Origin of the sequence: Octadecabacter algicola (genome assembly GCF_021532625.1) — a bacterium.
In the GTDB taxonomy this organism is placed as follows: Bacteria; Pseudomonadota; Alphaproteobacteria; order Rhodobacterales; family Rhodobacteraceae; genus Octadecabacter; species Octadecabacter algicola.
In genome coordinates this window covers 1-115,343 of the sequence record NZ_JAKGAR010000003.1, presented here as the reverse complement: position 1 = coordinate 115,343, position 115,343 = coordinate 1, and the positions used below count along the sequence as shown (strand labels likewise).

Genomic DNA, 115,343 nt, shown 5'->3' with positions numbered 1-115,343 from the left:
CGTCCACATTCCGTATGTATACATATTTAGCTTCGGCTGTTTCTCTGCCCGTCAATTAGGCCATCTGTGGTAACGTTCTTAAAGGTCCGCTTTGAGCCCAAAGTTGCGAAGTACCGTGTTACAGCGAATGACCGCTATCGCGAGAGTGCGAAAAACCTTAGGCTAAGTTAGAGACTGGAAACCATCGCGAAGGATGGCTAGGTGCGAAAACCTTCAAAATGCATTCAAACTCTTCGTGCGAATGATTTGAAATGAACTGGCAATCGACAAAAAGCCAAAGGTACGCATGCAAAAAAATCATCGTAAATAGGGCAAGAACTTTTATAGCTAGCGCAGTATGGCGGTGTAACCGAAAGTTCCGAAATGCCCACGTTGTCCACCAAAAAAACAACGCCGCAGCGATCAAAGAGGTTAGCAGTTTCGCCGCTTCAAGGTATAAAAAAGAGGGATAACCCACACCGAGAAGGGCATATAAAAACCCATAAATTTCCAAGCTGTAGTTTGGATAAACTCCCCAGATAAGCTGGCTGAAATTTCTGACCACTAGAGTTATGCAAAGAATAATTATTGCAGATTTTTTTGATAAGATCATTGGCTAATCCAGTTTGTTCAATAACTGTCTTTTGGCAAGTTTTTGGAAGCTAGAGAGAGCTTAAAATAGAAATTGACTTGGCGTAGCTGGTTGGTTTGAAGATGCGGCCTGTTGTTTGTGGGCTAGGCATAGATAGGTTTCCGGCCATTGGTCAAGAAGGAGCCATGGGGAAGCTAAGCGCGAACGGCAGCTTTGTCCTGCAACGCGGACTTTCACTCGTCCGGAACGTTGTCAATTCCAGATCCGCCCCACGGGTGGCAACGGGCCACGCGGCGAACGGACAAAGCAGTTCCTTTGATCCCGCCGTGTTTGCGCAAAGCTTCCATGATGTAGGCGCTACAAGTCGGGTGAAAACGGCAGCCATGTCCAACCCACGGCGAGAAAAGAAGGCGGTAAAGACGGATCGGTAAAGAAAGAACAAACGCGAGCGGGGTCATTCGACGATTCATCGCAGTTTCCCGAGTGCTTTTGCGAGATCGGACCGCAAAGCTTCAAAATCGCGGTTTGCGGTTACGTCTTTCTTACCGATCAGCACATAGTCGTGGCCTGGTTTGGCAAGCGCAGGCAAATCAATCCGCGCAATCTCGCGCAGGCGGCGTTTAGCGCGGTTTCGCGCGACGGCATTGCCGACCTTTTTGGAACAGGTAAATCCGACACGCACCTTTGGGTCGTCGTCGCCCCGGTTTCGCATTTGTACGGTTAGGCCGGTTGCGGTCTGATACCGAGCCTTAGAGGCGGCAACGAAATCGCTCCGCTTCTTGAGAACCTCAAGACGTGCAAAAACCGCCGCAGACGAGGCTGTGGCGGTTTCATTTGTATCCACAGGCGAAGTCATGTGACTTCGTTCAGCACAATTAAGCGCTGAGTTCCTTGCGGCCCTTCGCACGACGTGCGTTCAGGATGTTACGGCCAGCTTTGGTGGCCATACGTGCGCGGAAACCGTGGCGGTTCTTGCGAACGCGGTTGGATGGCTGAAATGTACGCTTCATTGCGTCTCTCCGGTCTGTGGGCGAGCCTATTGCTAGGAATCAAGCCCCGTTAAATCTCGAAGCCCAGCTAATAGGAGGGGTTTGATGGTCTGTCAACGCGCGACACGGCTAATTTCTGCAACAAAGTCAGAAAGTAGTACTGCCAAATGTTACAGTCTTCACGACAATTGCAACAAACAGCATGAAAATAGTCACTTGGCATCAACGCCGCGTGAACCAATGCCTCCTAGGGGTATCGGGAACACGGCTTGTCGTCCATCTAAAGGGCAACGCAGCCATAGGAATAGAGACGTGACACAAATGACCGAAACACCAAAGCCCATTGAGCCGAACCCGATTCTCAAACGCTTACCCATCATTGTAATTGGTGTGGTCGCCGTGTTGGGTGCTTATTTCCTGCGCGACTACCTGACGTTTGACGCACTAGCCGAGAACAGAGAAAGCCTGCTGGCGTTTCGTGACGCGAACTATCTACTGATGGTCGTCGCGTTTATCGCCATTTATACTGTCGTGGTCGCGTTTTCCTTACCGGGGGCGACGATCATGACCCTCGCTGGGGGCTTCTTGTTCGCGACGTTCCCAGGTTTCTTGTTCAACGTCATCGCAGCCACTTTGGGTGCGACTGGAATTTTCCTTGCGGCACGTTGGGGATTCGGAAAACAATTGGGTGCGAAGCTGGAAGGTTCCGAAGGGGTTGTTAAGAAGATCAAAGACGGGATCGACGAAAACCAGTGGTCCATGTTGTTCCTTATTCGTTTGGTACCTGCAGTCCCGTTCTTCCTCGCCAATTTGATCCCTGCTTTCCTAGAAGTTCCTCTGCGCCGTTTTGTAATCTCAACTTTTGTTGGGATCATTCCGGGGTCGGTTGTGTACACATCTGTGGGCGCTGGGCTGGGTGAAGTCTTTGCCGCGGGTGAAACGCCAAATCTTGGCATTATCTTCGAGCCCCACATCTTGCTGCCAATCCTTGGCCTGTGTGTTCTGGCGGCGCTTCCTATTCTCATCAAAGCCGTGCGCGGCAAAAAAGGTCTGTAACCATGAACCGTATTAAAACTGACGTTTGCATTATTGGCGCTGGCTCTGGTGGGTTGAGCATCGCTGCCGGCGCATCCCAGATGGGCGCTGATGTTGTCCTTCTCGAGGGTCACAAAATGGGCGGTGATTGCCTGAACTTTGGTTGTGTTCCCAGTAAGGCCCTCATCGCGGCAGGTAAACAAGCCTACGCCATGGGGCACACCGGTGATTTGGGTGTCAAAGCGGTTGATCCTGATGTGGATTATGCCGCAGCAAAAGACCATGTTCACAAAGTGATCGAAACCATCGCTCCGGTGGACAGTCAGGAACGTTTTGAAGGGTTCGGGATCAATGTGATCCGCGAATACGGCAAATTCATCAGCCCAACCGAAGTTCAAGCCGGTGACACTGTCATCGAAGCGCGTCGGTTTATCGTCGCAACTGGGTCTGGCCCGTTTGTCCCGCCGATCCCGGGGTTGGACAGTGTTGACGTCTATACCAACGAAAACATCTTCGATTTGCGCGAACGTCCTGACCATCTCATCGTTGTTGGTGGTGGCCCAATTGGCATGGAAATGGCACAAGCGCATTTGCGGCTCGGGTCCAAGGTGACCGTCATCGAAGGCGCCAAGGCCATGGGTAAGGATGATCCTGAAATGGCTGCTGTCGTACTCGATAAACTTCGCGCTGAAGGCGTCGAAATCATCGAAGGCGCGCAGGCAGATAAGGTAAGCGGTACAACCGGTGCCATTACCGTTCATACGCCAAAAGGTGACTTTACGGGGTCTCATCTTTTGATGGCAGTTGGCCGTAAGGTGAATGTCGAAAACCTTGATCTGGATAAGGCCGATGTCAAATGGGGCCGTGGTGGTGTTGAAGTGGGTGCGAACCTGCGTTCTGTCACCAACAAAAAGGTCTATGCTGTGGGCGATGTCGCCGGTGGGCTACAGTTCACTCATGTAGCGGGGTATCACGCAGGCGTCGTGATTAAGTCGATGCTGTTTGGGTTGCCGAGCAAGCAACGCACCGATCACATTCCATGGGCGACTTATACGGACCCTGAGCTGGCCCAAGTTGGCCTGACCGAAGCGCAGGCCCAAGAAAAGTTCGGAAGTAAGCTGGAGGTTGTTCGGTTCCCATATCATGAGAACGACCGCGCGATCGCAGAAGGTAAAACAACCGGCCTGATCAAGGTTATGATCGTTAAGGGTCGTCCTGTCGGCGCGTCAATTGCAGGTGCAATGGCTGGGGAATTGATCAGCATGTGGGCCATGGCAATTGCCAACAAAATGAAAATGTCTGCAATTGCAGGAACGGTTCTGCCATATCCAACCGTATCAGAGATTAACAAACGGGCGGCGGGTGCTTACTTTAGCCCTAGGTTGTTTGAAAGCAGCACGGTGAAACGTGTTGTTGGTTTGGTGCAGCGCTGGTTGCCCTAGGGTACGAAAACAAGGAACGGAATGCAGAATGCTCAATACCCTGTCAGGGCGGTTCTTGATACTCACCACGGTGTTCGTGTTGATTGCCGAACTGCTGATTTTTGTGCCGTCGGTTGCGCGATTCAGAGAGGACTATTTCCTTGAACGGCTAGAACGCGCGCAGATTGCATCACTGACGCTTCTGGCTGAGGACATGATCTCCGAAGAGCTGGAGCAAGAGCTTCTGGTAAACGCTGGGGTATACAACGTCGTGCTGCGGCGCGATGAGGTGCGGCAGTTGGCGCTGTCGTCACCAATCCCGACACCTATTCACAAGACATTCGATATGCGCGACCCGTCTTCATGGATGTTGGTGCGCGACACGATGCTGCGGCTTACAGATACAGAAGAACGGGTTATTCGTGTGATCGGTAACCCTGTGCAGGATGGTGGGCTACTGATCGAGATTACGCTCCCCACCGAACCCTTACGCATGGCATTGATCGACTACGGAGTTCGGATTTTGCTGTTGTCAGCGGTCATCTCGATCGTAGTGGCAGGGTTGTTGTTTTTCGCCGTGCAAAGTTTGATCGTGAAACCAATTCGGGGCGTGGTTGATCACATGAAAGCCTATGCGCGCTCACCTGAGGACTCGCGCAACTTAATTATGCCCAAGGCAAGCATTGCCGAGCTGCGCGAAGCCGAAGATGCGATGGCTATGATGCAGACTCAGATCACAGGGGCCCTCAAACAAAAAGAACGGTTGGCGCAATTGGGCGGCGCCGTGAGCAAGATTAGCCACGACCTGCGCAATATCCTGACGTCTGCGGTTTTGTTCACGGATCGAATCGAAAGCTCAAATGATCCAACCGTGAACCGTCTGGCCCCGAAATTGGTGAATTCAATTACCCGCGCCGTGAACCTGTGTGAAACCACGCTGGCCTTTGGTCGCGTCGATGAACCAGCCCCGACTTTGGCACGCATTTCTTTGGCGGACGTCGTGGATGACGTTATCGAAAGTGAACGCTTGGCCAGCGGAGAAAACGATGTTTCCTTCAGTGAAGACATCCCGACAGGAATGACTGTGCGCGCTGATGAGGAACAGATTTATCGAGTTCTAGGCAACCTCGTACGGAACGCAAGGCAAGCGATCGTTGCGACCGGGAAAGCAGGCGAGGTTTCTATTACGGGCGCAGAGGACGACAGCGTTTGGTCGATCTCGGTGACCGACACAGGGCCGGGCCTCCCAAAGAAGGCTCAAGAGCATTTGTTCGAAGCGTTTCAGGGTGGGACCACCCGTGGCGGGTCTGGCCTGGGCTTGGCGATTGCAGCTGAATTAATTCGTGGCCATGGTGGACGGTTGGATCTGGAGCGCACAGACGAGAGTGGAACACGCTTTGTAATAAGCCTTCCAAAATCCGACCTGACACTTTCCCCAAAGATATCGTAGTTTACCTCTTGCGCTGAGCCCAAGGGGTCGCTACATCCCCGCTCAGTGGACCGATAGCTCAGCTGGATAGAGTACCTGACTACGAATCAGGGGGTCGGGGGTTCGAATCCTCCTCGGTCCGCCACTACCCTAATTATGAAACGATACATAGTTCTGCCCTTGGCGACAGAGCTTGTCCCTTTTTCGACAAATAGCTTTGCTATTGATCGATTGAGAAGATGTGTTTCATGGTTGCCCTTTCAAGACTGGTTTTGAGCAAAGCGCTTCAGCGCGCCTGCCTTTAAAACCTGCTCTCTGCGAGGGTAGGGGTTAGTAAGTGCTATATATTTTTCCCTGACAGAGAATTCCCGGCGCATCCGGTGAAAGTGGCGCGGATCCAATCTGGCTCATGTGCCAAGCCAGTGCTTGATTGCTGCTCACCACGGGCCGACCAAGACTCTGTTCCAGATCGTCGATAATGTCCAAGGTGCGTAGGTTCGTGCACGACAAAAAGACTGCCTCGACCTCCGGGGATCGGCCGATCTGCATCGCGGCGGCGTGGATTGACGCTGGATCAATTCGCGCAACATTGGCTTCGATTTCTTCGCCAAATGATAGGGTTGCAGGAACATTAAACCCCGCATCTTCAAAGGCAATCTGAATTGGAGTTGCAACGGACGCAATGTAGGGCGAAACGATTGCAACGGACTTTACATTGAGTGCTGTGAACGCAGCGATTGCGGCGCTCAGCGGGTTCGTCACGGCTCGCGTGTTAGTCTGTTTTTTAACTAACTTTGTGACCTTCTCCGCTCCGATCAATGTTGTGCCAGATGTGCAGGCGTAACCGATCGCATCGAACCGCGCGGCGGGTGGCAAAAGCGAAGCCGCTCTTGGCAAATCGAGACCCATTTGTGCGATCGTTTCGGGCGTTAAGTTAGATCCCGAGGGAATTCGGCTGACATAAATCGCTATTTCTGATCCCACCAACAATCTGCGAAAGTCTTGTTCTATCGTCTCATCGACCTGTAGAACTATCAATCCGAGTGCCGCGGTCCGTTCATTGATGTCCGATAAGTCGTAGGGAAATTTGTCCATTACTCTAACCTAGGCAATTCTTGTGGCGCCCGAGATGAAAGCAGCTCAGGCCCGCTTGCGCGCAAAACGACGTTTTCCTCATGGACAAGAAACTTTCCGGCGGAAACCTCGACACCGGGCTCCAAGGTTAGCACCATGCCCTCACGAAGCGGTGTGGTGTCTTTCGCAGTGAATGAGGGCCACTCAGTCAGTGTTATACCCAGGCCGTGCCCTAATCTACCACCGCCGGGCACGACACCTGCGTTGCGCAAGTGATTTGTCATAAGCGCGTGTAGGTCCGCGGCGGTCATACCTGGGCGCAGCATTTCAAGCGCCAGATTTGTTGCTGCAAACAATGCCTCCTGCGCACGTTGAACGGCGGAAGAAGGCGGACCAACAGAATAATTACGATCAAAGTCACAAAAATAGCCGTCGCGCACGGCCCCGGTGTCCAACATCAAAACATCACCTTTGACCAACGGCTGTGCATTGGCGGGTGAAATCACGTCGCCATATCCGCCTTGCCCTGCGCCGCCCGCAACGTAGCTCACCCAATCGGCGCCTTCTTGCAGCAGTGCTATCTGGAAGTCGCGAAAAATCTGATCAAGCGGTCGGCCAGACGAGGCAAATTCTGGCACTCGGACAAACGCGCGATCTGCGATTTCACAGGTCGATTTGATCTTGTCGATCTCGGCTTCGGATTTGATCTCGCGGACGCGTTGCACGATTGCTGTGGCATCCGTGACGCGACGGGGCTCAATGCGGCGCTTGACACGCTCAAAATCCGCCAATGGCATACGAAGATTTGTTTCCAGGCCCATCGGGATTCCAAGCGCGCCATTGTTTGGAATCGTTTCGCAAATCGCATCGACCAGCAAGGAAACCCCATCATCTGTCGGATCAGGCGCATCCCATGTGCGAATGTCATGCAACCAGCTTTGGCCCATCAACGCAGCACCGATAGATGGAATAATGGCGATCGGGCGACCATTCGCGGGGATCAGAATGAACCAAGGGCGCGCGGGGCTTTCCCAAAACCGCGTCAAGAAACCAGTGACGTAGAAAACGTCGGCGGGTGTGGTCAACAGCAGGCCACCCAACTGCGCGGCTTTCATTCCGCTTTGCAAAAGCGCGACCCGCCCGCGATATTCCTCTACAGTGAACAGAGGCGCGGCCTCAGACATCCTCGGCACCTTCGCTTAGGATAATTAATACGCGCGCGTCGGGGCCCATGCCCTCATACCCATTCAATGCCGCCGCAAATCCTGCTCCGCCCGATGGGGTTGTCGTCAGGCCATGTTGCGCCAGAACGCTCACCGCTTGGGCTGCGTCTTCCTCGGTGATCGTCAGAAATGTATTCGCATCACGTGTCAAACCAGCCAGTGCAATCATGGAAGGGGTTTTGCAATCAAGTCGGCCCATGTCGGACACAGGACCCGTTGTCGTGCAAATCGCGCCAGCACGCACGCTTTCGATCAGCGCAGGTGCCGCGTCTGGCTCCACGACGATAATTGTGGGGCCATTTCCCCAAACGCATCTTGCATAGGCCGCCACCGCCGCGGCCAAGCCGCCAACCCCCGCCTGCAAAAAGATGTGAGAGGGTGGCTCGTCGATTTGCTCGGCGACCTCAACTGCGAGCTGCAAATACCCTTCCATCACCCGCGACGGGAGGAGCGTATATCCAGGCCACGATCCGTCCGATAGCAACGTGCCTTGCCCGGCATCGGCGCTTGCTTGGGCGGCGTCCAAACTATCTTCATAGGTAGCCCCGGCTCGGACCACATCTGCCCCGATCGCGCGTAGTCTGTCTGCAAATGCTTCCGGCACGGATTCAGCGAGATAGATTATCGCCGTGGCACCGAATAATCGCGCACCCGCTGCCACTGATAAACCATGATTTCCAGCACTTGCTGTGATGAAAACCTCGTCTGTCAATGCGACGTTCCATTGGTCTTCGACAACATGTTCGGCGGCTTTACAGGCAATTGCGTAGGCCGCACCGAGAGCTTTGAAACTTCCCAATCCCATGCGGTCGCTTTCGTCTTTTACATGTACTTGCGCGACGCCGATATGGCGGGCCAGATCCGGCATATTTAATAAGGGCGTGGCTTTGTGCGCTGGGCATTTTGCCAACAACGTGGACACATTCGATGCGTTATCTTTTGGCATGTGTTTCAGACCGAGCAGTCCGGTCTGAAAATGCGGATTGGCTAAGTTGTCGCGCATGAGATTTACCTTTGGGTGTTAACGTCATGAGTTGGTGTCGTAACGCTGAAAACCTGATCGAAATCATGCAGCAAGTCTAGTTAGGATTGATCCGAGACAAAATCACGCCGAGTGCTTAACTCGGCGTGATCAGGGTCACACGAGGCTCGGGAGCCACAAAACAATCATTGGGAATGAAACAAGAAGCGCGATCGTGATTGCATCTGCAATGAAGAACGGCATGACCCCCTTGAACACGTCTTGCACTGACAGATCATCACGCACACCGGCTACGACAAAACAATTCAGCCCAATGGGCGGGGTAATTAAGCAGAACTCTGCCATCTTAACCACCAAAATACCGAACCAAATCGCGCACATTGGACCTGACATACCAAAGGCGCTGTCTGCTGCTGCGACGGCATCGCCGCCGTTCAAGGCCATGACGGCGGGATAGACGACAGGCAACGTCAACAGCAGCATACCAATTGCATCCATAAACATACCGAGGACCGCGTAGGCCAGCAAAATACAGACTAAGATCAACATGGGCGACATTGTCAGGGAGGTGATCCAATCGGAGAACGCGCTGGGAAGATCCGCAAACCCAAGAAAGCGCACGTAGATCAGGACGCCCCAGATGATCGTGAAGATCATCACGCTTAGCTTGGCTGTCTCGAGCAATGCGTCTCTGAGCTGCGGCCAACGCATACCTTGATAAAGCGCCATCAAGAACACGACGAACGCACCGATCGCACCGCCCTCAGTTGGTGTGCCCCATGCGTCCCCACCGAACGGATTGTAGACGAACAAGATGATGATCAGCACGACGAATACGATCGGCAACGCAGGCGGCAAGGATGCGAAACGTTCGCGCCAAGTGTATCCTTTAACCGCGGGGCCGAAATCCTTGATCGTCAGAGCCATCCCGATAATCAGGCTTGCGTAGACCAACGCCGAAAACGCACCGGGGATAAAGCCCGCGAGGAGCAGTTTACCGACGTCCTGTTCGACAATGATCGCGTAGATAACGAGGATCGCAGACGGGGGGATAAGCGAGGCAAGTGTGCCCGCTGCAGCAACAACACCCGCGGCGAACTGTTTGTTATACCCAATTTTGAGCATCTCAGGGATCGCAATACGGGCGAAAACAGCTGAGGTTGCAACCGACGCGCCCGATACGGCTGCAAAGCCAGCTGTGGCAAAGACCGTCGCGACAGCTAAACCACCAGGGACCCAAGCAATCCAGCGCTTAGCCGCCTCAAACAGCGCTTTGGTAAGACCGGCGTAGTAGGCCAGATAACCAATCAGAATGAACGTGGGGATCAACGACAATGCTTGGCTTGACACTTTGGAATGAGGCACTTGCCCCGCTGTCTTAACGGCGACGCCTAACGCCCACCCAAAATCATCGAACCCGTAGTCCTTCTTGGCCCAAAAAATCCAGATCAAACCAATCATGCCCGCAAGGCCCGCGGCAAACGCAACGCGCATGCCCAATACAATCATCACCAGCATACCGCCGGAAACCCATAGTCCAATTTCGATAGGTTCCATTATTCAGTCTCGCTCAATTGATCGGCTTCCATACGAGCCTGAGTTGCAGCATCGGGAATAAGGGGGACGGCAATCGCTTTACCGGTCTTGATCGCCCGCCCATAGGCCCAAACTTGTAAACAAAGGCGCAGGCACAAAACGCTGAACGCAACGGGGGCCAACAGTTTGGCGGGCCAAAGCGGCAATGCGATATCCATTGAACTGTCGCGGCTCCACATCGGGGCAGCAAAGTCAAAACTGCGTTGGAAATGCGCCCAAGTGCCCCAAACCAGAAGCGCCATCAAAAGGAGCACTGCTAGGGTCGTAATCAGTTCGACCACATATAGAGTGCGGCCGCGCAATTTGCCGACAACGATGTCCATGCGGATGTGTCCGCCTTCGCGCATCACAAACGAAATGCCCATAAAGGCAATCAATGGCATCGCTTGTTCAATCCAATCAACGTACCCTGGTAAGGGAGCGTTCATTGCGTTTCTGCCTGAAACCGAAAACACTGCCAGCAGCATAAGTGAAAACACCGCGAGCCCACTTACCAGTGCCAGCCCACGTTCAAGTCGCAGCAATTTGTGGTCGAGTTTGCTCAGCGCGCTGTCGTCGCTTAGCACCAAGGATGCGGTTGCCATTTGGGCCTCGTTTTCGGATTGGATACGTCAAAAGGCCCTGCAGCTGATACTGCAGGGCCCGTAGGGAGACCTTAGTTCGCGTCAGCGATTAAGCCTGTGACAAGGTCGTAGAGTTCTTGCGCAGGTAGGCCAGCAGCTGTGTTCTGCTCGATCCAAGCCGCGGCGGCCGGTGCGGCCGCTGCTTCTTTGAACGCTTCGATTTCCTCGCCAGCGAATGTGACTTGGGTGATACCGCGCTCTTCTAAAGCGGGCGCCCAAGCTTCCATTGTGTTGCCGTTGTAGTTGGCGATGTAGTGATCCAATGCCTCGTCAACGGAGCCCAGCAAAGCATCGCGGTGCTCATCGCTAAGACCATCAAGCGCGTCGGAGTTCACCACAACAGGGCAGTTCACGGTTCCCGGATTCAGGTTTGTCGTCCACCATGTGCCGTTTTCGATTGTGCCGAATGACATGTGTGCGTGCGGAGCAAAGCTAACCGCTTTCACAACGCCGGAGTCCATCGCCTGACGCACCTCTGTCGCGGACATGGATGTTGGGACAGCGCCCACGGCCTCCATTGCGGCACCAATACCGCCTGTTGCACGGACGCTCAGACCCTCAAAGTCTGCCAATGTTGACGGCGCATCGCCGACACCAACAATGTTGTACTGTGGGAGTGGAGACGGCATCAGTAGTGTCGCATTCCAACGACCAAGGTCCGCCGCAGTCGCAGGGTGGCTATAGACCGCCATGGACAGTTCGACTTCTTGCTCAAGCGAAGCGACGCCGAGGAAGGGCAATTCCAGAACTGTGATAGATGGGTTCTTATCGCGGTGGTAACCCGCGCAGAACTGTGCCATTTCAAATGCCCCAATGGAGATACCATCAAGGTTTTCACGGTTGTTGGACAGACCACCATAGCTGATGTTCAGCGTGAACTCGCCGTCCGTTTTTTCAGCGACCAATTCAGCCAGTTTTTCAACGTGCGCCGTGAAAGCGCGTGGCGACCCCCAAAGGGACACGTTCCATTCTTCGGCAACTGCCGTTGTTGCAATACCGGTCGCGAGTGCAGCAATGGCTGCACGGTTCATGAAATTTTTCATGTTTCGATTTCCTCCCAAAAAATATCGTGGGGAGGAGTTATGCCCACATTCACCCCGAGGACTCATGAAGAAAAACGCGCGGATTTTGGTGGGTTGCCTGCGGATTTCCGCAGGGGTATCTAAGCCCTTATTATTAAAGCAAAGCATCCTTATCGAGGCCAAGCTTCACGATCTTTTCGTTCAATGTGCGGCGTCCAATGCCAAGGGCGTCTGCGGTTTCGTCCATTCGTCCCGCATGGGTTTTGAGGGCCTTGCTGATCATTTGACGTTCAAAGGCCGCGACAGCTTCGCGCAGACCCGGGCGGCTTGCGGGATCCAGCGAGGCACCCGACAGCGCCTCTTGTACAGACCCTAAGCCCTGCTTTGACATCATAACCGCACGCTCTGCGATGCTGCGCAATTCTCGAACATTTCCGGGCCAATCATGTGACATCAGCACGGATATGTCTGCTTCTGAAAGCTCGGGCGTGGCCGTTTCATAGAGCACCGAAAAGTCCTGCAAGAACCGAACCATCATCAATGCAATATCATCGGGCCGAGCGCGCAAGGATGGTAGGAGTACCGAAAAGCCCCGCAAGCGGAATAGTAAGTCTTGCCGGAACCGCCCCTGTTCGACCGCCGCGTTAGGGTCTTCATTCGTAGCGGCGATGATCCGCAGATCAACCCGTTCTGGGGTGCCTTCACCCGGATCAAGAACGTCACCTTCTTCTACAAGTCGCAGCAACGCCGATTGTAAATCCGTCGGGCAAGCGCAAATCTCATCAAGGAATAATGTGCCACCAGCCGCGCTACGGGCAATATGGGGAAGGTTACCGGCATCCATCTGCGCCGCGTTGATCGCAATGAAAGGCGCATCACACCGCGCAGACAGATCATGAACAGCGCGTGCGACGAGGTCTTTCCCACTGCCTGTTTCACCTTGCACAAGGATTGAGGCATCCCCACCTGCGACCATCGCAATCGTATCGCGCAAACGGTGCATTTCAGGTGTTTGGCCGAGTAGAACCCGATCAATTCCAGACAGTTGCCGAAGCCGCTCTTTTAGCCTCGAATTGCTTTTCCGCATTTGATGCTGTTCCGCGGCGTGAGACAGGATGAGTAACAAACGCTTTGGGTCATAAGGTTTTTCTATAAAACCGTAGGCCCCATGGTTCATCGCCTCTACGGCAGTTGGGATGTCACCATGGGCGGAAATAAGAACAATCGGCGGCGCGGCTTCCAAGGTCTTGAGCATCTCAAGTCCTGTCATTTCAGGCATCCGCACATCAGATAGGATCACATCAGGTTGAAACTGACTGATCCACCGCGCAGCATCTGTCGCCCGCGACAAGGCCTTGGCCGTCCAACCTGCGGCTTCGATCAGATCAACAAGAGAATTTCTCATCAACCGATCATCATCCATGATCAAGACGCGATACTGGGTCATGATGAATCCTCTTGGTTACGGGGCAGTTCAATTCGGAAGATCGTCCCGCCTTCTGGACCATCCTTGGCTGATATCGTCCCGTTGTGGTCAGTGACAATGCCTGCTGAAATCGTTAGCCCCAATCCCATCCCTTCGCCACTTTCGCGTGTTGTCGCAAAGGGTTCACGCAAATCTTCGAGGGTCTGCCCTTGTAAGCCGTGGCCAGTATCAGCGACTTCAAACCAAATCCTGTTTGATGTGTGGCCCAAAGTAATCAGAACCCGACGGACATCCTGCCCTTCAACCGCATCCAATGCATTTCGCACAATGTTTGTGATGACCTGCTCGATCCGCAATTTGTTTGCGTGCAGCGTCATTTCGCCCTGTGCGACGTCGTCGAAAATGACCTCGGCCTTGCGTGCCAAAATGCTTGGTTCCAAAAGCGTCAACGCGTTGTGAACGGTATCTCGAAGGTCGAAGGTTTCGAAGCTATCACGCCCTTTCCGCGAGAAGAACTTTAGCTGCCGTGTGATGTTTTCCATCCTCGCAGCGAGGCCCTGCATCTTTGTATTCAAAGATGTTGCTCCTTCCGTCATTTCGGCAGCGGCGAGTTGATTTCGCATGGCGGCAATGGGCTGGCCCAACTCATGCGTCACCGAGGACGCCAATTGCCCAAGCGCCGCCAGCCGGCCCGCACGTTCCAATTCTGCCTGTGTCTTTTGCAAAGTCCGTTGCGCCGCACGACGTTCATCGATTTCAACGGCGAGACGTTCGTTTGCCAATCGAAGCTGCGCCTCCTCCTGCTCGGAAACATCAAGCGCGGTGCGAACACGGCGAAAACGAGCGAACTGTAAGGCGGTGAAGCCGAACAGAACAAAGGCAAGAAATAACCCAGTGACCAGCCACGCACGCGTGGTCGCTTGATCATGGGGGGTGAAGAAGTGAAGTGACCAAGAGTTTGGTAAATCAGTCGTTGAGAGGTAGTTCAGGTTTTCACCGCCAAGAGTCGCTGTCCGAGACGGTTCATCAGGCGACCAATCTAGTGGCTCAAGGGACTCAGTACCGAACTGCCGAGAGGCCAAGATCCTCTCTCGTTGGTCATCAGAAAGTTCCCCCAACGTTTTATAACGCCAAGCCGGGTCTGACGCCAAAAGAACGACCCCATCAGCATTTGCTAGGATAATGCGTTCTCCCGAAGCCAGCCAATCATCCTGTAAACGGGACAGGTCGATCTTGATCGCAATAACTCCAGACTGTCCTGCCTCAGCAGATCGAACAACCATTGCATAAAAATAACCGGGAATGCCTGTCGTGGCGCCAATTCCGTAAAACTCACCCAACTGACCTTGTTGGGCGTCCTGAAAATAGGGGCGGTAGGCGTAGTTTTGGCCTTTGAAGCTCGAGTCTGATCGGGCGTTGGATGCCGCTATGGTTAGGCCTTCCGCGTCCATTAGAAACACTGCATCAAGCCCGGCACTCTGCGAGTAGCGCGCCAATCTATAATCGAGCCCATCGATCTGTGCATCAGATATGCCCCTGATCACAAAGGGGTCGAGCGACAATAAGAACGGCAGATGCGAGAAGTGACGCAGCTCTGACTCAAGTGTACTGCGATAAAGCGTTAGGCGTGCTGCGGCTTTCTCAATTTCCTGCGCTTTAAAGTAAGAGAAGGAGGCGCCATAGATCCCAGCAGCCAAGCCCAGAACAAGGGCGGGAACAAGGGCGCGAATGGCGTACATAGAAAAACCTTCTTTGAATGTAGGGGCCCTTTTATGTGATGCATCACAATAAATCTAATTGAAAGCCACTACATATCTTAGCGGTAAAAGCGTTTTGAGGAACGGATTATACGTTTCTCGGTACGTCAGCCCAAGGCCGTACTGGCCAAAGTCGAGATGACGAGAGACAGCAATGTGCCGTCCGCGTAAGGCAAATTGGTGCGCAACGGTCTGATGCTGCGGTTCCTCTATGATACGCTGGGAACTGCAACCAAATTTCATTTCACTTTGCAGCGCGTGACGGCTTTGATAGCCTAATTCACACAATATTTCGGACAAACATAGATGCGGAGCTGAAACCTCCGAATTTAGGAAAGTTGCAGGTAAGCGTGACAGACGTCGACTTGAAATCGTGTACCGTTCAGGATGCAGTTCAGCGGATAGCGGATTTCTATCAGGTTGATTATGTGACCCTCCATCTCTTCCGTTCAGGCGAGGATGCACAGAACAAGCCCTATGTTCGTACCAACTACCCGGATGCATGGGTGAGCCATTATTTACTGAATGACTACGTGCGGATTGATCCTGTCTTACAAATGGCGGAGCGGATCGCGGGCCCTTTCTGCTGGTCCTCTATTGTACCTCAGGGTGCTCAAGTTGAGATGATGGATCAAACCATCAAATATGGTCTGGGCCAAACGGGTTTCAGCGTCCGGCATGTCGATGCCATTGGCCGCCGCAGTGTGCTGTCTTTTAATGCACATGATGCGAGAGGCGGCGACATTTGGGAGCCACATCTGGCAGAGATGCGAGATGGTCTTATTCATTTGGCGCATGAAATTCATCTCATGGCCTTGGCTGAGATATATGTGGACGGTGAGACGCTTCCCCAGCTTTCGCCGCGCGAGATCGAATGCCTAAAATGGACAGCTAAGGGTAAAGCTCATACCGAAATCGCGATTATACTCAAGCTGTCGGATCACACCGTGCGCGGTTATCTGAAAGATGCGCGGATGAAATTGGACTGCGTCACGCTTGCACAAGCCGTTTCTAAAGCCTCGACGCTTGGTTTGATCTAACAAGCCTTCCTTTTTTGCTGTCAACAGCCCCCCTCAATTGCGGGGATTTCTCGAAGAGTCGCCACGGCTTAGCTTTGATCCATTCCGCACAGGCGGGACGCATCGAAAGCTAAAGGAAATGACATGACACAGATGAATGCAGTTGGTTGGTTCGACATCTACGTTGACAAAATGGAACGCGCCGAAGGGTTTTATAAAACGGTCTTGGATGCTGAGCTTGAAGACATGAACGATCCGACTGGCGAGACCGAAATGAAGAGCTTTGTTGCGAATATGGGGGCTTACGGAGCGGCTGGCGCTTTGGTCAAGGCCCCTTATGCAAAGCCCGGGCCGGGTGGCACGCAGATCTACTTTTCCGTTGAAGATTGTGCCGTGCAGCAATCGCGTATCGAGGCGGCCGGTGGGCAGCTGATCCGCCCAAAGTTTTCCATTGGCGAGTTCGGTTACATCACGTTGGCGCAGGATACCGAAGGCAACATGATCGGCTTCAATTCTTTGAAGTAAGCACACACTAACAACGACTATACAAGGAAGTCACAATGACACAATTGGACGCTCTAAACACCGCAATCGAAACGTATTTCGAGGCAATTCACGAATGCAATGTCGAGAAGCTGGATAAAGTCTTTCATCCCCAATCCAGCCTTTTCGATGCAGATAATGGCGAGGTTTTCGTAGAACCGATTGACAGTTTTCGTGCGGATGTCGCGGGACGGAAATCGCCGCAAAGCGCTGGCCAAGATTTGGAGGCAGAAGTCTTACTCATCGATTTTCTGTCCCCGCTAAGCGCGACCGTGAAAATTCGTATCCGTGCACATCAGAACGTTTTCGTTGATCACTTGGGCTTCGTGAAGGGAAGCGCAGGTTGGAAAATCGTCTCTAAAATCTGGCATCTCGAACAGATCCTATCGTGATCCATCGCGTTGTAGAAACCAATCTGTGAAAGGAGTGGAAATGTCTATATTCATCAAATTCACAAAAGTGTCGTCGGCTCTCTGTGTGGCGGCCGCGGTGGGTTGGGGGAGCTATGAGATTTTGCGCCCCGCCTACGACGGGCCTGTTGGTATCGCGAAAGGCGAAGCCTATGCCCCGGTTCGTGACACGAACGTGTCCTTTGATATCTGGTACCCAGCTCTTCCCGGAGGGAAGGCTGTCACTGTCGGCGGAAACGGGGTCTTCTTTGGTACCCAAGCCGGACGCGGGGCACCTCGACGTGAAGGGGTATTCCCGTTGGTACTCATCTCACATGGGGCAGGGGGCAATGCCGGCCAGTTCGGTTGGATCGCGTCAGAGTTGGCGAACAATGGGTATGTCGTTGTGCTCCCGAACCATCCCGGCACGACCAGCGGCAATGCCAGTGCGCAAGCGGCTGTTCGGGTCTGGGAGCGTCCGCAGGATATCACAGCCATTCTCGATCACATGATCCGTCATGAGGATGAGTTTTCTTATGTCGACTTTGATAACATTGGCGTTGTCGGCTTTTCGGCGGGAGGTTACACAGCTTTGGCTTTGTCAGGTGCGCGGGTCGATCCGGACCGGTTACAGAGGTTCTGTGACGAGAGTGATCACGGGATGTCGGACTGCGCGTTTTTAAGTCACTTCGGGGTCGATCTCCATCAGCTGGACCTGTCGCCCGCAGCGCAGGAACTAAGGGACGAACGGGTTACAACGGGTGTCGTTGTTGATCCTGGGATCATCAGCACGATCACAGATGAAAGCCTGTCGACCATAGATATCCCACTCTTTGTCATCAATCTCGGGACCAATGAAAGCGTGCCGGAAGGTGTACATGCATTGGACGCAGCGGACCGTATGCCCAGCGCGGAGCATTTGTTCATACCCGATGCTACGCACTTTAGTTTCCTCGCGGAGTGCAAAGAGCGCGGAGCTGAAATCCTCGAGAAAGAGGGAGAGCTAGATCCGTTGTGCATGGATGCCGATGGCCGAAGTCGAGGGGAGCTTCACAATGAATTGGCCCAACGGATAAACTCCTACCTCGACTTGCATACTGGAGATTCGGCTTTGCATGCTGCTTCCGCAGAAACTGAATGACTAGCCGTAAGGCAGCTTTGGGCCTTAAGCGGCAATGGGATCCTCGCAAACCTACAGTGACGCGGCGAACGGCGGATTAGAGCCTACTTTGCAGTTTTTCTGCGATGGCGCGAACGTCCGCTTCGCTAGCGCGCAAACTTCGTCCAAAATAGTTGGCAGACAGACAAGGTTGCTAAGCCGACAAGAGCAATGGCGCTGTAGGATGCACAATAGCTTGCGAGTGGACTGATAGACGAGAGCAACTCCAAGACGTTAGAATAAACTATGTGGTCGGGGGGAGGAACAAGCCACCAGAGTACATTGGCGAGATATGTGCCGCTCACAAGAGTGCTTAGATGAAAGACCCAAAAAAGCGCATTGGTAGCCATCGAGAAACGCATGACGTCAAAACGACTTTGTAACCAAGTCATTCCAGCAAATATCATCATTGTGAACGCTAGATTGACCGGGATGCGAATATGGCCGAGGGTATAGAACGCTTGGAGGCTCGTCGGTCCGTGGCCGTGCAAATTTACGGCTAGCGCATGGGTTTGAAACATCGCCGCCGTCACAAACATAATGTGTATCAAAGCTGTGACTGCAAACAATGCCGCCGGAGGGCGCCCGCGTATTTGCAGCCAGATTGGTAGGAGTACCAAGCAGAACAAGAAAAAGGGGGTAAGAGGCATGTGACGCTCGCTCTGCTACCTAATTTCTGCACGGAACTAAAGCAGCCATTCGGATTTTGAAAGTCGATGACCACTTCGTCCCGCATGGCTGACATCCAGCCAGCCTCAAATGCTGCGTCCCGAACGAACGGCACCTTTCGGGAAGGTGGCCTAATGAATTTTGCTAAGCTCGGTTGGCTGCGTTAGGTCGGATCTTCTAGCTTCTGTGAAAAGCCGAGAAGGTTGCTGAGTGTACTGACCCGCTGTTGATGGGGGGTAGAATCCTCATGTGGTTAGAAATTTTGTATGGGCCCCAAAGTTAAAATCGTCAGAGCTCGAGATGTCATTCAGCCTCTCAATGATCGTACCACAGAAGGTCCGACAGGTACGAACTAATCTAGAGCATCCCGCCATGAGTGCTTTGCTTGAAAGCCCACCATTTTCTTGGCTTTTCTATTGGAAAAGAAAGTATCATGGTCGCCCATCTCCTCGCGGACCTCGACACCCTGATAGAACCGCTCGATGATCCGATCCGAAGTGATGCTGACCGACGAATCGTCGTTTGAGACGTTGAACACCTCGTAGCCCAAACCGTCCGTTTTAAGGCAGCAATCGACCATATGCCCCAGATCACGGGCATCAATATAGGCAAATATATTGCGGCGGCGAAGGGCTGGATCTTCTATGAAGGCTGGGAACATCTCGATGTACTCGTCCGGCTCAATCACGTTGTTAATCCTCAACCCGTAGACGTCGGCGCCAGTGCGCGCCTGAAAGGAACGGGCCGTCATTTCGTTGCAGACCTTCGACATGGCATAGCTGTCATGGGGTACGGTTGGATGACTTTCATCAATAGGAACGAAATCCGGTTTTAGCTCTCCGTCCGCAAAGCAGATGGCGTATGTTGTCTCAGAGCTTGCAAAAATCACCTTGGGCACGCCCATCTTCACGGCGGCCTCGATCACGTTATAGGTGGTCAAGGTGTTCTGGCGAAAGCACTCGCCATCTGTACCGATCATAACGCGAGGGATGGCGGCAAAATGAACAACCGCATCGTAGGTGGGAACCCCGGTGCCAGCGTCGAGTTCTTCGAATGCGACGAACTGGGACATGGCTCCGATGACTTGCCCCGCATCGCACAGATCAATCAACAACTCCGGACAGTCGAGGCCGGAAGGAGTTTGGTCTACATTCACAACATGATGGCCTTGCGCCATTAGGTGCTTGATCGCCCATTTGCCCGCCTTGCCGCTGCCGCCTGTAAAGAAAACCCGCATCTTACCCTCCTAATTAGACTTATAAGTGTTGTTCTGATTGGGCCCTGATATATGGCCGTTTTATCGTCATGATCGACTTATCAAACCGTCATGCCAACGCTTGCCTGCATCATAAATTGCGCTCCGATGGGTCGCGTAGCCGCACCAATTGCACGGGCTTTGCCACCGATGCTACCACCTTCAATCCGAGGTTGGATTAGGCCACGAGTGTCTTGGGTCACGACATAGCGGCGGACACGGCTTACTAGGTCATCACGGACGCTGGCGGGGAAGGCTCCGTCTATCAGGATCGCTTCGAAGTCGATGACCGAGCATGTAGACAGCGCGGCCTTTGCCAGTTCTTGAGCTGTTTGTCCGAGCCATGGGTCAACATAGCGTGACAAGTTGTGCCAGCTATCGGGATCAGACCAAAGCTGTTGTGGGTCGAGGTCAACTTCACGCAGGCGCAATTCCAACTGGTGGATCGACGCCATATCTACCAACTGCATACTTTCGCCGTGGGAGCCTATGCTAGGCAGCGATCCAAGTGCGCCTGCGTTTCCTTGGCGTCCCTCAAAGACCGAATTGTTTAGAACAATTCCACCACCAATGAATGCTCCAATGAAGAAGTAGGCATAGTCTCGAAATTCTTTGCCGCGACCGTAAGTGTGTTCGGCCTGACATGCAGCAGTCGCGTCGTTTAGCAGATGCACAGGAAGTTTCGTTCGCGATTGCGCCTCTGACTTTAGATCGATGCCCTCCCAAGGCGCGAATGCAGCAGACATGTCTACAGACGTGTCAGGCCAGTTCCACATCTCGAAAGGGGCCGCGATCCCGATGCCACAAATACGCTCTGCGTGATCGCAGGGCATGCTGTCTATTATGTTACGGACGCCGTCTTCAAGGAATTGAAAAATGTCGGCGGGAACGGGAACGGGGTAGGTCAACTGACGTTCTTCACGCAGTCTGCCATTCAAGTCGATCAGTACCAGATCGGTGGACCTGCGACCGATCTTGAGGCCAAACGAAAACACACCATCCGACGCTAACCTCATCGGAATTGATGGCTTTCCGACTTTGCCGCGCACCGGGTCACCGCGTTCAAGAATTCCTTCACCCTCGAGACGTCTAAGGATGCTTGAAACTGTCGGTGGAGATAGTGCCGCCAGCTTAGATAAATCGCTTCCTGGCATTGGGCCGTTTCGCTGCAGCAGAGACAGCAAGAGCCGTTCGTTATGGTCTCGAACGCCCTTCTGACTTAGGCCAGTGCTGATTGATCTGATGAGTCCGTCGTCCATGCGCTGTATCATAGCAGCCATATAAAGTAGGTAAACCAATTAATAAGAAAAGTTAACTAACTAATTGACAGGCGATTGAGAATCACGTCACTTAGGGTCAAGCGACGGGGAAGATGCCGGTCGCGTAAACGTCGGGGTGGAGGCTCTGACCTATCAATTGTCTGGGAGGACACCATGAAAAAGTTGCTCATCGGCACTGCTCTTGCCGCTATTACATCTGCTGGTTCCGCTATGGCTGACGGCCATGCTGTTACTGCTTGTTTGATCACCAAAACCGACACCAACCCGTTCTTCGTTAAGATGCGCGAAGGCGCTGAAGCCGCCGCCGCTGAAGCTGGCATCACGCTTCGTTCCTTTGCGGGACAAGTAGATGGTGACCATGAAACACAGGTTGCAGCGATCGAGACATGCATTCTGGACGGCGCGTCCGGTATCTTGCTGACGGCGTCTGACACATCATCAATCGTTGGAGCCGTGACGCAAGCCCGCGACGCAGGTCTTTTGGTCATCGCCCTTGATACGCCACTTGATCCTATTGATGCGGCGGACGCGACATTCGCAACTGATAACTTCTTAGCCGGTGAATTGATCGGGCAGTGGGCTGCTGCACAGCTTGGCGACGATGCAGCGTCTGCACGTATTGCGATGCTTGACCTTGCCGTGTCCCAGCCAACTGTCGGGGTTCTGCGTGACCAAGGGTTCCTGCAAGGTTTCGGTATTGATCTTGGCGACCCCAACAAGTGGGGCGACGAAGATGATGCGCGCATCGTGGGCAACGATGTCACCGCTGGCAACGAAGAAGGCGGGCGTACTGCGATGGAAAACCTCCTCGCTGTCGACCCTGAAATCAACGTAGTCTACACAATCAACGAACCTGCTGCTGCGGGTGCTTACGAAGCTTTGCGGTCCATCGGCCGTGAAAACGACGTGTTGATCGTATCCGTCGATGGGGGCTGCCCAGGTGTTCAGAACATCGCTGACGGAGTGATTGGCGCAACATCACAACAGTACCCGCTGCGCATGGCGTCCCTCGGCATCGAAGCGATTGCTGCTTATGCCGCTGATGGCACGCTGCCCGAAAATACCCCCGGCAAGGATTTCTTTGACACAGGTGTCGCCTTGGTCACTGATCAGCCAGCCGACGGTGTTGAGAGCATTTCTGTCGCCGAAGGCACTGAGCTTTGCTGGGGCTAACCCAAACCTCCCGCATCTAATCGTAGATGCAACTCAAGGGGCGGGTGTTTTCCCGCCCCTATTTTCCAAAGTGGGATATGATCCTGCATGATATCCATTTTACGACAAGGGGATCGAGCAATGTCTGGCAACGCCGACGATTTTGAAGCCGCCATCAAACCATCCGCAGCAGACACAGTGGCTTCGTTTACGGAACGCAAAGGCTTTCTGGCGAGGTTGCAACATGCCTTGCATGTGAACCCAGCACTTGTGCCGTTGTTCGTTCTTTTGGTCTCAATCATTTTATTCGCGCTCTTGTTGGGATCGAGGTTCCTCTCCCCATTTGCGCTGACGCTGATCCTTCAGCAGGTGCAGATCGTTGGTATCGTCGCCGCAGCCCAAAGTCTTGTGATCCTGACCGCAGGTATCGACCTAAGCGTTGGGGCGATTGCAGTGCTGTCCAGCGTCATCATGGGCCAATTCACATTCCGTTATGGTATTCCTGTTGAAGTCGCCGTTGCCCTTGGTCTTGCGTTTGGGACACTCATTGGGTCGATCAATGGGTGGTTGGTTGCAGTAATGAAGCTGCCACCTTTCATCGTAACGCTCGGTATGTGGCAAATCGTTCTGGCTGCAAACTTCTTGTATTCCGCCAACGAAACTATCCGCAGCCAAGACATTGAACAAAACGCGCCCTTGCTTCAGTTCCTTGGTTCGACCTTCAAAATAGGCACAGATGCGGATGGACGCGGTGGTGCGACGTTCACCTTTGGTGTCGTTGCGATGGTCCTTATCTTTGCATTCCTTGCCTATGCCCTCAAACATACCGCGTGGGGGCGACACATCTACGCCGTGGGCGATGACCCAGACGCTGCTCAGCTTTCAGGTGTAAACGTAAAGCGCACCCTGATTTCGGTCTATGCTGTCACAGGTTTTATCTGTGCCATTGCGGGATGGGCACTGATTGGACGGATCGGTTCTGTTAGCCCTACATCAGGGCAACTCCTGAATATCGAAAGCATTACGGCCGTGGTGATCGGCGGCATCTCGTTGTTCGGTGGCCGTGGGTCAATCATGGGGCCGCTATTCGGTGCTCTTATTGTTGGTGTGTTCACCTTGGGTCTTCGCCTTGCCGGCGCGGACGCGCAGTGGACATTCCTTCTTATCGGCGCGCTCATCATTGGTGCTGTCGCAGTAGATCAGTGGATCAGAAAGGTCTCAGCATGACATTGATGGAAAATATCGCGAACGGGTCGATTGAGCCCATCCTCAAAGGTCGTGGATTGGTTAAGCGTTATGGCAAGGTAACAGCACTCGATCACTGTGATTTTGATCTCTATCCCGGTGAAATCTTGGCAGTGATCGGGGACAACGGTGCGGGTAAGTCTTCATTGATCAAAGCTGTTTCCGGGGCTGTGATCCCGGATGAAGGGGAAGTGTTCTTAGAGGGGCAGCAGGTGAATTTCACGTCACCCATTGATGCCCGAAAAGAGGGGATCGAAACGGTTTACCAAACCCTCGCCATGTCGCCTGCTCTGTCAATCGCCGACAACATGTTCATGGGGCGCGAAATCCGTAAACCCGGCTTTCGCGGAAAATGGCTTCGGCAGTTGGATCGACCTAAGATGGAACAGGTCGCCCGTGACAAGCTTTCAGAACTTGGCCTTATGACAATCCAGAACATCAACCAAGCAGTTGAAACGCTATCGGGTGGTCAACGTCAGGGTGTTGCGGTCGCACGTGCTGCGGCATTCGGGTCTAAAGTCATTATCTTGGATGAACCTACAGCGGCCCTTGGTGTCAAGGAATCCCGCCGTGTATTGGAACTGATCCTTGATGTCCGCTCACGCGGTATCCCGATCATCCTAATCAGCCACAACATGCCGCACGTGTTCGAGGTAGCAGATCGCATCCACGTTCACCGCCTCGGCAAACGGCTGTGTGTAATCGATCCGAAAGACTACACCATGTCGGACGCCGTAGCGTTTATGACAGGGGCGAAGGAAGCGCCAACCTAGCTTCGAGTAAGCTTTGTTCACTTAATACGTTTTCCAAATCTGGTCATTCGAGCGGGCGCAACGAAAACTCACTCTGCCCGCATGCTGGCCCTTGTTCCACATCTCGCTGGGAATCCGGTTTGGGTCTGAAATGCTTGACGCTTGGGGGCGACGATTTCGATGGGCTACTTTATGTCGATCACAGACGCGCCATCGCGTGAAGATCGTTGGCAGGCATCTACGAAACGAACACCATCCAAACCGTCTTGGATACCAATCGTGGTGTCCGTTGTACTAGATGATTTGATGACATCCGCGGCTTCGCGATAGAGGGTTGCGAAGGCTTCCAGATAGCCTTCTGGATGACCGGCTGGAATCCGCGTTGCACTGGCTGCTGCATGGTTCGCTGCACCGCCCCCGCGGGTTATCATTTGGGATGCTTTGCCGGTTTCCGAAAACCAAAGGACGTTCGGGTTTTCTTGGGCCCACCTCAGCGAACCCTTACTGCCATAGACTGCCAAGGTAAGGTTGTTCTCGTTACCAATCGCGACTTGGCTGGCCCAGATATGGCCGCGTGCGCCTGCGTCAAACTGCAAGGTGATCCGCGCATCATCGTCCACCAACCGCCCAGAAACATGGGAGCTTAGGGTTGCGCTTAGTGATGCCGCGCGCATTCCCGTGACAAAACAAGCAAGGTTGTAAGCGTGGGTGCCTATGTCACCGATTGCTCCTCCGCCTGACTGGGCCGGGTCGGCGCGCCATTTGGCCTGCTTGTTATCCTCGGCGGGTGCATCGCTGAGCCAGTCTTGTAGGTAGTTCGCCTCAACGATCCTTAACTCGCCAAGTGCGCCTTCAGCCACCATCTGACGCGCTTGCCGGATCATCGGGTAGCCTGTGTAGTTATGGGTGAGGAAAAAATGTCCGCTGGAGGCTTCTGCAGCCGCCTTAAGGCGTTCGGCCTGCGCGAGTGTTGCCGTCATCGGTTTGTCGCAGATGACAGAAATATCATGCGTAAGAAAAGCTTCCGCGATGGGGCCGTGCAGGTGATTGGGGGTGACGATAGATACGGCGTCGATCCCGTCTGGTCGGGCAGCCTCAGCCTTCGCCATCTCGTTGAAATCGGCGTATGAACGATCCGCCTCAATCCCGAGTTCAGCGGCAGAGGCATGGGCGCGGGCGGAGTCGGAGGAAAACGCCCCTGCGACCAGATCAAAACGGCCGTCCAGACGTGCCGCCATGCGGTGAACGCCGCCGATAAAGGCGCCCTTACCGCCGCCGACCATGCCAAGCTTTAGTGGTGCCATTCTAGAACCCCATCATTTTGCGCAGAGCTTCCGGATCGGATTTCCCGCCGGCAAAATCGTCAAACGCGCGTTCAGTTCTTCGAATAAGTTGATCGGCGATAAAAGGTGCGCCCTCAGCTGCACCTTGTTCTGGGTGCTTTAAGCAGCATTCCCATTCCAATACGGCCCAACCGTCAAATCCGTATTGGGTGAGCTTTGAGAAGATCCCTTTGAAATCGACCTGCCCATCACCCAACGAGCGGAACCGCCCTGCGCGATCAGTCCAATCGGCGTAGCCGGAATAGACCCCTTGGCGCCCTGTAGGGTTGAACTCTGCATCTTTGACGTGAAAGGCGCTGATGCGATCGTGGTAGATGTCTATAAAGGCGAGGTAATCCATTTGCTGGAGCAAGAAATGGCTGGGATCGTAGGTGATTTTGCAACGTGGATGATTGCCTAATGCATCGAGAAACCGCTCGAACGTCGTGCCGTCAAAGACGTCTTCGCCGGGGTGGATCTCAAAGCCGAAATCGACGCCCGCTTCGTCATAAATATCCAAGAGAGGCTTCCATCGGCGCGCCAATTCATCAAAGGCCTCTTCAATCAAACCAGCAGGGCGTTGCGGCCACGGATAAAGGTAAGGGAACGCCAGCGATCCAGAAAAACCGACCGCGCCCGTCAGCCCAAGGTTCTTTGATGCCTGTGCTACCTTGGTGACCTGATCCACGGCCCATGCCTGACGTTCTTCTGGTTTGCCGTGCAAATGCTCGGGTGCAAAGGCATCAAATGCGGTGTCATACGCAGGATGCACAGCAACCAGTTGGCTTTGCAGGTGGCAGGAAAGTTCGGTGATGGTGACGCCGTGTTGGGCGCAGGTGTCGATGATTTCATCGCAGTACACTTTGCTCGAGGCGGCTTTGTCCAAGTCAAAAACCCGCGCGTCCCACGATGGAATTTGTACGCCTTTGTATCCTAATCCCGCGGCCCATTCGACGATCGCGGGAAGGGAATTGAATGGCGCTTCGTCCCCTAGAAACTGGGCGAGAAACAGCGCGGGGCCTTTGATGGAACTGGTCATCTTACTCTCCGTATTATGGGGTCATGCCATCAGCGAGCGGGCCGCGTCTGGGCCAAGCACGTCTGGTCTATTGCAGGTGGTTGTCATCGTCATGACCAATCCGGTGTCGCCAGCCTCAAGAATCGCTGTCATGACCTCAACCACGTGAGTTGCGAAGTCATCGTTGCAGCGGTGAGGTCGGCCCTCTGAGATCGCCAATGCCATATCAGCTAGACCCGCGCCACGGTAGTTTGCTTGGGTTTCTTCAAAGTTGGGAACGTTGAATGGGTGGTCCCACGACTTTTCAACGGGTGGACCTTTGCGATCTGTCACGGTGAGTTCGCCGCCAAAGAAGTTTGGATCGGGCAGGTTCATCGTACCCTCTGAACCGTAAAGCTCCATGATCGGGTGGTTGCTTGCCCAAACGTCCCAGCTTGCCAAGAGCGTGATAATCGCGCCGTTTTCGAACGACAAAACGGAATGGATCGTGGTGGGGGTTTCGACAGGCACGGTTTCACCGTCGCGCGGGCCGTTTTGGATCGTGCGGGTGTCGCTGGCCATTCCCGTAAAGCTTGTGACCTTTTGAACGGGGCCGAGCAATTGCACCAAATTGCAAATGTAGTAGGGGCCAAGATCAAGGATCGGGCCACCGCCCTTTTGGAAGAAGAAATCGGGATTGGGATGCCAGTCTTCCATGCCGCTAGACATGACAACAGCTGCGCCTGACGTGACTTTGCCGATGGCACCCGCATCGATCAGATTGCGCGCCAGTTGGTGGCTGCCGCCCATGAATGTGTCCGGGGCAGACCCAATCCGAAGGTTGTTGGCCTTTGCAATGGCGCCGAGTTCTTGTGCCTCGGCCAACGTAAGGACGAAGGGTTTTTCGGAATAGACATGTTTGCCGGCCTGAAGGATGGCGCGGGATACGTCGACATGTGCCGCAGGAATTGTGAGGTTAATGATGAGATCAACATCATCCGCTGCAAGCAGCCCATCGACCGTTTCTGCGCGTACACCGAATTCAGCTGCACGGGCATTTGCATTGTCCATATTGATGTCAGCAACTGCGACGATGTCATAACCTTTAAAAATCGAGGCAAGTTGCAAGTAGGCCGTTGAGATATTGCCACATCCAATGATGCCCACGCCAAGTGAGTTAGTCATACGTGTTCTCCCACAGGGTCTTGAAAGCAGCTGCTGAGCGGGTTGCATAACCGACAGGATCGCTGGGTTTGTCATGTTCCAGCGCGTAAATTAGATCGTTTGATGCGTTGCGGCAGGCCTGCAAAAGGCCATCCCAATCCATCGTGCCTGTACCAAGGTCGGCCCAGCCGTCCTCATCCAGATTGGTGCCTTCGGCGGCGATGTCTTTAACGTGGATGGCGGACAGGCGATTGCCATAACGGTTGATGTATTCAATAGGGTCACGGCCGCCGCGGACAACCCAAGCCAGATCAGCCTCCCAAGAAATATCGGGCGCTGCTTCGAGCAAGATGTCCATCGGTATGCCGCCGTCCGCTAGTGCCACGAATTCGAAATCATGGTTGTGCCAGCCGAAAGCGATGCCGCGCTGGGCGTACTTCTGTCCTGCATCGTTCAGACGTCGCCCCAATGCTGCCCAACCTTCTGACGTGTCAGGACGGTCCTTTTCATCAAGATACGGCGCAAAGACGCGCGTGATGCCGAGAGTCGTGATAATGTCCATGGTGGCATCGAAATTCGCCTCGATGTCATCCAGCCCCATGTGGCCGGACGGCATGGAAATCCCGTTGGCGTCCATCGCCGCGCGGTAACCTGCAGGGTCACCGTAAACGCCGCCGTAACCTTCGACGTTTGTGATTCCCATAGCAGGCAGGTCCGACAGCAGTGCAATCTGATCGGCGCAATCACGCATGGAGTAAAGTTGGAGTGCAATTGTCATGTGTCTTCTTTCGAAAATTAGAGACGGATCTCAGTTGTCATGTCGAACAGATGCAGCCGTGCCGCATCGAACCCGATTGTTAGTGCATCGCCAGATTTCAAGCCCGATTGGCCGTCAGTCCGCACACGTACAGATTGGCCAGCGAAATTGACCCAGACCAACGTGTCAGACCCCATCGGCTCGACGATATCGATTTCAGCGGTACCAGTGTAGGTTGCGGTATGTGCCGCGTCGCCAGTCAGGATATGTTCGGGGCGAATGCCGAGCCACGCTGTGGTGTCGCTATGCGTTTCCGTCGCGAATTCATAACCGCCCACGTCGATGCTGAAACCCTCTGCGGTGAAGGTCGTACCTTCCAGCTGGCCGGTAAACAGGTTCATGGCTGGGGAGCCGATGAAGTCTGCGACATACTTGTTGCAAGGTTTTGCGTAGATCACTTCGGGCGTATCAAGTTGTTCGATCACACCGTTCTTCATGATTGAAATCCGATCGGCGAGCGTCATCGCTTCGACCTGATCGTGTGTCACGTAGATCATGGTGTTCTTGAGCTGTTGGTGCAGGCGTTTTAATTCAACCCGCAAATCGGTTCGCAGTTTGGCGTCGAGGTTGGAAAGAGGTTCATCAAACAAGAAGACATCTACGTCACGCACCAAGGCACGGCCAATCGCAACCCGTTGGCGTTGCCCACCCGATAGCGCGCCAGGTTTGCGATCTAGCAGGGCTTCGATTTGGAGAACCTTGGCGGCCTGATCGACACGTTTCGCGATCTCGGCCTTGGGCACTTTCGCATTTTTGAGCCCGAACGACAGGTTTCCTCGTACGGTCATCTGCGGGTACAGCGCGTAGGATTGGAACACCATGCCAATACCGCGTTCGGACGGTTCGACCCAAGTGACATTCTCGCCTTTGATAAATATCTGACCGTCAGACACGTCCAAAAGTCCTGCGATGCAATTCAACAACGTGGATTTTCCGCATCCAGACGAACCGAGCAATACGAGAAATTCGCCTTCGGCGATATCGAGGTTGAGCTGTTTGAGAACTTTGAAGGCCCCGAAGTTCAGGTCCAGATTTTTGATTTCTACAGAGTTTGCCATGATGATCAGCCTTTGACTGCGCCAGCGGCGATGCCGCGAACAAAGAGTTTGCCAGAGGCAAAATAGATGACGAGAGGAACCAGACCCGTGAGAAGGGTCGCGGCCATATTGACGTTGTATTCTTTGACGCCTTGCACCGAGTTCACGATGTTATTTAGCTGGACCGTCATCGGATAGGTTGCTGGTTTGGTGTAAATCACGCCGAACAGAAAATCGTTCCAGATACCGGTGACTTGTAGGATGATCGCCACGACAAAGATCGGCAACGCCATTGGCACCATGATCTGGAAATAGATCTGCCAGAAGCCTGCACCATCCACGCGGGCGGCCTTGAACAGCTCTTCAGGGATGGCCGCGAAGTAATTGCGAAATAGCAGCGTTAGGATCGGCATACCGAATACCGTGTGCACAAGGACCAATCCCCAAATTGACCCCATCAGCCCGATTTCGCGGAGCATGATGACGATGGGATAAAGCATGGTCTGGTAAGGAATGAACGCGCCAATGATCAGGATCGTAAAGAAAGTTTCAGAGCCTTTGAACTTCCAGTTGCTTAGCGCGTAACCGTTGATGGATGCGATGGCGATGGACAAGACAATCGATGGGATCAGGATACGTACCGAGTTTCCAAAACCACGGGACAAGCCATCACAATTAATGCCAGTGCAGGCCTCCGACCATGCCTTCACCCATGGCTCAAACGTAACTTCCACGGGAGGACCGAATACGTTGCCCATGCGGATTTCCGGCATTCCCTTGAGGGACGTGACGATCATGACATAGAGCGGCAACAGGTAGTACATGGAGACCACAATAAGCGTGCCATAGAGAAATATATTGGCGCGGGAAAAGGTTCTTTTTGGCTTTGGTCCGCGCGGGTCGGCGGCGGTGTTTGTTGTCATATCAGCCACGTTTCCGGCCTCCGAATTCGAGGTAGGCCCAAGGGATCAGGATGATCACAACGGAGCACAACATCATTGTTGAAGCGGCAAAGCCTTGCCCCAAGTTCTGAGCGCGGAACATGTATTCGATGACGTATTTCGCTGGGACTTCTGAGGACAAGCCAGGGCCGCCTCCGGTTTGGGCTACGACCAGATCGTAGAGTTTGATGATGCCTGACGCGATAAGGACGAGCGCCGTGATGAACACAGGCCGCATCATCGGGATGATTACTACAACATAGGTCTTGATCGTGCTGATCCCGTCGACCTTAGTGGCTTTCCAAATATCTTCATCGATGCCGCGCAAGCCAGCGAGCATGATGCACATGATCAAACCTGACCCCTGCCAGATACCGGCAATGAGGAGGCCAAAGATCACGATGTCAGGGTTGTTAAGTGGGTCAAAGTTGAACGACGTCCAACCCCAGTCTCGCACGACGCTTTGCAAGCCGAAATCTGGGTTTAAGATCCACTGCCACGCTAGGCCTGTGACCACGAAAGACAGGGCGAAAGGGTATAGGAAAATTGAGCGAAAGGCGCTTTCGAACCGGATTTTACGATCAAGGCACGCCGCGAGGGTGAAGCCGATCAGCAGAGTTAGGATCATGGAGCAGCCACCGTAAATGGCGAGGTTTTTGATCGAAATGATCCAGCGGTCCGTGCTCCAAAGGCGTTCGTACTGATCAAAGCCGACCCAGTTTGTTTTCGGCAACATTCGAGAGCCGGTAAAAGAATACGTGACGGTCCAAGCGGTCCCGCCCACAAAGACGACGAGCGCAGTTAGGATCATCGGCAGGGACGCCAGCTTTGCCATCCAGTTCTTGAACAATCGGCGGGGGCGTTTTTGGCTATGGGTAGGGGGGTCCGAGGCCACGGTCATCGTGTCGGCTCCAAATCAATAAATGTGGGTGGATGTGGTCCGGCAGCTAAGCCGCCGGACCGGATCATCGGATCGCTTAGTCTGCGTCTTCGATCAGTTGCGCGTATGCTGCTTGCGCATCCGCAGCAGACATATCACTAGACCAGAACTGTGCCATCAAATCTTCGATCTGAAGCGTAGTATCCTGAGAGAAGGAAATATCGCCAGATGGCAGTACGCCACCATTTGCAAGGATTTCGAGGCCCTTCTGCATGCAACCGTTCGCAGCAGACAGGTCGATGTCACCGCGCACAGGCAACGACCCCTTAGCAAGGTTGAAAGCAACTTGCGCCTCTGGGGAGATCAACAATGCGGCAAGTTCTTTTTGTGCTGCTGTGATTTCAGGATCGTCGTTCACTGGGAAGTAGAAAGCATCACCACCCGTATCGATAACGGGGTTCAATCCAAGCCCAGGAAGACAGGAATAGTCTTCGCCTTCAACCTGTTCAGCAACGGCGAACTCGCCTTGCGCCCAGTCACCCATGATCTGCGCACCAGCAGCACCGGTGATGACCATGTTTGTAGCAAGGTTCCAATCTTGAACATTGGAGTCAGCCGCAAAAGCGCGTGCTGCTGCAACCGCTTCGAACGCTGCTGTGTATTCAGGGCCGCGTGCCGCATCAGCGTTTTTGTTGATGTTCACCTCGTCCCATGCATCCTGACCTGCAACCGCAAGCGTGATCGCACCGAATGCGATATTTTGCTGCCAACCTTGCTGACCCATGGCGAGAGGCAAAGTACCGGCTTCTTCTAGGGCAGGCGCGGACGCCACGAATTCGTGCCAATCAGTAGGCACATCAAGACCAGCGTTTTCATATGCTGCGTGGGACAACCAAATCCACTGCGCGGAGTGGATGTTCACTGGAACACAGTAGATTTTGCCGTCCAGCGTACATGCGTCCAACAAGGAAGACGGGTTCACGATGTCAGCCCAACCGCCGGCTTCAGCAACGTCTGTGAGATCAAGAAGCAGACCTGCTTCGATCAGTTCTTCAGCTTGACGGCCGTGGTTCAGCTGCGTCGCTGCCATCGGGTCACCGCCGAGAATACGGGAAATAATGATTGGGCGCGCCGTGCCGCCAGAACCGGCGATCGCGCCGTCGATCCATGTGTTGCCCGTCGCATTCCATGCTTCGGCGAATTTGGAGACCGCTGCGGCTTCGCCGCCAGATGTCCACCAGTGAGTGACTTCCAATTCAACGCCTTCGGCCAATACAGACGTAGCTGTTGCTGCGGTAAGTGCTGTTCCCAGCAGAGCCGACTTAAGAATTTTAGACATTTTTTCCTCCCAGAAAATGCGGTTGCCCGCCAATGATTTTTAGACCGCGTTGTGACCTCCTCACTCTGCAATCGATTACATTTTCATCCGCTGTTGATGTTTGTGTCAAGAAAATATGTAATCGATTGCACGAAAGGCAGAAATTGCAGGACCTTAAAGTTGTGAAAACTTCGACACTTCAAGACGTTGCCCGAGTTGCAAGAGTTTCGACCGCGACGGTGTCCCGGACGTTGTCGAACCCTGATGTTGTATCCGAATCGACTAGACGGCGGGTGTCTGAGGCTGTGAAGGCCACCGGATATCGTATCAATCGGGCCGCGCGAAACCTTCGCACGCAGCGGGCGCATTCGGTGTTGGTGCTGCTTCCCGATTTGGCCAACCCGTTCTTTTCGACGATCCTGGAAGGCATTTCTCGCAACCTTTCGCGACTGGGATATTCCATGCTGATTGCTAGCACCGAACAAGTGCACGATAGCGGAGAGCGGCTCGTCGATTATCTCGAAGATGCCCGCGCCGACGGCATGATTATTCTTGATGGCGGGCTGGACGCAGAAGTGGTGGAGAAGCTTGAGAATGCACCGCAAGCCAAACGCATCCTGTTCGCCTGTGAATGGGTTGAAGGTGCCGATTTCCCGTCTGTTCGGTGCGAAAACCGCCATGGAACACGCGCAGCCGTGAATCACTTACATGATCTGGGTCATTCCAAGATTGGCCATGTGACGGGCCCTGAGGGTAACGTTCTAATGCACACCCGTAAGGATGCACTTGTCGCCGAAATGGCGCGCCTCAACCTTGAGCTAAAGCCAGAGTGGGTCATCGCCGGTGACTTCTCGCTCGCGGCGGGGTGTAAGGCGGCGCAGACTTGGATCGCATTAGAAGATCGTCCTACCGCTGTGTTTTGCGCCTCCGACCAATTGGCGATGGGTTTCATCGCGGAACTATCGCGCCATGGAATTAAAGTGCCGCAAGATGTTTCGGTCATGGGGTTTGACGATATTGAATTGGCAGAACAGTTCATCCCACCTCTAACAACCATCAGACAAGACCGGTTGATGATTGGCCAAACCGCTGCGGAAATTCTTATGACAAGGATATTAACACCCAACGAAGAACCTGCCGAACACGCAGCTGTCTTGCCGGTATCCCTCGTGGTTCGAGAAAGCACCGCGCCACCGCCCGAATGAAGCATGAAATCTCGTGGTCTACTTTGGGGTAAGCTGGAATGGCAAAAGTGATGCGTCGGCCGGGACTGAGTTCTTGCACGACCATGATTTAGCCCGGTCGACCCGTAGAAGATGTAACCGGAAAGGGTTGTAGCGCCTGAACCGTCTAATGGTCGATCATTGTGCCAGATAGCCAATACCGCAGAATGCCACCAGGCAGCCGGCCCACTGATAAATGTTTATGCGCTCTTTCAAGAAGACTGAAGCGAGCCAGATCGTCGGTAAACCATAAATTGCGGTTGCGACAGCTGCGTATTCAGGGTGAGGGTAATCGGCAGCGGCCATGATCGACAGGATGGCGACACCATCAAGAACTCCCATAATTGCAAGGATACTCAGCGTTTCACGTTTTGGCCAAAGAGGCAGGCGTAATGCGATGATACCGCAAATTAGCAAGCCAATCGCGATGACGCGTGTTCCCATGGCCGTCACTAAGCCGTTGGTGAGTTCCGCTGCGGCGTGACCGAACGTGAAAGTGATTGCAAAGGCCGCCGCCGCAACCAATGCGCTCACTACAGTCCAGAATCTATCTTTCTCTTGCGCGTGCTCCCGATCCGCGAGGACGGCGACCATCGCGATCCCAGTAAGGATCACAAGGATTGCCCCCCATTGTCCCAATGAAACGCGCGCGCCTGCGATCACTGATATCCCGATCGAGAAGACTGAGAAACACGCAACCAATGGCGCAGCGAGCCACACTGGGCCCCTTTGAAACGCAACATAAAGCCCGCAATTGGCGACAGCAAAAGACACCCCCGCAAGTAGTAATGGCACCACGCTTGTTATGGGTATGCTGGCATAGTTTCCCGTCATTATGAGAAGCGCGGATTGAAATAACAGACCAAATACCATGACCGCAAATAGGCAGGCGCTTATGGGGGCGTTTTGACTAATGAAGCGCACACAAAAATCATGAAGACCCCAGCACCCTGCTGCGATCAACCCAAAAAAGAGGGACATTAGAAGCTAACCTTCGGATGGTGGCACGATATGACAGGGCCAAACATAAGTTGGGTGAGGTTTTCCACGAGTTTCCTGACATTTAGGTTTGCGCTGTATTGCATTCAAATATATTCTTCATGTTAAATAAATATTCCAGTCATGCAACACGCGAGGCGCTCATGCGGGACGAATATATCAAGGTTAACGCCGGACCGCCAAAACCGAGCACCATTTACGAACCACGTATATTCTCGTTGCCTATAGGTACGGAGCGTTACGTGGTTGAGGGTGGCGGTGCGGCGCTTGTGGCTGTGTCTGTCGGTGATCAGATCACGATCATCAATGATGAAGGCGGCCAGCCTTGTGAACTGTTGGTCAGCGACACAAAGGGCAAGATCGATGCAAGTGTCATCGGGGCGACGGGGCAGGGCCCTGCGGTAGGATTGCAAGCGCTACTCAACAGTGACGATCAGTCCTTGCGCGGGATGCGCATGGGGTTAGACGCACGCAAGATCGACGTCAGCGTTGCAGGCGCAGTTCATCTGTTCGAGGCAACTACGCCCGCCAAAACCGAAGCGGTATTCACTGCCCAGCGCGATGGAACTGTGATCGTCGTCGCCCCCGGCGGGATTATGGATATTGAAGCGCAGAACACGGCAACTCCCCTGACGGTGATGATCAAGCGTGCTGTTATCAAACAAAACGTCGGCTTCGAATTGCCCACGCCGCTGGCGGAGCCGTTACAAGACATTCGAGTGCATACCCAGACGGCTGAGGCTTATTTCGTGAAAGCGGGCGATTACATCCAGATACTGGATGTGGACGGGCGACAGTGCACGGACTTTGAATGCTTCAGTGCTCGAAAGCTGGACAAGGGCATCGAACACGCGTTGGACGTGACCACGACGCGTACGTTGATGGGTCATGCATATCCGATGCCGGGTTTGCACGCGAAATATTACGATCAAGACATGGTGCCATTGGTTGAGGTTGTGCAGGATACCTGTGGTCGTCACGATGCCTTCGCCTTGGCGTGTTCGGCGAAGTACTACGATGATATCGGCTATCCCGGGCACATCAATTGCTCTGACAACTTTAATAGCGCGCTGTCCGAATTCGGCATCGGTGGGCGGGCTGGTTGGATGGCCATCAATTTCTTTTTCAACACAGGGATCGATGATCACGGCGTGATGTATTCCGACGAACCATGGTCGCGTCCTGGCGATTACGTGCTGTTGCGCGCCCTCACAGATATCGTCTGCGTTTCCAGCGCTTGCCCAGATGACACATCACCCGCCAATGGTTGGAACCCCACTGATATCCATGTGCGGACCTATTCCGGCAAAGAGACATTTCAACGCGCCATTGCTGTGCGCGCGACACCAGATGCGGAGCCCAAGATGACCAAGCAAACCGGATTTCACGACAGCTTTGCCAAACACACCCGTAATTTCGTGGAGTACAACGGCTACTGGCTGCCGAATTGCTTTGCTGATGCCGGACCGATCGCGGAGTATCACGCCTGCCGCCAAGACGCTGTGATTATGGACTTATCGCCTTTGCGCAAGTTTGAGATCAATGGCCCTGACGCCGAAGCGCTTTGCCAATATGTTTTTACCCGCAATATGAAAACGCTTCCCGTGGGCGGGGTTGTCTATACGGCGATGTGTTACGAACATGGCGGCATGATTGATGACGGCACGGTGTTTCGCCTTGGGCGCGACAACTTCCGCTGGATTGGCGGTAGCGATTATGGCGGCGAATGGATCCGAGAACAGGCCGAAAAGCTAGGATTAAAGGTGCTGGTGCGCTCTTCTACGGATCAGTTGCATAACGTCGCCGTGCAAGGGCCGAAGTCACGAGATCTTTTGCGAGACCTAATTTGGACGGCGCCCCATAATCCCGAGTTCGACCAGCTAGCTTGGTTCCGTTTCACTCCTGCGCGCCTTCGCGATGAGACAGGTACGCCGTTTGTCATTTCGCGAACAGGCTACACCGGTGAGTTGGGCTATGAAGTCATGTGCCACCCCAAACATTGCGCCGAAGTCTTTGACGCCATTTGGGAGGCAGGACAAGATTACGGGTTGCGCCCTATGGGGCTCGAGGCTTTGGACATGGTGCGCACTGAAGCTGGCCTGATTTTCGCGGATTACGATTTCTCGGATCAGACTGACCCATTCGAAGCAGGCATTGGGTTTACTGTGCCACTGAAATCCAAACCCGATGACTTCATCGGCCGTGGTGCGTTGATCCGGCGCAAAGATCACCCAATGCGCAAACTTGTCGGTCTCGATATCGGGAGCGAAGTTGACGTTGCCCACGGTGATTGCATCCATATTGGTCGTGCGCAGATTGGCGAAGTCACTTCAGCGACCCGATCCCCCTTGCTTGGCAAAAATATTGCCATGGCGCGGATCGACGTGGCACATGCGGATGCCGGGACCGAAGTTGAGATAGGCAAGCTCGATGGGCACCAAAAACGTCTGCCTGCTGTGATCCGCTCTGACTTGGCGGCCTTTGACCCAAAAAAAGAACGCCCGCGAAGCTAGTCGCGGGCGCTGGGCGGGTTACCCCATCCGTTCCGAGGCGAACGACCCTGGTGAGGCTGGGAAGACCACGGTTTTGTTGCCGTTCAGGAAAACGCGACGGTGGATGTGCGCATGGATGGCGCGGGATAGGGCCTGACTTTCCACATCACGCCCTAGGGACACATAGTCCTCTGGTGACTGCGCATGGGTGACGCGCACAATGTCTTGCTCGATAATCGGGCCTTCATCCAAGTCAGCCGTCACATAATGGGACGTGGCCCCGATCAGTTTCACGCCACGTTGGAACGCCTGCTTATACGGGTTCGCCCCCTTAAAGCTCGGTAAGAACGAGTGGTGGATGTTGATGATCTTGCCCGACATCTTTTGGCACATCTGATCGGACAGGATTTGCATGTAGCGTGCCAGTACAATCAATTCCGCGCCGGATTCTTCGACGACCGACATAATCTTGGCCTCGGCGTCTGGCTTGTTTTCTTTGGTGACCTTGATGCAGTGGAACGGGATATCGTTGTTTACTACGACCTTTTGGTAATCCATGTGGTTTGAAATCACAGCAACGATATCAATCGGCAACGCGCCGATGCGCCAGCGATACAACAGATCGTTCAGGCAGTGACCAAACCGCGAAACCATGATCACGACCTTCATTTTGACGGTTTCGTCGTGGAATTCGTAGGCCATGCCAAAGTCTTCGGCAGGCTTGGTGAAGCCATCGGTCAACGCGACGAGGTCCTTGCTATCGTCACAATCAAAGCTGACACGCATAAAGAAGTTGCCGGTTTCCTTATCATCGAACTGGGCGCTGTCGGTGATATTGCAGTTGTTGTCGGCAAGGTAGTTCGCGATGGCCGCAACGATGCCGCGCTTGGATTGGCATGTTACGGTGAGGGCGTATTTACTCATTGAAGTGGTCCTGTTCGAGTGGTGATAAAATGGTAACTGGAGTGTCCAAGGTCACAGACCGCCCCCGATTGGGGGGCGGTTCGGCTGATGGGGTTTGTGAAGTTTGGATTAGTTTTGCAGGTAGACCTCGAGGCTATCATCAAGCGCGTCTTTCCAAGGCGTATGGTGCTTGGGCGCCATCGTGCCGGTGATGACGGATTTGTAGCCGTTGTCACGGAAGGTCATGATGTTCTTCTTCTTGTGCCCCTTCCATTCCTTGAAGGCCTTACAGGCGCCTTCGACGTCAAAGGAGGGGTAGTCGGTTTCTGAAATCAGTTCCTTGATGTAGTCGCCCTGATACCAGATCGCATCGTAGTCATCCTTGCCCGCATCTTCGCGCGCGATCCGGTCGACGACATCAGCTTTCATCGCTGCCGTGTCAGGCAAGGCGATACGCCCCATGATCACGTCACGTACGAACCACGCTTGCGCGTCGAACATGTTGAATGTGAACCATTGGTCCTGCATCCCGACATAGAACAGATCGGGTTCGTCCACATAGACCACGCCTTTATACAGGTCTGCGGCCGCCAGTCGGTTTGCGGTCTTGAGCTTTAGCTCGTCGGGTAGGAACGGGAAGTGGTGCTTGTAACCTGTGCACAGGATCACCGCATCGACATCTTTGGAAGTGCCGTCTTTGAAATAGGCGGTGTTGCCATCCACGTGGGTCAGAAGGGGGACTTCGGCCCAGTTGTCGGGCCAGTCATATCCCATTGCGGCTGTGCGGTGACTGACGGTTATGGATTTCGCGCCATACTTCCAACACTGCGAACCGATGTCCTCGGCGGAGTAGGAGGTCCCGACGATCAGGATGTCTTTATCTTTGAACTCCATAGCATCGCGGAAATCATGGGCGTGCAGCACGCGGCCTTTGAATTTGTCAAAGCCGTCGAAATGCGGAACATTCGGGGTGCTAAAGTGCCCCGTGCAAACGATGACATGATCGAACTCTTCGGTGTAGGTATGATCATCGGGAAGGTGGCAAACGGTAACTTGAAACATATCCCCGTCCTTTTTCACCCAACGCACGGCCGTCTCAAAACGGATCAGGTCGCGCACACCGGCCTTTTGAACACGGCCTTGGATGTAATCAAACAGCACAGCGCGGGGTGGATAAGATGCGATCTGTTTGCCGAAGTGTTCTTCGAAAGAATAATCCGCAAATTCCAAGCCTTCTTTTGGTCCGTTGGACCAAAGATAGCGATACATGGAGCCATGCACCGGTTCGCCGTATTCATCGAGCCCCGTACGCCAAGTGTAATTCCAAAGCCCACCCCATTCAGACTGCTTTTCAAAGCATACGATCTCGGGGATTTCTTCTCCCTTAGCTTGAGCGGATTGAAAGGCACGAAGTTGGGCAAGGCCTGAGGGACCAGCACCGAGAATGGCGATACGTTTGGGCATTGGGGAATCCTTTTATAGCGGTTGCTGGATTGCACCGCGATGATTACCCTAAGTCAATAATTATTCTTACTAGTGAACAAAACTTAAGCACTATTGGGACATATATTTGCTTTGATCCGCCTTTGTGCTGCGGTAGGGATGACGCATTAAGCAAGGGACAGATGATGGAAAAGCCGAGTTTTAGTTATTGGTCGATTGCCGCTTTGGGGTTGGTGTGGAGTTTGATGGGGTGCCTCAGCTACATCGCACAGAACAACGCCGACTTCGTTGCTCAACTGGCCGAGCCGCAGCGCTCGTTTATCACGCAGCGACCATTCTGGGCGTCAGCGGTTTTTGCGGTTGCGGTCTACGGCGGGGCTGTTGGGTGCATATTGCTGCTGTTGCGTCGGGTGGCCGCCGTTCAGGCGCTGGGGCTTTCGTTGATGGGGGCTTTGGTGACTATGTTTTACATGGTCATGACATTGGGCTTGTCCATCGGAGTCCTGCAAAGCACAGGGATCTCGGTTCTGGTCGGCTGCATCTTATTTTGGATTTCGATGGCGGCGCGGGCACGCGGGTGGCTGCGTTAATCTGACGTCAGAACGTTTGTCGCACGGCTTTGGTTCAGTGCAACACCGCTACAACCGAGCGCGCGCATCTCTTTGATTAAATCGTAAGTCTGGCGTGCCGCGTCGTGGATAGGCAAACCTTCGGCACGAACATTCGAAATGCAATTGCGTGCACTGTCTGGTGTTTGTGCTGACGGATTTTGGGTGATGTAAACGCCCAACCCGTCTGCCGCCGATAGTCCTGGGCGTTCGCCAACAATCATCACAACGGTTTTGGCAGCTAGCGCCAACGCGATGCCATCACCCAACGCGACCCGCGCTTGCCGCGCTAGGATCACTGGGCCAATGTTTAGTCCGTCTTGGGACAGTTTTTTGTGCAGCTCAGTCACGAAAGCTACCCCATTTAAGGCAATCGCAACGGCAGAAAGCCCATCGCCCAAGACGACAGCGACATCGGGCGAAGCGTGGCGTGACAGTACATCTGCCTGATCTTGTGGCAACAGGCGACCCAGATCGGGGCGGGTGATGAATACGTCTCGGGTGGCGGCTGAACTGGTGACAATGTCATGAGGCAAGCCCAAAGCATCAAGACCAGCGGTCAGTCGCGCAACATCCAGTTCCGATTCAACAGCCTCGCGGGCGCGCGCATGATCGAGGGCAAAGTCCAATGACGCCGCCGTATCCGCAGCAAAACGGGGCGGGCCAAAATTTAGGCGGGCTTGAGTAATGGCGCGAATTGCGCCGCGGGGGGTAAGGGGATCATTCATCAGTTGGGAAGCCGCAGTTGGCCAAGGGCGTTTTCGATTGAAGGGATTCTGACATCAGGTGTCCCGATGCCCATACGATCCATCCAAGCGGCGAATTCGGGCGCGGGAGGTCGCTGCAAGGTGGTTCGGATATAATTGGCGTCATGGTGTGACAGAGTTTGGTAGTTCAACATGATATCGTCCGATCCAGGGACGGTGATGACAAAACTAACGCCAGCCGCGGAAAGCACGGTCAGCAACACGTCCATGTCTTCCTGATCGGCGTAAGAATGGTTAGTGTAGCAGACATCCACCCCCATCGGCAGGCCGAGCAACTTGCCGCAAAAATGGTCCTCCAAGGCGGCGCGAATGATCTGTTTTCCATTCGCAAGGTATTCCGGTCCGATAAACCCAACCACGGTGTTCACCAGCAATGGCTTGTATTGACGCGCTACAGCATAGGCGCGCACTTCCATAGTTTGTTGATCCATGTCGTGGTGGGCATCTGCCGACAGTGCCGCGCCTTGCCCTGTTTCGAAATACATCAGATTGCTTCCTGCCGGGGCGCGACCAAGGTTGTACGCAGCATCGTAAGCTTCGTCCAACATTGGCAGCGTGACGCCAAAACCCGCGTTGGCTTTGGTTGATCCGGCGACGGATTGAAAAACCAAATCAACAGGGGCGTTTTGCTCCATTGCTTTGATTGCCGTGCTGACATGCCCAAGAAGGCAATGCTGCGTCGGGATATCAAGCTGTGTTCGGATCAACTCAAGCACCTCGCAGATACGAATATAATCGGGCACGGTATCCGTGGCAGGGTTCACGCCGATTACGGCGTCGCCCGTACCCATCAACAGCCCGTCGACTGCCGAGAGAGCGATGCCACGGCTGTCATCGGCGGGGTGGTTAGGCTGGTTGCGCGTGGACAAGTGCCCGCGCAACCCGATAGTAGAACGAAATTTGGTCACGACTTCGATTTTGGCAGCAACGGCGATCAGGTCTTGTGCGCGCATGATCTTACTAACGGCGGCGGCCATTTCAGGGGTCACACCCCATGCGATCGCCGTCAAATCCGTGCCCGTTGTCGTTGGGGTCAGCATCCAGTCGCGAAAGGCTCCAACGGTAAGCGAAGCAATAGGCGAAAAGGCTGAGGCGTCCTGCTGTTCCATGATCAAGGCGGTGACATCATCGTCCTCAACCTGCAAAACATCATCCAGAAACGCCTTCAGTGGCACATCTGCCAGACACCGCTGTGCCGCGAGCCGCTCAACGGGTCCACTGGCACAAAGCCCCGCCAACTGATCACCAGTGCGTTCGGGTGTGGCATGAGCCAAAAGTTGTTTGAGGGAAGGCCATTTAAAGCGTTGCCCGCCGATATCCGCAAAATATTTCATAGTGAAATGGGACCATACAAGACCAAGTCAGACAACAAAAAAGGGCCGCGAATGGGAAACACGGCCCTGATCTGATTAGACTTTGAGCAAATCAAATATCTAATGTGTTGTCCTTTTCCCATTGGCTGAAGAACCCAACGAAGCTGTTCCATTCCTGCATCTTCATTTTGAGGTAAGAGGCAGAGAATTCTTCGCCCATGGCTTCCTTAAGGCCCTTGTCTTTGTCGTAGTCGCGCAAGGCGTCCAACATGTTGAGGGGCAGTTTTGGCGCACCGCGCACTTTGTGGCCTTCGGCATACATGTCGATGTCGTGGCGTTTGCCTGGGTCGGCCTTGTTACGCACACCTGACAGGCCCGCCGCAATGATAACGGCCTGCAACAAGTATGGGTTCACGGCGCCGTCTGGTAAGCGCAATTCGAAACGGCCCGGGCCGGGAACACGCACCATGTGAGTGCGGTTGTTACCTGTCCATGTAACGGTGTTAGGGGCCCATGTGGCACCAGATGTCGTGCGCGGCGCGTTGATGCGTTTGTAGCTGTTGACTGTCGGGTTGGTGATGGCGGCCAAGGCGCTGGCGTGTTTCATGATCCCGCCAAGGAACGTGCGGCCTTTCTCGGACAGGCCGAGTTCGGCTGTCTGGCTACTGTCGTTAGGTTCCATCGCGAAGACATTGGTTTTGCCGTCCAGATCCCAGACCGAGATGTGGGCGTGGCAACCGTTGCCGGTTAGGCCCTCAACGGGTTTGGGCATGAACGTGGCGCGGTAGCCGTATTTTTCCGCGACGGTCTTAACCATAAACTTGAAGAAACTGTGCTTATCCGCCGTGGCAAGCGCGTCGTCGTAATCCCAGTTCATTTCCCACTGACCGTTCGCGTCCTCGTGGTCGTTCTGATAGGGGTTCCAGCCGAGCTCTAGCATGTGGTCGCTGATTTCTTGGATCACCTCAAGGCGGCGCATGAACGCCTGCTGATCGTAACAGGGTTTGGCTGCCGTGTCGTAGGGGTCACTGATCTGCTCACCGTCGGGTGTCAGCAAGAAGAATTCAGCTTCGATCCCCGTTTTGACGCGCATGCCTTCCTCGGCAGCTTCATCAATCAAACGGTGTAGCACGTTGCGCGGAGCTTGCGCGACGGGTTGGCCTTCCATGACGCAATCGGCTGGTACCCACGCGATTTCGCGGTTCCATGGAAGGATGATTACGGCCTCTGGATCGGGCACCGCCAACATATCTGGGTGGGCTGGCGTCAGGTCCAACCATGTGGCGAAACCCGCAAAACCGGCCCCGTCTTCCTGCATGTCCGCGATGGCGCGCGCAGGAACAAGCTTGGCGCGTTGGCCGCCAAACAGGTCGGTGAAACTGATCATGAAATATTTAACGCCGTTGTCGGCTGCGAATTTGGCAAGATCTGTGGTCATTGCGGATTTCCCTGTGAAGCAAAGAATGGGGCGCGAACTGCGTGGCCGCGCCCTCGTTTTCAGTTAAAAAGATGTGCCTGGTTTGCCGGGGTACCAGTCGGTGCCAGCAAGCGGGATCTTGGCCATGGCGGCGGCTTCCATCGTCAACGCACAAAGATCCTCGGGCTCGAGGTTGTGCAGATGGTTTTTGCCGCAAGCGCGCGCGATGGTTTGCGCTTCGAGCGTCATCACCTTGAGGTAATTGTTCAAACGCCGTCCGCCTTCGATGGGATCAAAACGTTTCATCAATTCGGGGTCTTGGGTGGTGATACCTGCGGGGTCTTTGCCCTCGTGCCAATCGTCATAAGCACCGGCCGTGGTACCAAGTGCATTGTACTCGGCCTCCCATTTCGGGTCATTATCCCCGAGGGCGATGAGGGCAGCTGTGCCGATGGCAACTGCGTCAGCACCCATGGCCATGGCCTTGGCCACGTCCGCACCGGTGCGGATACCGCCCGACACGATTAACTGCACCTCGCGGTGCATTCCGAGGTCTTGTAAGGCGCGAACGGATTCACGAATACACGCCAAGATCGGTTGGCCAACGTTTTCGATAAACACATCCTGTGTGGCAGCTGTGCCGCCCTGCATACCATCCAATACGACAACATCGGCACCCGCTTTGACTGCAAGGGTCGTATCAAAATAAGGGCGCGCGCCGCCGACTTTTATGTAAATCGGAACTTTCCAACCTGTGATTTCACGAAGCTCTAGGATTTTGATTTCAAGATCATCAGGGCCCGTCCAGTCCGGGTGACGACAAGCGGACCGTTGATCGATGCCTTTGGGCAAGTTGCGCATCTCTGCGACGCGGTCGCTTATTTTTTGGCCTAGTAACATGCCACCGCCGCCCGGTTTTGCGCCCTGACCAACAACGATTTCAATCGCGTCGGCGCGACGCAGATCGTCTGGATTCATCCCGTAACGCGAGGGCAAATACTGATAGACCAGTTTGTTGGAATGACCGCGTTCTTCATTGGTCATGCCGCCGTCACCAGTGGTCGTAGATGTCCCCGCAAGGCTCGCACCACGGCCCAAGGCCTCTTTGGCAGGGCCGGAAAGGGCACCAAAGGACATGCCCGCGATGGTAACTGGGATATCCAACTCAATCGGGTTCTTGGCAAAACGGGTGCCAAGTGACACGGACGTTTCGCACTTCTCGCGGTACCCCTCGAGCGGGTAGCGCGACATGGAGGCTCCAAGGAATAGCAGGTCGTCGAAATGGGGCAATTTGCGTTTCGCCCCACCGCCGCGAATGTCATAGATACCAGTCGCCGCAGCGCGGCGGATCTCGGCGTTTACAGGGTTGGAGAACGTTGCGGATTGGATTGGCGCGGTTAGAGGTGCGCCGCTGGATTTATCTGTCATGGCTTTTCCTCAGTACGCATTGTCGATCTTGAAGGTGTAAAGTTCTCGCGCTGAACCGTAGCGTTTGAATTCTTCTGGTTTGGCGTCTGCCCCTGCACGTTCCAGAAGGTCTGCAAGGATCGCCAAATGTTCAGGTCGCATTTCCTTTTCAATGCAATCCGCGCCGAGGGATTTGACAGAACCACGTACAAACAGGCGGGCTTCATAAAGGCTATCGCCCAAGGCATCGCCAGCGTCACCACAAACAACAAGGTTACCCGTTTGCGCCATAAACGCAGACATGTGCCCGATATTGCCGTGCACCACGATGTCGATCCCCTTCATGGAAATCCCGCAGCGCGATGACGCATTGCCTTTGATGACCAACAAACCGCCGTGGCCCGTGGCCCCCGCGTATTGACTGGCGTCACCATCGATAACAATTGTGCCGCTCATCATGTTTTCAGCGACGCCCGGCCCAGCAGAGCCTTCGATATTGATCGTCGCCTGCTTATTCATTCCGCCACAGTAGTAACCAGTGGACCCTTTGACGGTGACTTCGATGGGGGCGTCTAACCCGCAGGCAATCGCATGGGCACCCTTTGGGTTTACGATCTCCCATGAGGTTTGGTTGGTGTTTTCGGCTTGTGCGTGCAGCGTTTCGTTCATCTCACGCAGCTCGATGTCCGCCATATCTAGTGTTTGCATTTAAGCGGCTTTCTCTTTGGTGGGCTGGTCAGCGTGGCTCCAGAAATAGACGGTTGCGGGTTCTGGTTCCCAAACACGGGCATCTTCAATTCCAGGAAGGTCGACCAAGGCGCGGTATTCGGACCCGAAGGCGACGTATTGATCGGTTTCGGCCATGACGGCGGGCTTACAAGCAATCGGGTCGCGCACGACGCCAAAGCCGTCCTTAGTGCCAACGACAAAGGTGAAGAACCCGTCTAGGTCATCAAGGCTGCTTTCGAGGGCCTCGCCCAAGGTTGCGCCATTTTGCATTTGCCAAGTCAGATAGGCCGCGCCCACTTCCGTGTCGTTCTCGGTTTCGATGTGAATTCCTTCGCGGCGCAGCTTGCGGCGCAGACTGGCGTGATTGGAAAGAGAACCGTTGTGAACAAGACACTGGTCATCGCCAGTGTTGAACGGATGGGCGCCCATCGTGGTCACAGCTGATTCTGTCGCCATGCGAGTGTGACCGATGCCATGACTGCCCGACATCTGCTCAATCTCAAAGCGTGCCGCCACATCTTTAGGCAGACCGACTTCTTTGTAGATTTCCAAAGTGTCGCCGCGACTCATGATCCGGAGCGCCGGATTGACCTGAGAAATTGCCGCACGGGCATTTTCAATTGCGCCGTGCGGGACACTTAAAACTGCGTGTGTGCTTGTGGTTTTCATCGAAACGGGCGCGCCGATTACCTGTCCCAAGGCGCTATCCAGACCGTCGAAGTCTGTTTCTGGCGTGTCTGATTGGACCACGATTTTAGACTTATCCATTGAATCATTTGAATAAATTGCGATGCCTGCACTGTCTGGGCCGCGGTCCGTCATCGTGACGAGCATTTTTGTCAACAGCGAACCCAATTGCGGCTCAAGCGTTTTGTCTTTCAGGAATAACCCGACAATCCCACACATTTAGCTACCCTCATTTGTTGCCCTGCACATCGCAGGTTGATCGAATCTGACGCTAACACCGCAATTCGGAACGATCAACAGCAGGAAACTTATTTTCACGTCAGGCAAAAAAGTTCTGGCCAGATGAAAATCACCATGGTTCATTTTTAGGAACGACCCACACTCCAAGAGGTCGGTCGAAAGCAACATTAACTGACAAGGGAACGAAACCGTGGAAGAACAACTCGCCGAACTCGCAGCGCAAGTCGCTGCCATAGAAACGAAAGGCAATCTGACGAACACGATGTTCGCAGAGCTTTACTACTACCTCACCATTCCTCTGATGATCATCATTCACGCTGGTTTCTTGGCCTACGAAATGGGCGCATCACGAGCCAAGAACGCATTGTCATCCGGCGTGAAAAACATCCTCGCGTTCGCGTTCGTCATTCCAGCTTTCTACTTTTTTGGGTGGTGGGTCTACTGGGGCTTCCCAACAGGTCTAACGCTTTCGGAAGGCGCAAATGGTATTTCCGGCGCGGCCTATGCAAACGCCATCGCTTGGCCATGGGGTGAAAGTGCCGCGTACATGGGGCCAAACACAGAAGACCAGATCGACGGTGTATTCTGGGGTGCGTTTGCCCTGTTCGCGGCGACGACGGCTTCTATCATGTCTGGTGCAGTGATCGAACGCATCCAGACAGTCGGCTTTGTTATCTGTGCAATCGTTCTTGGTGGCTTCAGCTGGACGCTAGCTGCGGCTTGGGCTTGGCACTCTGATGGCTGGTTGGTCACTCAGTGGGGAGTACACGACTTTGGTGCCGCCGGCTTGGTGCACGCAGTTGCGGCCTTCTTTGCGCTGGGTGTCTTGATCAACCTTGGCCCACGTCTTGGTAAATTCAACGAAGATGGCACTGCAAACGACCTTCCGGGTCACAACATGCCGCTTACGGCGACAGGTCTGATGATTATCATCGTCGGGTTCTGGGGCTTTTTGATGGGTTGTGTTGTTGTCGGTGGCGAAGCTTGGTCATGGGGTGGCAACTACGCGACAATCTATGGCACGCCGACAAACCTTGGCGCGTTGGCGTTCAACGTTTTGATGGCAATCGGCGGCGGCATCATCGGCGCATGGGTCTTCACCAAAGATCCGTTCTGGATGATGTCTGGCGCACTTGCTGGGATTATTTCCACAGCGTCCGGTCTGGATTTCTACTGGCCTGGTCTGGCGTTCATCATTGCCGTCGGCGCGGGTCTGTTGCTTAAGCCTGCGGCAACCTTCCTTGAGAAGTTCGGCATTGATGACGCGGTTGGCGCTGTAACTGTGCACGGCACATGCGGCATCTACGGTATGTTGGTCCTTGGTATTACAGCGGCTGGCTATCCAGCTTTGGGTGGTGAAGACGCACCAACGATCAGCCTGATGGGGCAGCTTGTTGGTTCCGTTGTGTTCATCGCGCTTGGCCTTGGCACCGGCTACGGTACATCCTTCGTATTGAAGATGTTCGGCATGCTACGTGTCCCTGCCGCTGCTGAACTTGCGGGTCTCGATACCGTTAAGGTCCCAGCACAAGCCTACCCAGAGGGCATTTCAATCTCTGCCCCAAGTGCAACAAAAGCTTAATTAGAAGGAGTAACGACTATGGGATTTCCATTTGAACCAGCGACTTGGGAAGGTGTGTCCGGCCCGATTTTCATGGGATACGGCAGCGCATTGCCCGGAATCTTCAGCGTAATTTCGATTGTTCTGTGCATTGGCGCATTGGTGATTGGCCAAAAGGCCGAGGCCAAGAGTTACAGCAAATACAGAAAATACGGCAAGTCTAAATAAGACGCTGAAAAATGATGCAGAGGGGCCTGTTATGCGGGCCCCTTTTGCCTGTTAGGAAACTTTATTGAATGTCAGTCTTGCTTTTGCGATCCGCCTGAGTCTCAATCTACGCAAGCAAAACAATACGATTAACACCGGTAGGGGAATCAAAATGGCCATTCTTTGGAGAGCATCAGCGCTTGCACATCGGCACGCAGAAATTGGCGGTGAGTTGGAAGACTGGAACGGCATGGGAACCGCTTGGTTCTATGATGACACGCCAGAACGCGCCAAAGCAGATTACGAAGCGGTCCGCACAAAAGCGGGTCTTATGGATGTATCAGGCCTCAAGAAGGTCCATGTGGTCGGCGCCGATGCGGCTTATGTCATCGACCGCGTCACAACCCGCAACGTTGAGAAAATCGCGCCTGGCCGGTCGACCTATGCCTCAATCCTGAATGCTGAGGGCAAGTTCATCGATGATTGTATCATCTACCATATCGCCGTGAATTCATGGCTGGTGGTGCATGGAACCGGTACGGGAATGGAACAGTTGGCCTCTGTCGCTGCAGGTAAGAACTGCGAAATCCTGTTTGACGACGATTTGCACGATATGTCCCTACAAGGACCGGTCTCGGTTGATCTTCTGGCACAGGAAATCCCAGCAATCCGCGACCTTGCTTATTTCGGTCTGATGCAGACACGCCTTTATGGTCGCGATGTTATGATCTCCCGAACGGGGTATACAGGAGAGCGCGGTTACGAGATTTTCTGCCGCGCCAAGGATGCCACACACCTCTGGGACAGCATTCTGGAAGCGGGCAAAGACATGGGCGTGCGCCCCGTGCAATTTTCAACGCTGGATATGCTACGGATCGAAAGCTACCTGCTGTTTTACCCTGGCGATAACTCTGAAACTTTCCCGTTCGAAAACGAAACCTGCGGCGACACGCTGTGGGAGCTTGGTCTCGACTTTACGGTGTCGCCTGACAAGCAGGGCTTTATCGGAGCGGAGAACCACTACGCGGCGAAGGGTAAAGAACGCTTCAAGATTTACGGCGTGAAACTGTCTGACAGCATGGATCAGATGGAGATGTTCGCTCGCGTGATGGCGGACGGTAAAGACGTCGGCGTCATCACCTATGGTTTGTCCTCCGAATTGAACGGCTATTCTGTTGCGATTGCACGGCTCGACCCGAGCGTCGCCATAAAAGGTACCAAACTGACAGTTGTTCAGCCGGACGGAACCGAACTTGCTGCGACGGCCGAAGATATGCCGTTTTACGACCAGGATAAATCCATCCGTACAGCGAAAGGGTAAGGAGGGCGCAGCATGTCGAAGTTTGAATTCCCGCCTAGCATTGGAAGCCGCCCCATTTGGGGGACGTTAGAACCGAGAACGGGCGCATCACATTTGTTTATTGCGGATGCACATGGCGCCGAAGCAATTATCGACGTTGCCACACCGGAATTGATGGAAACGGGGCATATCATTTTTATCAGCCGCGGCACGGATTACGCGGACAAACTTCGCGCGCTCGCACCTGCGCAGTTTTATGAAGGGCCGAGCTATGACGCGTCATTGCCGCGCATCAAACGTGTCCTCAGCGATGCCAAAATGGGGCTTCAGGTTTACCTGTCGGGAACCGAAGGGTTAATGGGGCAAGCCACAAACGAGGCGACTTCGGCGGGTGTACCACCCGCTGCGATCCAAACCGATCACCGCGGATCAACGGCGCGGCGGATGCAATGTGTGCACTGCAAAGGGTTTACCGAAGACGTGGAAACAGACCCGTTCGTGTGCAGCCATTGCGGGCTGAACCTGTTTGTGCGGGATCATTACTCCCGCCGATTAGCCGCTTATCAAGGCGTCTGCGTAGATGCAGAAGACCCCGGCAATGTACCGGCCCAGAAGGGGATTTACGAATGAGCGCGCCGCAGAAGACCAAGTCTGGCCCCGCGCAAATCGACGTCACGGTCAGTGCAGTTGTCCCTGTAACCGAATTTGTGACGCGTTTCGAATTTACCCGCAGGGATGGCACGGAGTTTCCACCATTTTCGGGAGGCGCGCATACTGTTGTCGCCATGCAAGACGGAACGCGTACGCGACTGAACCCCTATTCTCTTATGTCCGATCCTGCCGATCTTTCGACCTATGCAATCTCGGTACGTCGCGAAGATGACGGGCGGGGCGGGTCGGTATTTATGCACAGCCAGGTTAAGCAGGGCGATGCGATGACGCTCACCAATCCGGTGAACTTGTTTAGCCTCGATCTTCGCGCCAAGAAACACATCTTCTTTGCGGGCGGTATCGGCATCACACCGTTTCTGGCGATGATTGGTCAACTTGAATTGACCAACGGAAATTGGGAGCTGCACTACGCGTCCCGCACTCCGGAAAACGCGGCATATGCGGATGTCCTTTTGGCCAAGTTTCCAACCAAAGTGCATGTATATTACAGCAGCGCGAATGAACGCATTCCGCTTGCCGATGTATTGGATGGGCAGCCCCTTGGCACCCAGGCTTATGCCTGCGGACCCGAGCGTTTGATCGACGGTGTTCGTGACACAGCGATCGGCCTTGGCTGGCCAGACAGCAACGTTCACTCCGAAGAATTCCTCGCCCCAGCCGCCGGTGCCCCGTTTGAGGTCCGCCTGTGCAAGTCGGACAAGACGATCACCGTGGGCGAGCATGAGAGCCTGCTTGAAGCGCTGGAACGCGAAGGCGTGGACGCGCCGTTCCTGTGTCGTGGCGGGGCGTGTGGGCAGTGCGAAACCGATGTCGTTAGCGGTGCGGGCGAACTCATTCACTGCGATCACTGGCTTGAAGAAGAAGAACACGCCAGCGGTAAGAAAATCATGCCCTGTGTCAGCCGCTTTGTCGGCGAATTGTTGGAGATTGACCGATGAGTATCCAGTTCAACAACGAAACCTTTCGTGATGATTATTCATTCCATAACTCCGAATGGGCGATCAAACGGTTCCCGTTTCCGTTCCACGAAGACAGCTACATGTACTCAATGAATGCCGAACAACATCAGGGCGGGCCGGATGGGTCTGTCTATGAAAAACGGTTCGATGTGGATGAACACTATGTGTCAGAGATGCAGGACCGTGCCAAGGTTTTGGCGGATGATCCTCTACGCTGCCAATCCTTGCCGCATATGACCTTGGCGGGGTGGGATCTGCTCGAACTGATCATGGTTTCCAAATCCGAAGATTACCCCGACTTGTTCGAACTTCATCGCGACGGCAATCAATGGCGCTGGGTGAATAAACCTCTCGGCATTGATGATCCCTTTACCTTTTTGGATGACACTACGCTGCCTTACGGCCCTATGGAATATATCACGCGCCAGACACAAGGTGACTTTGCCTTACTGGATCAGCGTGAAGAAAACCTATGGATGGACGCTGGCATGATCACGACGCAGGCTGACTGGTCGCTGGATTTTGACATCGGAATGAACTTTTTTGAATGGCATGCGCCTGTGCCAAAAGCCAACGAAATGGGGATTTTCAAACGCGCGTTGAAGTACCTCATCAACATTCCGCAGGGGTCACCGGGGCGTCGGTTGAACTGGACGATGACAGTGAACCCGCTACTCGATACCTCTCCGGAAAACTACCACAAATGGGGCATCCAGAAGACAACGTTGACACCGGAAAACATCGGCGCGAAACAACATCTACGGGTTGAACTGCAGACTTTTTTCCGCTTGCCGCGATCCAATGCTTTGGCATTTCCGATCCGCTGTTATCTGTGCAGTTTTCAGGACCTGACGACGATGCCGAAATGGGGGCGCCGTTTGCATCGAGTCATTCGCGATCTGCCTGATGAATTGGCGACCTACAAAGGCTTTATCGACAACCGCCCGATGATGCTGGATTACCTGTCGAAGTTCGATGACGGGTTGCCCACGAGCCCCGGTATTTTCCCCGAGCCAGAAACAGAGCCGCCGCTTAAAACTTAGGTCTTCTGAGGGTAACTGATGATCGACAGATAGCGCGACGGTAGCTTCACGAGCTCTTCGGGGCCGTGGGGCGCGTCGGCGTCAAAGAACAGGGTATCGCCTGGCTTAAGCGGGTATATCTGATCCCCATGGCGGTAATCGACCTCGCCTTCGAGCATATAAATCGTTTCGATCCCGCCGTGCTGGAACGCAGGAAAGACGTCGGATTTTTCGCTGAGTGTAATCATGTAGGGTTCTACGATCACGCCACTGGCATTTGATCCGATGTGACCCAAAAGGTTGTACTGATGGTTGGCGCGGGTACCTTCGCGTTCGAGTTCAACGCCTTCGCCAGCTTTGGTATGAACCGCCGTACGCCCTTCTTCAAAGCCACGAAAAAACGATGTGATCGGCACAGACAGAGCGTTCGCCAAGGTCTGCAATGTGGTCAAAGACGGAGAGGTGTTTCCGTTTTCGATCTTGGACAGCATCCCAATTGAAAGGCCAGTGGTCTCGGAAAGGTCGGCCACAGTGATGTTCTGCTTGCGGCGATGGGCGCGGACCTCTCGACCGATTGCAACCTCGAGAACTTTTTCGCGAGTCTCGCGGACGAGGTGGGGGTCTTGGGACAAAGGGGCTGCGGCCATGGAACTGGTCTTCACTTTATGAAATATCTTACGTTTCTAAGGCTTTCGTTAGGACGGTCAAGGCTTGAGAGGTTAACGCGGGTTACGCTACCGAGGTCGCAGCGGTGATTAACGCATGATGTAGGCTTTTAGCAGACGCACGTGGGCCAAGTATGCGGATGTGATCGTAGGCTGCGCGGCGAATGACGAAACAACCCAGCTGGTGGATCATTGTGCGACGCACATCACCGGCGACCATTTTGCGGATCGGAATGTTGCACAGGATTTCGCACATGTCTGGCATTCGCTCGCCAGTCACATCAAATGCGACCCAAGCGCCCGATTGTTCGGTCACAGAGGCCGCATCGCCGAGCTTGGCCTTGAGTTGGTCGGCAATGTCTTCGTGGGTGTCCATAGGCGCCCCAATCATCCACTGATCCGGCCCCATCCAAAACCCTGCTTCAGGATCATGCAGAACGGTTCTTCCGACATCTGGAACTGCGCCAAGAACAGCTTTGAGAACTTTGGTGCAAGTATTCTCGCCGCCGGTACGTGCAGCGACAGAGGCCAGCGCGACGCCAGTATTTTCTGCGACGGTTACGGTGCCAATGGTTTGTGTTGCCGCGCCGAGCGCGGGCGTTGGCGTTAAATCATGCACGGAGCCGCTCCCCTTCTGGGTCAATGAAATGGGCGCTGCAAATTTCCACATCGACATCGACGCCCGTCAGTGGGCTAACCAGTCTCATGATCTCTCCGATCCGGTTGCTGCCATCCTTGAGGAAGGCCAGCGCGATATGATGGCCCAGATTGGGGGAATAGCAGGCAGAAGTCACGTACCCTTGGTCGTGGGCAGCAGCTACCGGACCATCGGCCGCCATGAGGTGAGCGCCCGCTGGAACCTTGTCTGCTAGGTCAATCGGCTTCACCCCGACGGCACGTAGGTCGTCCGATTGGTTCATTCCTTCGCGCCGTGATAGCACCGCACCGATGCTGTCCTTCATGGTGCTGACCATGCGCCCCATACCAAGGTTCGCTGCTGTGGTGGTGCCATTTAACTCATTGCCCGCTGCATGACCCTTTTCCATACGCATAACTCCGAGTGCTTCGGTGCCGTAGGGGGTGATGTCGAACTCGGCGCCAGCGTCCATTATGCGGCGGATCAGCGCGTCGCCGTAGGCCGTTGGGACGGCAATTTCATAGGCGAGCTCACCACTAAACGAGATGCGGAAAAGACGCGCGCGAAGTCCGCCGCATACCGTGATGTCACCGCAGGCCATGAACGGAAATGCGTCGTTGCTGATGTCTTGATCGACGATCTTCTCCAGCACGCGGCGCGCGTTCGGTCCGGCAACAGCGTATTGGGCCCATGCTTCGGTCGTGGATATAAGTTGTACGTCCATATCCGGCACCAGGCATTGGCGCACGAATTCCATATGGCGATAGACGGGCAGGGCGTTGGCGGTGGTGGTCGTGACAACGAAATGATCGTCGGCCATTCGTGCGGCCGTGCCATCGTCCATAGCGATGCCGTCTTCGCGCAACATCAACCCGTAACGCACCTTGCCGACCGGTAGTTTCGCGAAACCGTTGCAATAGATCATATTGAGGAACGCTGCTGCATCCGCGCCTTGCACGTCGACTTTGCCAAGGGTTGTTACATCGCAAACACCGACAGATCCGCGCGTTGCGAGAACTTCCCGGTCGACGCTTTCACGCCATGTGGTTTCTCCCGCGCGAGGGAACCACTGGGCGCGCATCCAATTACCGACCTCAACAAAAACCGCGCCTTGTTCTTCCGCCCAAGCATGGGTCGGCGTGAGGCGTTTTGGGTGGAAGTCCTGCCCACGGTGCCGTCCGCCCAAGGCCCCGATCGCAACAGGAGTATAGGGAGGGCGGAACATAGTGGTGCCGACTTCGGGGATCGTCTTTCCCGCAAGTTCGGCCATAATCGCAAGCCCGCCCATGTTGGCGGTCTTGCCTTGGTCAGTGGCCATGCCAAGCGTTGTGTAACGTTTGAGGTGCTCGACAGATTTGAACCCCTCTTGGTGGCTGAGTTTTACGTCCTTCACGGTTACGTCGTTTTGCTGGTCAAGCCACGCGCGGCTTGCGCCTTCAACATACCAGAACGGGGTGACGCTGACTGGGGCATCCTCGGCCTGAGGCATTTTTGGTATGCGCCCTTTAAGGCCCAATGCGGTGCGTGCTGCTGTAGCCCCCCCCAGCAGGGCACCTGCGGTGGATAGGTCGCCCTTTGCGGCACCCGCGACGGTCATTCCCACGGGCAATGCATCAGGAACAAACGCCGCGAGGGCATCGTTCCACGCTGGGCGCCCTTGTTGGTGGCACGTCATGTGCACGTTGGGGTTCCAACCACCCGATACGCCCAAGGCATTGCATTCGATGGTCCGATCAGTCCCGTCCGAAAAGCGCACCTGCACAAATGTCAGTCCAAGCCGACCCATGGTGTCAGTTACTTGTGCACCGGCTAGAACTTCGTAGCCCATTGAACGCGGGGCATCTGGGCGAGGGTCAATAACAGTGACTTTCAAGCCTTTGGCATGCAGATCGGCAGCCGTGCGATGACCGTCATCGTTGTTGGTGAAGATTGCAGTACGGCGGCCCACAGCCACACCAAAACGATTGGCGTAACTGCGTAGGGCGCTGGCGGTCATGATGCCAGGGCGATCATTGTTGTTGAACGCAATCGGGCGTTCGATGGCACCCGCAGCTAACACGGTTTTCTGTGCATAGATCCGCCACAGTATTTGGCGTGGTTTGCCGTCCAGCGGTGTGGCGATATGGTCGCTTACCCGTTCGACCGCGCCGTAAGTGCCGTGATCAAACGCGCCGATGACAGTGGTGCGCGCCATAAGCCGCACGTTGGGCATCGCTGCCAGTTCTGCGACTGTTTGCGCGGCCCAATCTGCACCAGCCTCATCACCAATCGCAAAGGTTTCGCTATTCAACCGTCCGCCCATACGGAAATCTTCATCCGCGAGGATCACATCCGCACCGCTGCGCGCAGCCGTTAACGCAGCCATCAGCCCCGCAGGCCCCGCGCCGATAATCAACAGATCGCAATGCAAAAAACCCTTATCATAGACATCGGGGTCATCCTGAAGCGAAAGCGACCCAAGCCCGGCCGCGCGGCGAATGATGGGTTCGTACACCTTTTCCCAAAACGCCTTGGGCCACATGAAGGTCTTGTAATAGAACCCAGCCGTTAGGAAATTTGATACGCGGTCATTGATCGCCAATAGATCGAAGGACAGAGACCCAAGTCGGTTTTGGCTTGTTGCGGTCAGACCGTCGAACAGTTCCGCAGTCGTTGCGCGGGTGTTGGGTTCTTGGCGTGCTCTGCTGCGCAATTGCACCAAAGCGTTCGGCTCTTCAGACCCAGCAGTCAATGGCCCGCGGGGGCGGTGATATTTGAAACTACGCCCCATGAGCCGCACACCGTTCGCCAACAAAGCAGATGCCAGCGTGTCGCCTGCGTGTCCGTGATAGACATGACCATCAAAGGTGAATCTCAATTTTGTGTCGCGGTCTATTTGGCCGCCGTCGATCCGGTTCTTCTGTTTCATTTTGAACGCCCCTTTGCACGGGCTACTTCACGGGCGAGTTCAACTTTCGAAATCTCATGGGTCAGCGTGTTGCGTGTCACAACCAACCAAGATCGGTCACCCGCCTCATGGAACCACAATTCCCGGTGCCAGCCCGCAGGGTTGTCGCGCAGATAGGCATAGTCAAAGAACGCCGCCGCCGCATCCGCGCCGTCTGGGTCCGGGCGATCGATCAAGCGGGCGTCGCCCATGTAGGTGAATTCGGCGCTGTCGCGGGGGCCAAGCAAGGGGTGATCAATAATCATCAGTGTAAATTGGGCTGATTGCCCATCCCTTTCTCATCAATCATCAGGCCCTTTTCAAACCGATCAAAACGGTAGGCCGCGGCGTTGGGGTGTGGTTCGCCTTTGGCCAGCAAATGCGCAAAAGACATGCCACTGGCAGGCGTCGCCTTGAAACCGCCGTAGCACCAGCCGCCATTGAAATAGAGCCCGTCTATGTGGGTTGTATCGATGATCGGGGAGCCATCCATCGACATGTCCATGATCCCGCCCCACATTCGCAAAAGCCGCGCACGGCCTAGCATCGGGAAGATCGCCATTGCACCTTCACAGACGTCTTCGACCACGGGCATATTGCCGCGCTGGGCATAGGAATTATAACCGTCAATGTCGCCGCCAAAGACAAGGCCTCCCTTGTCGGATTGGCTGCAATAAAAGTGCCCCGCTCCAAATGTAATGACGCCGGGCAGGACAGGTTTTAGCCCTTCGGAGACGAAGGCCTGCAAGACGTGGCTTTCGATGGGCAGGCGCATGTTGGCTTTGCTCATCAACCGCGACGAGTTGCCCGCCACAGCGCAACCGACCTTACCCGCGCTAATAAACCCACGCGATGTTTCGACGCCCTTGCAGACACCGTTCTCGATGCGAAAGCCTGTAACCTCGCAATTCTGGATGATATCGACGCCGCGACTGTCCGCACTGCGGGCATAGCCCCATGCGACAGCGTCATGACGTACCGTACCGCCGCGATGCTGCGCCAAGCCCCCTTTGATCGGGAAACGTGCGTCGTCTGTGTTCAAGAACGGATAACGCTTTTTTATGTCCGCAGTGCTGAGCATGTCAGCATCTGCACCGTTCAGGATCATGGCATTGCCGCGCCGTGTGAACGCATCCCGCTGCCCGTCCGAATGGATTAGATTCAGGATACCGCGTTGGCTGACCATTGCGTTGTAGTTGAGGTCTTGTTCGAGACCTTCCCACAACTTGAGCGACATCTCGTAAAACGGCTCATTGCCGTCCAGTAGGTAGTTGGATCGCACAATCGTGGTGTTACGGCCAACGTTGCCGCCGCCGATCCAACCCTTTTCAATCACCGCGATGCGAGATTGCCCGAATTCTTTGGCAAGGTAGTGTGCCGTCGCCAAACCGTGCCCGCCACCGCCGATAATGACGATGTCATAGTGTTCCGATGGTTCGGGGTCTCGCCATGCCGGTGTCCAGCCTTTGTGGCCGCTCAGCGCTTCCTTGATGACGCGAAATCCTGAATATCGCATGTGAACCCCTTTGGAGATCAGTGTGAAAATCGGCGGGCCATCACGGGCACGCCGAACGAATCCTTGACCCTTTCGACCACCTGAACGGGTTTTGCGTAGGAAGGCAATAATCCCAACAAGAAAAAAATATTATTAACAGGAAAAAGTTAGTGGTTGGCGTACGGAAGGTTCAGATTGATAGGAAATGCCTTGCCAGCACTCTATAGGCGCCGGTGATTTCCCTCGATGGGGCGCGAAGGGGCATCAGGAAACAAGATAGACAACATCAGAAAGTTTAAGTTTTTTGACTAGCACCAATGTTTCACACTGAACCAAGAAATAAGGAGTCTCCCGATGAAGCTGTCATTCTTCACTATGCCAATCCACCCATTGGGTAAGCCCTATTCCCAAAGCTATGTAGAAGACCGCGAGGCATTTATTCTCGCAGATCAGCTCGGTTTTGTTGAGGCGTATTGTGGCGAGCACACAACAGACAAAGCTGAGGTTATTACCTCGACAGTCGCGTTTTTGGCGAGCTTGGCCTACGAGACGAAGAACATCCGCCTTGGCACGGGCACCGTAAATATGCCGAACTCGCATCCGGCCCGTATCGCGGGGGAAGTCGCGATGCTGGACCATATGCTTGAGGGACGGTTGAATTTCGGAATCTCGCCTGGTGGTTTGATGTCGGACGCCGAAATCTTTGGCACACTCGACAAGGACCGCAATGCGATGTTCCTCGAGTGCATCAATATGGTTCTGGATATTTGGGCCGGAGAGGCTCCTTATAACCTCAAGGGTGAATTCTGGGAGGTGTCGACCGAACGCACCATGATGCCGGAAATTGGTCAGGGTGAGATCATCAAGCCTTTCCAAGACCCGCACCCCCCGATCGTTGGAACCGCGGTTGCTCCATTCTCTAAGGGCGTAACAGCTATGGCTGAACGTGGTTGGCAGCCGATTTCTGCAAACTTTCTTCTGCCGAAATGGGCCGCGACCCACTGGCCAAAATATGTGGAAGGCTGTGAGAACGCTGGCATTGTGCCCGACTATTCCGATTGGCGGGTCGCCAAAAACATTTGTGTCGCTGACGATATGGAAACGGCCCGCGCTTATGCCCGCGATCCAGGTAGCCCATACGTCCTTTACTATTCCCAGCTGCTTACAAAGCTACGTAGTGGCGGCCGTTTGAACCTCTTCAAAGAAGATCAGAACATGCCCGACGATGATGTGACTTTGGACTACGTCCTTGATCGGCTGGTTATTCATGGCGACCCAAGCTCGGTCACGGATCAGATCCTTGCACTGCGCGAAGAAACCGGACCGTTTCAACATTTGGTCTACGCTGGCCACGATTGGACGGATTACGACCTTGGCCGGAAATCCATGATCCTTATGGGTGAGAAAGTGATGCCAATGCTGACAGAGGTGACGAAATCGGAACCTAGCTACGGGTCCTAAGCCAATAGGGTGACACGCATGACAACCACTATGATTAACAATGACATCGATCCAAAAGCCTTTCGCAGAGCGCTTGGGAACTTCGCGACCGGCGTAACTATTATCACCGCCACCGCGCCGGATGGGACCAAAGTTGGCGTCACGGCGAGCAGTTTCAATTCGCTGTCGATGGATCCGCCACTCATCTTGTGGAGCAGCATGAAAGACACCCGCAGCTGCGAGGCTTTCGAGAATGCGAGCCACTTTGCGGTAAACATTCTGGCGTCTGACCAGATGGACATGTCCAACCACTTCGCCCGCCAGCAGAAAGACAAATTTGCTGGCATTGAATGGGAAGAAGGGATCGGGGGCGCTCCCGTGTTTCCAAACTGCGCGGGGCGTTTCCAATGTGAAAGCTATGATAAGCTGGACGGCGGAGACCACTGGATTTTCGTGGGAAAGGTAGTGGCCTTTGACGATTATGGGCGCTCGCCGCTGTGCTTCCATCAGGGGTCCTACGCTGTCGTATTCAACCATCCAGAGACCTTTGCGAAGGCAGAGGACCATGAAGTAGAGACGCCAGCAAACGATCGAATGGGCAACCACACGTTCTTCTTAATGCTGCGCGCAGTGCGGGCCTATCAGCAAAGGTATCAACCAAAATTGGAAACCTTGGGGCTTAGCTTGATCGAGGCACGCATCCTTCTGGTTCTCGCTGATGTGTCGGGTTTACCCGTCGAGAAGCTCGTGGATAACCTCCATACTCCGACCGAAGAAGCGCGCGCCGCTCTCGTGAACCTAAGCGATCGTGGTCTCGTTGAGATAAGCGGCGATGAATATGCTCTGACTGCGGCTGGACAAGACAGGGCAGGCCAATGCTGGGCATTGGCGGACAGCCACGCTGAAGAGACATTCAAAGGTCTGGACGATGATCAGATCGGTAACTTCACCGAAGTCCTGCACCAGCTCATTGCGAAGTAAGGAGCGGATAGAGGCGATTGGTTTAAATTGTTGGGCGATGTAGGATCTAGAGCGAGACATAAGCCGCGCATCCCGCCGCTTTGACTACAAGCCGAGAATGGCAGCAGAGACTTCACGCACGCGTTCGGCGTTATCTTTGGCATGCGACCCGTCTGCGTTCTGAAGCGAGTTTTCGAACCCCACACGGGCCTTTCCGCCCAGTTCCGCAGCCCGAACAAGACTGTTGGTTTCTTGTGTACCAAAAGCACACACCATCCAGTCGAATTCGAAGCCGTCCATCGTCGCTAGGGGGGTAAGGTACTCCTCCAGATCAACGCTGTCTTTCGAGCCGTTAGCGTAGGTGCCTTGCACAAACAAAACAAGATGATCCTGCCCCGGTATGTTTCCATCCTTCAATGCGTTGACGAGGTTAAGGACGTCATCAGGCGAGTAAAGAATATGTTGAATTTCTACCCCTGCACCGCGAGCCCAATGATAAAAATCACGTGCTGTGGTCCAGTCCGTTGGGTGGCGAACCATTTCGCGCAGGCCAACAGAGACGTAGTCGGGTCGCAATTCCCGCACCATGGCCTGCTGCTCAACCGCTTCGTACTGCCCTGCGGTCTCAGACGTGACTTGCAGGTACATCTCTGGAACCTCAACCGTAAGGCGATCCAGAAGGCCGCGGTATCTTTCTGCATCAATGAGATGCTGACCAGCATCATCGCGAATGTGAATGTGAATTCCATCCGCTCCTGCTGCTTGGGATGCAATTGCGACTTCTACAACTTCGTCGTCGGTGATTGGCAGGGCGGGGTGATCAGCTTTGCCGCGCCGTGCTCCATTTGGGGCAACCATAATTTTTGGAAGGGGTCTCATTGCGTCTCTCCAGATTGCAAACCTACGGAACACCTCAGCTTTTTGGGCTTTCCGTTCAAGTGGGAAGTTCTCGTCATTTGTATGGTTCTCGTGAATCGTCTTTGGGAGGTTAGCCGCGACAGCCCTTTCACAAATAAGAATAATACGGCATAAATCGTATCAGAAAAACGGATACCAAAAATGAAACTCCAACAGCTCCAGTATTTTGTCGCCGTCTATGAACAGGGTTCGTTTTCAGCGGCAGCTGAGAAAGTGAACGCGACACAATCGGGACTGTCGATGCACGTCAGCCAGATGGAAAAGCGCCACAACGTTGTCCTATTCCACCGCAGCTCGTCTGGGGTTTCTCCGACCGAAGAGGGGCGCGCATTCTATCTTGAGGCTGTCAAAGTTCTTGCCGCTGCCTGCCGCGCCGAAGACCGACTGAAAGGGCTGTCAAAGTCGGTTGTGGGGCATGTTCATGTGGGCCTAATGCCGACCTTTACGCGAGCGGTCCTGACAGAAGCTCTCCTTAGGTTTGACCGCGAATACCCTGAAGTCCGACTGTCAATTTCGGAAGGGTATGCTAGCACCCTCGCGGGGGAGGTTGTCGAGGGGCGATTGGATTTCGCTGTCGTGCCTGCGTCGTTCGCGATCAACGAAGCACTGGTTTCCAAATCTATGGGGCAAGATCGCGAGTGCCTCGTTTGTGCCGCTGACCGTGATATTCCTATGACCAAGAACGGCGTACATCTAAAGGAGCTGGCACCGCTTCGTCTTGTGCTCCCGGGGACCGGAAATGCCCGCCGGACCTTAATCGAAAACTACATGGCCCTAAACGAAGTAGAAGTGTCGTCCATATTGGAATTGGACACGATGCATGGGACGCTGAACCTTGTTGCAAGTTCCGATTGGGTTACGATCTTGCCAGGTATTATGTGCCTACCAGATCTTGATGGCAGTCGACGCAAGGTCGCGATGCTTGTCGATCCACCTTTGACTGTGGATTACATGCGGATTGAAACCCGCAAACGCCCGTTGAGCGCGGTTGCACAGATTTTCGCTGACATTTTACAAGAAGAACTGAATTCCGCCCTCGAGGTTTTCCCCTACGCCTAAATCACGAATGGGTAGGCCAGACGTATTGTTATCAGATTTTCTGATGCTCGGCTTGACCACATATTGTTTCAACTGACATGGCCGTTTCCCGTAATTTGACGGGCAAGGATCCATTGCTCTGCAGTCCTAGGATGGCAGTACGCCTACGGGTCTTGCTTTGTCGGCATCATAAGACCGTGTTGCTGCCGTTTGAAACCCCGCCCGCAATAAAGCGTGGCACCGCCAGAAAGCACCAATTCGCATGACCAAAACCACACTTCATTCAACCATTTCAGGGCGCTCAGATGGTCCAGCTCTTTTGTTGCTCAACAGCTTTGGCGCAACGAAAGAAATGTGGGACAACCAGTTGCCGATGTTTGAGGCCTATTATCGCGTTATCCGATGCGACACGCGCGGTCATGGTGGCAGCCCGACACCTGCTGGACCTTATTCATTCGACAATTTCATTGAGGACGTTCTTGCGGTCTTGGACGAACATGGGGTTGAAACCGTTGATGTCATTGGCTTGTCAATGGGCGGCATGACGGCGCTGGGCCTCGGTCTTGCTGTGCCGGAACGGATCAACCGGATCGTCTGTTGTGCAGCGCGTTCAGACGCGCCTGAACCCTTCGTCCAGAACTGGCACAATCGTTTAGGGATGTTGGATGATGGCGGGATTGAAGCAGTTTGGAACGGAACCGTCGGAATGTGGCTCAGCGACGAAACACGCGCCAATCGACCCGAGCAAGAGGCGGCACTTCGCAATAGCTTCCTTAAGACAACCGATGAAGGGTATCGCGGCTGCGCCCAAGCCCTCATGGGTTTGGATTATCTTCGCCACCTTGGTGACATGATCGTTCCGACGCTATTTGTTGCTGGTGAAGGCGACATGGCGGCACCACCCGCGGTGATGAAAGTTATGGCTGACGCATGCCCGAATTCAGAATACGCGGTTGTTAGTGGAGCGAAACACATCATCAACGTCGATAACCCTGATGATTTTGCCGTATCCATTTTTGGATTCTTAGGGTTGGACGGTTAACTCCGAAAATGCGTGCTGCGCGGACGGGATGACCGATCTGCGCAGTGATGTTTCTTTGAGTTGCGTGGCTTAGATATCGGCAAGCTGTACTGATTTGCCTGTTTCAGCCGAAACGGCGATGGCCTCAAGCACCTGAATATTGTGAACCATTTCTTCGTTGGTGAAGGGATAGTCGGCCTCGCCTAATGCGGCGCGCGCAAAGGCTTCTAGGTTTGCCGTTACAGCGTCCTCCCAGTTGTAGTTGACCTGATCGACGCCCTGGCCAGTTTGGGCCGTCAGAACACGAACGATGCCATCGGGTGTGTCAGGGTGGCTGTCATTGAGAACCTCGACCCATTTTTCAGTGCCGAACACATGCATTCGAATAAAGTGAGGCGTGTGCAATACCGCACTAAACGTAGCTGTCATTCCAGCCTCAAATTTCATTTGCACAGTCACCACGTCGCCTGTCTCCCAACCAAGCGAGCGATCGGACGTGAACGCGTGAAGGGATTGGACAGGACCGAAGAACGATATCATCAAGTCGCTTAGATGAATGCCCATGGCCGTCATGCCTGCAGCCGGTGAGACCTCTTTACGCGTCCGCCAGTCATTTGCGGGAACCCCGATGAGCTTATCATGGCTAAACGCCGCCTCAGCATGCATGATCGTTCCTAGCTCTTGCTTATCAAGCGCTTCGGAAAGCGCGAGCATTGCCGGTTCAAAGCGACGTTCATGACCGATGCCAAGCTGTACGCCAGCAACCTCGCAGGCTTTGACGGATCGACGGGCGCTATCGGCGGTCAAGCCGAGCGGCTTTTCACAAAAGACGTGTTTGCCTGCGGCTGAAACCTGCGCGATCTGTGCCTCGTGAAGCGGGTTTGGTGTCGTCAGAATGACGGCGTCGACGTCTTCTCGCGTCAGCGGCTCGGCTAGATCGGACCATACGGTCAGACCCATCTCGGTAATGCCCCCGTGGTTTTCGGTGACGGGTTCAACCACGCCAGCGACGGTCAGCCATGGATGGCCTTGTAGCCGTGTCGCAATGTGTTTGCCCCACCATCCAAAGCCCGCAATCGCGACGGTAAATTTTGCAGTGGTCATAAATGGCTCCTTCGTGGTGTCAGTAAACCGCGTGGTCGTACCGCGCGATCCCCCTTGGATAATGGGGCGTTGCCAAACTCTAGAAAAACGAAGCCGATCAAGACAAACAAAGTAATCTGATGCCGACCGTCAGGGAAATTGATGCTCGTGTGACGTGAGCCGTATCAAGATTCTTGATTGATGCTAGGCAAAAACAGCATTTCACCTGAAGGCCCATTAGAGGCATGTTTTTGGAACTAAGCCACAATCCTGGGGAGGAGGATAGGCTTTTTGAAGTCGGAATGCCGATCAATGATCAGTCCGCCATACGTCTATCCCTTCCCCGAACGCGACCAGAAGACCGTTAAAAGGACGACACATGTCAACTGTCAAAGAAAAGCCAATTTGGAAGTTCAAAGTCACGGGCCAACAGAACTCTAGCACGCAATCTGTAGCCGAAGCCCGCGGCAAAAGCGTCGTCATTGACGAGCCTATTCAGCGCGGTGGCACTGATGAAGGCCCCATGCCGGTCGAGTATGTCTTCATGGGTCTTGTGGGGTGCACACATGTGATCTCCAACAAGCTTGCGGTGGCGAACGGTGTCGAATTCACTTCGATGGACATCGATATCAACGTCACGATGGACAGCCATGGAACGCGGTTGATCAACCCAATAGATGTGCCGTTCCCATCCGTAGCTCTTAACATCAATGCAACGTTTGAGGGGCCGCGCGAGGGGGCCGTCAAAGTGACCGAAGTGTTGCGCGACTATTGCGCAGTTTCAAAGATGCTTCAGGAATCCGGCACGGTCGTCACTGAAAACTGGACGCTCAACGGCGTGGCTGTTTGAGGATTTAACGTGCAGCCTTTGGTCCCATCCCATCTAACCGCTGAAAGGACGCATCCGAATGTTCATGCAGTTGGCCGATATTTTAGGTCCAATCCTTTGCATATCCGCAATCGGGTATATCTTGGGCCGCTCGTCGGTTGGGATAGAGACACGCACATTGAGCACTGTGGTCATCTTGATCGCGACGCCGTCCCTAATATTTCATACGTTGACGTCGCTTCACGTGACGGGCGACACGATCGAAACGATGGCTGGCGCTGCGGTTCTTTGCGTCGCAATTGCCGGTGCTTTGGGGCTGTTGACCCTACTTCTGTTGCGCGGACCGGTGCGAAGCTTTCTCCCGCCTTTGATGATGCCCAATTCTGGCAACATGGGGTTGCCGCTCGTCGTGCTGACCTTCGGACCAGAAGGCATGCCGTTCGGCGTCGCCTATTTCTTCGTGGTGGCCTTATTGCAGAATTCTCTGGGGCTCTCGATTTACGCAGGATCTCTTCGGCTAAAGGTGATTTTTCGTCAGCCGTTGATCTACGCAGTGTTGGCCGTCTTGGTCGTGACTTGGGCCGACATCCAAGTGCCGAATATTATTCTAACCACAACCGAAATGCTTGGCGGAATGATGGTGCCGGCGATGCTGCTACTCTTGGGCGCATCGTTGGCCACGCTAAAGGTCGAAGATCTGCGACCCGCGCTTCTTGTCGCGGTTGGACGCCTCGTGTTCGGGGTGATCTCGGCCTTGGTGGTTATTTGGCTGTTGGGGCTAAGCGGGATGGTCGCGGGAACTGTTTTCCTAATGGCAACGATGCCAACCGCGATACTGATGTTCGTGTTCGCGGAGCGCTATCAGCACGATGCCAAGCAGGTGGCGGGATCGGTCGTCGTATCGACACTTCTGACGTTTGCCTGTTTGCCGCTGATCGTTTGGGCGGCCTTGGAAATATCCGGACTCAATTCGGACTTCGAAGCATCGTTGCCCAGCCCGTTAGTCACACCGTACAGCGCTTCTTTGGCGCAGTCGCCCAGCAAAGAGTGAGGGCCTGATGCGCGCACCGATTAACATAACGCTCGGGGGCTATCAGGGGCCTGACTCTGTGCACACGCGTGCCTTGCGCCTGCTGGGTGATGCCTTGGTGCGCCTTTCGGACGGTAGAATTGCCGTCGATGTGCGAACCAATGTGGGAGAGCAAGGGATCAAGACGGCTGACTTGCGAACAGTCGTCGAACGCCATGATCTGGACGGCTGCTATCTTTCGTCCAGCTATATCGCAGGGGATGTATCGGCCCTTAGATTGTTCGACATTCCGTTCGCGTCTTTAGATCGGACGGCGACATTTGCCTTGTTGGACAAAGTTTTAGAGGACCGGTTCCAGCATGAAGTCGAAGCGAACACCGGCCTTGTTATGCTTGGCATTTGGGACAACGGTGTACGGCACATGTCGACTGCCAATCGCCCTTTGCACTGCCCTGAAAACTGCCAAGGGTTAAAGCTTCGCACTCTGCCAAACGATGATCACCAGAACGTTTTCCGGTCTCTCGGCTTCGATCCAAAAGTCATCGACGCGAAAGATCTGTCAGATGCCGTCGCAAACGGCGATGTCGATGCTCAGGAAAATCCTTTGACCAACACGTTGAATTTCGGCCTGCACAAATCGCTGCCGACGATCACACTGACCGGTCATTTGATGGGAATTGCATTGGTCCTTTTCAATCGCGAGGTGTTCCAATCTTGGCCTGTGGAGATTCAGGCCATCGTTGTCCAAGCCGTGGATGAAGTCAGCAAGGCGCAACGTTCATTTGCCCTTGAAGAGGATGAGGCTTGCAAGCGTGTTTTGAAAGATCAGGGGGTAGAGTTCATTGAGCTGACCGCCGATCAACGCGCATCTTGGTGGACTGCAACACAATCCGAAAGAACACGGATTCAAGCTGAAATTGATCCGGACCTGCTTGCTAAATTCAACGCAAACGTGTGCCCGACAGAAAGTGTGATAGCATGAATTTCACTATCCCAAAATTAACCAAAGCGACGCTGATGACCCTCGTAATGGTCAGCCTAAAACCGACAGGGAGACCTTGATGGAACGGAAAAAACTTCTTTTCACACCGGAAATTTTAACACTCAACGCGTTGCTGCTCGCGTCGACCTTGTCGCTGATCTTTATGAATTCCCTCGTCGCAGAGCCAAAGGCATTGTTCGGCCGCTCCCTTACGGCAATCACGCCAAGCCTGTTCCCAAGCATCGTCTTGAGCCTCATGGCGGTTATGTGTGTTGCGGCACTCTTGATGCTGCGCAATCGCGTCACGTCTTTGGCAGCCGTCGGCATGAATCGGAAGGAATGGCTGCGTGCGGTGATCTTCTTTGGGATCATGCTTCTTTACGGTTTCACCATGGAACCATTCGGTTTCCTGATTTCGACGGCAATGGCCCTCTCTCTAATCTCGCTGCAGATGGGGTCGAGGTCGCCCATCCAAATCATACTCGTGTCTTTAGCAGGTCCTGTCCTGCTGTATCTGGCGGCAACGCGTTTGCTGGCCGTGGCCCTGCCAGAATTGAACACGATCGAACTCTTTTACGCGCGCCTACTGTCGTAGTGGCGCAGATGACAATGCAAATACCTAGAGGCACCCATGTTTGAATTATTCACCGAAGGCTTCGCAATGGCGATGCGCTTCGACACCATGGCATTGATGAGCATTGGCCTGTTTTCAGGCATGCTGGTTGGATCATTGCCTGGTTTCACGACCCTAATGGCAATGGCGATCCTCTTGCCGATTTCGTTCTTCCTTGAGCCGATCGTGGGCATACCGTTCCTGTTGGGCATTTACAAAGGTGGCATCTTTGGGGGCAGTGTTCCAGCTATCCTAATTTCAATGCCAGGCACCGGCGCTGCGGTTGCGACGTCTCGTGATGGCTATAAGCTGACTCAACAAGGCAAATCACGTAAAGCGCTTGATATCGCGCTGTTCTCATCGGTTTTTGGGGATACCGCGAGCGATATTTTCACCATTCTTATGATGTTCCCGATTGCTTTCTTGGTAATGCAATTCGGACCACCAGAACTGTTTGCGGTTCTCCTCATGAGCTTGATCATCATCGCGGCTACATCGGGGGCCAATCCACTCAAAAGTCTTATCATGATGATGCTTGGCCTTTGGCTGTCCTTTATTGGTACGGATCCTTTGGGCGGTGTTGAAAGGTTCACGTTCGGTTTGTTCGAATTGAAATCGGGTATTCCGCTGTTGCCGATGCTCATAGGTGTTTTCGCTTTGCCAGAAGTTGCAAATGTCATCATCCGTAACGAAAAGAGCCGGAAGCTTGCGGCACTTGTCGGTGAGCGCCTGACGCGTGCTGAATTCAGTCGCTGTTTACCGACAATCTGCCGCTCTACCGTGATTGGCACGGGGATCGGTATCGTACCGGGCCTAGGGCAAATTGTTGCAGCAATGATGGGCTACACGGCTGCCAAGAACGCATCCAAACACCCAGAAACATTTGGCGAAGGCGAAATCGAAGGCGTCGCTGCTGCCGAGGCTGCCAACAATGCCGTCAACGGACCCACAATGGTACCGCTCCTGACACTTGGCATCCCCGGTGACAATGTGACTGCGATTCTGCTGGGCGCTTTCGTTGCTCAGGGTTTGCGGCCCGGCCCGCAGTTGTTCGAGGAGCAGGGAGCAACTGTATTCGCCATTCTTGTTGCCATGGTCATTGCGAATTTGTTGTTCCTTGTGATCGGTTATCTGTCGATCCCGTTCTTTTCCAAGATCGTGACCATCAAGACATCCATCTTGATTCCGCTGGTGATCATGTTCGCCTTTGCCGGAACATATGTCTTCCGTTCTGACCCAACAGACCTTCTGATCCTCGTTGCTTTCGGTGTCTTCGGGATCATCGCCAAGGCAGCCAAGTTCGATGTCATGCCAATGGTGATGGGCTTCATTCTTGGACCATCCATGGAATACGCCTTCGGCCAGACTGCCGCCATGTCAAATGGGAACCCTCTTGGTTTCTTCCTGACTGAACGGTTCGGTGCATTGGGCGTTTTGATCGCGGCACCAATCATTGGCTACCTGCTGTGGAAACGTCTCTACGGTCGTTCGGCCAATACATAAATTCACCGGAACGGCGCAGGGAGGCGCCGTTCCACAAAACTCAACCAAAGGGAGAACTTCAATGTTGAGAAACTTCGCAAAGAAATCAGTCGCCGTAGCGGCACTGGCAGGCGCGTCCGTCGTGGCGAGCATGTCACCTGCACTGGCAGAGTATCCGGAAAAGCCAATCACGATGGTTATCCCACTCGGCGCTGGCGGTTCGCATGACTTGAACGCGCGCGTTATCACGTCGATCATTCCAACGTACCTTGAACAAGCGATGATCGTTCGTTTGACACCAGGTGCTGGTGGCCAGAAAGGCACGCAAGAAGTCGCGAACGCTCCGGCTGACGGCTACACACTGCTGTTCACACACAACTACATCGACCAACTTCAGCAACACGTTGAAAACCTGCCTTATGATCCACTTGAGGATTTCGTTACGGTTGCACGCGTGAACTATGCGCCCATCGCGGTCACAGTTCGTGCCGATAGCCCATACCAGACATTCGAAGATTTGGTTGAAGCCTCCAAGGCGGATCCGGGTGGCGTTCAAATGGCACACTCAGGGAACTGGGGCGCATTGTTCGTACCGGCTGCGCAAATGATGCAGGCGTTGGACATGTCGTGGAACCTCGTTCCTTACCAAGGTGGCGGGCCAGCTTTGCAGGCGCTGCTGAGCGGTGATGCGGATGTTACGATGGGTTTCCCGTCCTCACTCGCAAGCCATCTTGAGGCCGGCACTGTTCGTATTCTCGCAACGGCTGGTCCTGAGCGTATTTACGACGACGTTCCAACATTCGCCGAAGTTGGCGTTGAAGGCGACGTGGGCTTCATGCACCGTGTTGTTCTTGCTCCTGCGGGCACGCCGGACGATGTTTTGGAAATGCTGGGCGACGCCTTCGCGCAACTAGGCGAAGACACAACGTTTAATCGTATGATGGGTCGTCTTGGCGAAAACATCGATATCATCGGTAGCGATGAATACGATGCGATGCGTTCCGATCAAAGCGGTGCCTACGAAGTATTGGTGCAGGAATTGACCTCTCAGTAACCAAATTTCGTAGCAGCCTTTGTTGCGCTAAGAGATGATTGCGCCGGACAGATTGTCCGGCGCTTTCTGCTTTTAGGTCAACGGTTCGACGCCTAGTTCTTCTGCCAGATTAGACAGTTTTTCGCGAAGCTGAGCTGGGATCGGTATCCCATATTCCGAACGTTCCCGTGTGGTTCTATCCAGACGTTCCCCCGGAAGTCGAATTTCGTCGACACCGGGCAAATGGCCGGATGATTTCATTTGCCGCCAAACATCATCGATGTTTCTGCGAAACTCGGCTGGGTCGGCGAAGGCCGCGATGTCCAATGCCATAATGACATGTCCCGTATTCGTGACGCTTGCGGCATCGGCGTTGAAATCAACGACATCTTTGCCAAATGCCGCACCGTTCAAGACCCCCGCAAGAATTCCAAAAATAAGAGACAGCCCATAGCCCTTTGCCCCGCCAATCGGCAGTAGGAACCCTTCAGACGAACGCGCCGGATCCGTTAACGGGTTGCCATTGCGGTCGATCATCCAACCTTCCGGCATTTGCTCGCCTCTTTGTGCTGCGGTTTTGACCTTTCCGTAAGCGGCCACCGTGGTTGCCATGTCCAGAACAATGTGCGGAAAGTCTTGCGACGGGAGCGCAACAGAAATCGGGTTCGTTGAAAGCAGCATGTCTGTCCCGCCCCATGGCGGCATGTGGTTTGCGCTTCCAACAGCCAAATACAATCCAATCATATTTTCTCGCGCTGGCATCATCGCATACAAAGACGCTGGTCCCGCGTGATTGGAATGTCGTGCTCCGACCCAAGCCACGCCAGTCGTCCGTGCCTTTTCCATCGCCAATTCCGTTGCGTGTTGCATTACAAGGTGCCCAAGGCCGTTGTCACCGTCGATCAATGCAGTGGCGGGGCGATCTGATAAAACTTTGAAGTTTGGCGTCATATTCATGCCGCCAGAACGGATTCTTTTGATATACATTGGAAGACGAAAGACGCCGTGTCCGTCCTGCCCCATTACGTCAGCCTGAGCTATCAGCTGGGCGGCTTTTTCTGCGTCAGATTGCGGCATGCCGCAAGACATCAGGCAACGCGCATTAAAGCTGCGTAGGTCGGAAAAAGTGACTTTGGATGCGTTGGGCATAATGACTCCGAGATTGGAAATGAGGGAAAAGATGACAGCTAGAGATGCTCAAACGGAAACTAAAACGACGGCGGGCGTCGTGGTGCGATACGATGACATTACTCCATTTGCGCGGGGGGATCTGGTCGAGACGCGACTGATGATTGGACGGGCGGCGAGTGAAAGCGCGCCTTTTACCACCGGAACGACGACCTTTCCGGCCGGAAGCGCGGCTCCACTGCACTCGCACAATTGTGCCGAGCAAGTTACGATTTTGTCGGGAACCGCAGAGGCAATGATCGGCAGTGAAGTTGTTCAGCTTGGCCCGATGGACACGAGTTTTGTGCCCGCAGATGTTCCGCACTATTTTCGAAACACTGGGGCTGGTCCGTTGACAATCTTGTGGATCTACGGTGCCCGCGAGGTAACCCGTACCTTTGTCGAGACTGGCGAAACGGTTGCGCATATGTCGCCTCGTGATCAGGTTTGACAGTAACCCAGTTGTTGGTTTTTCAATAATGGTTAACCAAGTAAACTACGGGTTGGCCCTTAGCCGCTGCATCCTGAAAGTATAGCAACATAAACTCTAGTAAAAAAGGGAAGACCATGAAAGTTTGTGCCGAAGTTCGGGGCAATATTTGGTAAACCAATGCAAGACAAAACTCTAGCAAGAATGCGCAGCTGGGTTTCGGGATCTGGGCTAGCAAAAGGGGCCCGCCTTCCTTCCGAGCGCGCACTCTGTAGTGAGCTTGGTGTAAGCCGCGCTGACCTGCGCAAAGCGCTCCTTGTTCTCGAGGCAGAAGGCATTTTGGATCGCCATGTAGGGCGGGGCACCTACCTATCAAAAACCGTGCGGCAGACGAGAAACGGCGCGGGTCTTGACCGTGCAATTGCTGAACTGGCCGAAAGCACTGGACCGCTTGATGCGATGAATGCGCGACTGCTCCTCGAACCTGAAATTGCACAGCTCGCTGCGATGCACGCGACGCCCTCGCAGCTGCGTGAGTTAAACCGATTATCTGCCTCTATGCGCGAGGCGACAAATTGGAAGGCCTACGAAAACCTCGATAGGGATTTTCACGAACTTATCGCCGCGGCATCGGGCAATACGCTGTTGGAAGCATTGCACAAAATGCTCAATGGGGTGCGTTTGATTGTTGTGTGGAGGCGGCTCGACACATCCGATCTTGGCCCAGATACAAGCTATCATTCCTTTGATGAACACGATGCAATTGTAACAGCGTTAGAGGCTCGCGATGCCGTTGCTGCTGGTTCTGCAATGCGACGGCATTTGGAAACCACGCGGGCAATGATGACCCATTCGGCCAATTCTTAACGAAGCACTTCAGCAGAACTCATAGCGACCATCAGCAAAACTTGTTTGCTCCAAAAGAGGGGCATTCCTAGATTGATCAATAGTTTAAACATGATGGGAGTTAAGATGCGACAGGTTGAAGTTGCCGTGATCGGTACAGGCTGGTGCGGTGGAATGCGCGCTGAATCTCTGGCGAAATCGGCTCTCGTGGATAAGCTCCATATTTGCGAAGTGCGCCCCGAGCGGCTGCAAGAGATGACAGAGCTGACAAATCCTGCAACTGCTACGGCCGATTATCAGGATATTGTACGCAATCCGGCAATCGAAGTCGTCTACATCTCGACAACACCCGAACCGACACACTACCCGATCGCGCGCGACTGCCTGAAGGCGGGTAAGCACGTCTTGTTGGAAAAGCCAATTGCAATGGAGTTGGCTGAAGCGGATGACCTTATCGCAATCGCCCGTGAAAAAGGTGTGAAATTCACAATCGGATATTCGCAACGCTTCAATCCGAAAATCGCCTACGCCAAAAAGGCGATCGCCGACGGTAAGTTAGGTAAGGTCGTGAATGTCATGGTCAGCCGTCATTTGTCACGCAGCCTTGGGTCACGGATTGCGGGGCGGGTCAAACTTTCTCCCGCCGCTATGGAATCTACCCATGATCTGGATTTCGTTTATTGGTTGCTGGATGCAAAACCGGTCAGGGTCTACTCGCAAGGGGCCTACGGTTTTATGGAAAAGCTTAACGGGTCCTACGATTGCATGTGGAACACTGTGAACATGGACAATGGCACATTGGTCGTGGTTGGCGGGGGCTGGAATTTGCCGCCCAGCTATCCAAATTACTGCGCTACTTGGATCGAAATTACAGGCACCGAGGGATCGTTGATCCTTGATGATACATCACGGGACAACTGGCTTAACACCGTCGAAGGGGCGACCCAGTTCCCGATGTCGACCATGCCGGGTGAACACCTTGACCACATGTATGCAGGGCAGATGGGGCCGGAGACGCTTCATTTCCTTGAATCCGTTCTGTTGGACAACGAACCCGTGGTTTCAGCTGAACATGCTCGCATGGTAATGGAAAGCTATCTGGCGGCCGATATTTCGGCCAAGATTGGCGATCCGGTGGATCTTCCGCTTTCAAATCACTCGATGGCGATTTTGGCGGATATGATCGACGCGAATAAACGCGAAGCAAGTTGACCTCGGTTGGCATATTTGGCCTCGGCCTGATTGGCTGCGCCCTTGGTCAACGGTTGATAGAGAAGGGTTATGCCCCTTGTGGATTTGACCCATCTGAAGAACGCCGCGCCAAGCTCAATGATATGGGTGGCTTGGCGTCCTCTGCAAAGGATGTTTGGGCTTCGGATGTAGTCTTTTCTTGTGTATTTGACACTGATCAGCTTGCTGGCCTGATCGATGAGGCCCCGTCCTGCGGCAGTATCCTCGTCTCGCTCAGCACCTGTGATCCGGATCGCATGGAAGGTTTGGCTGGCGTAGCTGCGGCGAAGGGCATCACCCTAGTTGAATCCCCGATTTCTGGCACCAGTGGTGCGCTCGCCAAGGGCGAAGTGTTGCTTTTGGTGGCAGGAGATCATGAAGTTAGCCAACAAATTGAGCCGCTTCTAAGTGCAGTTTCCCAACAGTTTATTCACGTTGGGGACATCGGAAACGGTAACCGAGCAAAGCTTGCGATTAATCTGGTGCTTGGGCTCAATCGGGCGGCCATGGCAGAAGGAATTGCTTACGCCGAAGCGATCGGTCTGAATGGTTCGGATTTTCTGACATTGGCCCGCGCTTCGGCCGCCCATTCACGAGCCATGGATTCCAAGGGGGACCAAATGGTTCAACGGGCGTTCGAGCCACAAGGCCGCATCGTTCAGTCCGCAAAAGATTTTGCGTTGATACAGCAAAGCGCCGCTGCCGTAGGGCAGGGGCTGCCATTTACCGCAACCTATTTGGCCATGATGCAAGACGCACTCGACAACGGTGAGGGCGATCTGGACAATTCGGCGATCCTTTTGCCGATTGCACGCACCCCACCTACGTAACTCTGCTCCGTCGCGAATGGTCGTTTTAGACCTTTAACCGAATGCTGTCGGGCACATCCAAGGGTGTATTCTCCCCGTCGGTGAATTCGACGGTAGCAAAGATTAGCTCGGTATCGCCAATGTTCTCAACGGAATGGACCATGTGGTCACCCGCGCCATAGTTGAAATGTTTTGTTTCTCCTTGGTAGTGCTCAACGTCGCGGATTTCGCCCGAAGAAAAATATCCACGCGCTTTTCCGGGAACCAAGGCAGTCCAAAAATATCGGTTAACATGACGATGAAATCCGCATCGTTTTCCGGGTGCAATCCGCAGATGCCACACCCGCATGGTTTCCGTTTCTGAGACCAGTTGAGATCCGACGCACCCGTTATTGAGGTCCTGTTGCATTTCTTCGTAAAGCCCGTCAGGCCAATGGGAAAAAGCTGACGGGTCAGGATTGATGACCACATGATCGGGTCCGTGATGTGATGTCTGTGTCATTTCAGGTCTCCTGTTATGATCTTAGCTGGAAGAAAGTGAGGCCAGATCGGCCTTCAGGTTTGCCTTTTGATCCGCGGTGAGTGGCAGCAGCGGTGGTTGCATCCGAAGCCAGCTGTCGTCTCCACTACGCCATGCCTCGGCGGTTTTCATTGCGGCCATCAAAGGGTATTTCCCAGCCACTGCCTGTGCTTTCCGGACTGCGTCCATCTTGGTGTCTCGCATCGGGCCTTCACTCGCATGGCGGGCTTCTTGGACCTTATTGGCAAAGATATTCGTCGATCCCGAAATAATTCCGGCGCTCCCGATCGAAAGCCCGTCCCATAAGAAGGCCTCGGATGAAGGATAAACATCAAAGTCCTGATTAATTCCGCCCGTTGCGTCTATAAAGGCGCGAGATTGTTCGAAGTCACCGCTGCTGTCTTTTAGCCCGGCAATGATCGGGCCAAATTCGGTGCGCAGTTTCAGAACCAAATCAACCGACAAAGGCACCTGAGACATTTGAGGGAAGTGGTACAGGTAAACCCTTAAATCGTCGCGACCGACCAGTTCAATCAGTTTAGAATACGACGCAAACAACCCCTCGTCAGACGGCGATTTGTAGTAATAAGGCGGTAGCACAAGGGCGTTTGTATATCCCGCATCACAGGCCGCACGTGTCAAAGCGACGGCATCCAGAAGGGACGGCGCGCCGGTGCCAAAGATGACGCGATCGGTTTCGATATTGGCTTTTGCAAAAGCGTCGGGCAGCGCCAGTCTGTCAGCCATTCCTACAGAAGTGCCTTCTCCGGTGGTGCCAGTTGGCGCGACACCGTCGCAGCCTCCATCGGACAAAAGGTGTTTGCAATAGCCGATCAGCTTTGACTGATCGAGACGGCCATCCGGTAGAAACGGGGAAACGGCGGCGGCGTAGATTCCGCGTCTAGCTTTGGTCATTGTTGGATCCTTGAATTCATTTTGATTTTGCACCGCCAGTGATCCCCGGCTTGGTGGACACCACGACTTTGATCGCATCATCGATCCTTTCGCGGGCATATTTCAGTGCCGTTGGCAGGTCTTCCAGCGGGAAGGTGTGGGTGTGAATGAGGCTTGCATCAAAGCGACCCGCAGCCATAAAGGCCATCGCTCTATGGGTCGCCGATTTGCCTTCGCCGCGGATGCCGTAAAGATAAATATTATTGACGGCCAAAGCGCCCAGATTGAACGAAACTGCGGATTTCGGGAACGCTGCAAGGCAGATGCGCCCACCACGGTTTGTCATTTCGACGGCTTGGTTCACGGTGGTCTCGGTGCCGGCGCAATCAACGACATAGTCTGCACCTTTACCGGTCAGTTCTTTGACGCGGGCGACGACATCTTCGTTTCGGGCGTCAATAACATGATCCGCGCCGAGCTTGCGGCCAATCGCATTACGACTTTCCCGCGTACCGACAAGGGCCACTGGAGATGCGCCAAGGGCCTTTGCGACGGCGACTGCCAGCAAGCCAATCGGCCCCGGCCCTATCACAACGACGCTTTCGCCCGCGACAAGCCCGCCCAGTTCCGTCAGGCCATACATTGACGTGCCAGCGGTCACCACAAGGGTGGCTTCCTCATCGGACATGTCGTCAGGGACTCTTATCATCGTGTTGATATTATTGACCGCATACTCAGCAAAACCACCGTCGGTGGTGAATCCGTTCGCACGGTGGCCTTTGTCATGTTCGCCATAATTCAAGCCGTAGTTGTGGCAGGACGTATACATGCCCATTCGACATCGTTTGCATTGCCCACAGCCCGCGTGAATTTCTACGGTCACGCGGTCGCCCACTTCGAACTCATCTACGCCGGGTCCTAACGCGGCCACCGTGCCCATATACTCGTGCCCTGGAGTGTAATTCTTGTTGAAGGGCGGTCCGCCTTCGATCAACGCGGGCGTCCCATAGGAGATGATTTCAAGGTCGGTTGCACAGATGGCGACAGCATCAATCCGCACAAGAACCTCAGCACGCTCAGGTTTGGGCGTTGGCTTCTCCACTAGTTTTAGCTCGTTGGGGTCGCCAAGGACCCATGCCCGCATCGTCGATGGGACGTCATCCCCTAGACCGTTAAGTCCTTGCTGATGTGTTGCCGCTGTGTTCATCGCGCTCTCCCCGTTAGGTGAATGGTTGACCAATTTGGAATGTAGTAACCGAATCCGCACCCTCGTTATCAACGACGTTAATAGCATTTTGCAATATTAAAAAGAAAATTCTAGTAGATCGCACGGGCAGTGTGGGTTGGTGACGGTTTAATTGGTTGACCAATATATCAGGTGTAGCCATCAGCGAAACTGATGCGGGCCATAAGGAAGTATGGTTTCGTGGATTTGCCCGGCCTGGCTACGGTTCTCGCGGGTTCAGGGGGTGGTTTGCCCGACGGTAAAGCGGCCAGCGCCTAAATCTACATCAACCATCGGCAACCGCCGTACATCACTTTGGCATACTGCGATGGCCAAACGGACCGCGTGACGTGGCCGCACGAGATGGTGAGCATCGAGAAGCAATGATGAAACTGGGAGATCGACAATGACACAGAGACTGACTGGCAAGACCCACGAAGAAGCAACCGGAACCGCCAAACTGATTTTTGAGGCGTCCGATAGGTTTCTTGGTCGAACGGCGAACCTTCAGCGTATTCTGGCGACACATAGCCCGTATCTAGCGCGATGGTTTGGTGGGTTAGTTGCCTCTGTTCGCCAGCCTGACTTGGGGGCGACAACCGATCCGCGCCTCAGAGGATTGGCCTGCATCAAGACGTCGATGGTCAATGCCTGCGAATATTGTACCTCCCACACTTCAGTCTTCGGGCAGGGGCTTGGGATTTCGGATGAAGAACTCGAAGCGATGATGGACGATGGCTACAAGACCAACCCGCTCTTTAATGACCGCGACCGTGCGGCGATCGCATGGTCCGAGGCGATGACGCAAAACACGGCTCAACGCGACAAAGCGACATGGGAAAACATGAAGGCCAACTTTACGGATACGGAGATCGTCGAAATTTCCATGGCCTGCGCCTTGTTCAATATGATCAACCGCCTGAACGATAGCTTTTGGACGGATCTTGAATCGGTGGAGTACAATCAAAAGCAGTGGAATGCTGTGGATGGTCTCTCCATCGAAGAGATTGAAGCCTATGCAGGCAGTTTTGCTTCGGTTGGTGCTGCGGAACGCGACGCATAAGGGGCGTCTTACCTTCTTCGCTCTTTTTGTCTTGGTCTCTCGACACGGCATTGAGATTCGCGTCATTATCTCTCGAGCCCTGCCGCTTCCGCCTTCAAGTGGGGCCGTTAGGGTTTTGACGCCATCTTAAAAGATGCTCTTTCTGGGAGGAAATAGAATGCAGTCTCAATTGAACGCAGCACCTACGGATTTAACAGGCAAGGTTTGTCTTGTTACAGGGGCCGCTGGCGGGATTGGTCATAGCGCTGTGTCGCATTTTGCCGCTCTTGGGGCGACGGTTTACGCAACAGATATTGCCGACGCGTTCGACGGGCCAGCCAACTATCGGTCGTTCAACTTGTTGGACGAGGCGGGGATATCGGCGTGTACGGATTGGATCGCCGAAATTAAGCCGGACGTGTTGTTCAATAACGCAGCCATCTTTGACATGGGGTCTGTTCTAGAGGCTGATCTTGCACAGTTTGATCGCCTATTCGGCCTTAACGTGCGTGCGTTTTATGCGGTGCTTCAGGCAAGCGCCAAGTCTATGGTCGCCAATGGGCAGGCGGGTTCCATTATCAATCTGGCATCCCAGGCAGGCCACCGTGGCGAGGCCTTGGTTGCGCATTACTGTGCTACGAAGGCAGCTGTAATCAGTTATACTCAGTCAGCCGCGCTCGCGCTTGCGCCGCATAAGGTGCGTGTCAATGCCATTAGTCCAGGGGTGATCGATACGCCGATGTGGAAAGACGTTGATGCGCTGTTTGCCAAGTTCGAAGGCAAAGAGATCGGTCAAAAGAAACGCGAAGTCGGTGAAGCCGTTCCTCTTGGGCATATGGGCGATCCTTCTGATGTTGCCCGCGCCGCAGTTTTTCTCGCCAGCGATCAATCGTCTTATATGACGGCTCAAACCATTGGGATCGACGGCGGTAACGTGCTGAGGTGATGAAACTCAGGCCGAGTTTAAGCTTGGTTATTGCCCCCTTGAAACCGCGACAGGACTGAGACACATGTGACCTAGCTCTCGTTGTCCCATTTGGTAGGTACCAATCTCGTGACCCAAAGATCATTCATTCGCCATGTTGTGCTGTTCAGCGCTAAGGACCAAGCCGACGTAACCCGTATTCGTGATGGGCTGTCGATGCTTGCCGGTATTCCGCATTCGTCCCTCTTCGAAGTGGTTGAAAACAGCCGCGCGGATGCGCTGTCCGGCGAAATTGATGTCGTTGTTTATGCCGAGTTCAAGGACAGTGCGGCATTGGCCGCCTATAAGGCCGACCCGATTTATCAGAAGGCGATTGAGGTCGTGCGCCCCTTGCGCGACATGCGGATCGCTGCTGACTTTTGAACGTGGATAATCCCAATCGTATCCTGTTTGATCGCGGTCCAACAGGAACAGGTGCCGCGTTTAGCGATCCGATCCAGATGATCAGGGCCGATACGCCTGATGACGTGGATGCCGCATTTGCAGCGATGGAACAGGCGCAGGCGGATGGGAAATGGCTGGCTGGCTATCTTTCCTATGAATTTGGCTACCTGACCTCGTCCAAGTTGCGGGATCTTTTGCCCGAAAACCGCATTCTGCCGCTGATCCACTTTGGAGTCTTTGATGGCCCGACCCCATTGCCCGAACAGGATCAAAGCCGCGCGGACCTGACACCAACGGCCCCGCATTGGGGGCGGTCCCGATACGCCAAGGCATTTGGTGCGGTACATGATTACATCGGTGCTGGCGATATCTATCAGGCAAACCTGACGTTCCCCTTGGGCGCGCGCACAAATGGAACGCCAGACGCTCTTTATGCCGCTTTGCAGCAGCGCCAACCGGTGCCCCACGGCGCGTTGGTAACCTTTGACGAAACGGTTCTGCTGTCACGCTCTCCGGAACTGTTCTTTTCGCTGACACGTGACAGGGCGTTGATGACGCGGCCGATGAAAGGCACCGCACCACGCGGTGCGACAACTCAGGACGACAATGCACTGCGCGATGCTTTGCAAGCGTCGGTCAAAAACCGCGCCGAAAATCTGATGATCGTGGATTTGCTGCGCAACGACATGTCGCGTGTATCCGAAGTTGGCAGTGTCAAAGTGCCCGACCTTTTCGTGATTGAACGTTTCGCGACGTTGCACCAGATGACATCGACCATCACATCGCAACTGCGCAAAGATATTTCGCTCTATGATCTTTTCATGGCGCTGTTTCCGTGTGGTTCGATCACTGGCGCGCCGAAGGTGCGGGCCATGCAGATCATCCGCGAGCTCGAAGACACCCCTCGTGAGGCTTATTGTGGTTCCATTGGGTGGATCGCTCCCGATGGCATAATGGAATTTAACGTCGCTATTCGCACGCTGATGTATAAGCCCGACGGCACCGTGCGTCTGAATGTCGGCGGCGGGGTGGTGTATGACAGCACCTCAGATGAGGAATATGAAGAGGCTTTGTTGAAGGCGCGTTTTGCTGATCTAACTTAGTGAAAGTCCCGTGATTTCGGGATGATGCGCGCGTTACGAGGGTGCCCACGCGGACCTTGGGGCAGGGCCTGTTTCACTTCATCTGCTCGGGCAAGGGGCGTTGGCATTACCTCTCCTGATAGGCGGTCCAACACATCACTGCGATTTTCCAGATGGTGCGCGACGATGTGGATGACGTCTTCGCTGCGTTGCACGGTGCCGTGAACCGACAAAATCCGCGACCCCATGATCACCTTGCGGTAGGCCTCCATCATCTTGGGCCACACGACGAGGTTGGCGACACCCGTTTCATCCTCAAGCGTGATGAAACACACACCTTTGGCACTGCCTGGACGTTGGCGGATTAAGACGATGCCTGCCATTTTGATGCTTTGCCCGTTGCGTGCGGTGCGCAGCGATTTGGCATCCGTGTAGCCCTGCTTGCGCATGCTTTGGCGCAAGAATGCCATCGGGTGGGCCTTTAACGACAGTCGCGTCGTCTGGTAATCTGACACAACCTGTTCGCAGATAGGCATCTGTGGCAGGTCAAATCGCTGTTCTTCGCCCTCATCCTTGTTTTCCGCGAATAGCGGCAAATCCGGTGCATCCCGTAACGCCCGCGCATCCCACAGCGCTTGCCGTCGATCCAGAGTCATAGATCGAAACGCATCCGCCGCCGCCAGCCGCCGCATCACCGCCGCGCCCAGCCTTGCACGAGACTTCAGGTCTTCCAAATTGGTGAATGGTTGTTGGCGTGCATCCATGATCCGCTGGGCCATGTCCTGACGCACCCCGTCCACCTGCCGCAACCCGAGCCGTACGGCGAACACCCCGCGCGCGACGGGTTCAAGCGTATTGTCCCAATCGCTGTAGTTCACATCCGCCGCCCGCACGATCCCGTCGTGTTCGCGCAAGTCCCGCACGATTTGGGCCGGCGCATAAAACCCGAGTGGTTGCGAGTTGAGCAAAGCGGCACAAAACACATCCGGATAGTGGCACTTGATCCAGCTGGAAACGTAAACAAGGTGCGCAAAGCTCGCCGCGTGGCTTTCGGGAAACCCGTAGTCCCCGAACCCTTTGATCTGGTTGAAACATCGGGTGGCGAATTCGGGGTCATATCCCCGTTTGATCATCCGCCCGACCATCTTTTCCTCAAGCTCGCCGATGGTACCGCGTGACCGGAATGTCGCCATGGCCTTGCGCAGTTGGTTGGCCTCTGCGGTGGAAAACTCGGCGGCCACCATTGCAACCTTCATGGCCTGTTCTTGAAAGATCGGCACACCTTTGGTGCGGCCCAGAACCTTGAGCAATTCATCTGGGTCATGGGGCGGGGCAGGGGCCGGATAGTCCTCAGGTTCTATCCCACTGCGGCGGCGCAAATAGGGATGCACCATATCGCCCTGAATAGGACCGGGGCGTACAATAGCGACTTGGATCACGAGGTCGTAGAATTCACGCGGTTTCAGGCGGGGCAACATGTTCATCTGGGCACGGCTTTCCACCTGAAAGACCCCCAGACTGTCGCCCTTACACAGCATGTCATAAACGGCATCATCATCTTGCGGTACGCTCGCCAGTGTGAAGCTCTTGCCATAATGCGCATCAATCAAATCGAACGCCTTGCGGATGCAGGTCAGCATCCCCAGCGCAAGGATATCGACCTTTAGGATGCGCAATTCTTCAATGTCGTCCTTGTCCCATTCGATAAAACTGCGATCAGGCATTGCACCGTTTCCAATCGGCACCGTTTCAACCAGCGGGTTTTCGGTCAGGATAAAACCCCCGACATGCTGGCCCAAATGACGGGGCATTCCGATCATTTGATCTGCCAGTTTGATCGTGCGCGCCATGAGCGGATCACTTAGATCAAGCCCCGCCTCAGTCGCTTCTTTTGCGCCCACTTCACGCCCCCAAGACCCCCAAATGGTTTTGGAAAGTGCTGTGGTGACATCTTCGGACAGCCCCATGACCTTGCCGACCTCGCGCACCGCCATACGCGGGCGATAATGGATCACCGTTGCGCATAGCGCGGCCCGCCCACGGCCGTATTTGTTGTAGATATGCTGGATCACTTCCTCGCGGCGTTCATGTTCAAAATCCACGTCGATGTCGGGTGGTTCTTTGCGTTCTTCGGAAATGAACCTCTCAAACAACAGATCGTTTTGGTCAGGGTCCACGGCGGTGATCCCCAATACATAACAGACGGCGGAATTGGCCGCGGACCCGCGCCCCTGACACAGGATCGCTGGTTTGCTTTCATATCGTGCGAAATTTACGATTTGGTGGATGGTCAGGAAGTACTGCGGGATGTCGAGTTTTTCGATCATCGCCAGCTCTTTGTTCAAGGCTGCTGTGACTTTTTCAGGCACGCCATTAGGGTAGCGCCAATCGGCACCTTTCCATGTAAGTTCGGTTAGGTAATCCTGTGGGGTGCGTCCTTCGGGCACGGTTTCGGTCGGGTATTCGTAGGACAGCTCACGCAGGTCAAACTGGCAGGCATCCGCAACGACGCGCGTTGCACGAATGGCATGGGGCCAACGTTCAAATAAGGTTTGCATCTGGGCTGCGGATTTCAGGTGCCGTTCTGCGTTGGCTTGTAGCAAAAATCCCGCTTTCTGAATGGTGGTCTTGTGCAGGATGCAGGTCATCACGTCCTGCAACGGGCGGCGTTCTGGTGCGTGGTAGTGGACGTCGTTTGTTGCCAGAATGGACAGCCCGTGGGCTTTTGCCAAAGCATCCAGTCGATTGATCCGTGCCACATCATCCCCATGATAAAGATAGCTGGCAGCGATGTGTTTTAACGTCGGAAGCGCACGTTTTAGACGCGCGAAATCGGCAATGAACGTGTCCAACTGCGTGGGGGGCAAGGCAACCAATTGCACTCCGTCGCTGTGGCTCGCGAGGTCCTCAAGTGTGATGTCACACACACCCTTGGCCTGCCATTCACCATCCACCCCATGCATTTTGCCCTTGGAAAGCAGCGTGCATAGCCGCCCATAGGCCGCACGATCACGCGGATAGGCAAGAAACTCTTCCCCTGTCACCAGCGCCAAACGGCAACCGATCACAGGCCGCATGCAGGCTTTCAAGGCTTCTGAATGCAATCGCACTACGCCAGCCATGGTGTTTAGGTCAGCACATCCAATCGCATCATATCCCAACGCCCATGCCGCCGCGGCCAAGTCGGCAGCGTCTGATGCCCCGCGTAAAAATGAAAAGCATGTGCTGACGCTCAGCTCAACGAATTTGCTTCGGGCATTGGGGGTGAACGCCCCTTCGTCCAATGTGTGACGGGGGAAATGATTGTCGATTTCAGGCATGGTGCACCTTCATGCGAAACACCCATGCACGAACCAGCGCGGATCACCGCCGCGCCCATCCTCATGCAGCCCTTCACGATACAACCAAATGCGCCGTCCCGTCTGATCCTCAACCTTGAAGTAGTCCCGTAGCCGCGTGCCAGGGCGGTCTTTCCACCATTCGGGCGCAATCCGTTCCGGTCCCGCATAGCGTGCCACGCGGTAGGTTTGCCTGCGCCATATGAATTGTGCGGGCGGACCTTCTGGAACAGCATAAAGGACGCGCACTTCTTCGGGGTGATCAAATAGGCGGATCGGGCGTTCCTTTGGGCGCTCGATCACGGCTTGCGCGATCCCCGCAAGGGCCGCGATCCGATCCTCGCTTCGTTCGGGAATATGGCTTTCGCGCAAAACGGGGCGACTGACGGCACGGGCCCCAAACTTGGCGCTCAACCGATCCACCAAACGGCTTAGGTGCAGGGTATCATCGGACCCGCCATCAAGGTGGTTTTGTACCAATTGCAAAGGTTCAACCCCGCCCGCGGCCAGCGTAATCAGATCAAACCCGAAACCTGGATTGATCTTTTCGACCTTATCGCGAAATAGCCCCAGCAGATGGTTCGGGTCGCGGCTGCTGGCAGAGGTCGCCACATCAACCCAGCTCACATCGCCATCGGTTTTATAGACCACGAGATGCAAACTACGGCACCCTTGGCCGGTCTGTGCCAATTGTTCGCAAAGCTCTTCACACAGCGCAGGCAAATAGGACGTCGGATCAAGGATTGGTTCGGGCAATTGCGTTTGCACGCGAATGCGCGGTTTGGCGTCCACACTGGCGACGGGCTCGGCGATTTTGCCCAGTGCCTGATCCAGCCGCATCAAAGGGTTCGATGCAAGGGCCGCTTTCACGAACCGCCGCGTTAGGGATAGGCGCGGCACATCCATCACGGCGCCAATGGTTTTCAGTCCAAGACGGCGCAGCAGCAGAATGGTTTCCGCTTCAAGCCGTAGTGCGGTGACAGGCAGCGCGCCCAATTTCCACGTTGCCTCATCCGGTCCGCAAACCGACCGCACCGGCCCAAACCGCGCTAAGGCCCATGCCGCGCCCCATGTGGGGGCTACAGCCAACCGGGCCGTAAGCCCAAACCGCGACAATTGTGTTTCCATTTCAACCAGCATCGCCGTTTCGCCGCCCATCAAGTGGTCTGACCCAGTCGTGTCCAAAATCAAACCGTCCTCGCCGTCGCGCACGGACCACGGGCACCAACGCCGCACCCAAAGCACCAGTCGATCAAGGGCGGCGCGATCTCCCGCAAGGTCGGCGTATTCCACCTGCAATTCAGGGCAGATCGCCCGCATATCCACCACCCGTGCGCCTATGTTGATGCCCATCAGACGCGCGGCGCGGTTGGTGGCGTGGATCACGGGGCCATGGTGCCCCTCACGCGCCAGCACAAGCGGCACATCATCCGGTGGCGCGTTGCCCTGCCTGTCCATCACTCGCTGCCAACGATCCATCGCGAACTGCGGCAGGTTGATAGACACGATCCGGTGCCCCGTTTTTGCCCCGCTCATATTCGGCCATCCATTGCCCGGGTTTCAATCGGCGCGAACGGAACAGATCGAGCGACCAACGCGGTGCGCCCGAGGCTTGGGGGTCGTGCGGGTTGGGCGCAGAGGGTAGGGACGACACGCGCCACCGATCCCGTGCTGCGCTCAGGTTTTCGGCAGCGGCGCGTCTGATCAACCAGCAGGGCACCTTGGCGGCCTCTGATCGCATGGCCAGCCGCTTGGTTGCTGTGAAATCCAAGATTGGCGGATCGCCCCAGACTTCGCCGATTACGGCCCCAAGGGCGCGGCAACGCAGTCCGTCTTCCATTGCCCAGAGGACATCGGCGGCACGGGACAGATCGACCATGATAATTGGGTGACGTGTGCCCACCCCCGCCAAATAAGGTCGCCCGCTTTCGCGACGTGTCAAACGGTCCTGCACCCAAAGGATGGGCGCGTCTGTTTGTGGGAGACGTGCCAACATGTAGCCCACAGCCGCCGCATCCACCGCGTTTGTCGCAAAAATCTCGGACAAAGTCGCGCCGTGGGGCGCAGTTCGCCCCGCCTGACCCGCTGGTTTTTCCTGAAGACGCAAAGATCGCATGCACGACACCATTTCCTAAATGTTCACACTTTGTTCTACATTGAGTCGCATCACAGGTCAAACCGAGGATCACGGTGGCTGCATGGCACCTACCCGTACGAAGAGCCTAATAAACCCTATACATTAAAGGCACATCACGTTAGGTGCGGCGCTTGTCGGGCCGATCGGGTTCCGACTCTTTTATTCCGAATACTCAAACAGACGTGGAACGGCCCTTGAAACAGACCCTGGCAGATGCCCTAGAAGCACGCGGATACGATACGCTGACCGCAGTGCAAGAGGCCGTGAGCGACCCCGAAACAAACGGCAAAGACATGTTGGTCTCTGCGCAAACGGGGTCCGGTAAAACGCTCGGGTTTGGATTGGCGATTGCGCCGCAAATCTTGGGCGAAGGCGACAAGTTCGCCCGCGCAGGGTCACCGCTTGCCCTTATCATCGCACCAACACGTGAATTGGCGATGCAGGTGAAACGTGAACTTGCGTGGCTGTTTGAAAAAGCGGGTGTCGTCATGGCGTCCACTGTGGGCGGCATGGACATGCGCGATGAACGCCGCGCATTGGATCGCGGTGCACACATTGTTGTCTCGACACCGGGTCGTTTGCGCGACCACATCATGCGCGGGTCCATTGATCTGTCTAACCTGAAAGCCGTCGTGCTGGATGAAGCTGATGAAATGCTCGATCTTGGATTCCGCGATGACCTTGAATTCATCCTCGAGAACGCGCCAGAAGACCGCCAGACATTGCTGTTCTCTGCGACGGTCCCTGCAGCGATTGCGAAACTTGCTAAATCCTACCAAACCGACGCCCTGCGCATCGCCACAACGAATACGGCCAGCCAGCACGCGGACATCGAATACCGCGCCTTGAACGTTGGGCCGCGCGATACTGAAAACGCTATTATCAATGTGCTGCGCTACTACGAAGCGCCAAACGCCATCGTGTTCTGTAACACCCGTGCCACCGTCAACCGGATGACGACGCGCCTGTCCAACCGCGGTTTCAGCGTTGTTGCGTTGTCTGGCGAGCTGACCCAGTCCGAACGGACCAACGCGCTGCAAGCCATGCGCGATGGCCGCGCGCGGGTTTGTGTGGCGACAGATGTTGCTGCGCGCGGGATCGATTTGCCGAACCTTGAACTGGTGATCCACGCAGAATTGCCGACAGGGTCTGATACATTGCTGCACCGCTCTGGCCGCACAGGCCGCGCTGGCCGCAAAGGGATCTCTGCGCTGATCGTGCCACCAGCCGTGCGCCGCAAGGCCGACCGCCTGTTGGGCTGGGCAAAGTTGACAGCAGAATGGGCCGATGCACCGTCTGCTGACGATGTCACCACCAAAGACGAAGAGCGCATGTTGGAACAGCTGGGCGACGCGGACCCGTTGGACGACAGCGAAACCGGCATCATCAGAAAACTGACCGAGGCCTACACAGCCGAACAAATCGCGACTGCCTATCTGCGCATGTACCGCGAGCGCCACTCCGCACCAGAGGAACTGGCTGCACCGAACGAAGCGCCAAAACCGCGTCAGGCCTTTGGGCCGAGCGTTTGGTTTTCTATCGCTGGTGGGAATAAAGCAGGTGCAGAACCGCGCGTTATCTTGCCTGTCGTTTGTAAGGCAGGCGATGTGTCACGCGATGATATCGGTGCGATCCGTATTCAGAAAGATGCGTCATTCGTCGAGATTCGCGAAAGCGCCGTTAAAGGATTCTTGGCCGCCGTCGGCCCTGACATGATCCTTGAAAAAGGAATGGTGATCGAACGTTTGGCTGCGGCTCCGAAATTGGAACCACGCGGTCCTCGCCCTGACAAACCACGTTTTGACAAGGGCCGATCTGATAAACCGCGCGGCGACAAACCACGTGGTGAGAAGAACTGGGGCGACAAGCCACGCGGGGAAAAAGGCCGAGGCGATAAACCGAAATACGACAAGTCGGGTCCAAAGGATCGCAAGCCACGCCACGGCGATGGCCCTCGTGATGGTGCCCCAAAGTCAAAAGGCACAACCACCCCTGTGGATTGGAACGACGCACCAGCACCGCGCACCAAAAAGCCAAAACCGGACCACGCAAAGGGTGGCAAGCCGTCCTTCAAGAAAAAGCCACGCACGGGCGATGCTAAACCAGCAAACGATGGTGCCGTGGAAGCGTTCAAACCACGTAAGTCCAACGCCAATGACCCGTCCAAGCGGATCGGACGCCCTGGTGCTAGCCTGAAAGGGCCAAAGCCACCAGCAGGCAAAGCTTCTAGCAAGAAGAACCGTGCCCGCGCTGCAGAGAAGTCTGGGGGTGGCAAGCAGGGTGGCACTGGCCGTCCGACCACCAAGAATAAAGGTCCAGGCGGCAAATCAGGACGCAGCTAAGCGGGCATAAGAAACACCCGAATCCGGACACTGGATTCGCTGACCTATCTGCTCTGCGCAAAATACACGCAAACTGCTAATCGATGCAGCACGCGACATTTTCAACGCCTCTACCTCTGGGTAGGGGTGTTAAAATGTATCGCCAGAAAAATTCCGGCAGTAAGTCCAGTTTTCAGAAAGGATTTGACCAATTGTCGATTCGATCTCTAGGCTGTGAGCGCTAAAGCAAAGTTCCTGCACGACGGGAACTTCAAGAAGTTGCACAGCAACACATAACCAACAGGGGATCACCATGATCAAGAAAACAACAGGCGCCATCATCCTTGGCGCAGTGGCTGCATTGTCCGGCACCACAGCAATGGCCGACGGCCATTCAATTACAGTCGGTTACTTCCTCGAGTGGCCAATGCCATTCCAATATGCAAAAGTTCAGGGCACCTACGAAGAAGCACTGGGTATGGAAATCAACTGGGTGTCTTTTGACACCGGTACAGCGATGTCCGCTGCTATGGCATCCGGCGACGTTCAGCTGTCCGTTTCCCAAGGTGTTCCACCGTTCGTCGTTGCTACATCTGCTGGCCAAGACCTTCAGATGCTCGACGTTGCTGTGTCCTACGCGGACAACGACAACTGCGTCGTACGCTCTGACCTTGAAATCGACGGCTCCACAGCTGGCGATCTTGCCGGTTCCAAAGTGGCTGTTCCGCTCGGTACCGCTGCGCACTACGGCTTCCTGCGTCAGATGGATCACTTTGGCGTTGACGTTTCATCCCTCGAAGTTGTCGACATGTCTCCACCGGACGGTGCGGCTGCATTGGCTCAAGGGTCTGTCGACATGATGTGTGGTTGGGGCGGTTCCTTGCGTCGCGCACTGGAAAGCGGCAACACGCTGATGACTGGCGCAGAAAAGACCGAACTCGGCATTCTGGTGTTTGACGTAACATCCGGTCCAACAGGTTGGATCGCGGAAAACGAAGAAACTGTTTCCAAGTTCCTTGCTGTGACAGCTGAAGCCAACGCAATGTGGAATGCTGGCGACATGGCGGACGAAATGCTGCCAATCATCGCGCAAGACGCGGGTATGGACGTCGATGCGACAGCTCAGACTATGGCGACATTCGTGTTCCCATCCGTTGAAGAGCAGCTTGGCGATGCATGGCTCGGCGCTGCGGCTCCGGCATTCTTGTCCGGAGTTGCGAACGTCTTCGTAGATGCAGGCTCCATTGATGGCGCTCTTGAAAGCTACGAAGGTGCGATCAACACTGGTCCACTTGCGTCCGCAAACGAGATGTAAATCGTTTGGAAGGGGCCACACCTGTGTGGCCCTTTTCACCCTTGGTGTGACTGCACTCTTTTCCTATCCACTTTTATAGACTGGGGCTCCAATGTCTGGATTGGCCATCGACAATATTTCTATGCGTTTCGATCTGCCAAACGGCGGTCACGTGCAGGCACTCAAAGACGTCACGCTTGATATCAAGCAAGGCGAACTAATGAGCGTTCTTGGCCCGTCGGGTTGCGGCAAAACGACGTTGCTTAATATTGTCGCGGGTTTTCTTGCGCCAACGGGCGGCGAGACACGCATCAATGACCACGTCGTTGAGGGTCCGAACAAAGAACGCGGTATGGTCTTCCAGCAAGGCGCGTTGTTTGAATGGATGTCGGTGCGCGACAACGTCAGCTTTGGCCCGCGTATGGCTGGTAAAAAGAAAGCCGACTACATGGGCAATGTCGATCACCTGTTGGATGTGGTTGGCCTGCAAGACTTTAAAGAAAAGATGGTCTACGAACTGTCCGGCGGGATGCAACAGCGTGTGGCTTTGGCCCGCTGCCTTGCCAACGATCCGGACGTTATTCTGATGGATGAACCGCTTGGGGCGCTTGACGCGTTGACCCGCGAAAAAATGCAGGGGCTGGTTCTGAAGCTTTGGAAAGAGACCGGTAAAACCATCATCCTCATCACCCACTCAATCGACGAAGCCCTACTGTTGGGCGAACGGGTTCTGGTCATGGCTCCTCGCCCTGGCCGCATCCATAAAGAATACCGCCTGCCGTTTGCGGAAATGGGCGTAGAGACGGACTTGCGGGAAGTAAAAGAGCATCCTGACTACACCACCACCCGCGAAGAAATCCTGACGATGATCTGGGACATGGAAGAAGAAATCATGGGTCGAACTGAGGTGGAGGAATAATCATGGCTGGAACTGTAAACCTCGTCTGTACCCGCGAACGCCTTGGTGAGATGCTCACAGAGCTGCGCGCGACGCCTATTCCTGACGGTCAGGTCGTTGGCGAAAACTTCACTCCGGCTGACGGCTGCCACATCGCATCCGGCTGGGAGACTTTCTCATACCAATTCGGCACGCTCGGGTCTGAACTCTGGACGGAAACGATCAATGTTGTTTTGGCGTCGATTAATGCGATTCCATACATCTTTGGATACGTCGCCCTAATCGTTATGTTCATGTTCGTTTGGCGCGCGATCAAAACGTTCCTGACACCTACACGCGATTACACCTCCCTTAAGACTGTGACGTTTGGCGACGAAAGCGCCGTGCGTTCCGAAACTGCGGCCTCAATCATATCGATCATCTTGATCTTCGTGATCTGGGGCACGTTTACAGGATCGTCGTTGCTGCCGTCCTTTATGCACCTTCCTGGCCCTTTCACAGGTGAGGGTAGTTTCACTTACACTGTTGAAGATGCAGACGGTAACCGTGATGAAGCCGAGGTTTTTGTGAATGTCATCACCGCAGGCGGCGTGGCTGAGGAGATCGAAATTGACGGCGGTGACGGTTTTGCGAAAGACGACGTTACAACCGTATCGGTTTATAGCAGTGAGATCGTCTCGTGGGATCGCAATGATGACGTGAACCGTCGTGATGATGGTGCACGGATTGTTGCAATTAACGGTCAGGAATTTCAATTTGACCCGAACGCCCGTGATGACAACGGAAATCTTTTAGACGCGGCCCCGTCGTTCACGTTGGATTTCGCACGTGTGGCAATCACGGATCGCGGTACAATCAACGTATCCCCTGATCCCGGGTGGCAAATGCAGCCTTTGTATTTGCCTGCACCGGAAGTCGTCTGGAACCGCTTTATCGAAATTGCGAAATACGGCTATCAGAACGTTTATTTGACGGTACATCTCGGGTTTTCACTGTTCCGCGTGATTGTTGGTTTCTTGTTGGGCGCCATTATCGGTATCCCACTAGGTTATGCCATGGGACTGTCCAACTGGTTCCGTGGCTGGTTTGATCCGATCGTGGAATTCATGCGCCCTGTGCCGCCGCTTGCCCTAATCCCATTGGTGATCATTTGGTTCGGTATTGGTGAAGTTGGTAAGATCTTCCTGCTGTTCCTTGCGGCCCTTTGGATCATGGCGATTGCCGCACGATCCGGCGTTTCTGGCGTTCGCATTACCAAAGTTCACGCGGCCTATTCGCTTGGCGCGTCCCGTTGGCAAATCCTACGCCACGTGATTATCCCGAACTCATTGCCGGAGATCTTTACCGGTGCGCGGGTCGCGATGGGCGTGTGTTGGGGCACCGTTGTCGCCGCAGAACTTGTCGCCGCAGAAGAGGGCATCGGTAAGATGATCACCACGGCGTCCAAATTCCAGAATACGGACATTATCCTGCTTGGCGTGATCATCATCGGGATCGTGGGTTTTGGTATCGATATGCTGATGCGCATGGCCGAACGCAAACTGGTCCCTTGGAAGGGCAAAGGGTAACTTTTCTTTTTTAAGGAAAGCTATAAGGGCCGAAGCATCGCTTTGGCCCTTATAGCTTTGTCTATCAGTTGCGCTTAATCGGACAGACAGATCTTATTCTTGTCGAGGTCTCGCACATAAGCAGAAAAGCGCGGCCCCCGTTGGGCAGGTTCACCCTCGGAGGTGGCCCCAAGTTCAATCGCTTTACTGTATAGACGTTTCACCTCATCGGTGGATCCGACGCTAAATCCGACCATTGTGCCATTTCCATTGGTTGCGGGTTGTTCGTCAAAGGGAAGGGCGGCAGCAAAGGCGAAATCATCGCCAAGCCAATAGGTCATACGTTCTGATGGGATCATCTTGTTCATGCCAAGCGTGTCGAACAACGCATCATAGAATGTGATAGCTGCATCCATGTTGTTCGTGCCAACGACGAAATAGTTCATCTTCATTTTCATGTCTTTCTAATGCCAGTGGAGTGTTTGGACTGTTTATTTGACAAATAAGACATTTTACGGCGTATTTGTTTGATGGCGCGTACGAATTCAAATGGCAGATTGCAGCGATTGGATCAGCTCGCGGTTCAGCTCAAGCAACACGAACACTGCACGGTCAAAGACCTTGCGCTGCAACACGAGGTAAGCGAGCGCACGATCACGCGCGACCTTGCGTTGATGCGGGACCAAGGGTTGCCCATTGACGCGGATCGTGGCCGCGGCGGTGGCGTCCGACTTGATCGCAGATGGGGTGTGGGTCGCATGAACCTCAGTTACCCTGAGGCGGTTGATCTTCTTATTAGTATAGAGGTCGCAGAGCAGATGAAATCACCTATGTTCTTGGCCAACCTCGGTTCGGTCAGACGTCAATTGATCGCATCATTCTCGCCGGAAAAACGAGGCCGAGTTGAACGCATGAAGTCGCGTATCCTGATCGGTGATACGGCATCCACCTACGTCCAGACGAGTATGAACGCGCCGCCCAGGCGTGTCGTGCAGTCGGTGCACCAGGCATTTATCGATCAGGGAACACTGGCGATTACCTACCAAAGAGAAGACGTAGAAACCTCACAGCGCGAAATCGAACCTCATTTTCTGTTGCTGAATTACCCAGTTTGGTACGTGGTCGCGATTGACCACCTGCGCGGTGCTCCTCGTACGTTCAGGTGCGATCGCATCTTGTCTGCAAAGGCGACAGGCAACACGTTTCACCTGTTACCAAAGGACGCCTTTAAGGCCTCGATCGACGGTAACAAACTTCGGGTTTAACCGTCCCAGCCAAGACTTGGTTCAAGATCAAAAAAAGGCCCGCTTGCTATGCTGCAAGCGGGCCAATTCATGTCATGCAGTTCGGTTTATTCGAACGCAGCGTCAGTGATCGCCGTCGTGTAGGCACCTTCGGGTTCCGCGGAAATCACCGGATCAGACCCACCGGCCAACAGTGTTGCGACTGTGCGCTCATAGGCTTCGATGTCCAAGGCGCCAGTTCCACCAGCGGTCAGCTTGGCAATCTCGCCCATCATACGTGCCTGTGCCTCTTCGGACTGTGCGCCAGTTTCATCATTCTCCATGATAATCGCTGCGGCCTCATCGACATTCTCCTCGGCGTAGCGCCAGCCAGCCATAGAGGCGCGCACAAAGCGAACCATTTTGTCGACGAATTCCGGATCCTCAAGATTGTCTTCCAGCGCGTAGATGCCGTCTTCCAACGTTGCAACGCCCTGATCTTCGTACTTGAATGTGATCAGCTCGTCCGGATCAACGCCCGCGTCCAGAACCTGACCGTATTCGTTGTAGGTCATGGTGGAAATACAATCAGCTTGACGCTGCAATAGTGGATCAACGTTAAAGCCCTGCTTGAGAACCGTCACACCATCCTCGCCACCTTCCGTCGGAATGCCAACTTGGCTCATCCAGCTGAGGAACGGGTATTCATTGCCGAAGAACCAAACGCCGATTGTTTTACCGCGGAAGTCTTCAACAGACTCGATGCCAGTGTCTTTCCAGCATGTGAGCATCAGGCCAGACGATGTGAATGGTTGTGCGATGTTCACGACAGGCAGACCCCGTTCACGAGCCGCCAAAGCGGATGGCATCCAGTTCAGCATGATGTCCGCGCCACCACCAGCAAGAACCTGAGGCGGAGCAATATCAGGGCCACCCGGAAGGATCGTGACGTTCAGGCCTTCTTCTTCATAGAAACCTTTGTCCAGCGCAACGTAGTAGCCAGCGAATTGTGCTTGGGTAACCCATTGCAATTGCAATGTTACGTCATCGTCCGCCATGGCACTGGTGCCGATCAATGCAGCCAATGCTGCGGTTGTGAATGTCGTCTTCATGTTGACCTCCTAAGTCAGTTTCATTCCGCTTCGGTTCGCCGAAGTCTATCGTTGTGAAGGGTGCCAGAATGTCACCCGTTTTTCGAATAATGCCATGGCCCCATAGAACGCCGAGCCCGCGAGGGCAGCGACAACAATCTCGGCCCAGACCATATCAAGCGCAAGTTGGCCGACGGATGTAGAAATGCGAAAACCCATCCCAACCGTCGGAGAGCCAAAAAATTCAGCAACAATGGCGCCAATCAAGGCAAGTGTGGTCGCGATCTTAAGTCCGTTGAAAATGAAGGGCAGGGCCGCAGGTAAGCGCAGCTTGAGCAACGTGGGCCAATATCCCGCACCATAGGTGCGCATCAGGTCCCGTTGCATGGCGCTGGTATCCTTAAGGCCCGCGACCGTGTTCACCAAAATTGGAAAGAACACCATAACGCCGACCACAGCCGCCTTTGATTGCCAGTCACTGCCAAGCCATTTGACGAAGATCGGTGCAGTTCCAACGATCGGCAAGGCGGCCATAAACGCACCGACAGGCAGAATACCCTTTGTCAGGAACGGGCTGCGATCCGCCAATAGAGCCACCGCAAAAGCCGCAATCATACCGATTACATATCCTGTCATAGCGCCCTTCAGGATCGTTTGTTCAAAATCGGCCCAAAGCATCGGGATCGACGCCACAAATCGTTGCGCAATAGCGGACGGGGCGGGCAGTATGATTGGGCTAACGCCAAGCATCGTCACAAGAACCTGCCACATCGCGATGATAGTGACGCCGAAAATCACAGGAATGAGCAGGCTGATGGCACGTGTGTCCGACCTTGGGCCGTTGGCCAGTTTGGTATTGATCCACCACCCGGTTGCCCAGATCACCCCTGCTATGACAATTGCCATCATGCTGCTGCCCCCATGCCCATACGCGCAAGTGTGCGTCGTTCCATCAAGCTCAGGATCGCAACCAACATGGCTGCCGTGATTGCGGCAGCAAATAGCGCCGCCCAAGTCACCATCGGCTGGCCGTACTGATCACCCACAAGCATCCGTGCCCCGAACCCAGCGCGCGCGCCTGTCGGTAGTTCGCCCACAATCGCGCCGACCAGCGCTGCGGAAATCCCGATTTTGAGCGAGGTAAACAGATACGGCATCGAGGCAGGCAGGCGCAGTTTCCAAAACCCTTGGTTCGCGCTCGCGCTGTACGTCCTCAGTAGGTCCAGTTGCATCCCGTCTGGGGACCGCAGCCCTTTGACCATGCCAACAACCACAGGAAAGAAGCTGAGGTAAGCCGAAATAATAGATTTGGGCAATAAACCTTGGATGCCAATGGCGCCCAACATAACAATCACCATCGGGGCCAGCGCCAGAATAGGAATAGTCTGGGATGTAATCGCCCAAGGCATCACGGATTTGTCCATCGTGCGGTTGTAAACAATACCAACCGCCAGCAGCACACCCAGCGTCGTGCCAATCACAAACCCTAGCAGTGTCGCTGAAAGCGTGACCCAAGCATGATATACCAAAGACTTCCGCGACGTGGGAGCCTTGGTGAAAATGGTATCATACATCTCATACGCGACCTGATGCGGCGACGGCAGGCGAGGGCGTTGCTGCACATAAGTGAGCGGGATGATCGCAGGATTCTTGAGCGCCAAGCCCAACCCCGAGATTTCTTGCCTCTCTCTTGGGGCTTCGGGGGTAATGATCATGTCGTCGCGCTGGGCCTGATCCGCCGTCAGATGCGCGTTCATTGGGATCACCGCAAGTGTCCAAACGGCGAGTATGAACCCAACCACTGTCAACGCTGGAAAGATGCCTTTGAAAGTCATGATCTAGTCATCCGAATGCCCCGCGCGCAGCCCGTCGCGGACACGGTGTGCGATTTCGATGAATTCGGGACTGTCACGGATATCGAGAGGGCGTTCCTTTGGCAGCGGGCTGTCGATCACATCGCTGATCCGGCCAGGACGGGGCGACATCACGACGATCTTGGTGGACAGGTAAACGGCCTCTGGGATCGAATGGGTGACGAAACCAATTGTCTTTTCGGTACGAGCCCAGAGTTGCAACAACTGTTCGTTCAAATGGTCGCGCACGATTTCATCCAAGGCGCCAAACGGTTCGTCCATCAACAGGATATCCGCATCAAACGCCAAGGCCCGTGCAATGCTGGCCCTTTGCTGCATCCCGCCCGATAACTGCCATGGGAATTTCTTCTCAAATCCGGCAAGGTCGACGAGCTCCAACACGCGGCTTACGCGTTCGGCCTGATCTGCCTTGTCGAACCCCATGATCTCAAGCGGAAGGCGAATGTTGCCACCAATCGTTCGCCACGGATAAAGACCCGCGGCTTGAAACACATAGCCATAGGCACGTGCGCGCCGTGCCTCATCAGGTGTCATTCCATTGACGGAGATTTCGCCAGACGTGGGCGTTTCCAGCCCCGCGATGCAGCGTAAAAACGTGGTCTTGCCGCACCCTGATGGTCCGATGAAAGAAACGAAATCGCCCTTGTTTATCTCGAGGTTCACATCCTTGAGGGCATGGACTGGACCGTCGTTTGTCTCAAACGTCAGGTCTAGGTTTGCCGCGGAAATTACGAGGCTCATGCTTGGTCCCCCTTCTTCCATCGTGCAACCATCTGTTCGGTGGCGGAAAACAATGTCCCATTGCTGGAACGTAGACGTTCGCCGCTCACGAAGTTTTCCAGCCGATCCCAATCGCGAAACATTGCAGTTTTCCAATAACCGCTGGCCACTGCTTCATCGATCGCATCATGATCAATCATGCGGGCCAGCAAGCCGTAAACACTAAGGATGTAACGCGCGCGGCCTTTGTCATCATCCCCGTAAGCATTGAAGTCTTGTTTGTACTGGCCTGAGCCAAAAAAATTTTGCCGTGCGTTGCGGAATTGTTCACCTTGCAAGGTGTCATGAACGACGAAAATCGACTCCCGGAGAAAACGTCGCTCGTCCTTGTTTTGCCCCGCGGCTTGCAGTCGCATTTGGCGCCATACCGCAAATGTGGTGGCTATAACCGCAAGAGCTGCGAGGATTGTGGCAACGTCCGCGGCGATATCAAGCCAAAGTAAATCAGTCATATTAAGGTTCTAGACCCCCGTTTCCGGGATGCCGGAGCGCTGCACAGGGCGTGGTGCCGAGAGGTCTTTCCATTTCGATAGCGCTTGATTGGTCATGCCGTTGCCTTCCCGTTTCACGAACTTGCCGTGACCTTCCTGAGTGCGCACTTCTCCATCATGGATCGCGACGTGGCCGCGGGTCAGGGTAAAGCGTGGCAGGCCTTTGACGTGCTTGCCCTCAAACACGTTGTAATCAATCTCTGACTGTTGTGACCCTGCGGTGATCGTCTTTTCCTTGGCCGGATCCCAAACAACGATATCGGCATCCGCGCCCACCAGAATGGCCCCTTTCTTGGGGTAACAATTCAGGATTTTGGCGATGTTGGTCGATGTCACGGCGACAAATTCGTTCGGCGTTAACCGTCCGGTTTCCACCCCGTGAGTCCAAAGCATCGGCATCCGGTCTTCTAGCCCGCCGGTGCCGTTGGGGATCTTGGTGAAATCGCCAACACCGGACCGTTTCTGTTCAGTGGTAAAGGCGCAGTGATCGGTAGCCACGACGCTAAGGGAGCCTGACTGAAGACCCGCCCAAAGGCTGTCTTGATGCATCTTGTTACGGAACGGAGGTGACATGACACGACGTGCAGCGTGGTCCCAGTCTTTGTTGAAATACTCGCTTTCGTCCAACGTCAGGTGCTGGATCAACGGCTCACCCCAAACGCGTTTGCCTTGCTGACGCGCACGGCGGATTGCCTCGTGGGATTCTTCGCAAGATGTATGCACGACATACAATGGCACGCCCGCCATATCGGCGATCATAATCGCGCGGTTAGTCGCTTCGCCCTCAACCTGAGAGGGGCGCGAATAAGCGTGGGCTTCGGGGCCGTTGTTGCCCTCTGCCAGCAGCTTAGCAGACAGTTCTGCCACCACATCACCGTTTTCGGCGTGCACCATCGCGATGCCGCCCAATTCGGATAGACGGTTGAAGGATGAGAACAGTTCATCATCATTCACCATCAACGCGCCCTTGTAGGCGAGGAAGTGTTTGAATGTGTTGATGCCGCGATCCTCAATGACGGTTTTCATGTCGTCAAAGACTTGCTCACCCCACCACGTTACAGCCATGTGAAAGCTGTAGTCACAGTTCGCTCGGGTTGATTTGTTGTCCCAGCGTTTGATTGCATCCAGCAGGCTTTCGCCTTGGTTGGGCAGGCAGAAGTCGACAACCATCGTGGTGCCGCCCGCCAGACCAGCCCGCGTACCGGACTCAAAATCATCCGTGGAATAGGTCCCCATGAACGGCATTTCCAAATGCACGTGCGGGTCGATGCCGCCGGGCATGACGTAGCAGCCTGTCGCGTCGAGTTCTTCATCGCCCTTCAGGTTTGGCCCGATCTCGATGATGGAACCACCTTCGATCAACACGTCCGCCTTGTAGGTCAGATCATGCGTTACGATAGTTCCGTTCTTGATGACTTTGCTCATGGTTTTCCTCCAAAACACCGCATTTTTTCAATTGCGATTACTGAATTTCTCAACGAGAACGTGTCGAAGAAACCCGTTTCGTTTGCCGATAATAGCACTTCATTGCGGGTGAGTATTCTTGCAAGAATAGATGGTTGAAGTGAAATTCGATAACTTCCACGCGAGTATTGAGCTTGCCCAATTCTGATTTCTGGTTCTCCATCAAAAACCCCAAACAGTTGAACATCTGAGCCCATAAACGGGATGCCATTTCCGATCTGAGCAATACTCAGAGAGGAAGAGTCGGTGCTGCACGTTACGCTCATTCTAAAACCGTTGGTCCCGTCAACATAGGCTGTGACGGTGTCAGCGTCAGATGGATCCACTTGTAACAGACGTGTTCCGCCAAGATTCGCAAGATAGAGATTGTCCCAATTAGGAGTCTCCGCCGTTACCATTCCCGCGAGAATGATTGGCACTATTGAGAAGGCCGCTCTCAAGTCACGATCTCCGCCGTCTCCAAAACTGCGTGCATCAGTACATCCGTTCCCGCGGTGGCCCATTCTTGCGAAATTTCTTCGGCTTCGTGGTGGGACAAGCCATCCGCACAAGGGCACATGATCATCGATGTGGGATACAAATCATTGATCCAGCAGGCATCATGCCCCGCGCCGGAAATGATATCCATATGGGAATAGCCCAACCGTTCGGCTGCATCGCGCACAGCCTTGACGCAGCCTTCATCAAAGGCGGGTGGGTCGAATTGGCCGACGATCTCGCATGAGAATTCTACGCCAATATCTTCGCACAGCTTTGGCGCCCGGGCATTGAATTCGTCTACCATGCCATTCAGCTTATCCAGCAGGTGCGTGCGCATATCGACTGTGAATACCACCTTGCCGGGGATCACATTGCGCGAATTTGGGTAGACGTCGATATGGCCGATCGCGCCAACAGCATTGGGCTGGTTCGCCATCGCGATCTCATGCACCAGTTCTGTCACAAGCGCCAATCCGCGCCCTGCGTTTTTGCGCATATGCATCGGGGTAGAGCCGGTGTGACTTTCATTGCCTGTCACGGTGCATTCGATCCACCGCAGCCCTTGGCCGTGGGTGACAACGCCAATGTCTTTCTTTTCGGCCTCTAGAATTGGACCTTGTTCGATGTGCAATTCAAACATCGCATGCATCTTGCGGTCCCCAACCTTTTCGGGACCTTTCCAGCCGATGCGCTCTAGCTCATCACCAAATTTCTTACCCTGCGCATCTTCGCGGTCGCGCGCCCATTCAAGGTCGTGTTTTCCGGCGAAAACGCCAGAGGCCAGCATCGCAGGGGCAAACCGCGTGCCTTCTTCGTTGGTCCAGTTCGTTACAACAATCGGGTGCTTTGTCTTGATGTCGAGGTCATTCATAGTGCGGATGATTTCTAGCCCACCCAGTACGCCCAAAACACCGTCATATTTGCCACCCGTGGGCTGCGTGTCTAGATGCGAGCCGACGTAGACTGGCAAGGCATCGGGGTCCGTGCCTTCGCGCCGTGCAAACATGTTGCCGATTTCATCGACGCCCATTGTCATGCCCGCGGCCTCGCACCAATTTTGAAACAGGTGGCGGCCTTCGCTATCTTCATCCGTTAGGGTCTGGCGGTTGTTGCCGCCAGCTACACCTGGGCCGATCTTGGCCATCTCCATGAGGCTGTCCCAAAGGCGCGCCCCATCAATGCGAAGGTTTTCTCCTGCGGCTGGCATATTGATCTCCCAATAGTGGCTGGCAATAATTTGACCAACTGGTCAAAGGCAGGCTACCAGAGGTCCCTACCTAGTCAAGGAATTTGCTTACTTTATAAACCGACAGTCGCTAAACAGGGTTGGTATTGACTAGTTTTTGCGCCCTATCGTCCGAAAAGCAGCCCCTATGAACAAACCTGACACGCGTATTCAAAAAAAGAACCAAGCAGCGATTCTAGATGCGGGACTTTTGGTTTTTTCACAGTTCGGGTTTCGCGGCTCAACACTGGATCAAGTCGCCGACGAAGCAGGCCTCTCAAAACCCAATTTACTGTACTATTTCCGCTCTAAAGAAGCGATCTACACGTCCCTTTTGGCTAAGCTTCTTGAAAACTGGCTTGAGCCGCTTCGCGAACTCGATCCGCAAGGTGATCCTGTTGATGAATTGTTTGCCTATGCGAAACGCAAATTGGATATGTCTCAGCATTTTCCGCGCGAAAGCCGATTGTTTGCCAATGAGATTATCCAAGGTGCGCCGCGCATCGGGGATGTGCTGCATGGCGAGTTGCGCGAATTGGTTGATGAAATCGCCGTGGTGATCAACGGCTGGGTCGCGGATGGACGGATCAAAGACGTTGACCCCTACCACCTCATTTTTTCGATTTGGGCGCTGACCCAGCACTACGCGGATTTTGATGTTCAGGTGCGGGCCATTCTCGGGGAAGTAGACCCGTTCGATGGCGCTGAAAAACATTTGGATGCGATGTTGCGTGGGTTGCTGACACCCTAGCGCAGTCAAAAAACTGGCCGACACGCGGATGTGCCGGCCAAGTCTCAGGGGAAATACGGGTCTATTCCGCCGCTGTTGCTGACGGGTTGTTTGGGTGCGTTGTCCAGTTGGCGTAGTCCTTTTCGACAACTTTGCCTGTTCGCGGATCGATTGTGCCAGGCTCCATCGCAACCATGGTGATGCAGTTCTCGACAGGGCAAACATCGACGCAAAGGTTACAAGCAACACATTCCTCATCGATCACGGTAAATGTGCGGTCTTCTGACATCGCAATCGCTTGGTGGGACGTGTCTTCGCAGGCGGCGTAACAGCGACCACAGGAAATACAGTCATCCTGATTGATCTGCGCCTTGGCGATATAGTTGAGGTTCAGGTACTGCCAATCAGTCGTGTTAGGCACGGCCGCCCCCATGAAATCCTGAATGGATGTATGGCCCTTTTCGTCCATCCACTGCGACAGACCAGAAATCATTTCCTGAACGATCTTGAAGCCGTAGGTCATCGCCGCTGTGCAAACTTGCACGTTGCCACAGCCCAGCGTGATATATTCCGCCGCATCGCGCCACGTGGTGACACCGCCAATACCGGAAATCGGCAGGCCAGCGGTTTCAGGATTGCGGGCAATCTCGGAGACCATCGACATCGCGATTGGTTTTACGGCAGGGCCGCAATAGCCGCCGTGGGTGCCTTTGCCATCGATGCTCGGCTCTGGTGACATGGTGTCGAGGTTCACAGAGGTGATCGAGTTGATCGTGTTGATCAGACTGACCGCGTCCGCCCCGCCGCGCATCGCCGCAGCTGCGGGCTTGCGAATGTCGGTGATGTTAGGTGTCAGTTTCACGATTACGGGCTTGGAATAATACTGTTTGCACCAGCGCGTGACCATTTCGATGTATTCGGGCACTTGGCCCACGGCGCTGCCCATGCCGCGTTCGGCCATCCCATGCGGGCAACCAAAGTTAAGCTCGATCCCGTCAGCGCCGGTATCCTCGACCAGCGGCAAAATCGCTTTCCATGCTTCCTCCTCACAAGGGACCATGATCGATACGATTATGGCGCGATCAGGGTAGTCCGCCTTAACCCGTTTGATTTCCTCAAGGTTGGTGTAAAGGTCGCGATCGGTGATCAATTCGATGTTGTTGATGCCGAGAACACGGCGATCCGCGCCGTAAATCACGCCGTAGCGTGGGCCGTTGACGTTTACGATAGGCGGACCTTCGCCCCCCAAGGTTTTCCAGACAACGCCACCCCATCCGGCCTCGAATGCGCGTCGAACGTTGTATTCCTTGTCCGTTGGTGGCGCAGAGGCCAACCAAAACGGATTCGGGCTTTTGATTCCTAGAAAGTCGGTTGTTAGGTCAGCCATTTATGCATCCCCCATCAAAGTGCTATGAATATCCATGGCCGCGTCGCGGCCTTCGGCCACCGCCGTTACCGTGAGGTCATCGCCTCCCGCTGCGCAGTCGCCACCCGCCCAAACTCCAGCGCGGCTCGTTCGGCCTGCACCAGTCACGGCGATCTTGCGGCCCTCAACTTTTAGTCCGGCATCCGTGTCCAATGTCTGGCCAATGGCGCGGAACACTTGGTCTGCGGGTAGCCGGCGCATTTCACCAGTACCGACCAGCTTGCCGTCATCGACCTTGGTGTATTCGAGTTCAATTTCGGTCGCATCGCCAACGCCACGGATCGCTTTGGGCTGGAGGTTGAACAACAGCTTCACCCCTTTGGACGTTGCGAGGTCTTGTTCATAAGTGCTCGCGCTCATGCCGTCGCGACCGCGTCGATAAGCAATTGTCACGTTTTCGGCGCCAAGGAGCTTGGCTTGCACCGCAGCATCAACAGCAGTCATACCGCCCCCGATTACAACGACATTCCGACCAATATGCAGATCCGTTAGATCGTTTGTCTGGCGCAGCTCTTCGATGAAATCGACAGCATCACTTACGACGTGGCCTTGTTCACCTTGGACCGTCAGGCCAAGCGCGTTCACGCCGCCAAGGCCAATGGCCAAGAATACAGCTGCAAAACACCCAACCAGATCATCAATCTTCAGATCATCGCCCAAGGCCATGTTTGTCTTAATCTCGATTCCGCCGATGGACATAAGCCAGTCAACTTCCCGCGCGGCAAAGTCATCCGTCGATTTATAGGCGGCGATACCGTATTCATTAAGTCCGCCGGCTTTTGGGTTTGCATCATAGACGGTGACATCATGCCCCAACATTGCAAGGCGGTGTGCACAGGACAGTCCAGCGGGGCCCGCGCCAACAACAGCGATTTTCTTGCCGCTCGGGGCGGCACGGGTGAACGGCATTACGCCTTGGTCCATCACGCGGTCCGTTGCGAAACGTTGCAAGCGGCCAATTTCGACGGGTTTTCCTTCGGCCAATTCGCGAACGCAGGCTTGTTCGCACAAATCCTCGGTGGGGCAAACGCGGGCACACATGCCACCCAGAATGTTCTGGTCAAAAATGGTTTTTGCGGCTGCTTCGGGTGTTCCAGTCGCAATCTGGCGAATGAACAACGGGATATCGATATCCGTAGGGCAGGCTGTAATGCAGGGGGCATCATGGCAAAAGTAACAGCGATCTGCGGCCACCGAGGCTTCGTGCGCATCAAAGGGCGCATGCAGATCACCGAAGTTTTCGGCCAGTTCATCAGCGCCAAGGCGCGATGCCGCAATTCCGGTTGTGTAAGGCGAATTCATAGCAACTCCGTCGTCGATCACAGGTTGAGCATGGCACAGTTTATTTTTTTATCAAACGGTAAAATTTTTGAAACACGCAGTCTTTTGTTTATCCAGAGGTTTTGATGGACGCGAAGGCGCGAGTGCCTAAGATGACATCACAATTAAAACATCAGGAGCCGCCAATGCCCGCCTACGCGATTGTCCAAGTGGACGTTAAGGATGCAGATCAATACGCCAAATATGCCGAGCTCGCCGGACCAGCGGTCGCAAAATATGGTGGTGAGTTTCTGGCCCGCGGTGGTGAAGTAGAAGTATTCGAGGGCACGACTCGCGCCCGCTGCGTCATCATTCGCTTTGCCGACATGGAAACTGCTAAGACGTTTTACCACGGTCCAGAATATCAAGAGGCCCTGTCTTATGGGCTGCCGGCATCCGAACGCGATTATAAAATCGTCGAGGGTGTCTGATGAAAGTGAACGGTACGCCCTATCGCTCGCTTTGGTGGGATGGGGATAAGGGTGAGTTGCAAATCATCGACCAACGCTGGTTGCCGCATGACTTCCGTGTGCAATCGGTCACGACGATTCAGGATTTCGTTGATGCGATCGTGCAGATGCGGGTGCGCGGGGCGCCATTGATTGGGGCGACGGCGGCTTATGGCATGGCGCTGGCAATGAAATTGGACCCAAGTAACGCGCATATGGACACTGCATGGGACGTGTTGCACGCAACGCGCCCCACGGCGATCAACCTGCGTTGGGCACTAAACCGATGCCGTGCCGCACTTGCGCCTTTGTCAGAGGTCGATCGCGCCGCCGCTGCCCTATCCCTCGCGCATGTGATTGCGGATGAGGATGTCGAGATCAACCGCAATATCGGATTGAACGGTCTCAAGCTGATCAAAGATATCGCCGCCAAGAAACCCGCAGGTGAACCGGTTCGTATTCTCACCCATTGCAATGCAGGCTGGATCGCCACTGTAGATTGGGGAACTGCGACAAGCCCAATGTATCACGCTCATGATGCGGGCATTCCGTTGCATATCTGGGTCGATGAAACACGACCGCGAAATCAGGGTGCTTTGACATCTTGGGAACTGGGCAGCCACGGAATCCCGCACACTTACATCACTGACAATGCCGGTGGGCATCTGATGCAGCATGGGCAGGTGGACCTTGTGATTACCGGAACCGACCGCACGACGCGGGCAGGGGACGTGTGCAATAAAATTGGAACCTACCTCAAGGCGCTAGCCGCTCATGACAATGGCGTGCCGTTCTATGTTGCCCTGCCGTCCCCAACGATTGACTGGACTGTGTCCGATGGAGTGGCTGACATCCCTATCGAGGATCGCGGATCCCGCGAAATCACACATATTATGGGTCGCAGCGACACAGGTGAAATCAGCGACGTGCAAGTTACCCCCGATGGAACAACCGGCGGCAACCCGGCGTTTGATGTCACGCCTGCACGACTTGTGAGCGGACTCATCACCGAACGCGGCATTGCGCCTGCGTCGGAAGACGGGCTGACGTCCATGTTCCCAGATCTCGCGGGATAGATCATGCAAGACAGCACCGCGCTTCGCCAATCTATCATTGACGGCTGCCTTTGGATGCAAAGCAGCGGCCTGAACCAAGGCACGTCGGGGAACATCTCTGTGCGGGTGGGGGATGGAATGCTGATCACCCCAAGTGCCGTCCCCTATGCGGACATGACGCCAAATATGATCTGCAAGCTGCCGCTAAAAGGTGATCCCACCCCAGATCAAAACCCGTCGACCGAATGGCAATTCCACCAAGCCGCCCTAAATGCCCGCCCAGATTCCAACGCCGTCGTTCACGCCCATCCAGCCCACGCCACGGCGGTTGCCATCCAGCGGCGCGCCATTCCGCCCGTTCATTATATGATCGCGGCCTTTGGCGGGGCCGATGTCCCTTGCACGGGCTATGCGCGCTTTGGCACGGCTGATTTGTCCAATATGGTCGCGAATGCTGTTCAGTCCCGTGACGGCTGCCTGATGGCAAATCACGGCGCACTGACGCTTGGAGTTACATTGGACAAAGCCCTGTGGCGGATGCAAGAACTCGAAACCCTTGCTCAAGTGCTCCTGCTGGCCGAACAGAACGGCTCCCCTGTCTTGCTTACAGAACTGGATATCGCAGAGACCTTAGAGGCGTTCTCGGGCTATGGTCTGAAGGCTTAGGGCAGGTTCGCCGGAGGGTTTGACGAAAAATTGACTGTTTCTGGTTGGATTTTTCTAGAAAACTTCCGGTTTCGCTTGAGGATCGCCTTAATCTGACCCAAAAAGGCCAAACTTTACGGTCCCCAGATCAGGAGCTCACGTGTCCCTTTTCCTTATCGTTGCTTTGCCATTCCTCGGTGCGTTGTTACCAGGTGTGATGAACTCAGCCGGTCGTCAGGCCGTGGGCGGAGTGACGTTCACTGTGACGCTTGCTGCTTTCATTGGCCTTTTGACAAACCTTCCTGCCGTTTTGGCGGGGGAACTCGTGCAGACGGGGTTCAATTGGTTCCCTGAACTTGGGCTGAATGTTACGTTGATGCTGGACGGGCTTGGGTTCTTCTTTGCACTTTTGATCCTCGGGATCGGCCTTCTGATTATCGCCTACGCCCGGTTTTATCTGGCCCGTGAAGACAATATGGGTGAGTTCTTTACCTACCTGTTGTTGTTCCAAGGTGCGATGGTCGGCATTGTTTTGTCTGATAACATCCTGCTTTTGCTGATCTTCTGGGAACTTACGTCACTGTCGTCTTTCCTGCTGATCGGCTATTGGAAACACCTCGAGGCAGGTCGCCAAGGCGCGCGCATGGCCTTGACTGTGACGGGCATGGGTGGCCTTGCGATGATCGGTGGTATGCTGATCTTGGGCAATATCGTCGGGTCTTATGACCTGAGCGTTATCCTGCAGCATCGTGATTTGATCCAAGCTGACCCGATGTATGTACCTGCATTGTTGTTGATCCTGACAGGGGCTTTCACCAAGTCGGCGCAATTCCCGTTCCATTTTTGGCTGCCCCACGCCATGGCGGCACCGACGCCAGTATCGGCCTATCTGCATTCGGCGACGATGGTCAAAGCGGGTATTTTCCTGATGGCGCGGACTTGGCCGGTGCTGTCAGGTTCGCCTGAATGGTTCTATATCGTGACTACGGCGGGCCTTATCACGATGATCCTTGGCGCTGTGATTGCGCTGTTCAAGCATGACCTGAAAGCGCTGCTTGCGTTTTCAACCGTGTCCCACCTTGGCCTGATTACGATGTTGCTGGGCACGGGCACCGCGTTTGGTGCCTTCGCCGCGATGTTCCATATTCTGAACCACGCGACGTTTAAGGCGGCGTTGTTCATGTCCGCAGGCATCATCGATCATGAAACCAAAACCCGTGACATCCGTATCCTTGGGGGCCTGCGTCATCTGATGCCGATCACTTTTGTCATCGCGACTCTTGCCGCGTTGTCTATGGCGGGTATCCCGTTCCTGAACGGCTTCTTGTCCAAGGAAATGATGCTCGAAGAGATGGAGCACACTTACCTGTTTGGTCCTGAATGGCTTGTGCCTGCTTTGGCAACGTTTGGATCGCTTTTTTCTGCGGCCTATTGTTTCCGTCTGATCGGCCACACGTTCCTTGGTAAGAAACGTGACCCTGAAAGCTATCCCGCTAAACCCCATGATCCCGGTGCAGGCCTGTGGTTGCCACCTGCGATCCTTGTGGTGTTGGTTGTGGTTATCGGTGTGGCACCTTTCTTGGTCGAAGACTTCGTGAAAATCGTGACGGCTGCAGTTTTAGGCAGCACGGCAGAAGTCCCGGAGGCCCACATCAAAATCTGGCACGGCTTTGTCACGCCGCTGTATATGTCGATCGTTGCTGTTGTTGGTGGCTTGATTGTATTGGCGATGTTCAAACCACTGTCGCGCCTATGGGAAGCCACGCCACGGCCAGAAGCGAAGGCGATCTTTGATGAAATCATCGGGGCGTTTGTGATGTACGCGAAGATGATCATTCACCCGCTGCACAACGGCGCCTTCACGCGCTATTCGATGATCTTTGGCGTTGCGGTTGTTGCGGCTGGATATCACGCGTGGGCGACAGGTGTGTTGGGCGAAGTTACACGAGCGGTCCAGCCCGTAGGTTGGGTTGAAATTGCGTGCTGGATTATGCTTGTTGCGGCAACCATTGGATTGGCCGCAATGCACCATAACCGCCTGTTGGCTTTGATCTTGATCGGTATTGTCGGTCTGATGGTTTCTATCGCATTCATCTTTCTTAGCGCACCTGATCTGGCGATGACGCAAATCACTGTTGAAGTTGTCACCATCATCCTGTTGCTCTTGGCGCTCAACTTTTTGCCCAATCAAACGCCAATTGAATCCTCGTTCCTTCGACGCGGTCGTGATGTCGTCGTTGCGGGGGCTGCCGGACTTTCGACAATGGCTCTGACGTATCATTACCTGCTGCGCGATGCGGTCGCGGCGCCGATTTCCGAGTTCCATCTCGCCAATTCGTATAAGGGCGGCGGCGGGACCAATGTGGTCAACGTGATCCTCGTTGATTTCCGTGGCTTTGATACCTTTGGCGAAATCATCGTACTCGGGATCGCGGCGCTTTTGATCTACGCGCTTACTGAGGCATTGCTGAACGGCCCGGTGCGCGCGCGCCTGCTAAATCGCAAACCAGATAAGCCTTTGTCAGGCACCCAACATCCAATGATGATGGTTATTCTGACACGAGTCATTTTCCCGGTCGTGCTGCTGGTTGGTTTCTACGTCTTCCTGCGCGGCCACAACGAACCAGGTGGCGGGTTTATCGCAGGCCTGATCGTGTCGATCGGTATAATCATGCAATACATGGCAAGCGGGTTTGGCTGGGCCCAAGACCGCGTGCGCTGGCCGTATCACGGTGTAATCGGGGCTGGTGTCCTTGTGGCTGGCCTGACGGGTATCGGTGCATGGTTCTTTGGGAAGCCATTCCTGACGTCTGATTTTACTTACGTGCGCATTCCGCCATTTGAAAAGTTCGAATTGGCCACCGCGGCATTGTTTGACCTTGGCGTGTTCCTGGCTGTCTCAGGTGCTGTGATGTTGTCGCTCGAAAGCTTCTCGCGCCTTGCGCGACGGGCCCATGTCAAAGACAGCGACGAACCAATGGACGTTGATCCGTCAAAGTCGATCATAACTGATCTTGAACCTTCTGCTCAGGAGGGCGTGTAACATGGAAGTCCTTGTTGCCTCAGCTGTGGGGATTCTGACCGCCGCCGGCATGTATTTGGTCATGCGATTGCGGACCTTCCCAGTCATTATGGGTATTTCGCTACTGACCTATGCCGTGAACGTCTTTTTGTTCGCGTCCGGTCGTTTGACCATCGGATCAGCACCGATCTTGCGCGATGGTGTTGATGTCTACGCCGACCCAGTTCCGCAAGCGCTTGTTCTGACAGCCATCGTGATTTCATTTGGGATGACAGCCGTTGTCGTGATGATTTCCTTGGGCGCTTATCTGGGGACAAATAACGATAGCGTAGATGACCCCACCGAGACAGATCAGGAGGGCGAAGCATGACCCATTGGATCATTGCCCCTGTTGTTCTTCCGGCCATGTTGGCGCCGTTTATCGTGCTGGCGGCACGGTATCATATTGGTATCCAGCGGGTGTTTTCACTGGCCGGTGTCGTGGCGCTTATTGCCATCGCGGCCTCGTTGTTTGTGACTGTATCTGATGGCACGATCCTGTTGTATCAACTAGGCGATTGGGCTGCTCCCTTTGGCATTGTGCTGGTGGGGGATCGCCTGTCGGTCCTTATGGTCCTGCTCACGGCGGTTCTGGCTCTCTTTGTGCTGCTTTATGCGATTGGATCCGGTTGGGATGATCGCGGCTGGCATTTCCACGCGCTGTTCCAGTTCCAATTGATGGGGATCATGGGCGCTTTCCTGACGGGCGATTTGTTTAACCTGTTCGTCTTCTTCGAGGTGATGCTGATCGCGTCCTACGGTCTGATGATCCATGCGGGCGGCAATGATCGCCTGCGCGCAGGTGTCCAATACGTTCTTTACAACCTTCTAGCATCGACGCTGTTCTTGTTCGCGCTCGGGTCGCTCTATGCCGAGACTGGCACGCTCAATATGGCGGACCTTGCCGTTCGGGCTGATATGATCGGTGCGGACGCGACGGTCGGTATTCGAGTGGCGGCTGTACTGTTGCTGCTGGTTTTCGCCGTCAAAGCTGCGCTTGTCCCGCTGCATTTCTGGCTGCCGTCCAGCTACGCAGAAGCACCAGGCCCTGTAGCGGCGCTGTTTGCGATCATGACCAAGGTCGGCGCCTATGCGATGATCCGTGTCTACACATTGATCTTCCCACCGGACTTAGAAACGACAGCAGGTCTTTATGATGTTTGGTTGCTTCCGGCGGCGCTCTTAACTGTTGCGCTGGGTATGATCGGAGTTCTAGCAGCCAAGAAGCTGGACCGTCTGGTTGCCTTTGCCGTGATCGGATCCATGGGGATGGTGATGGTCGCTATATCATTGATGACACCGGAAGGTATCGCTGCCGCGTTGTACTACATCGTGCATTCGACGCTGGCGGGCGCGGCCCTGTTCCTGATTGTGGACCTCGTGAAATCCAACCGTGCATCCCTAAACTTAACTGCACTTCCGCCGGTGGCAGGTGCTGCGCTGACCTCGGCGCTGTTCTTTGCGGCGGCGATTGCGATGACAGGTTTGCCGCCGCTGTCTGGTTTCTTAGGCAAGCTGTTGATCCTTGATGCAGCAAGAGACCACACAATGAATGTAACCATCTGGGCTGTTATCCTTTGTTCCAGCTTGATCGCGATTGTCGGGTTTTCCCGTGCGGGCAGTGTTGTGTTCTGGAAAGCCAAAGGCGTCACTATGGACGAACAAGCTGAGCCGACGTCATCCGCCAACCCATTGGCCTATGTGGCTGTTGGCGGGTTGCTGGCGCTTCTCGTGGCCCATTCAGTACTGGGCGGCTATGCGCAGTCCTTTATGACGGCTACTGCCGCTCAATTGTTTGAACCCGAACCCTACATCTCGATCGTACTTGAAACCGAGGGTAAACTAAGCACGCCTGACGCGTCGGAGGATCACTGACATGATGCGTTCCGTATTTAATTGGTTGTTCCCGCACCCGCTGATGACTTTGCTTTTGGCTGTGGTTTGGTTGATCCTACAAAACGATTTCAGCTACGGCATGGCTGTGTTCGGGCTGATCCTTGGGATTATCATCCCGCGCGCCTTTGCTGCTTGGTGGCCTGATCGGCCTCGTAGTTTCCGCATGGGGCGAATGATCCCTTATGTCTTGCTGGTGTTGTGGGATATCATGGTGGCAAACGTTCAGGTGGCATGGATCGTTCTCACGCGGCGCAACCGCAATCTACGGCCCGCTTGGGTCGTCGTTCCGTTGGACCTACGCCAACCCGAAGCGATTACCGTCTTGGCTGGTACGATTACTTTGACCCCTGGGACCGTCTCTGCCGATATTTCTAATACTGGTCACTACCTACTGGTGCACGCACTGGATGCACCTGATCCCGATGCTGTTCGCGATGACATCAAGTCACGCTACGAAGCCCGACTAAAGGAGATTTTCGTATGATGCTTGCTTCCGAATTTCTAAGTTGGGCTATGACATTGGCCTTTGCAGCAGTCGCGATTTCGCAATTGCTTGCGCTGGTTCGTTTGGTGATTGGGCCAAATACCGGGGATCGCATTCTTGCCCTTGATACTATGGTCGTGAATGCAATTGGTCTAATCGTGCTGGTTGGCATGTCCCAAGGGACACGCCTGTATTTCGAAGCCGCTTTGATTATTGCAATGCTTGGTTTTGTATCAACCGTGGCCTATGCGCGCTTTGTGTTACGGGGGGACATCATCGAATGACAATGCAAGTTATCGGAACCTACGCCGTTGCACTCTTCCTGTTGATCGGGGCGTTTTTCATGTTGGTCGGCGCAATCGGTCTTGTGAAGCTTCCCGATCCCATGACCCGCCTTCACGCGCCAACCAAAGTCGGCACCATGGGAATTGGTGCTTTGCTCTTAGCGTCCGTTACGAATTCGTGGGTATTTCACGACGGTTCGGTTCATGAGCTTTTGATTATGGCCTTTCTGTTTGTGACGGCGCCAATCTCGGCCAACTTCATGAGCAAAGTGAATATTCATCGTAGAACTTGCGAGACCCCGCCCGAAGTCCCTGAGGCTGAGGTTTGGTCGACGCTTGTAGAACGTGATGAGAACGGCGACCTGATCCAGTAGAATTTGTGATCATCTCGGTTAGAATATTAATACGAACACACGTTTTCGTGCAAAAAGCTGGCTCCCCCATTGCACCTCCCGCCAAGACTCGTAGCTTGGCCGCACACATTCAAGGACGCGCACATGACCTATACGCCCCCGAAAGTCTGGACTTGGGATTCTGAGAATGGCGGGCAATTCGCCAGCACCAACCGCCCAACGGCGGGCCCAACCCATGACAAGGACCTACCAAGCGGCAAACATCCCCTGCAATTGCACTCCATGGCCACGCCAAACGGCGTCAAAGTTACCGTGATGTTGGAAGAACTGTTGGCCAAAGGCTACGCTGCCGATTACGACGCATGGTACATAGACATCGGTGAAGGCGATCAATTCTCAAGTGGGTTCGTGGATCTTAATCCGAATTCAAAAATCCCGGCGCTGTTCGATAAATCCACGGGTGTTCGTGTGTTCGAAAGCGGTGCGATCCTGCTTTATTTGGCCGAGAAGTTTCGGGCGTTCCTACCACGTGACATTGAAGGCCGCACAGAAACCTTGAATTGGCTGTTTTGGCTTCAAGGGTCGGCACCGTATCTTGGCGGTGGCTTTGGCCATTTTTACAAATATGCGCCGGAGAAATTCGAATACCCGATCAACCGTTTCGCGATGGAAGCAAAGCGTCAGTTGGATGTGTTGGATCAACAACTCGAAGAGAACCGTTATATTGCGGGCAGTGAATATACGATTGCCGATATGGCAACGGCCCCTTGGTACGGTTCGTTGGTCAAAGGTACAGTCTATGACGCGGCCGAATTCTTGGATGTTGAAAGCTATGAGAACGTGAACCGTTGGGCGGATGATGTGATGTCTCGGCCTGCTTACGTGCGGGGCCGCATGGTCAATCGGGCGTGGGGCGAAGACAGCGAACAACTCCGTGAGCGCCACGACGCCAGAGATTTTGACGCTGTACCAAAAGGCTAACACTTAAATGTTGGTGGCGCGATAACCCCGCGCCACCTGTTTTTATTCCAATCCCGACGGGATCGATGTCTTTACATGCACTCAGCGAGAGCCGTGGACATGTCTAGAATAAGTTGCGGATACAACGCAGGGCCTGCTTCCAGGTGTGACCCGAGTGGGTCAAGAACACCCGTTTCTGCATCGACGCCATTTAGGACCGTTGCAATGAGGCCGGGGTTGAACTGAGGTTCCGCAAAAACGCAATCGATGCCTTCGTCAGAAATGCGGGCCTGAATTTCCGCGATACGTGCGGGGCTTGGATCAGTCGCGTCGCCGATGGAAATCGCGCCCGCCGCTGGAAAATCAAAATCGTTTTCGAAGTACTGGTAAGCATCGTGGAACACGACAAAATTGCCGCCACGAACAGGGTCTAGTGTGGCATTTGCTTCAGCCATCGCCGCCTCGATTTCACCGCGACCCGCAGCTGCGTTCGCGAAATACGCGCCAGCGTTTTCTGGATCTGCAGCGGACAGTTCGCCAGCAATCACGTTCATCCATGTCATTGCGTTTTGCGGGGACAACCAAGAATGCGGATCGTGCTTGCCATGGGCGTGTTCGTCATGTTCCCCGTCATCATGGTCATCATGGTCATCATGGTCATCATGGTCATCATGGTCATCATGGTCATCATGGTCATCATGGTCATCATGGTCAT

Annotated in this window: 109 protein-coding genes and 1 tRNA gene; 54 read left to right on the top strand and 56 right to left on the bottom strand. The window is 54.5% G+C overall.

Annotated elements, in window-relative coordinates:
- Positions 1-804: 804 nt before the first annotated feature.
- From yidD to rpmH, 3 genes are read right to left on the bottom strand one after another with little or no spacing between them, the layout of a single operon-like run.
- Positions 805-1,029 carry a membrane protein insertion efficiency factor YidD gene (gene yidD, locus L0666_RS11620; protein WP_216035249.1) on the bottom strand — a complete coding sequence of 75 codons (225 nt, stop codon included), beginning with the start codon at positions 1,027-1,029 and terminating at the stop codon, positions 805-807.
- Positions 1,030-1,037: 8 nt separating this feature from the next.
- Positions 1,038-1,427 (bottom strand): ribonuclease P protein component, encoded by a 390-nt coding sequence (gene rnpA / locus L0666_RS11615; RefSeq protein ID WP_235261547.1) that lies wholly within the window; start codon positions 1,425-1,427, stop codon positions 1,038-1,040.
- 19 nt (positions 1,428-1,446) lie between these two features.
- A complete protein-coding gene (gene rpmH / locus L0666_RS11610; protein ID WP_083903176.1) occupies positions 1,447-1,581 on the bottom strand; it encodes a 50S ribosomal protein L34 in 135 nt (44 codons plus the stop codon).
- A 300-nt stretch (positions 1,582-1,881) separates the two neighbouring features.
- On the opposite strand from rpmH, the gene L0666_RS11605 reads away from it, so the two are divergent.
- From L0666_RS11605 to L0666_RS11590, 4 genes are all read left to right on the top strand, one after another.
- The gene (locus L0666_RS11605) at positions 1,882-2,616 is read left to right on the top strand and encodes a TVP38/TMEM64 family protein (protein WP_235262200.1); all 735 of its coding nucleotides are present in this window, start codon (positions 1,882-1,884) and stop codon (positions 2,614-2,616) included.
- A gap of 2 nt (positions 2,617-2,618) precedes the next feature.
- Positions 2,619-4,037 carry a dihydrolipoyl dehydrogenase family protein gene (locus L0666_RS11600; RefSeq protein ID WP_235261546.1) on the top strand — a complete coding sequence of 473 codons (1,419 nt, stop codon included), beginning with the start codon at positions 2,619-2,621 and terminating at the stop codon, positions 4,035-4,037.
- 28 nt (positions 4,038-4,065) lie between these two features.
- Complete coding sequence (locus L0666_RS11595; protein ID WP_235261545.1) at positions 4,066-5,466, top strand: sensor histidine kinase; 1,401 nt, start codon at positions 4,066-4,068, stop codon at positions 5,464-5,466.
- Between the two features lie 47 nt (positions 5,467-5,513).
- Positions 5,514-5,590, top strand: a tRNA-Arg gene (locus tag L0666_RS11590).
- A 185-nt stretch (positions 5,591-5,775) separates the two neighbouring features.
- On the opposite strand, the gene L0666_RS11585 is transcribed toward L0666_RS11590, so the two are convergent.
- The 8 genes from L0666_RS11585 to L0666_RS11550 all read right to left on the bottom strand — a co-directional run bounded on the left by L0666_RS11585 (position 5,776) and on the right by L0666_RS11550 (position 15,130).
- Complete coding sequence (locus L0666_RS11585; RefSeq protein WP_235261544.1) at positions 5,776-6,540, bottom strand: maleate cis-trans isomerase family protein; 765 nt, start codon at positions 6,538-6,540, stop codon at positions 5,776-5,778.
- A complete protein-coding gene (locus L0666_RS11580) occupies positions 6,540-7,703 on the bottom strand; it encodes a M24 family metallopeptidase (protein ID WP_235261543.1) in 1,164 nt (387 codons plus the stop codon). The genes L0666_RS11585 and L0666_RS11580 overlap by 1 nt, the downstream gene beginning before the upstream one ends.
- Positions 7,696-8,745 carry a pyridoxal-phosphate dependent enzyme gene (locus L0666_RS11575; RefSeq protein WP_235261542.1) on the bottom strand — a complete coding sequence of 350 codons (1,050 nt, stop codon included), beginning with the start codon at positions 8,743-8,745 and terminating at the stop codon, positions 7,696-7,698. Before L0666_RS11575 ends, L0666_RS11580 begins: the two co-directional genes overlap by 8 nt.
- Before the next feature lie 135 nt (positions 8,746-8,880).
- On the bottom strand, positions 8,881-10,281 hold the full coding sequence (locus L0666_RS11570; protein ID WP_235261541.1) for a TRAP transporter large permease: 1,401 nt from the start codon (positions 10,279-10,281) through the stop codon (positions 8,881-8,883).
- A complete protein-coding gene (locus tag L0666_RS11565; RefSeq protein WP_235261540.1) occupies positions 10,281-10,904 on the bottom strand; it encodes a TRAP transporter small permease subunit in 624 nt (207 codons plus the stop codon). Before L0666_RS11565 ends, L0666_RS11570 begins: the two co-directional genes overlap by 1 nt.
- Positions 10,905-10,975: 71 nt before the next feature.
- A complete protein-coding gene (gene dctP, locus L0666_RS11560) occupies positions 10,976-11,986 on the bottom strand; it encodes a TRAP transporter substrate-binding protein DctP (protein ID WP_235261539.1) in 1,011 nt (336 codons plus the stop codon).
- Between the two features lie 133 nt (positions 11,987-12,119).
- Positions 12,120-13,412, bottom strand: a complete 1,293-nt coding sequence (locus tag L0666_RS11555) for a sigma-54-dependent transcriptional regulator (RefSeq protein ID WP_235261538.1) — start codon at positions 13,410-13,412, stop codon at positions 12,120-12,122.
- A complete protein-coding gene (locus tag L0666_RS11550; RefSeq protein ID WP_235261537.1) occupies positions 13,409-15,130 on the bottom strand; it encodes a sensor histidine kinase in 1,722 nt (573 codons plus the stop codon). Before L0666_RS11550 ends, L0666_RS11555 begins: the two co-directional genes overlap by 4 nt.
- Before the next feature lie 368 nt (positions 15,131-15,498).
- Between L0666_RS11550 and L0666_RS11545 the strand changes: the two genes are divergently transcribed.
- The 4 genes from L0666_RS11545 to L0666_RS11530 all read left to right on the top strand — a co-directional run bounded on the left by L0666_RS11545 (position 15,499) and on the right by L0666_RS11530 (position 18,240).
- Positions 15,499-16,188 (top strand): autoinducer binding domain-containing protein, encoded by a 690-nt coding sequence (locus tag L0666_RS11545; RefSeq protein ID WP_235261536.1) that lies wholly within the window; start codon positions 15,499-15,501, stop codon positions 16,186-16,188.
- 123 nt (positions 16,189-16,311) lie between these two features.
- Positions 16,312-16,692 (top strand): VOC family protein, encoded by a 381-nt coding sequence (locus L0666_RS11540; protein ID WP_235261535.1) that lies wholly within the window; start codon positions 16,312-16,314, stop codon positions 16,690-16,692.
- A 35-nt stretch (positions 16,693-16,727) separates the two neighbouring features.
- A complete protein-coding gene (locus L0666_RS11535) occupies positions 16,728-17,102 on the top strand; it encodes a nuclear transport factor 2 family protein (protein ID WP_235261534.1) in 375 nt (124 codons plus the stop codon).
- A 40-nt stretch (positions 17,103-17,142) separates the two neighbouring features.
- Positions 17,143-18,240 carry an alpha/beta hydrolase family protein gene (locus tag L0666_RS11530; RefSeq protein ID WP_235261533.1) on the top strand — a complete coding sequence of 366 codons (1,098 nt, stop codon included), beginning with the start codon at positions 17,143-17,145 and terminating at the stop codon, positions 18,238-18,240.
- A 1,039-nt stretch (positions 18,241-19,279) separates the two neighbouring features.
- Here L0666_RS11530 and L0666_RS11525 read toward each other — a convergent pair.
- On the bottom strand, positions 19,280-20,164 hold the full coding sequence (locus tag L0666_RS11525) for an NAD-dependent epimerase/dehydratase family protein (protein ID WP_235261532.1): 885 nt from the start codon (positions 20,162-20,164) through the stop codon (positions 19,280-19,282).
- Between the two features lie 80 nt (positions 20,165-20,244).
- Positions 20,245-21,441: an ROK family transcriptional regulator gene (locus L0666_RS11520; protein ID WP_235261531.1), complete on the bottom strand. Its 1,197-nt coding sequence runs from the start codon at positions 21,439-21,441 to the stop codon at positions 20,245-20,247.
- A gap of 174 nt (positions 21,442-21,615) precedes the next feature.
- Here L0666_RS11520 and L0666_RS11515 point away from each other — a divergent pair, with 174 nt between their 5' ends.
- The 3 genes from L0666_RS11515 (at position 21,616) to L0666_RS11505 (ending at position 24,632) form a co-directional block, all read left to right on the top strand.
- On the top strand, positions 21,616-22,635 hold the full coding sequence (locus L0666_RS11515; RefSeq protein ID WP_235261527.1) for a sugar ABC transporter substrate-binding protein: 1,020 nt from the start codon (positions 21,616-21,618) through the stop codon (positions 22,633-22,635).
- 120 nt (positions 22,636-22,755) lie between these two features.
- Positions 22,756-23,841 carry an ABC transporter permease gene (locus L0666_RS11510; RefSeq protein ID WP_235261525.1) on the top strand — a complete coding sequence of 362 codons (1,086 nt, stop codon included), beginning with the start codon at positions 22,756-22,758 and terminating at the stop codon, positions 23,839-23,841.
- Entirely contained in the window at positions 23,838-24,632 is a 795-nt protein-coding gene (locus tag L0666_RS11505; RefSeq protein ID WP_235261520.1) for an ATP-binding cassette domain-containing protein, read from the top strand. Before L0666_RS11510 ends, L0666_RS11505 begins: the two co-directional genes overlap by 4 nt.
- Positions 24,633-24,796: 164 nt before the next feature.
- Here the strand turns inward: L0666_RS11505 and L0666_RS11500 are convergent, their stop codons facing one another.
- The 8 genes from L0666_RS11500 to L0666_RS11465 all read right to left on the bottom strand — a co-directional run bounded on the left by L0666_RS11500 (position 24,797) and on the right by L0666_RS11465 (position 33,108).
- Positions 24,797-25,915, bottom strand: a complete 1,119-nt coding sequence (locus tag L0666_RS11500; RefSeq protein ID WP_235261519.1) for a Gfo/Idh/MocA family protein — start codon at positions 25,913-25,915, stop codon at positions 24,797-24,799.
- 1 nt (position 25,916) lies between these two features.
- The gene (locus L0666_RS11495) at positions 25,917-26,972 is read right to left on the bottom strand and encodes a sugar phosphate isomerase/epimerase family protein (protein ID WP_235261518.1); all 1,056 of its coding nucleotides are present in this window, start codon (positions 26,970-26,972) and stop codon (positions 25,917-25,919) included.
- Positions 26,973-26,993: 21 nt separating this feature from the next.
- On the bottom strand, positions 26,994-28,115 hold the full coding sequence (locus tag L0666_RS11490; protein WP_235261517.1) for a Gfo/Idh/MocA family protein: 1,122 nt from the start codon (positions 28,113-28,115) through the stop codon (positions 26,994-26,996).
- Positions 28,108-28,872 (bottom strand): sugar phosphate isomerase/epimerase family protein, encoded by a 765-nt coding sequence (locus tag L0666_RS11485; RefSeq protein ID WP_235261516.1) that lies wholly within the window; start codon positions 28,870-28,872, stop codon positions 28,108-28,110. Before L0666_RS11485 ends, L0666_RS11490 begins: the two co-directional genes overlap by 8 nt.
- Before the next feature lie 17 nt (positions 28,873-28,889).
- Entirely contained in the window at positions 28,890-29,969 is a 1,080-nt protein-coding gene (locus L0666_RS11480; RefSeq protein ID WP_235261513.1) for an ABC transporter ATP-binding protein, read from the bottom strand.
- A 5-nt stretch (positions 29,970-29,974) separates the two neighbouring features.
- On the bottom strand, positions 29,975-30,871 hold the full coding sequence (locus tag L0666_RS11475; protein WP_235262199.1) for a carbohydrate ABC transporter permease: 897 nt from the start codon (positions 30,869-30,871) through the stop codon (positions 29,975-29,977).
- A 1-nt stretch (position 30,872) separates the two neighbouring features.
- On the bottom strand, positions 30,873-31,790 hold the full coding sequence (locus L0666_RS11470; RefSeq protein ID WP_235261509.1) for a carbohydrate ABC transporter permease: 918 nt from the start codon (positions 31,788-31,790) through the stop codon (positions 30,873-30,875).
- Positions 31,791-31,866: 76 nt separating this feature from the next.
- Complete coding sequence (locus tag L0666_RS11465; RefSeq protein WP_235261508.1) at positions 31,867-33,108, bottom strand: ABC transporter substrate-binding protein; 1,242 nt, start codon at positions 33,106-33,108, stop codon at positions 31,867-31,869.
- Between the two features lie 161 nt (positions 33,109-33,269).
- On the opposite strand from L0666_RS11465, the gene L0666_RS11460 reads away from it, so the two are divergent.
- A complete protein-coding gene (locus L0666_RS11460; protein ID WP_235261507.1) occupies positions 33,270-34,292 on the top strand; it encodes a LacI family DNA-binding transcriptional regulator in 1,023 nt (340 codons plus the stop codon).
- A gap of 156 nt (positions 34,293-34,448) precedes the next feature.
- Here the strand turns inward: L0666_RS11460 and L0666_RS11455 are convergent, their stop codons facing one another.
- Positions 34,449-35,291 (bottom strand): EamA family transporter, encoded by an 843-nt coding sequence (locus L0666_RS11455; RefSeq protein WP_235261506.1) that lies wholly within the window; start codon positions 35,289-35,291, stop codon positions 34,449-34,451.
- A gap of 161 nt (positions 35,292-35,452) precedes the next feature.
- On the opposite strand from L0666_RS11455, the gene L0666_RS11450 reads away from it, so the two are divergent.
- Positions 35,453-37,822, top strand: a complete 2,370-nt coding sequence (locus L0666_RS11450; protein WP_235262198.1) for a DUF1989 domain-containing protein — start codon at positions 35,453-35,455, stop codon at positions 37,820-37,822.
- A gap of 18 nt (positions 37,823-37,840) precedes the next feature.
- Here L0666_RS11450 and purU read toward each other — a convergent pair whose 3' ends face one another.
- Together purU and L0666_RS11440 are read right to left on the bottom strand one after the other, a co-directional pair.
- Positions 37,841-38,725: a formyltetrahydrofolate deformylase gene (gene purU / locus L0666_RS11445; protein ID WP_235261505.1), complete on the bottom strand. Its 885-nt coding sequence runs from the start codon at positions 38,723-38,725 to the stop codon at positions 37,841-37,843.
- A gap of 108 nt (positions 38,726-38,833) precedes the next feature.
- Positions 38,834-40,168, bottom strand: coding sequence for an NAD(P)-binding domain-containing protein (locus tag L0666_RS11440; protein ID WP_235261504.1), 1,335 nt, complete (start codon positions 40,166-40,168; stop codon positions 38,834-38,836).
- 164 nt (positions 40,169-40,332) lie between these two features.
- Between L0666_RS11440 and L0666_RS11435 the strand changes: the two genes are divergently transcribed.
- On the top strand, positions 40,333-40,737 hold the full coding sequence (locus tag L0666_RS11435) for a hypothetical protein (RefSeq protein WP_235261503.1): 405 nt from the start codon (positions 40,333-40,335) through the stop codon (positions 40,735-40,737).
- On the opposite strand, the gene eutC is transcribed toward L0666_RS11435, so the two are convergent.
- From eutC to L0666_RS11405, 6 genes are all read right to left on the bottom strand, one after another.
- Positions 40,734-41,483, bottom strand: a complete 750-nt coding sequence (gene eutC, locus L0666_RS11430) for an ethanolamine ammonia-lyase subunit EutC (protein WP_235261502.1) — start codon at positions 41,481-41,483, stop codon at positions 40,734-40,736. The two genes, L0666_RS11435 and eutC, sit on opposite strands and share 4 nt — an antisense overlap.
- The gene (locus tag L0666_RS11425; protein ID WP_235261501.1) at positions 41,483-42,856 is read right to left on the bottom strand and encodes an ethanolamine ammonia-lyase subunit EutB; all 1,374 of its coding nucleotides are present in this window, start codon (positions 42,854-42,856) and stop codon (positions 41,483-41,485) included. The genes eutC and L0666_RS11425 overlap by 1 nt, the downstream gene beginning before the upstream one ends.
- A gap of 91 nt (positions 42,857-42,947) precedes the next feature.
- A complete protein-coding gene (gene glnT / locus L0666_RS11420) occupies positions 42,948-44,273 on the bottom strand; it encodes a type III glutamate--ammonia ligase (protein ID WP_235261500.1) in 1,326 nt (441 codons plus the stop codon).
- 63 nt (positions 44,274-44,336) lie between these two features.
- Positions 44,337-45,680 carry an FMN-binding glutamate synthase family protein gene (locus L0666_RS11415; RefSeq protein WP_235261499.1) on the bottom strand — a complete coding sequence of 448 codons (1,344 nt, stop codon included), beginning with the start codon at positions 45,678-45,680 and terminating at the stop codon, positions 44,337-44,339.
- A 9-nt stretch (positions 45,681-45,689) separates the two neighbouring features.
- A complete protein-coding gene (locus tag L0666_RS11410) occupies positions 45,690-46,367 on the bottom strand; it encodes a GltB/FmdC/FwdC-like GXGXG domain-containing protein (protein ID WP_235261498.1) in 678 nt (225 codons plus the stop codon).
- Positions 46,368-47,294 carry a class II glutamine amidotransferase gene (locus L0666_RS11405; RefSeq protein ID WP_235261497.1) on the bottom strand — a complete coding sequence of 309 codons (927 nt, stop codon included), beginning with the start codon at positions 47,292-47,294 and terminating at the stop codon, positions 46,368-46,370.
- 211 nt (positions 47,295-47,505) lie between these two features.
- Here L0666_RS11405 and L0666_RS11400 point away from each other — a divergent pair, with 211 nt between their 5' ends.
- The 6 genes from L0666_RS11400 (at position 47,506) to L0666_RS11375 (ending at position 53,057) form a co-directional block, all read left to right on the top strand.
- Positions 47,506-48,897 (top strand): ammonium transporter, encoded by a 1,392-nt coding sequence (locus L0666_RS11400; protein ID WP_235261496.1) that lies wholly within the window; start codon positions 47,506-47,508, stop codon positions 48,895-48,897.
- A gap of 18 nt (positions 48,898-48,915) precedes the next feature.
- On the top strand, positions 48,916-49,104 hold the full coding sequence (locus L0666_RS11395; protein WP_235261495.1) for a hypothetical protein: 189 nt from the start codon (positions 48,916-48,918) through the stop codon (positions 49,102-49,104).
- A gap of 151 nt (positions 49,105-49,255) precedes the next feature.
- On the top strand, positions 49,256-50,404 hold the full coding sequence (locus L0666_RS11390; RefSeq protein ID WP_235261494.1) for an aminomethyl transferase family protein: 1,149 nt from the start codon (positions 49,256-49,258) through the stop codon (positions 50,402-50,404).
- Between the two features lie 12 nt (positions 50,405-50,416).
- On the top strand, positions 50,417-51,013 hold the full coding sequence (locus L0666_RS11385) for a dimethylamine monooxygenase subunit DmmA family protein (protein ID WP_235261493.1): 597 nt from the start codon (positions 50,417-50,419) through the stop codon (positions 51,011-51,013).
- Positions 51,010-51,993: a PDR/VanB family oxidoreductase gene (locus tag L0666_RS11380; RefSeq protein WP_235261492.1), complete on the top strand. Its 984-nt coding sequence runs from the start codon at positions 51,010-51,012 to the stop codon at positions 51,991-51,993. The genes L0666_RS11385 and L0666_RS11380 overlap by 4 nt, the downstream gene beginning before the upstream one ends.
- The gene (locus L0666_RS11375; protein WP_235261491.1) at positions 51,990-53,057 is read left to right on the top strand and encodes a heme-dependent oxidative N-demethylase family protein; all 1,068 of its coding nucleotides are present in this window, start codon (positions 51,990-51,992) and stop codon (positions 53,055-53,057) included. The genes L0666_RS11380 and L0666_RS11375 overlap by 4 nt, the downstream gene beginning before the upstream one ends.
- Here L0666_RS11375 and L0666_RS11370 read toward each other — a convergent pair.
- The 5 genes from L0666_RS11370 to L0666_RS11350 form a co-directional block, all read right to left on the bottom strand.
- Positions 53,054-53,683, bottom strand: a complete 630-nt coding sequence (locus L0666_RS11370) for a helix-turn-helix domain-containing protein (protein ID WP_235261490.1) — start codon at positions 53,681-53,683, stop codon at positions 53,054-53,056. The genes L0666_RS11375 and L0666_RS11370 overlap by 4 nt on opposite strands.
- An 82-nt stretch (positions 53,684-53,765) precedes the next feature.
- Positions 53,766-54,320, bottom strand: coding sequence for a sarcosine oxidase subunit gamma (locus L0666_RS11365; RefSeq protein WP_235261489.1), 555 nt, complete (start codon positions 54,318-54,320; stop codon positions 53,766-53,768).
- Positions 54,313-57,246, bottom strand: coding sequence for a sarcosine oxidase subunit alpha family protein (locus L0666_RS11360; RefSeq protein WP_235261488.1), 2,934 nt, complete (start codon positions 57,244-57,246; stop codon positions 54,313-54,315). The genes L0666_RS11365 and L0666_RS11360 overlap by 8 nt, the downstream gene beginning before the upstream one ends.
- Positions 57,243-57,530, bottom strand: a complete 288-nt coding sequence (locus tag L0666_RS11355) for a sarcosine oxidase subunit delta (protein WP_235261487.1) — start codon at positions 57,528-57,530, stop codon at positions 57,243-57,245. The genes L0666_RS11360 and L0666_RS11355 overlap by 4 nt, the downstream gene beginning before the upstream one ends.
- On the bottom strand, positions 57,530-58,780 hold the full coding sequence (locus L0666_RS11350) for a sarcosine oxidase subunit beta family protein (protein WP_235261486.1): 1,251 nt from the start codon (positions 58,778-58,780) through the stop codon (positions 57,530-57,532). The genes L0666_RS11355 and L0666_RS11350 overlap by 1 nt, the downstream gene beginning before the upstream one ends.
- Before the next feature lie 333 nt (positions 58,781-59,113).
- On the opposite strand from L0666_RS11350, the gene L0666_RS11345 reads away from it, so the two are divergent.
- Positions 59,114-60,220 (top strand): LLM class flavin-dependent oxidoreductase, encoded by a 1,107-nt coding sequence (locus tag L0666_RS11345; RefSeq protein ID WP_235261485.1) that lies wholly within the window; start codon positions 59,114-59,116, stop codon positions 60,218-60,220.
- Positions 60,221-60,238: 18 nt separating this feature from the next.
- Positions 60,239-61,180 (top strand): p-hydroxyphenylacetate 3-hydroxylase reductase component, encoded by a 942-nt coding sequence (locus tag L0666_RS11340; RefSeq protein WP_235261484.1) that lies wholly within the window; start codon positions 60,239-60,241, stop codon positions 61,178-61,180.
- Positions 61,181-61,264: 84 nt separating this feature from the next.
- On the opposite strand, the gene L0666_RS11335 is transcribed toward L0666_RS11340, so the two are convergent.
- A complete protein-coding gene (locus tag L0666_RS11335; RefSeq protein WP_235261483.1) occupies positions 61,265-62,038 on the bottom strand; it encodes a beta-keto acid cleavage family enzyme in 774 nt (257 codons plus the stop codon).
- Positions 62,039-62,218: 180 nt separating this feature from the next.
- Here L0666_RS11335 and L0666_RS11330 point away from each other — a divergent pair, with 180 nt between their 5' ends.
- Positions 62,219-63,136 carry a LysR family transcriptional regulator gene (locus L0666_RS11330; protein ID WP_235261482.1) on the top strand — a complete coding sequence of 306 codons (918 nt, stop codon included), beginning with the start codon at positions 62,219-62,221 and terminating at the stop codon, positions 63,134-63,136.
- A gap of 241 nt (positions 63,137-63,377) precedes the next feature.
- A complete protein-coding gene (locus tag L0666_RS11325) occupies positions 63,378-64,157 on the top strand; it encodes an alpha/beta fold hydrolase (protein ID WP_235261481.1) in 780 nt (259 codons plus the stop codon).
- A 69-nt stretch (positions 64,158-64,226) separates the two neighbouring features.
- Here the strand turns inward: L0666_RS11325 and L0666_RS11320 are convergent, their stop codons facing one another.
- Entirely contained in the window at positions 64,227-65,240 is a 1,014-nt protein-coding gene (locus L0666_RS11320) for a Gfo/Idh/MocA family protein (protein WP_235261480.1), read from the bottom strand.
- A gap of 358 nt (positions 65,241-65,598) precedes the next feature.
- Between L0666_RS11320 and L0666_RS11315 the strand changes: the two genes are divergently transcribed.
- The 6 genes from L0666_RS11315 to L0666_RS11290 all read left to right on the top strand — a co-directional run bounded on the left by L0666_RS11315 (position 65,599) and on the right by L0666_RS11290 (position 71,209).
- Complete coding sequence (locus L0666_RS11315; RefSeq protein ID WP_235261479.1) at positions 65,599-66,069, top strand: OsmC family protein; 471 nt, start codon at positions 65,599-65,601, stop codon at positions 66,067-66,069.
- 58 nt (positions 66,070-66,127) lie between these two features.
- A complete protein-coding gene (locus L0666_RS11310; RefSeq protein WP_235261478.1) occupies positions 66,128-67,099 on the top strand; it encodes an AEC family transporter in 972 nt (323 codons plus the stop codon).
- Between the two features lie 7 nt (positions 67,100-67,106).
- Positions 67,107-68,060, top strand: a complete 954-nt coding sequence (locus L0666_RS11305) for a TRAP transporter substrate-binding protein (protein ID WP_235261477.1) — start codon at positions 67,107-67,109, stop codon at positions 68,058-68,060.
- A gap of 79 nt (positions 68,061-68,139) precedes the next feature.
- Entirely contained in the window at positions 68,140-68,655 is a 516-nt protein-coding gene (locus tag L0666_RS11300; RefSeq protein ID WP_235261476.1) for a tripartite tricarboxylate transporter TctB family protein, read from the top strand.
- Between the two features lie 36 nt (positions 68,656-68,691).
- Positions 68,692-70,176, top strand: a complete 1,485-nt coding sequence (locus L0666_RS11295) for a tripartite tricarboxylate transporter permease (protein WP_235261475.1) — start codon at positions 68,692-68,694, stop codon at positions 70,174-70,176.
- A 61-nt stretch (positions 70,177-70,237) separates the two neighbouring features.
- Complete coding sequence (locus L0666_RS11290) at positions 70,238-71,209, top strand: Bug family tripartite tricarboxylate transporter substrate binding protein (RefSeq protein WP_235261474.1); 972 nt, start codon at positions 70,238-70,240, stop codon at positions 71,207-71,209.
- Positions 71,210-71,281: 72 nt separating this feature from the next.
- Here L0666_RS11290 and L0666_RS11285 read toward each other — a convergent pair whose 3' ends face one another.
- On the bottom strand, positions 71,282-72,337 hold the full coding sequence (locus L0666_RS11285) for an Ldh family oxidoreductase (RefSeq protein ID WP_235261473.1): 1,056 nt from the start codon (positions 72,335-72,337) through the stop codon (positions 71,282-71,284).
- A 31-nt stretch (positions 72,338-72,368) separates the two neighbouring features.
- Here L0666_RS11285 and L0666_RS11280 point away from each other — a divergent pair, with 31 nt between their 5' ends.
- The 4 genes from L0666_RS11280 (at position 72,369) to L0666_RS11265 (ending at position 75,691) form a co-directional block, all read left to right on the top strand.
- Complete coding sequence (locus L0666_RS11280; RefSeq protein WP_235261472.1) at positions 72,369-72,806, top strand: cupin domain-containing protein; 438 nt, start codon at positions 72,369-72,371, stop codon at positions 72,804-72,806.
- Between the two features lie 183 nt (positions 72,807-72,989).
- Entirely contained in the window at positions 72,990-73,652 is a 663-nt protein-coding gene (locus L0666_RS11275; protein WP_235261471.1) for a FadR/GntR family transcriptional regulator, read from the top strand.
- Between the two features lie 105 nt (positions 73,653-73,757).
- Entirely contained in the window at positions 73,758-74,843 is a 1,086-nt protein-coding gene (locus tag L0666_RS11270; protein WP_235261470.1) for a Gfo/Idh/MocA family protein, read from the top strand.
- Entirely contained in the window at positions 74,840-75,691 is an 852-nt protein-coding gene (locus tag L0666_RS11265) for an NAD(P)-dependent oxidoreductase (RefSeq protein ID WP_235261469.1), read from the top strand. The genes L0666_RS11270 and L0666_RS11265 overlap by 4 nt, the downstream gene beginning before the upstream one ends.
- Positions 75,692-75,716: 25 nt before the next feature.
- Here the strand turns inward: L0666_RS11265 and L0666_RS11260 are convergent, their stop codons facing one another.
- The 3 genes from L0666_RS11260 to L0666_RS11250 are packed head-to-tail and all read right to left on the bottom strand — an operon-like array spanning position 75,717 to position 78,291.
- Positions 75,717-76,172, bottom strand: a complete 456-nt coding sequence (locus tag L0666_RS11260) for a cupin domain-containing protein (RefSeq protein ID WP_235261468.1) — start codon at positions 76,170-76,172, stop codon at positions 75,717-75,719.
- Between the two features lie 21 nt (positions 76,173-76,193).
- Complete coding sequence (locus L0666_RS11255; protein WP_235261467.1) at positions 76,194-77,105, bottom strand: dihydrodipicolinate synthase family protein; 912 nt, start codon at positions 77,103-77,105, stop codon at positions 76,194-76,196.
- A gap of 16 nt (positions 77,106-77,121) precedes the next feature.
- On the bottom strand, positions 77,122-78,291 hold the full coding sequence (locus tag L0666_RS11250; protein WP_235261466.1) for a zinc-dependent alcohol dehydrogenase: 1,170 nt from the start codon (positions 78,289-78,291) through the stop codon (positions 77,122-77,124).
- Between the two features lie 424 nt (positions 78,292-78,715).
- On the opposite strand from L0666_RS11250, the gene L0666_RS11245 reads away from it, so the two are divergent.
- From L0666_RS11245 to L0666_RS11230, 4 genes are all read left to right on the top strand, one after another.
- A complete protein-coding gene (locus tag L0666_RS11245) occupies positions 78,716-79,372 on the top strand; it encodes a carboxymuconolactone decarboxylase family protein (RefSeq protein WP_235261465.1) in 657 nt (218 codons plus the stop codon).
- Between the two features lie 157 nt (positions 79,373-79,529).
- Positions 79,530-80,297, top strand: coding sequence for an SDR family oxidoreductase (locus L0666_RS11240; RefSeq protein ID WP_235261464.1), 768 nt, complete (start codon positions 79,530-79,532; stop codon positions 80,295-80,297).
- A gap of 108 nt (positions 80,298-80,405) precedes the next feature.
- Positions 80,406-80,699 (top strand): Dabb family protein, encoded by a 294-nt coding sequence (locus tag L0666_RS11235; RefSeq protein WP_216035315.1) that lies wholly within the window; start codon positions 80,406-80,408, stop codon positions 80,697-80,699.
- A 2-nt stretch (positions 80,700-80,701) separates the two neighbouring features.
- Positions 80,702-81,823 carry an aminodeoxychorismate synthase component I gene (locus L0666_RS11230; protein ID WP_235261463.1) on the top strand — a complete coding sequence of 374 codons (1,122 nt, stop codon included), beginning with the start codon at positions 80,702-80,704 and terminating at the stop codon, positions 81,821-81,823.
- On the opposite strand, the gene L0666_RS11225 is transcribed toward L0666_RS11230, so the two are convergent.
- Genes L0666_RS11225 through L0666_RS11215 form a run of 3 tightly spaced genes read right to left on the bottom strand, consistent with a single transcriptional unit; the run spans position 81,820 to position 87,256 of the window.
- The gene (locus L0666_RS11225) at positions 81,820-85,122 is read right to left on the bottom strand and encodes an error-prone DNA polymerase (protein WP_235261462.1); all 3,303 of its coding nucleotides are present in this window, start codon (positions 85,120-85,122) and stop codon (positions 81,820-81,822) included. The genes L0666_RS11230 and L0666_RS11225 overlap by 4 nt on opposite strands.
- Positions 85,123-85,131: 9 nt before the next feature.
- A complete protein-coding gene (locus L0666_RS11220; protein WP_235262197.1) occupies positions 85,132-86,598 on the bottom strand; it encodes a DNA polymerase Y family protein in 1,467 nt (488 codons plus the stop codon).
- Entirely contained in the window at positions 86,567-87,256 is a 690-nt protein-coding gene (locus L0666_RS11215) for an ImuA family protein (RefSeq protein ID WP_235261461.1), read from the bottom strand. The genes L0666_RS11220 and L0666_RS11215 overlap by 32 nt, the downstream gene beginning before the upstream one ends.
- Positions 87,257-87,471: 215 nt before the next feature.
- Between L0666_RS11215 and L0666_RS11210 the strand changes: the two genes are divergently transcribed.
- The 4 genes from L0666_RS11210 (at position 87,472) to L0666_RS11195 (ending at position 93,358) form a co-directional block, all read left to right on the top strand.
- Positions 87,472-89,619: a DEAD/DEAH box helicase gene (locus L0666_RS11210; RefSeq protein ID WP_235261460.1), complete on the top strand. Its 2,148-nt coding sequence runs from the start codon at positions 87,472-87,474 to the stop codon at positions 89,617-89,619.
- Between the two features lie 292 nt (positions 89,620-89,911).
- A complete protein-coding gene (locus L0666_RS11205; protein ID WP_235261459.1) occupies positions 89,912-90,913 on the top strand; it encodes a taurine ABC transporter substrate-binding protein in 1,002 nt (333 codons plus the stop codon).
- Between the two features lie 91 nt (positions 90,914-91,004).
- Positions 91,005-91,811, top strand: a complete 807-nt coding sequence (locus L0666_RS11200) for an ABC transporter ATP-binding protein (RefSeq protein ID WP_235261458.1) — start codon at positions 91,005-91,007, stop codon at positions 91,809-91,811.
- Positions 91,812-91,813: 2 nt separating this feature from the next.
- Positions 91,814-93,358, top strand: a complete 1,545-nt coding sequence (locus L0666_RS11195) for an ABC transporter permease subunit (RefSeq protein ID WP_235261457.1) — start codon at positions 91,814-91,816, stop codon at positions 93,356-93,358.
- A 74-nt stretch (positions 93,359-93,432) separates the two neighbouring features.
- Here the strand turns inward: L0666_RS11195 and L0666_RS11190 are convergent, their stop codons facing one another.
- Positions 93,433-93,783, bottom strand: coding sequence for a VOC family protein (locus L0666_RS11190; protein WP_235261456.1), 351 nt, complete (start codon positions 93,781-93,783; stop codon positions 93,433-93,435).
- Between the two features lie 84 nt (positions 93,784-93,867).
- On the opposite strand from L0666_RS11190, the gene L0666_RS11185 reads away from it, so the two are divergent.
- Entirely contained in the window at positions 93,868-94,602 is a 735-nt protein-coding gene (locus L0666_RS11185; protein ID WP_235261455.1) for a helix-turn-helix transcriptional regulator, read from the top strand.
- A gap of 86 nt (positions 94,603-94,688) precedes the next feature.
- Here L0666_RS11185 and L0666_RS11180 read toward each other — a convergent pair whose 3' ends face one another.
- The 8 genes from L0666_RS11180 to L0666_RS11145 are packed head-to-tail and all read right to left on the bottom strand — an operon-like array spanning position 94,689 to position 101,947.
- Positions 94,689-95,672 carry an ABC transporter substrate-binding protein gene (locus L0666_RS11180; protein ID WP_235261454.1) on the bottom strand — a complete coding sequence of 328 codons (984 nt, stop codon included), beginning with the start codon at positions 95,670-95,672 and terminating at the stop codon, positions 94,689-94,691.
- Positions 95,673-95,717: 45 nt separating this feature from the next.
- Positions 95,718-96,557: an ABC transporter permease gene (locus tag L0666_RS11175; protein WP_418887994.1), complete on the bottom strand. Its 840-nt coding sequence runs from the start codon at positions 96,555-96,557 to the stop codon at positions 95,718-95,720.
- On the bottom strand, positions 96,557-97,486 hold the full coding sequence (locus L0666_RS11170) for an ABC transporter permease (protein WP_235261452.1): 930 nt from the start codon (positions 97,484-97,486) through the stop codon (positions 96,557-96,559). The genes L0666_RS11175 and L0666_RS11170 overlap by 1 nt, the downstream gene beginning before the upstream one ends.
- A 3-nt stretch (positions 97,487-97,489) precedes the next feature.
- Positions 97,490-98,266: an ABC transporter ATP-binding protein gene (locus tag L0666_RS11165; RefSeq protein ID WP_235261451.1), complete on the bottom strand. Its 777-nt coding sequence runs from the start codon at positions 98,264-98,266 to the stop codon at positions 97,490-97,492.
- Positions 98,263-98,757 (bottom strand): DUF4760 domain-containing protein, encoded by a 495-nt coding sequence (locus L0666_RS11160; RefSeq protein WP_235261450.1) that lies wholly within the window; start codon positions 98,755-98,757, stop codon positions 98,263-98,265. The genes L0666_RS11165 and L0666_RS11160 overlap by 4 nt, the downstream gene beginning before the upstream one ends.
- A gap of 9 nt (positions 98,758-98,766) precedes the next feature.
- Positions 98,767-100,221, bottom strand: a complete 1,455-nt coding sequence (gene hydA / locus L0666_RS11155) for a dihydropyrimidinase (protein ID WP_235261449.1) — start codon at positions 100,219-100,221, stop codon at positions 98,767-98,769.
- Positions 100,218-100,679 (bottom strand): hypothetical protein, encoded by a 462-nt coding sequence (locus tag L0666_RS11150; protein WP_235261448.1) that lies wholly within the window; start codon positions 100,677-100,679, stop codon positions 100,218-100,220. Before L0666_RS11150 ends, hydA begins: the two co-directional genes overlap by 4 nt.
- Before the next feature lie 17 nt (positions 100,680-100,696).
- A complete protein-coding gene (locus L0666_RS11145) occupies positions 100,697-101,947 on the bottom strand; it encodes a Zn-dependent hydrolase (protein ID WP_235261447.1) in 1,251 nt (416 codons plus the stop codon).
- Positions 101,948-102,113: 166 nt separating this feature from the next.
- On the opposite strand from L0666_RS11145, the gene L0666_RS11140 reads away from it, so the two are divergent.
- Complete coding sequence (locus L0666_RS11140; protein WP_235261446.1) at positions 102,114-102,716, top strand: TetR family transcriptional regulator C-terminal domain-containing protein; 603 nt, start codon at positions 102,114-102,116, stop codon at positions 102,714-102,716.
- 61 nt (positions 102,717-102,777) lie between these two features.
- On the opposite strand, the gene preA is transcribed toward L0666_RS11140, so the two are convergent.
- Together preA and L0666_RS11130 are read right to left on the bottom strand one after the other, a co-directional pair.
- A complete protein-coding gene (preA, locus tag L0666_RS11135) occupies positions 102,778-104,082 on the bottom strand; it encodes an NAD-dependent dihydropyrimidine dehydrogenase subunit PreA (RefSeq protein WP_235261445.1) in 1,305 nt (434 codons plus the stop codon).
- Positions 104,083-105,423, bottom strand: coding sequence for an NAD(P)-dependent oxidoreductase (locus tag L0666_RS11130; protein ID WP_235261444.1), 1,341 nt, complete (start codon positions 105,421-105,423; stop codon positions 104,083-104,085).
- Positions 105,424-105,587: 164 nt separating this feature from the next.
- On the opposite strand from L0666_RS11130, the gene L0666_RS11125 reads away from it, so the two are divergent.
- From L0666_RS11125 to yghU, 10 genes are all read left to right on the top strand, one after another.
- Positions 105,588-105,872 carry a DUF1330 domain-containing protein gene (locus L0666_RS11125; RefSeq protein WP_235261443.1) on the top strand — a complete coding sequence of 95 codons (285 nt, stop codon included), beginning with the start codon at positions 105,588-105,590 and terminating at the stop codon, positions 105,870-105,872.
- Positions 105,872-106,966 (top strand): S-methyl-5-thioribose-1-phosphate isomerase, encoded by a 1,095-nt coding sequence (gene mtnA / locus L0666_RS11120; RefSeq protein WP_235261442.1) that lies wholly within the window; start codon positions 105,872-105,874, stop codon positions 106,964-106,966. Before L0666_RS11125 ends, mtnA begins: the two co-directional genes overlap by 1 nt.
- A gap of 3 nt (positions 106,967-106,969) precedes the next feature.
- Positions 106,970-107,611 (top strand): class II aldolase/adducin family protein, encoded by a 642-nt coding sequence (locus L0666_RS11115; RefSeq protein WP_235261441.1) that lies wholly within the window; start codon positions 106,970-106,972, stop codon positions 107,609-107,611.
- A gap of 139 nt (positions 107,612-107,750) precedes the next feature.
- Positions 107,751-110,633: a monovalent cation/H+ antiporter subunit A gene (locus tag L0666_RS11110; RefSeq protein ID WP_235261440.1), complete on the top strand. Its 2,883-nt coding sequence runs from the start codon at positions 107,751-107,753 to the stop codon at positions 110,631-110,633.
- 1 nt (position 110,634) lies between these two features.
- Positions 110,635-110,982, top strand: coding sequence for a Na+/H+ antiporter subunit C (locus L0666_RS11105; RefSeq protein WP_235261439.1), 348 nt, complete (start codon positions 110,635-110,637; stop codon positions 110,980-110,982).
- Positions 110,979-112,526 (top strand): monovalent cation/H+ antiporter subunit D, encoded by a 1,548-nt coding sequence (locus L0666_RS11100; RefSeq protein WP_235261438.1) that lies wholly within the window; start codon positions 110,979-110,981, stop codon positions 112,524-112,526. The genes L0666_RS11105 and L0666_RS11100 overlap by 4 nt, the downstream gene beginning before the upstream one ends.
- Before the next feature lie 4 nt (positions 112,527-112,530).
- Positions 112,531-113,031, top strand: coding sequence for a Na+/H+ antiporter subunit E (locus L0666_RS11095; protein WP_235262196.1), 501 nt, complete (start codon positions 112,531-112,533; stop codon positions 113,029-113,031).
- On the top strand, positions 113,028-113,315 hold the full coding sequence (locus L0666_RS11090; protein ID WP_235261437.1) for a K+/H+ antiporter subunit F: 288 nt from the start codon (positions 113,028-113,030) through the stop codon (positions 113,313-113,315). Before L0666_RS11095 ends, L0666_RS11090 begins: the two co-directional genes overlap by 4 nt.
- Positions 113,312-113,689: a Na+/H+ antiporter subunit G gene (locus tag L0666_RS11085; RefSeq protein WP_235261436.1), complete on the top strand. Its 378-nt coding sequence runs from the start codon at positions 113,312-113,314 to the stop codon at positions 113,687-113,689. Before L0666_RS11090 ends, L0666_RS11085 begins: the two co-directional genes overlap by 4 nt.
- 123 nt (positions 113,690-113,812) lie before the next feature.
- Positions 113,813-114,649: a glutathione-dependent disulfide-bond oxidoreductase gene (gene yghU / locus L0666_RS11080; protein ID WP_235261435.1), complete on the top strand. Its 837-nt coding sequence runs from the start codon at positions 113,813-113,815 to the stop codon at positions 114,647-114,649.
- 71 nt (positions 114,650-114,720) lie between these two features.
- On the opposite strand, the gene L0666_RS11075 is transcribed toward yghU, so the two are convergent.
- On the bottom strand, positions 114,721-115,343 hold a 623-nt coding region (locus L0666_RS11075), incomplete at its 5' end, for a zinc ABC transporter substrate-binding protein (RefSeq protein ID WP_235261434.1).

Coding starts and splice junctions, on each gene's coding strand:
- L0666_RS11540 (WP_235261535.1), top strand. CDS start 16,312: ATGACACAGATGAATGCAGTTGGTTGGTTCGACATCTACGTTGACAAA.
- L0666_RS11090 (WP_235261437.1), top strand. CDS start 113,028: ATGATGCTTGCTTCCGAATTTCTAAGTTGGGCTATGACATTGGCCTTT.
- L0666_RS11525 (WP_235261532.1), bottom strand. CDS start 20,164: ATGCGGGTTTTCTTTACAGGCGGCAGCGGCAAGGCGGGCAAATGGGCG.
- L0666_RS11485 (WP_235261516.1), bottom strand. CDS start 28,872: ATGACAATTGCACTCCAACTTTACTCCATGCGTGATTGCGCCGATCAG.
- L0666_RS11220 (WP_235262197.1), bottom strand. CDS start 86,598: ATGGACAGGCAGGGCAACGCGCCACCGGATGATGTGCCGCTTGTGCTG.
- L0666_RS11350 (WP_235261486.1), bottom strand. CDS start 58,780: ATGCGATATTCAGGATTTCGCGTCATCAAGGAAGCGCTGAGCGGCCAC.
- L0666_RS11410 (WP_235261498.1), bottom strand. CDS start 46,367: ATGCAAACACTAGATATGGCGGACATCGAGCTGCGTGAGATGAACGAA.
- L0666_RS11085 (WP_235261436.1), top strand. CDS start 113,312: ATGACAATGCAAGTTATCGGAACCTACGCCGTTGCACTCTTCCTGTTG.
- L0666_RS11255 (WP_235261467.1), bottom strand. CDS start 77,105: ATGACCAAAGCTAGACGCGGAATCTACGCCGCCGCCGTTTCCCCGTTT.
- L0666_RS11190 (WP_235261456.1), bottom strand. CDS start 93,783: ATGAACTATTTCGTCGTTGGCACGAACAACATGGATGCAGCTATCACA.
- L0666_RS11185 (WP_235261455.1), top strand. CDS start 93,868: ATGGCGCGTACGAATTCAAATGGCAGATTGCAGCGATTGGATCAGCTC.
- L0666_RS11510 (WP_235261525.1), top strand. CDS start 22,756: ATGTCTGGCAACGCCGACGATTTTGAAGCCGCCATCAAACCATCCGCA.
- L0666_RS11170 (WP_235261452.1), bottom strand. CDS start 97,486: ATGACTTTCAAAGGCATCTTTCCAGCGTTGACAGTGGTTGGGTTCATA.
- hydA (WP_235261449.1), bottom strand. CDS start 100,221: ATGAGCAAAGTCATCAAGAACGGAACTATCGTAACGCATGATCTGACC.
- L0666_RS11355 (WP_235261487.1), bottom strand. CDS start 57,530: ATGATTATTGATCACCCCTTGCTTGGCCCCCGCGACAGCGCCGAATTC.
- L0666_RS11200 (WP_235261458.1), top strand. CDS start 91,005: ATGTCTGGATTGGCCATCGACAATATTTCTATGCGTTTCGATCTGCCA.
- L0666_RS11305 (WP_235261477.1), top strand. CDS start 67,107: ATGCGCGCACCGATTAACATAACGCTCGGGGGCTATCAGGGGCCTGAC.
- L0666_RS11130 (WP_235261444.1), bottom strand. CDS start 105,423: ATGAATTCGCCTTACACAACCGGAATTGCGGCATCGCGCCTTGGCGCT.
- L0666_RS11095 (WP_235262196.1), top strand. CDS start 112,531: ATGCGTTCCGTATTTAATTGGTTGTTCCCGCACCCGCTGATGACTTTG.
- L0666_RS11320 (WP_235261480.1), bottom strand. CDS start 65,240: ATGACCACTGCAAAATTTACCGTCGCGATTGCGGGCTTTGGATGGTGG.
- L0666_RS11500 (WP_235261519.1), bottom strand. CDS start 25,915: ATGGCACCACTAAAGCTTGGCATGGTCGGCGGCGGTAAGGGCGCCTTT.
- L0666_RS11395 (WP_235261495.1), top strand. CDS start 48,916: ATGGGATTTCCATTTGAACCAGCGACTTGGGAAGGTGTGTCCGGCCCG.
- L0666_RS11515 (WP_235261527.1), top strand. CDS start 21,616: ATGAAAAAGTTGCTCATCGGCACTGCTCTTGCCGCTATTACATCTGCT.
- L0666_RS11225 (WP_235261462.1), bottom strand. CDS start 85,122: ATGCCTGAAATCGACAATCATTTCCCCCGTCACACATTGGACGAAGGG.
- L0666_RS11380 (WP_235261492.1), top strand. CDS start 51,010: ATGAGCGCGCCGCAGAAGACCAAGTCTGGCCCCGCGCAAATCGACGTC.
- L0666_RS11115 (WP_235261441.1), top strand. CDS start 106,970: ATGCAAGACAGCACCGCGCTTCGCCAATCTATCATTGACGGCTGCCTT.
- L0666_RS11340 (WP_235261484.1), top strand. CDS start 60,239: ATGACAACCACTATGATTAACAATGACATCGATCCAAAAGCCTTTCGC.
- L0666_RS11195 (WP_235261457.1), top strand. CDS start 91,814: ATGGCTGGAACTGTAAACCTCGTCTGTACCCGCGAACGCCTTGGTGAG.
- L0666_RS11100 (WP_235261438.1), top strand. CDS start 110,979: ATGACCCATTGGATCATTGCCCCTGTTGTTCTTCCGGCCATGTTGGCG.
- L0666_RS11165 (WP_235261451.1), bottom strand. CDS start 98,266: ATGAGCCTCGTAATTTCCGCGGCAAACCTAGACCTGACGTTTGAGACA.
- L0666_RS11585 (WP_235261544.1), bottom strand. CDS start 6,540: ATGGACAAATTTCCCTACGACTTATCGGACATCAATGAACGGACCGCG.
- dctP (WP_235261539.1), bottom strand. CDS start 11,986: ATGAAAAATTTCATGAACCGTGCAGCCATTGCTGCACTCGCGACCGGT.
- preA (WP_235261445.1), bottom strand. CDS start 104,082: ATGGCTGACCTAACAACCGACTTTCTAGGAATCAAAAGCCCGAATCCG.
- L0666_RS11330 (WP_235261482.1), top strand. CDS start 62,219: ATGAAACTCCAACAGCTCCAGTATTTTGTCGCCGTCTATGAACAGGGT.
- L0666_RS11580 (WP_235261543.1), bottom strand. CDS start 7,703: ATGTCTGAGGCCGCGCCTCTGTTCACTGTAGAGGAATATCGCGGGCGG.
- L0666_RS11160 (WP_235261450.1), bottom strand. CDS start 98,757: ATGACTGATTTACTTTGGCTTGATATCGCCGCGGACGTTGCCACAATC.
- L0666_RS11290 (WP_235261474.1), top strand. CDS start 70,238: ATGTTGAGAAACTTCGCAAAGAAATCAGTCGCCGTAGCGGCACTGGCA.
- L0666_RS11455 (WP_235261506.1), bottom strand. CDS start 35,291: ATGTCCCTCTTTTTTGGGTTGATCGCAGCAGGGTGCTGGGGTCTTCAT.
- L0666_RS11475 (WP_235262199.1), bottom strand. CDS start 30,871: ATGACAACAAACACCGCCGCCGACCCGCGCGGACCAAAGCCAAAAAGA.
- L0666_RS11600 (WP_235261546.1), top strand. CDS start 2,619: ATGAACCGTATTAAAACTGACGTTTGCATTATTGGCGCTGGCTCTGGT.
- L0666_RS11250 (WP_235261466.1), bottom strand. CDS start 78,291: ATGAACACAGCGGCAACACATCAGCAAGGACTTAACGGTCTAGGGGAT.
- L0666_RS11260 (WP_235261468.1), bottom strand. CDS start 76,172: ATGACACAGACATCACATCACGGACCCGATCATGTGGTCATCAATCCT.
- L0666_RS11375 (WP_235261491.1), top strand. CDS start 51,990: ATGAGTATCCAGTTCAACAACGAAACCTTTCGTGATGATTATTCATTC.
- L0666_RS11315 (WP_235261479.1), top strand. CDS start 65,599: ATGTCAACTGTCAAAGAAAAGCCAATTTGGAAGTTCAAAGTCACGGGC.
- L0666_RS11275 (WP_235261471.1), top strand. CDS start 72,990: ATGCGCAGCTGGGTTTCGGGATCTGGGCTAGCAAAAGGGGCCCGCCTT.
- L0666_RS11270 (WP_235261470.1), top strand. CDS start 73,758: ATGCGACAGGTTGAAGTTGCCGTGATCGGTACAGGCTGGTGCGGTGGA.
- glnT (WP_235261500.1), bottom strand. CDS start 44,273: ATGACCACAGATCTTGCCAAATTCGCAGCCGACAACGGCGTTAAATAT.
- L0666_RS11440 (WP_235261504.1), bottom strand. CDS start 40,168: ATGCCCAAACGTATCGCCATTCTCGGTGCTGGTCCCTCAGGCCTTGCC.
- L0666_RS11280 (WP_235261472.1), top strand. CDS start 72,369: ATGACAGCTAGAGATGCTCAAACGGAAACTAAAACGACGGCGGGCGTC.
- L0666_RS11435 (WP_235261503.1), top strand. CDS start 40,333: ATGGAAAAGCCGAGTTTTAGTTATTGGTCGATTGCCGCTTTGGGGTTG.
- L0666_RS11575 (WP_235261542.1), bottom strand. CDS start 8,745: ATGCGCGACAACTTAGCCAATCCGCATTTTCAGACCGGACTGCTCGGT.
- L0666_RS11490 (WP_235261517.1), bottom strand. CDS start 28,115: ATGACTAACTCACTTGGCGTGGGCATCATTGGATGTGGCAATATCTCA.
- L0666_RS11595 (WP_235261545.1), top strand. CDS start 4,066: ATGCTCAATACCCTGTCAGGGCGGTTCTTGATACTCACCACGGTGTTC.
- L0666_RS11555 (WP_235261538.1), bottom strand. CDS start 13,412: ATGACCCAGTATCGCGTCTTGATCATGGATGATGATCGGTTGATGAGA.
- L0666_RS11240 (WP_235261464.1), top strand. CDS start 79,530: ATGCAGTCTCAATTGAACGCAGCACCTACGGATTTAACAGGCAAGGTT.
- rpmH (WP_083903176.1), bottom strand. CDS start 1,581: ATGAAGCGTACATTTCAGCCATCCAACCGCGTTCGCAAGAACCGCCAC.
- L0666_RS11310 (WP_235261478.1), top strand. CDS start 66,128: ATGTTCATGCAGTTGGCCGATATTTTAGGTCCAATCCTTTGCATATCC.
- L0666_RS11520 (WP_235261531.1), bottom strand. CDS start 21,441: ATGGACGACGGACTCATCAGATCAATCAGCACTGGCCTAAGTCAGAAG.
- L0666_RS11360 (WP_235261488.1), bottom strand. CDS start 57,246: ATGAAACAGAAGAACCGGATCGACGGCGGCCAAATAGACCGCGACACA.
- L0666_RS11415 (WP_235261499.1), bottom strand. CDS start 45,680: ATGACAGATAAATCCAGCGGCGCACCTCTAACCGCGCCAATCCAATCC.
- L0666_RS11285 (WP_235261473.1), bottom strand. CDS start 72,337: ATGCCCAACGCATCCAAAGTCACTTTTTCCGACCTACGCAGCTTTAAT.
- L0666_RS11385 (WP_235261493.1), top strand. CDS start 50,417: ATGTCGAAGTTTGAATTCCCGCCTAGCATTGGAAGCCGCCCCATTTGG.
- yidD (WP_216035249.1), bottom strand. CDS start 1,029: ATGACCCCGCTCGCGTTTGTTCTTTCTTTACCGATCCGTCTTTACCGC.
- L0666_RS11145 (WP_235261447.1), bottom strand. CDS start 101,947: ATGCCAGCCGCAGGAGAAAACCTTCGCATTGATGGGGCGCGCCTTTGG.
- L0666_RS11205 (WP_235261459.1), top strand. CDS start 89,912: ATGATCAAGAAAACAACAGGCGCCATCATCCTTGGCGCAGTGGCTGCA.
- L0666_RS11300 (WP_235261476.1), top strand. CDS start 68,140: ATGGAACGGAAAAAACTTCTTTTCACACCGGAAATTTTAACACTCAAC.
- L0666_RS11570 (WP_235261541.1), bottom strand. CDS start 10,281: ATGGAACCTATCGAAATTGGACTATGGGTTTCCGGCGGTATGCTGGTG.
- L0666_RS11405 (WP_235261497.1), bottom strand. CDS start 47,294: ATGTGTGGGATTGTCGGGTTATTCCTGAAAGACAAAACGCTTGAGCCG.
- L0666_RS11105 (WP_235261439.1), top strand. CDS start 110,635: ATGGAAGTCCTTGTTGCCTCAGCTGTGGGGATTCTGACCGCCGCCGGC.
- L0666_RS11495 (WP_235261518.1), bottom strand. CDS start 26,972: ATGACCAGTTCCATCAAAGGCCCCGCGCTGTTTCTCGCCCAGTTTCTA.
- L0666_RS11335 (WP_235261483.1), bottom strand. CDS start 62,038: ATGAGACCCCTTCCAAAAATTATGGTTGCCCCAAATGGAGCACGGCGC.
- L0666_RS11215 (WP_235261461.1), bottom strand. CDS start 87,256: ATGCGATCTTTGCGTCTTCAGGAAAAACCAGCGGGTCAGGCGGGGCGA.
- L0666_RS11180 (WP_235261454.1), bottom strand. CDS start 95,672: ATGAAGACGACATTCACAACCGCAGCATTGGCTGCATTGATCGGCACC.
- L0666_RS11325 (WP_235261481.1), top strand. CDS start 63,378: ATGACCAAAACCACACTTCATTCAACCATTTCAGGGCGCTCAGATGGT.
- L0666_RS11470 (WP_235261509.1), bottom strand. CDS start 31,790: ATGACCGTGGCCTCGGACCCCCCTACCCATAGCCAAAAACGCCCCCGC.
- L0666_RS11125 (WP_235261443.1), top strand. CDS start 105,588: ATGCCCGCCTACGCGATTGTCCAAGTGGACGTTAAGGATGCAGATCAA.
- L0666_RS11140 (WP_235261446.1), top strand. CDS start 102,114: ATGAACAAACCTGACACGCGTATTCAAAAAAAGAACCAAGCAGCGATT.
- L0666_RS11425 (WP_235261501.1), bottom strand. CDS start 42,856: ATGAAATATTTTGCGGATATCGGCGGGCAACGCTTTAAATGGCCTTCC.
- L0666_RS11535 (WP_235261534.1), top strand. CDS start 16,728: ATGACACAATTGGACGCTCTAAACACCGCAATCGAAACGTATTTCGAG.
- L0666_RS11480 (WP_235261513.1), bottom strand. CDS start 29,969: ATGGCAAACTCTGTAGAAATCAAAAATCTGGACCTGAACTTCGGGGCC.
- L0666_RS11370 (WP_235261490.1), bottom strand. CDS start 53,683: ATGGCCGCAGCCCCTTTGTCCCAAGACCCCCACCTCGTCCGCGAGACT.
- L0666_RS11245 (WP_235261465.1), top strand. CDS start 78,716: ATGACACAGAGACTGACTGGCAAGACCCACGAAGAAGCAACCGGAACC.
- mtnA (WP_235261442.1), top strand. CDS start 105,872: ATGAAAGTGAACGGTACGCCCTATCGCTCGCTTTGGTGGGATGGGGAT.
- yghU (WP_235261435.1), top strand. CDS start 113,813: ATGACCTATACGCCCCCGAAAGTCTGGACTTGGGATTCTGAGAATGGC.
- L0666_RS11505 (WP_235261520.1), top strand. CDS start 23,838: ATGACATTGATGGAAAATATCGCGAACGGGTCGATTGAGCCCATCCTC.
- L0666_RS11450 (WP_235262198.1), top strand. CDS start 35,453: ATGCGGGACGAATATATCAAGGTTAACGCCGGACCGCCAAAACCGAGC.
- L0666_RS11530 (WP_235261533.1), top strand. CDS start 17,143: ATGTCTATATTCATCAAATTCACAAAAGTGTCGTCGGCTCTCTGTGTG.
- L0666_RS11605 (WP_235262200.1), top strand. CDS start 1,882: ATGACCGAAACACCAAAGCCCATTGAGCCGAACCCGATTCTCAAACGC.
- L0666_RS11175 (WP_418887994.1), bottom strand. CDS start 96,557: ATGGCAATTGTCATAGCAGGGGTGATCTGGGCAACCGGGTGGTGGATC.
- purU (WP_235261505.1), bottom strand. CDS start 38,725: ATGAGTAAATACGCCCTCACCGTAACATGCCAATCCAAGCGCGGCATC.
- rnpA (WP_235261547.1), bottom strand. CDS start 1,427: ATGACTTCGCCTGTGGATACAAATGAAACCGCCACAGCCTCGTCTGCG.
- eutC (WP_235261502.1), bottom strand. CDS start 41,483: ATGAATGATCCCCTTACCCCCCGCGGCGCAATTCGCGCCATTACTCAA.
- L0666_RS11295 (WP_235261475.1), top strand. CDS start 68,692: ATGTTTGAATTATTCACCGAAGGCTTCGCAATGGCGATGCGCTTCGAC.
- L0666_RS11345 (WP_235261485.1), top strand. CDS start 59,114: ATGAAGCTGTCATTCTTCACTATGCCAATCCACCCATTGGGTAAGCCC.
- L0666_RS11550 (WP_235261537.1), bottom strand. CDS start 15,130: ATGTACGCCATTCGCGCCCTTGTTCCCGCCCTTGTTCTGGGCTTGGCT.
- L0666_RS11565 (WP_235261540.1), bottom strand. CDS start 10,904: ATGGCAACCGCATCCTTGGTGCTAAGCGACGACAGCGCGCTGAGCAAA.
- L0666_RS11465 (WP_235261508.1), bottom strand. CDS start 33,108: ATGTCTAAAATTCTTAAGTCGGCTCTGCTGGGAACAGCACTTACCGCA.
- L0666_RS11390 (WP_235261494.1), top strand. CDS start 49,256: ATGGCCATTCTTTGGAGAGCATCAGCGCTTGCACATCGGCACGCAGAA.